Origin of the sequence: Ningiella algicola (assembly GCF_028401415.2) — a bacterium.
Classification (GTDB): domain Bacteria; phylum Pseudomonadota; class Gammaproteobacteria; order Enterobacterales; family Alteromonadaceae; genus Glaciecola.
Genome location: NZ_CP171821.2, coordinates 2,191,232 through 2,306,574 on the forward strand (window position 1 = coordinate 2,191,232; position 115,343 = coordinate 2,306,574).

89 protein-coding genes, 1 tRNA gene and 1 pseudogene (1 of these 91 cut by a window edge) are annotated in these 115,343 nt (G+C 44.5%); 38 read left to right on the plus strand and 53 right to left on the minus strand.

Annotated features, from left to right (window positions below; all coding sequences use genetic code 11):
- On the minus strand, positions 1-577 hold the 5' portion of the coding sequence (locus PN836_RS09560) for an HAD family hydrolase (RefSeq protein ID WP_395345107.1). Its footprint begins 146 nt before the window's first position; 577 of the gene's 723 nt are visible here — the first part of the coding sequence; its start codon is at positions 575-577; its stop codon lies off the left edge, out of view.
- Positions 570-1,478 (minus strand): aminotransferase class IV, encoded by a 909-nt coding sequence (locus PN836_RS09565; RefSeq protein WP_395345109.1) that lies wholly within the window; start codon positions 1,476-1,478, stop codon positions 570-572. The genes PN836_RS09560 and PN836_RS09565 overlap by 8 nt, the downstream gene beginning before the upstream one ends.
- 237 nt (positions 1,479-1,715) lie before the next feature.
- Here PN836_RS09565 and PN836_RS09570 point away from each other — a divergent pair, with 237 nt between their 5' ends.
- Positions 1,716-3,125 (plus strand): xanthine permease, encoded by a 1,410-nt coding sequence (locus PN836_RS09570; protein WP_395345111.1) that lies wholly within the window; start codon positions 1,716-1,718, stop codon positions 3,123-3,125.
- 11 nt (positions 3,126-3,136) lie between these two features.
- On the opposite strand, the gene PN836_RS09575 is transcribed toward PN836_RS09570, so the two are convergent.
- Positions 3,137-4,147, minus strand: a complete 1,011-nt coding sequence (locus PN836_RS09575; RefSeq protein WP_395345113.1) for a cupin-like domain-containing protein — start codon at positions 4,145-4,147, stop codon at positions 3,137-3,139.
- A gap of 381 nt (positions 4,148-4,528) precedes the next feature.
- Here PN836_RS09575 and PN836_RS09580 point away from each other — a divergent pair, with 381 nt between their 5' ends.
- On the plus strand, positions 4,529-5,776 hold the full coding sequence (locus PN836_RS09580) for a malic enzyme-like NAD(P)-binding protein (protein ID WP_395345115.1): 1,248 nt from the start codon (positions 4,529-4,531) through the stop codon (positions 5,774-5,776).
- Here the strand turns inward: PN836_RS09580 and PN836_RS09585 are convergent.
- From PN836_RS09585 to PN836_RS09660, 16 genes and pseudogenes are all read right to left on the minus strand, one after another.
- Positions 5,754-7,457: an esterase/lipase family protein gene (locus tag PN836_RS09585; RefSeq protein ID WP_395345117.1), complete on the minus strand. Its 1,704-nt coding sequence runs from the start codon at positions 7,455-7,457 to the stop codon at positions 5,754-5,756. The two genes, PN836_RS09580 and PN836_RS09585, sit on opposite strands and share 23 nt — an antisense overlap.
- Before the next feature lie 198 nt (positions 7,458-7,655).
- Positions 7,656-9,242 (minus strand): alkyl hydroperoxide reductase subunit F, encoded by a 1,587-nt coding sequence (gene ahpF / locus PN836_RS09590; protein ID WP_395345119.1) that lies wholly within the window; start codon positions 9,240-9,242, stop codon positions 7,656-7,658.
- A 275-nt stretch (positions 9,243-9,517) separates the two neighbouring features.
- Complete coding sequence (gene ahpC, locus PN836_RS09595; RefSeq protein WP_395345121.1) at positions 9,518-10,087, minus strand: alkyl hydroperoxide reductase subunit C; 570 nt, start codon at positions 10,085-10,087, stop codon at positions 9,518-9,520.
- Positions 10,088-10,229: 142 nt separating this feature from the next.
- The gene (locus PN836_RS09600; RefSeq protein WP_395345123.1) at positions 10,230-11,039 is read right to left on the minus strand and encodes a LytR/AlgR family response regulator transcription factor; all 810 of its coding nucleotides are present in this window, start codon (positions 11,037-11,039) and stop codon (positions 10,230-10,232) included.
- Position 11,040: 1 nt separating this feature from the next.
- Complete coding sequence (locus tag PN836_RS09605) at positions 11,041-12,237, minus strand: sensor histidine kinase (RefSeq protein WP_395345125.1); 1,197 nt, start codon at positions 12,235-12,237, stop codon at positions 11,041-11,043.
- A 77-nt stretch (positions 12,238-12,314) separates the two neighbouring features.
- A complete protein-coding gene (locus PN836_RS09610; protein ID WP_395345127.1) occupies positions 12,315-15,857 on the minus strand; it encodes a hypothetical protein in 3,543 nt (1,180 codons plus the stop codon).
- Between the two features lie 265 nt (positions 15,858-16,122).
- Positions 16,123-19,149: a TonB-dependent receptor gene (locus tag PN836_RS09615; protein ID WP_395345129.1), complete on the minus strand. Its 3,027-nt coding sequence runs from the start codon at positions 19,147-19,149 to the stop codon at positions 16,123-16,125.
- Between the two features lie 89 nt (positions 19,150-19,238).
- On the minus strand, positions 19,239-21,587 hold the full coding sequence (locus PN836_RS09620; RefSeq protein ID WP_407076998.1) for a carbohydrate binding domain-containing protein: 2,349 nt from the start codon (positions 21,585-21,587) through the stop codon (positions 19,239-19,241).
- Between the two features lie 357 nt (positions 21,588-21,944).
- Positions 21,945-23,222, minus strand: a pseudogene (locus PN836_RS09625) (family 16 glycosylhydrolase); the annotation flags it as partial.
- A gap of 282 nt (positions 23,223-23,504) precedes the next feature.
- The gene (locus PN836_RS09630) at positions 23,505-24,062 is read right to left on the minus strand and encodes a rhomboid family intramembrane serine protease (protein ID WP_395345133.1); all 558 of its coding nucleotides are present in this window, start codon (positions 24,060-24,062) and stop codon (positions 23,505-23,507) included.
- Between the two features lie 42 nt (positions 24,063-24,104).
- Positions 24,105-24,959 (minus strand): hypothetical protein, encoded by an 855-nt coding sequence (locus PN836_RS09635; RefSeq protein ID WP_395345135.1) that lies wholly within the window; start codon positions 24,957-24,959, stop codon positions 24,105-24,107.
- A complete protein-coding gene (locus PN836_RS09640) occupies positions 24,959-25,642 on the minus strand; it encodes a hypothetical protein (RefSeq protein WP_395345137.1) in 684 nt (227 codons plus the stop codon). The genes PN836_RS09635 and PN836_RS09640 overlap by 1 nt, the downstream gene beginning before the upstream one ends.
- Before the next feature lie 150 nt (positions 25,643-25,792).
- Positions 25,793-27,295: an inorganic triphosphatase gene (locus PN836_RS09645; protein ID WP_395345139.1), complete on the minus strand. Its 1,503-nt coding sequence runs from the start codon at positions 27,293-27,295 to the stop codon at positions 25,793-25,795.
- A 27-nt stretch (positions 27,296-27,322) separates the two neighbouring features.
- Positions 27,323-31,132, minus strand: coding sequence for a bifunctional proline dehydrogenase/L-glutamate gamma-semialdehyde dehydrogenase PutA (putA, locus tag PN836_RS09650; RefSeq protein ID WP_395345141.1), 3,810 nt, complete (start codon positions 31,130-31,132; stop codon positions 27,323-27,325).
- 264 nt (positions 31,133-31,396) lie between these two features.
- Positions 31,397-31,843, minus strand: a complete 447-nt coding sequence (locus PN836_RS09655; RefSeq protein ID WP_395345143.1) for a hypothetical protein — start codon at positions 31,841-31,843, stop codon at positions 31,397-31,399.
- A 543-nt stretch (positions 31,844-32,386) separates the two neighbouring features.
- On the minus strand, positions 32,387-37,504 hold the full coding sequence (locus PN836_RS09660; RefSeq protein ID WP_395345145.1) for a hypothetical protein: 5,118 nt from the start codon (positions 37,502-37,504) through the stop codon (positions 32,387-32,389).
- Positions 37,505-37,856: 352 nt separating this feature from the next.
- Here PN836_RS09660 and ftsB point away from each other — a divergent pair, with 352 nt between their 5' ends.
- The 10 genes from ftsB to PN836_RS09710 all read left to right on the plus strand — a co-directional run bounded on the left by ftsB (position 37,857) and on the right by PN836_RS09710 (position 45,169).
- Positions 37,857-38,150 carry a cell division protein FtsB gene (ftsB, locus tag PN836_RS09665; protein ID WP_395345147.1) on the plus strand — a complete coding sequence of 98 codons (294 nt, stop codon included), beginning with the start codon at positions 37,857-37,859 and terminating at the stop codon, positions 38,148-38,150.
- 54 nt (positions 38,151-38,204) lie between these two features.
- A complete protein-coding gene (gene ispD, locus PN836_RS09670) occupies positions 38,205-38,963 on the plus strand; it encodes a 2-C-methyl-D-erythritol 4-phosphate cytidylyltransferase (RefSeq protein WP_395345149.1) in 759 nt (252 codons plus the stop codon).
- Entirely contained in the window at positions 38,956-39,435 is a 480-nt protein-coding gene (ispF, locus tag PN836_RS09675) for a 2-C-methyl-D-erythritol 2,4-cyclodiphosphate synthase (protein ID WP_395345151.1), read from the plus strand. Before ispD ends, ispF begins: the two co-directional genes overlap by 8 nt.
- A complete protein-coding gene (truD, locus tag PN836_RS09680) occupies positions 39,425-40,561 on the plus strand; it encodes a tRNA pseudouridine(13) synthase TruD (RefSeq protein ID WP_395345153.1) in 1,137 nt (378 codons plus the stop codon). The genes ispF and truD overlap by 11 nt, the downstream gene beginning before the upstream one ends.
- A 45-nt stretch (positions 40,562-40,606) precedes the next feature.
- Positions 40,607-41,365: a 5'/3'-nucleotidase SurE gene (gene surE, locus PN836_RS09685; RefSeq protein WP_395345155.1), complete on the plus strand. Its 759-nt coding sequence runs from the start codon at positions 40,607-40,609 to the stop codon at positions 41,363-41,365.
- A gap of 4 nt (positions 41,366-41,369) precedes the next feature.
- The gene (locus tag PN836_RS09690) at positions 41,370-42,011 is read left to right on the plus strand and encodes a protein-L-isoaspartate(D-aspartate) O-methyltransferase (protein ID WP_395345157.1); all 642 of its coding nucleotides are present in this window, start codon (positions 41,370-41,372) and stop codon (positions 42,009-42,011) included.
- Positions 42,008-42,586 (plus strand): YqaA family protein, encoded by a 579-nt coding sequence (locus tag PN836_RS09695; protein ID WP_395345159.1) that lies wholly within the window; start codon positions 42,008-42,010, stop codon positions 42,584-42,586. The genes PN836_RS09690 and PN836_RS09695 overlap by 4 nt, the downstream gene beginning before the upstream one ends.
- 20 nt (positions 42,587-42,606) lie before the next feature.
- Positions 42,607-43,455: a peptidoglycan DD-metalloendopeptidase family protein gene (locus tag PN836_RS09700; RefSeq protein ID WP_395345161.1), complete on the plus strand. Its 849-nt coding sequence runs from the start codon at positions 42,607-42,609 to the stop codon at positions 43,453-43,455.
- Between the two features lie 89 nt (positions 43,456-43,544).
- The gene (gene rpoS, locus PN836_RS09705) at positions 43,545-44,519 is read left to right on the plus strand and encodes an RNA polymerase sigma factor RpoS (protein ID WP_395345163.1); all 975 of its coding nucleotides are present in this window, start codon (positions 43,545-43,547) and stop codon (positions 44,517-44,519) included.
- Between the two features lie 113 nt (positions 44,520-44,632).
- On the plus strand, positions 44,633-45,169 hold the full coding sequence (locus PN836_RS09710; RefSeq protein ID WP_395345165.1) for a hypothetical protein: 537 nt from the start codon (positions 44,633-44,635) through the stop codon (positions 45,167-45,169).
- A 6-nt stretch (positions 45,170-45,175) separates the two neighbouring features.
- Here the strand turns inward: PN836_RS09710 and folA are convergent, their stop codons facing one another.
- The 7 genes from folA to rplU form a co-directional block, all read right to left on the minus strand.
- Positions 45,176-45,670, minus strand: coding sequence for a type 3 dihydrofolate reductase (gene folA / locus PN836_RS09715; protein WP_395345166.1), 495 nt, complete (start codon positions 45,668-45,670; stop codon positions 45,176-45,178).
- A gap of 1 nt (position 45,671) precedes the next feature.
- Positions 45,672-46,070 carry a GNAT family N-acetyltransferase gene (locus PN836_RS09720; protein ID WP_395345168.1) on the minus strand — a complete coding sequence of 133 codons (399 nt, stop codon included), beginning with the start codon at positions 46,068-46,070 and terminating at the stop codon, positions 45,672-45,674.
- Between the two features lie 140 nt (positions 46,071-46,210).
- Positions 46,211-49,318 (minus strand): efflux RND transporter permease subunit, encoded by a 3,108-nt coding sequence (locus PN836_RS09725; RefSeq protein ID WP_395345170.1) that lies wholly within the window; start codon positions 49,316-49,318, stop codon positions 46,211-46,213.
- Entirely contained in the window at positions 49,318-50,427 is a 1,110-nt protein-coding gene (locus PN836_RS09730; RefSeq protein ID WP_395345586.1) for an efflux RND transporter periplasmic adaptor subunit, read from the minus strand. Before PN836_RS09730 ends, PN836_RS09725 begins: the two co-directional genes overlap by 1 nt.
- 169 nt (positions 50,428-50,596) lie before the next feature.
- Complete coding sequence (gene cgtA, locus PN836_RS09735; RefSeq protein WP_395345171.1) at positions 50,597-51,760, minus strand: Obg family GTPase CgtA; 1,164 nt, start codon at positions 51,758-51,760, stop codon at positions 50,597-50,599.
- A 599-nt stretch (positions 51,761-52,359) separates the two neighbouring features.
- Entirely contained in the window at positions 52,360-52,617 is a 258-nt protein-coding gene (gene rpmA / locus PN836_RS09740) for a 50S ribosomal protein L27 (protein WP_395345173.1), read from the minus strand.
- 15 nt (positions 52,618-52,632) lie between these two features.
- Complete coding sequence (gene rplU, locus PN836_RS09745) at positions 52,633-52,944, minus strand: 50S ribosomal protein L21 (RefSeq protein ID WP_395345589.1); 312 nt, start codon at positions 52,942-52,944, stop codon at positions 52,633-52,635.
- 342 nt (positions 52,945-53,286) lie between these two features.
- On the opposite strand from rplU, the gene ispB reads away from it, so the two are divergent.
- Positions 53,287-54,258 carry an octaprenyl diphosphate synthase gene (gene ispB, locus PN836_RS09750; protein WP_395345175.1) on the plus strand — a complete coding sequence of 324 codons (972 nt, stop codon included), beginning with the start codon at positions 53,287-53,289 and terminating at the stop codon, positions 54,256-54,258.
- Here the strand turns inward: ispB and PN836_RS09755 are convergent.
- Positions 54,255-54,746, minus strand: a complete 492-nt coding sequence (locus tag PN836_RS09755; protein ID WP_395345176.1) for a MarR family winged helix-turn-helix transcriptional regulator — start codon at positions 54,744-54,746, stop codon at positions 54,255-54,257. The two genes, ispB and PN836_RS09755, sit on opposite strands and share 4 nt — an antisense overlap.
- Positions 54,747-54,793: 47 nt before the next feature.
- Positions 54,794-56,749, minus strand: a complete 1,956-nt coding sequence (locus tag PN836_RS09760; RefSeq protein WP_395345178.1) for a BCCT family transporter — start codon at positions 56,747-56,749, stop codon at positions 54,794-54,796.
- Positions 56,750-57,050: 301 nt separating this feature from the next.
- Here PN836_RS09760 and PN836_RS09765 point away from each other — a divergent pair, with 301 nt between their 5' ends.
- Both PN836_RS09765 and PN836_RS09770 read left to right on the plus strand, forming a co-directional pair.
- Positions 57,051-59,699 (plus strand): TonB-dependent receptor, encoded by a 2,649-nt coding sequence (locus PN836_RS09765; protein WP_395345180.1) that lies wholly within the window; start codon positions 57,051-57,053, stop codon positions 59,697-59,699.
- A gap of 83 nt (positions 59,700-59,782) precedes the next feature.
- A complete protein-coding gene (locus PN836_RS09770) occupies positions 59,783-61,789 on the plus strand; it encodes a tetratricopeptide repeat-containing sulfotransferase family protein (RefSeq protein ID WP_395345182.1) in 2,007 nt (668 codons plus the stop codon).
- Between the two features lie 8 nt (positions 61,790-61,797).
- Here the strand turns inward: PN836_RS09770 and pepQ are convergent, their stop codons facing one another.
- Both pepQ and PN836_RS09780 read right to left on the minus strand, forming a co-directional pair.
- On the minus strand, positions 61,798-63,111 hold the full coding sequence (gene pepQ, locus PN836_RS09775; protein ID WP_395345184.1) for a Xaa-Pro dipeptidase: 1,314 nt from the start codon (positions 63,109-63,111) through the stop codon (positions 61,798-61,800).
- 80 nt (positions 63,112-63,191) lie between these two features.
- Positions 63,192-65,147 carry a transglycosylase SLT domain-containing protein gene (locus PN836_RS09780; protein ID WP_395345186.1) on the minus strand — a complete coding sequence of 652 codons (1,956 nt, stop codon included), beginning with the start codon at positions 65,145-65,147 and terminating at the stop codon, positions 63,192-63,194.
- A 482-nt stretch (positions 65,148-65,629) separates the two neighbouring features.
- Between PN836_RS09780 and fadB the strand changes: the two genes are divergently transcribed.
- Both fadB and fadA read left to right on the plus strand, forming a co-directional pair.
- A complete protein-coding gene (gene fadB / locus PN836_RS09785) occupies positions 65,630-67,780 on the plus strand; it encodes a fatty acid oxidation complex subunit alpha FadB (RefSeq protein WP_395345188.1) in 2,151 nt (716 codons plus the stop codon).
- A 19-nt stretch (positions 67,781-67,799) separates the two neighbouring features.
- A complete protein-coding gene (gene fadA / locus PN836_RS09790) occupies positions 67,800-68,963 on the plus strand; it encodes an acetyl-CoA C-acyltransferase FadA (protein ID WP_395345190.1) in 1,164 nt (387 codons plus the stop codon).
- A gap of 89 nt (positions 68,964-69,052) precedes the next feature.
- Here the strand turns inward: fadA and PN836_RS09795 are convergent, their stop codons facing one another.
- Entirely contained in the window at positions 69,053-69,262 is a 210-nt protein-coding gene (locus tag PN836_RS09795; protein ID WP_395345192.1) for a cold-shock protein, read from the minus strand.
- A gap of 523 nt (positions 69,263-69,785) precedes the next feature.
- Between PN836_RS09795 and PN836_RS09800 the strand changes: the two genes are divergently transcribed.
- The gene (locus PN836_RS09800; RefSeq protein WP_395345193.1) at positions 69,786-70,421 is read left to right on the plus strand and encodes a PEP-CTERM sorting domain-containing protein; all 636 of its coding nucleotides are present in this window, start codon (positions 69,786-69,788) and stop codon (positions 70,419-70,421) included.
- Between the two features lie 240 nt (positions 70,422-70,661).
- Here PN836_RS09800 and ilvN read toward each other — a convergent pair whose 3' ends face one another.
- Both ilvN and PN836_RS09810 read right to left on the minus strand, forming a co-directional pair.
- The gene (gene ilvN / locus PN836_RS09805; protein ID WP_395345195.1) at positions 70,662-71,159 is read right to left on the minus strand and encodes an acetolactate synthase small subunit; all 498 of its coding nucleotides are present in this window, start codon (positions 71,157-71,159) and stop codon (positions 70,662-70,664) included.
- The gene (locus PN836_RS09810) at positions 71,159-72,877 is read right to left on the minus strand and encodes an acetolactate synthase 3 large subunit (RefSeq protein ID WP_395345592.1); all 1,719 of its coding nucleotides are present in this window, start codon (positions 72,875-72,877) and stop codon (positions 71,159-71,161) included. The genes ilvN and PN836_RS09810 overlap by 1 nt, the downstream gene beginning before the upstream one ends.
- A gap of 408 nt (positions 72,878-73,285) precedes the next feature.
- On the opposite strand from PN836_RS09810, the gene PN836_RS09815 reads away from it, so the two are divergent.
- The 3 genes from PN836_RS09815 to PN836_RS09825 are packed head-to-tail and all read left to right on the plus strand — an operon-like array spanning position 73,286 to position 77,878.
- Entirely contained in the window at positions 73,286-74,029 is a 744-nt protein-coding gene (locus PN836_RS09815) for an ABC transporter ATP-binding protein (protein ID WP_395345197.1), read from the plus strand.
- A 19-nt stretch (positions 74,030-74,048) separates the two neighbouring features.
- On the plus strand, positions 74,049-76,595 hold the full coding sequence (locus PN836_RS09820; protein WP_395345199.1) for an ABC transporter permease: 2,547 nt from the start codon (positions 74,049-74,051) through the stop codon (positions 76,593-76,595).
- Positions 76,583-77,878: a lipocalin-like domain-containing protein gene (locus PN836_RS09825; protein ID WP_395345201.1), complete on the plus strand. Its 1,296-nt coding sequence runs from the start codon at positions 76,583-76,585 to the stop codon at positions 77,876-77,878. The genes PN836_RS09820 and PN836_RS09825 overlap by 13 nt, the downstream gene beginning before the upstream one ends.
- 28 nt (positions 77,879-77,906) lie before the next feature.
- Here the strand turns inward: PN836_RS09825 and maoP are convergent, their stop codons facing one another.
- Positions 77,907-78,272: a DUF413 domain-containing protein gene (gene maoP, locus PN836_RS09830; RefSeq protein WP_395345203.1), complete on the minus strand. Its 366-nt coding sequence runs from the start codon at positions 78,270-78,272 to the stop codon at positions 77,907-77,909.
- A 306-nt stretch (positions 78,273-78,578) separates the two neighbouring features.
- On the opposite strand from maoP, the gene PN836_RS09835 reads away from it, so the two are divergent.
- Together PN836_RS09835 and PN836_RS09840 are read left to right on the plus strand one after the other, a co-directional pair.
- A complete protein-coding gene (locus PN836_RS09835) occupies positions 78,579-79,046 on the plus strand; it encodes a hypothetical protein (protein WP_395345205.1) in 468 nt (155 codons plus the stop codon).
- A gap of 21 nt (positions 79,047-79,067) precedes the next feature.
- Complete coding sequence (locus PN836_RS09840) at positions 79,068-79,286, plus strand: hypothetical protein (RefSeq protein ID WP_395345207.1); 219 nt, start codon at positions 79,068-79,070, stop codon at positions 79,284-79,286.
- 9 nt (positions 79,287-79,295) lie between these two features.
- Here PN836_RS09840 and PN836_RS09845 read toward each other — a convergent pair whose 3' ends face one another.
- Positions 79,296-79,781 (minus strand): DUF4442 domain-containing protein, encoded by a 486-nt coding sequence (locus PN836_RS09845; protein WP_395345208.1) that lies wholly within the window; start codon positions 79,779-79,781, stop codon positions 79,296-79,298.
- Positions 79,782-79,920: 139 nt separating this feature from the next.
- Positions 79,921-80,814: an ROK family protein gene (locus PN836_RS09850; RefSeq protein WP_395345210.1), complete on the minus strand. Its 894-nt coding sequence runs from the start codon at positions 80,812-80,814 to the stop codon at positions 79,921-79,923.
- A gap of 190 nt (positions 80,815-81,004) precedes the next feature.
- On the opposite strand from PN836_RS09850, the gene PN836_RS09855 reads away from it, so the two are divergent.
- On the plus strand, positions 81,005-82,912 hold the full coding sequence (locus PN836_RS09855) for an amylosucrase (protein ID WP_395345212.1): 1,908 nt from the start codon (positions 81,005-81,007) through the stop codon (positions 82,910-82,912).
- Positions 82,913-82,919: 7 nt separating this feature from the next.
- On the opposite strand, the gene PN836_RS09860 is transcribed toward PN836_RS09855, so the two are convergent.
- From PN836_RS09860 to PN836_RS09870, 3 genes are all read right to left on the minus strand, one after another.
- The gene (locus PN836_RS09860) at positions 82,920-84,314 is read right to left on the minus strand and encodes an MFS transporter (protein ID WP_395345214.1); all 1,395 of its coding nucleotides are present in this window, start codon (positions 84,312-84,314) and stop codon (positions 82,920-82,922) included.
- 210 nt (positions 84,315-84,524) lie between these two features.
- Entirely contained in the window at positions 84,525-85,562 is a 1,038-nt protein-coding gene (locus PN836_RS09865; RefSeq protein ID WP_395345216.1) for a LacI family DNA-binding transcriptional regulator, read from the minus strand.
- 150 nt (positions 85,563-85,712) lie between these two features.
- A tRNA-Gly gene (locus tag PN836_RS09870) sits at positions 85,713-85,788 on the minus strand.
- A 169-nt stretch (positions 85,789-85,957) separates the two neighbouring features.
- Between PN836_RS09870 and PN836_RS09875 the strand changes: the two genes are divergently transcribed.
- Positions 85,958-87,193 carry a diguanylate cyclase gene (locus tag PN836_RS09875; protein ID WP_395345219.1) on the plus strand — a complete coding sequence of 412 codons (1,236 nt, stop codon included), beginning with the start codon at positions 85,958-85,960 and terminating at the stop codon, positions 87,191-87,193.
- A gap of 100 nt (positions 87,194-87,293) precedes the next feature.
- On the opposite strand, the gene PN836_RS09880 is transcribed toward PN836_RS09875, so the two are convergent.
- Entirely contained in the window at positions 87,294-88,247 is a 954-nt protein-coding gene (locus tag PN836_RS09880; protein WP_395345222.1) for a hypothetical protein, read from the minus strand.
- Positions 88,248-88,561: 314 nt separating this feature from the next.
- Here PN836_RS09880 and PN836_RS09885 point away from each other — a divergent pair, with 314 nt between their 5' ends.
- Complete coding sequence (locus PN836_RS09885) at positions 88,562-89,716, plus strand: hypothetical protein (protein WP_395345224.1); 1,155 nt, start codon at positions 88,562-88,564, stop codon at positions 89,714-89,716.
- A 288-nt stretch (positions 89,717-90,004) separates the two neighbouring features.
- A complete protein-coding gene (locus PN836_RS09890; RefSeq protein ID WP_395345226.1) occupies positions 90,005-91,165 on the plus strand; it encodes an iron-containing alcohol dehydrogenase in 1,161 nt (386 codons plus the stop codon).
- 176 nt (positions 91,166-91,341) lie between these two features.
- Here the strand turns inward: PN836_RS09890 and orn are convergent, their stop codons facing one another.
- Positions 91,342-91,899 carry an oligoribonuclease gene (gene orn / locus PN836_RS09895; protein WP_395345229.1) on the minus strand — a complete coding sequence of 186 codons (558 nt, stop codon included), beginning with the start codon at positions 91,897-91,899 and terminating at the stop codon, positions 91,342-91,344.
- 203 nt (positions 91,900-92,102) lie between these two features.
- Here orn and rsgA point away from each other — a divergent pair, with 203 nt between their 5' ends.
- From rsgA to PN836_RS09915, 4 genes are all read left to right on the plus strand, one after another.
- Complete coding sequence (gene rsgA / locus PN836_RS09900; RefSeq protein ID WP_395345231.1) at positions 92,103-93,137, plus strand: small ribosomal subunit biogenesis GTPase RsgA; 1,035 nt, start codon at positions 92,103-92,105, stop codon at positions 93,135-93,137.
- Between the two features lie 340 nt (positions 93,138-93,477).
- The gene (gene asd / locus PN836_RS09905) at positions 93,478-94,326 is read left to right on the plus strand and encodes an archaetidylserine decarboxylase (protein WP_395345234.1); all 849 of its coding nucleotides are present in this window, start codon (positions 93,478-93,480) and stop codon (positions 94,324-94,326) included.
- Between the two features lie 12 nt (positions 94,327-94,338).
- Positions 94,339-95,235: a DMT family transporter gene (locus tag PN836_RS09910; RefSeq protein ID WP_395345236.1), complete on the plus strand. Its 897-nt coding sequence runs from the start codon at positions 94,339-94,341 to the stop codon at positions 95,233-95,235.
- Positions 95,223-95,954, plus strand: a complete 732-nt coding sequence (locus PN836_RS09915) for a glycerophosphodiester phosphodiesterase (protein WP_395345238.1) — start codon at positions 95,223-95,225, stop codon at positions 95,952-95,954. The genes PN836_RS09910 and PN836_RS09915 overlap by 13 nt, the downstream gene beginning before the upstream one ends.
- 15 nt (positions 95,955-95,969) lie before the next feature.
- Here PN836_RS09915 and PN836_RS09920 read toward each other — a convergent pair whose 3' ends face one another.
- The 3 genes from PN836_RS09920 to PN836_RS09930 form a co-directional block, all read right to left on the minus strand.
- On the minus strand, positions 95,970-96,329 hold the full coding sequence (locus PN836_RS09920) for a MerC domain-containing protein (RefSeq protein WP_395345595.1): 360 nt from the start codon (positions 96,327-96,329) through the stop codon (positions 95,970-95,972).
- Positions 96,330-96,565: 236 nt separating this feature from the next.
- Positions 96,566-97,402 carry a divergent polysaccharide deacetylase family protein gene (locus PN836_RS09925; RefSeq protein WP_395345241.1) on the minus strand — a complete coding sequence of 279 codons (837 nt, stop codon included), beginning with the start codon at positions 97,400-97,402 and terminating at the stop codon, positions 96,566-96,568.
- Between the two features lie 79 nt (positions 97,403-97,481).
- Entirely contained in the window at positions 97,482-98,606 is a 1,125-nt protein-coding gene (locus PN836_RS09930; RefSeq protein ID WP_395345243.1) for a MalY/PatB family protein, read from the minus strand.
- Between the two features lie 251 nt (positions 98,607-98,857).
- Between PN836_RS09930 and PN836_RS09935 the strand changes: the two genes are divergently transcribed.
- Positions 98,858-99,658: an SDR family NAD(P)-dependent oxidoreductase gene (locus PN836_RS09935; RefSeq protein WP_415926399.1), complete on the plus strand. Its 801-nt coding sequence runs from the start codon at positions 98,858-98,860 to the stop codon at positions 99,656-99,658.
- A 24-nt stretch (positions 99,659-99,682) separates the two neighbouring features.
- On the opposite strand, the gene typA is transcribed toward PN836_RS09935, so the two are convergent.
- Complete coding sequence (gene typA / locus PN836_RS09940; protein ID WP_395345249.1) at positions 99,683-101,518, minus strand: translational GTPase TypA; 1,836 nt, start codon at positions 101,516-101,518, stop codon at positions 99,683-99,685.
- Between the two features lie 440 nt (positions 101,519-101,958).
- Between typA and glnA the strand changes: the two genes are divergently transcribed.
- From glnA to glnG, 4 genes are all read left to right on the plus strand, one after another.
- Complete coding sequence (gene glnA / locus PN836_RS09945; protein WP_395345252.1) at positions 101,959-103,368, plus strand: glutamate--ammonia ligase; 1,410 nt, start codon at positions 101,959-101,961, stop codon at positions 103,366-103,368.
- Between the two features lie 252 nt (positions 103,369-103,620).
- Positions 103,621-104,172 carry a DUF4124 domain-containing protein gene (locus PN836_RS09950; protein ID WP_395345256.1) on the plus strand — a complete coding sequence of 184 codons (552 nt, stop codon included), beginning with the start codon at positions 103,621-103,623 and terminating at the stop codon, positions 104,170-104,172.
- Positions 104,173-104,300: 128 nt separating this feature from the next.
- A complete protein-coding gene (gene glnL, locus PN836_RS09955) occupies positions 104,301-105,389 on the plus strand; it encodes a nitrogen regulation protein NR(II) (protein WP_395345259.1) in 1,089 nt (362 codons plus the stop codon).
- Positions 105,386-106,792: a nitrogen regulation protein NR(I) gene (gene glnG, locus PN836_RS09960; RefSeq protein ID WP_395345262.1), complete on the plus strand. Its 1,407-nt coding sequence runs from the start codon at positions 105,386-105,388 to the stop codon at positions 106,790-106,792. The genes glnL and glnG overlap by 4 nt, the downstream gene beginning before the upstream one ends.
- A 40-nt stretch (positions 106,793-106,832) precedes the next feature.
- Here the strand turns inward: glnG and panP are convergent, their stop codons facing one another.
- Entirely contained in the window at positions 106,833-108,455 is a 1,623-nt protein-coding gene (panP, locus tag PN836_RS09965) for a pyridoxal-dependent aspartate 1-decarboxylase PanP (protein WP_395345265.1), read from the minus strand.
- 181 nt (positions 108,456-108,636) lie between these two features.
- On the opposite strand from panP, the gene PN836_RS09970 reads away from it, so the two are divergent.
- The gene (locus PN836_RS09970; protein WP_395345268.1) at positions 108,637-109,416 is read left to right on the plus strand and encodes an EAL domain-containing protein; all 780 of its coding nucleotides are present in this window, start codon (positions 108,637-108,639) and stop codon (positions 109,414-109,416) included.
- On the opposite strand, the gene PN836_RS09975 is transcribed toward PN836_RS09970, so the two are convergent.
- From PN836_RS09975 to PN836_RS09995, 5 genes are all read right to left on the minus strand, one after another.
- Positions 109,377-110,093, minus strand: coding sequence for an SAM-dependent methyltransferase (locus PN836_RS09975; RefSeq protein WP_395345271.1), 717 nt, complete (start codon positions 110,091-110,093; stop codon positions 109,377-109,379). The genes PN836_RS09970 and PN836_RS09975 overlap by 40 nt on opposite strands.
- On the minus strand, positions 110,094-110,864 hold the full coding sequence (locus PN836_RS09980) for an ABC transporter permease (protein WP_395345598.1): 771 nt from the start codon (positions 110,862-110,864) through the stop codon (positions 110,094-110,096).
- Positions 110,864-111,799, minus strand: coding sequence for an ABC transporter ATP-binding protein (locus PN836_RS09985; RefSeq protein ID WP_395345273.1), 936 nt, complete (start codon positions 111,797-111,799; stop codon positions 110,864-110,866). Before PN836_RS09985 ends, PN836_RS09980 begins: the two co-directional genes overlap by 1 nt.
- Positions 111,800-111,929: 130 nt before the next feature.
- A complete protein-coding gene (locus PN836_RS09990; protein ID WP_395345275.1) occupies positions 111,930-112,325 on the minus strand; it encodes a hypothetical protein in 396 nt (131 codons plus the stop codon).
- Positions 112,326-112,493: 168 nt separating this feature from the next.
- A complete protein-coding gene (locus PN836_RS09995) occupies positions 112,494-112,796 on the minus strand; it encodes a hypothetical protein (protein ID WP_395345278.1) in 303 nt (100 codons plus the stop codon).
- A 285-nt stretch (positions 112,797-113,081) separates the two neighbouring features.
- Between PN836_RS09995 and PN836_RS10000 the strand changes: the two genes are divergently transcribed.
- Positions 113,082-113,528: a hypothetical protein gene (locus PN836_RS10000; protein ID WP_395345281.1), complete on the plus strand. Its 447-nt coding sequence runs from the start codon at positions 113,082-113,084 to the stop codon at positions 113,526-113,528.
- Between the two features lie 85 nt (positions 113,529-113,613).
- Here the strand turns inward: PN836_RS10000 and PN836_RS10005 are convergent, their stop codons facing one another.
- Both PN836_RS10005 and PN836_RS10010 read right to left on the minus strand, forming a co-directional pair.
- Positions 113,614-114,099, minus strand: coding sequence for a DoxX family protein (locus PN836_RS10005; RefSeq protein WP_395345284.1), 486 nt, complete (start codon positions 114,097-114,099; stop codon positions 113,614-113,616).
- A gap of 108 nt (positions 114,100-114,207) precedes the next feature.
- Positions 114,208-115,287, minus strand: a complete 1,080-nt coding sequence (locus tag PN836_RS10010; protein ID WP_395345286.1) for a CNNM domain-containing protein — start codon at positions 115,285-115,287, stop codon at positions 114,208-114,210.
- Positions 115,288-115,343 lie beyond the last annotated feature (56 nt).

The following is a 115,343-nucleotide window of genomic DNA, read 5'->3' on the forward strand; positions in this document are numbered from 1 at the left end:
ACACGCCATCACTTGCCCGCTCACCCGCAGGCCATGAAAGCATGCCGTGGTCAAAGCCAACTTCCAAATGCTGACAAAACTTTGAGAGTGTTTCTAGAGGCTGACTTAGGACATCTGCTGAATCTACAACAGGTATATTCGCGTTGCCTGTGAGTTCGCTGATTTGATTGTACAGTTCATATTGGCGAATGATGCCAATGGCTTCAACTGAACACGTTCCCCGGCTATTGGTGTATGAATTCACGACAAAAGCTGGATCTCGAATCAAAAAACAGTGTTGTAAAGCTTTCGTCCAGCTTAAATCACACCCTTCTAGCATGTGATGGGTCATATGCTTCTGATATTGAAGTTCAGTTGTGCAATCGCCTGTACACAGTCTGTTTGCCACTTCATTGTAAACGCTGGATTGAGACGATAGAATCTGCTCAAACATAGGGTGAGGACTTTTGGTTTGATGAAGGTAATAGGCATAAAATGGCTCATCTACCACTTCACAATCCTGACGATTTTCCCAACTCCTCATCATCGCGGTTGATATATTGCGAGGCCCAGACCACATGCATATTCGTTTAGTCATGTGCAGCCTCAATTAGATCAACGTACAAACTTTCTAAATGTTTGGTTTGGGTCTGCGTCCCCTTGCCTATAGCTCGACCATCAACTTCTTTGACAGGTGTAAGGCCCGCAAATGTGCCGGTTATGAAGGCTTCATCTGCACCATAAACGTCGGCTAAAGAGAAGTTTTTTTCAAAAACCGGAATACCGTTTTGTCTGCACACATTGATGACGTTTCTTCTGGTGATCCCGTCTAAACAAAAATCGCCGCTTGATGTCCATACTTCATTTTCGCGCACAATAAAAAAGTGAGTCGAGTTGCAGGTTGCCACAAAACCGTGTGGGTCGAGCATTAACGCTTCATCAGCTTGAGCCTTTGCCGCTTGTATGCAGGCAAAAATACAATTGAGTTTAGAGTGTGTATTTAGCTTTGGGTCTTGCACATCTGGATAACCGCGCCTGACATGAGAAGTGAACAGGCGCACCCCATCCCCCTGAGCAAGCCCTAAGGCCTTTTTATGCTCTGCGATAATTACAATGGTGGCAGGCGATATGGTGACTCTAGGATCTTGATATGGCGTGGCTTTAATTCCTCGTGTCACCATCAAACGAATATGCACACCATCATGCATGTTGTTAATGTCGCATGTTTGACGAATACGATTTACTAGCGTCGGTTTGTCAATCCCAATGTCCATATCGAGTGCTTTGGCACCATCATATAGACGTTTCATGTGCATATCGATAAAGGCCAGTTTTCCCTTATGCAAACGAATTCCCTCCCATACACCGTCGCCGAGAATAAAGCCGCTGTCGAATACCGAAATCTTGGCTTCGTCGCGAACAAAGAATTCGCCATTGATGTTTATTTGGATAGTTTGATTTCTTGGGTCGTCTTGGTATTGGTGGGTGCCTTTAGCCATAGATAGTCTTTGTCTCAATGGGTGATATGAGTCATTGAATGCAATCGTTTCGCAACCTGAGTCGTTGTGCAAACACAATCATTTTCGATGATTATTAGTTTATAAACATGTTAATAATATTAGACTTTTTTGTATACAGTGCGTATTACAATTAACGAAAATAAAACGCTGTAGAGCCTAAGATGCGCGAGTGCTCTTTGGTAAATCTAACAACAATAACGACAACGAGAGATCATAATGCCAAAAGATCGTATTGATGGTGAAGTTCAACCGGGTTTGAAATGGGGTCCGTTTACCATGAGGATCCCGCTTGTACATTTGCGGTTTTCCTTAACGGATGTATTGCAGGGCTTTGCTGTTGCAGGCGCAACTGGATTGGCTTTAGTGCCCTACTTTATGGCGCTGTTAGGATTAAGCTTTGAAGAAGCCGTAGTAATGGCGATGATTCACAGCATGCTCATTTCATTCTCATGGATGCTCTTTGGTGACCCCTATGCTCCTGGATGGCTTACGCCTGCCATTCCCTTTGTCGTCGCTTTTATTACATCGCCTGCATACTTAGGCGACCATGCCTCTCAATTTCAAGCGATGACGGCGCTGTCTCTCAACTTTGCATTCATATTGATAGTGCTTGGTGTTAGCGGATTAGGCGCGAAACTCATTCAAGTGGTTCCGAATGTGTTTAAAGGTGGAATTATTTTAGGTGCCGCCATCGCCGCTTTTATGCGCGTGACCAAAGACGGCGACGCAGCCAATGTATTTCAGTCAGCCCCAATTGCTGGGACCCTTGGTGTTGTGGTGTGCCTTGTGTTTGCATTTTCCAAGCCCTTACAAGCCATCGCTTTGCGCAACCAAGGTTTAGCTAAATTGCTTGGCTTGGGATTACTTCCAGGCTTCATAATTGCGGGCACAGTGGGCTATTTTACCGGTGAATTTAATTACAACATTCGCTGGGAAATACTTGATGTGGGCGCTGCCACTGTATCGCTTTGGGAAAAGGCCTCACCCTTTGTGATTGGATGGCCGTCAATGGCAACCTTTGTTGCCTCGTTTCCGCTGGCGTTAATCACCTATATTTTATTCTTCGGCGATGTGGTTACCGGAAATGAAATGATTGAGCAAGCTCAAAAAGAGCGTAGCGACGAAAAGCTAGATATCAACAGCAGTCGAGCGCATATGGCAACTGGCATTCGCAATATTCTAATGGGCATTACCGCACCGTTCTTCAGTACGCAAGGTGTACTGTGGACGGGTATTCAGGTGGTATTATTGAAGCGTTGGGCACAAGGAAAAGAAAAGCTCAACTCAATATACGACAGTATCGGCAGCTTCTACTTATTTGGACTCCCGATTCTGTTTATTCTTCTCCCTCTTGTTACTCTGCTAGAACCCCTGCTTCCTGTTGCCTTGGCGGTTACGCTTATTCTCACCGCTTTCGCCTGCGCGACACTGGCGCTAGCACTTGTACAAGATGCTACCGAGCGCGGCGCAATGGTGATAACCGCAATGGCCTTTAGTTTGTTTGAACCTTGGATGGGTTTATTGATTGGACTATTTACGATTGCGGCTTTGTGCGGAATCGGCGTCTTCATGCCCAATCAAGGAAAAGATGCTGAACAAACCAGCTCGAGCAAAGATTCGCCATGAATGGGCGACTTTTACTGAAGGCGTTTAAGCAGTAGCTTACGCATCCTAGCGGCTTGCTCTTCATCAAGTGGTTTTAAAAAGCCCTGTGCAGAATCTGGAATGTGCGTTTGCGGCTGCGGATTAAAAATAAGCTTATCAAAGATATCTTTCCACACCTCTTTTTGCGCTTGCGGTAAGTCCTTGATAGACAGCATGGCATGCACAAGTGCATCGTTTGGATTTGCTGCTGGCTCGGGAGCTTGTCTCCACCAATAGTTTTGTAAAAGATTAAACGCATCTAATGCTTCAACGTGATGCCACCACATGCTAGGAATAAATATGGCATCGCCTGGTAAAAGTGTCGCCTCAAAGGCATTTTCTAGCGCCTGCTCAAATTTTGGATATTGCTTGAAATCGGGCGCGTGCAAATCGACTAAGCTGATGGCTTGCCCTGCGGGATTAAACTCAATGGGGCCAACGTAGAGATTGTCGTATTGCTCAGGCGCAAACAGTGTAAACTTTCTTCGTCCTGCAAGCACACATGCAACATTGTCAGTCGCATCATAGTGCGGAGCAACGCGAGAACGATTTCCCATCCATAAACTCACCAAAGGCGCCTTGTTTAACAAGGCAATATCGTTTTGCTTTCGATAGTTTGGCATTAGTAAGTCTACTGAGGTGGAACCTAAATATACGCTGGCAATGTCCTCGTCGTCGGCGTTTGCCACAAGCCAGGCGAGCACGTCATTAAAGGGTAAGCGCTGTTGCTCAAAATTGAAACCACTCATATCCTGATTGTAGAAGAAACGTCCCTTTTCTTTTTTATCAGCAACCCACGCCGGAACCGTTGCACCTGCGCTAAATCGCTGCAAATATTCTGCTTGTGCGTGCAAACGCTTTTGTGGGTCTGTATTGTTCTCACAAAGCTTAACGATTGGCCAGTCGCTGACGAGATTACGAAAAACAATTGGATATTCTGCTTTTAGCATCTGCTCGGTCAATTCACTCTCACCAGATAAGTGAATCTCCTTCAGTTTTTGCATCCTGATATACTCCAATCGTTTAGGGCATGCTTTTGCTTGCCTGGTCTTGCTGATACGCACAAGCAGTTTAGCAAGAATCGCGAAGCTTGAAAGCGGGTAATTGAAATCAATCTTCACCATAGTGATGATGAATAACGCGAAATTACGCGAGCGAAAACATGGTCTTACCACTACTATGCAAATCAATTCACTCCATCGATAAGGATTTTATCTGCAAGCATTTGTGTTATCGTTGCTACACGATGTTTTGCTAGCATGGTTTGCTGATGTGCGCTTGTTTGCGCACAGATGGATGCAACGATATTGTTTTCGTATCTACGCTCCCAGTCCTGAGCCAAATATGCAAAGAATGCAAATTGCCATTAGATAAAGGATGTCGCCATGTCCGACTTTCGTCAAAAAGCGCTCGATTACCATGCTCTTCCCACTCCTGGGAAAATTAGCGTTGAACTCTCTACTCCTGCTGAAAATGTGACCGACCTTGCGCTGGCGTATAGTCCCGGCGTGGCCGAACCGGTCAAAGAAATAGCCGCAGATCCAAACGCTGCTTATCAATATACAGCAAAAGGCAATATGGTCGCCGTGATCTCTAATGGCACTGCAATCCTTGGGCTCGGTAACTTAGGCCCATTAGCTTCTAAACCGGTGATGGAAGGGAAAGCACTATTGTTCAAACGCTTCGCGGGTCTTGACTCCATTGATATTGAAGTCAAACACCGAACTACGGAAGAGTTTATCTCAACGGTAGCAAACATCGCTGATACATTTGGCGGCATCAATCTTGAAGATATTAAAGCGCCAGAATGTTTTGAAATTGAACAAGAGCTTATCAAGCGCTGTAAAATACCCATTTTTCACGATGACCAGCACGGCACTGCGATCGTGACGGCGGCGGGCATGCTAAACGCATTGGAAATTCAAGGAAAAAACATAGAGGACGTGCGCATCGTGTGCATGGGTGCGGGTGCCGCAGCCGTAGCCTGTATGGAACTTTTAATTAAGTGCGGTGCTCAGCGAGAGCGAATTTACATGCTGGATCGTCAAGGCGTTATCCATACGCGGCGAGAATCGTTGACCAAATACAAAGCGCTATTTGCCAACAACACCGACAAACGCTCACTAGAAGATGTAATGAAGGGAGCAGATGTATTTCTCGGTGTATCAGGACCCGACTTATTACCCCCTGAAACGCTGGAATTGATGGCCGAAAATCCAATTGTATTTGCTTGTTCCAATCCTGATCCCGAAATCAAACCTGAACTTGCTAACGCGGTAAGGGATGATCTCATTATTGCAACCGGCCGCTCCGACTACCCAAACCAAGTCAACAATGTTTTGTGCTTCCCTTTTATATTCAGAGGAGCGCTAGATGTGCGAGCAACATCAATTAATGACGAGATGAAGGTGGCTGCGGTTGAAGCTTTGCGCAGCGTGTCAAAAGAAGAAGTGCCTGAAGAAGTATTGAAAGCAAGCAATATTAAATCGTTGAGCTTTGGACGCGACTATATTATTCCTAAGCCAATGGATCCACGATTATGCAAACGCATTGCAACGGCGGTCGCCAAGGCAGCTATTGAATCGGGCGTGGCGCAAATAGACGAATTGCCTAAGGATTATTTGTCAAACTAGCGTCTGATTGGAAACCCGATATTTGAGTAGGGCGCAAGATATCGACGATAAATGAAATGGTCTTTTCATGTTGATATGAGTTGTGCCGCGAAGGCACAATTAACCTACCTCTACTTTGCGGATGCAAAGCACTTGTATATTCGACTACGCCATCAGTGATATTCATACACTGAAATTCCGATTCGCACGCCAGCTCTCCGTTTGAGCCAATAATCGAAAATGCATCCCCGTTAATGGGCAAATCAGAGAGCGCGTCAGTTAGCGGATGGTCGGGGCGAAGCACTTCTATACTGGTCGCAGTGCGCGCGCCTAAAAAGGGTAGCATTCTTGCGGTGAGTTTATCTATGCCGACCTCTTTCACAAAACCGGAAAAAAGAGACACCACGTTTTGCGGTAACGTCACCAGCGACGAGCTGACAAATCCAATAAATGATTGCGCAGTATCGCTGCCTCGATGCGGCGTATCAATAAAGAATATCTGGTTATAGTCAAACATTGGTTGAAACACAAAGACTTCTTCAATTTGAGACTTAAGTTCGCTGTTAATGTGCTCTGGTCTAACGGTAAATGCGGCGTCCCAAAGAGCGTACTGGGAATCAGACACTAGGGTATTGCCAATAATCCCCCCCATACTGTGGCCAATTACGACCAGACTTTGTTCGTCAGTAGGGACATTGTAGTAGTCAATAAAATGATTTAATTCGCGGCGAAGTCGCATCGCATTGTAGAAGGGCGGCGTGCCGCTAGCGTAAAATGCATGCAATATCTGATAACGTTCGTTAAGTTCAGGGGTCGTTAAGAGAGAATGGGTGATGTATCGCCACACAAGAGGGTCAGAGTTTAAACCGTGTATCATCAGAATAGGTGTTTTATTTCGGTCAATGGGGTTAATAGCAAATATTCCCATTCGTTCATCTACTTTTTGAGGATTGATAAAGCCTTGAAACCTTAAATCATCTAAGGTTGCGTTCTCCACTAGCACTAAATAAGCGGCATTCGGACTAAATCGAACGGCGTACTCTTCTTGTTCGAGACGAATGTATTCTTTGTTGGTATGTACGAGCCTTAAGTCTATTTCAATGGCCTCGTCAGCAAACTCCACACGCTCCAAACTAATGCTAGCCGGGTGAAATAGCCCTTCTTGTGGATAGTGCTTATCTGCGGTAACGCCAAAGTTCTTGCGATATGCCACCACCGGCACACCCATTTCGCCGCTTATGTTAATGGGTAATCTTGGGTCGATAGAGCGCATTTGCTCAACTAAAAAAAACGTTTCATAACCAAAATGGTTGTTTAATAAATTGATGCGGATATCGCCAAAGGCAAGTTCTTCAGCAGGTAGCGTTTGGTAAGCAATCATCGCTAAGCTTATCAAGCGATTGAACTCGCTGATGGCTTGTTCACCTCCTGCAAATAATGCAGAAGAGGGTTGCGAAAGCAAGCTTTGATAACACAATAGTTTTGCAGCAAATTGCGAGTAAGCTGTCTCTGGCATATCGGCGCACAAAAGAGCGAGCTCTTCGCTTGAAACGCCGTCAAACAAACCCGAACTTTGCACAATGACCACTCGCGCGTCAGGCGCGATATTAGCTTGGGGTGACTCTCCGATGTCTAGGTACTCGGTATGTGAACACGCGCACAAGATAGTCAGTAACACACAAAATAGTAGCAATCGACTCATGAAAAAATGTAGCGACCCCGAATGGAAATATGTGACTCATATTACACTTTTGATAAGGCGAGAAAAACGAGCCGATTCCTAACAGCAAAAAGAAAACGCGCCCATCGGCACGTTTTTATTCAACCTTAGCTGAAAACTAATCGACAGACAATAAGCCTATAGTAGCCTGTGCATAGCAAAGATCAATACGCCCTAATCTTATGCAGCTTCTTCCGCCGATTCGCTTTGCTCAATCGGGTTCATAATCAGGTAATCAAAGGCCGCAAGCGCTGCTTTTGAACCTTCACCCATGGCCACCACAATTTGCTTATATGGCACAGTAGTCACATCACCACACGCGAATATCCCCTCTTCGCTCGTTAATCCCTTCTCATTAATAATGATTTCACCATATTGTGTTGTATCTACCACGTCTTTGACCACTTGAGAATTTGGCACTAAACCAATTTGCACAAAGATACCGTGCAGATTTTGTTGCTTCACTTCATCCGTTTCACGATCGGTGTATTCGATGGCACTGACTTTGCCATTTTCAGCCAGAATTTGCTTAGTTGCCGCATTCAGAACAACCTCAACATTTTCACGTTTATTGAGCTGATCAATTAATACTTGATCTGCTTTTAACTCAGGCAAAAATTCATACACGGTTACCGAATTGACAATGCCTGCTAAATCAAGCGCTGCCTCTACCCCGCTGTTACCACCGCCAATGACTGCAACATCTTTTCCTTTGTAAAAAGGGCCGTCGCAATGTGGGCAGTAAGCAACGCCATTGCCTATGTTTTCATCCTCGCCGGGCACATTGAGCTTTCTCCAATTGGCGCCTGTTGCCACTATAATGGTGCGCGTTTCGACGATTTCTCCTGAACTTAAGTGCAGCTTTTTCACTGCGCCTTTTTCAATTTTCTCTACTCGAATATGCTCTTTCAATGTCAGTTCATAGTCTTTCAAATGATCCATCAACGAACCCGTTAGTTTTGGACCCGTGGTAGATGAAACAGAGATGAGATTTTCAATGCCCATAGTGTCTTTGACTTGACCTCCAAAGCGGTCAGCCACCATCGTGACTTTTAACCCTTTTCGAGCAGCATATATCGCCGCAGAAACCCCTGCCGGACCACCACCGATTACGGTGATGTCTTGCATTGGCAAAGCAGGTGCATCCGAGCTAGATTGCAAGATTTCTGGCGCTACATCGCCTAACTTTTCGATAATGTTTGCAATTTCAACTTTACCGCTGGCAAATACCTCTCCGTTTAAGTAAACCGTAGGTACCCCTTGAATGTTGTTTTCTTCGATAAGCTCAGGATAAACGCCACCGTCGATCATCTCGGTGCTAATGTTGTCATTTAACAAAGCAAATTGATTCATTGCTTGAACGACGTCCGGGCATGCGTGGCAACTAAGACTAACATACACTTGAAAATCTAGCTTATTACCCACCTTTTTAACCATACTTTGAATGCTGTCATCCAGCTTCAAGGTACTGCCAGCAGCGTGCAAAATAGCCAGTATTAGAGAGTTAAATTCATGGCCGCCGGGCACGCCTGAAAAACGAATTCCGGTGTCTTCACCATTCGCTTCCACTAAAAAACTCACTCCAGAACGCAAACCCATGTCTCGCTCTTCTAGTTCGAGCTTGTCTGACAAGCTCGCAATTTGACTGAGCATATCGTGAAGTTCTGCTCGCTTGCTGTGCTCACCGTTTTGAAGCACAAAGGTAATATTCTTACTTAAATCTTTAAAATAGCCTTTTAAGGCAGATAAAATGTCTTGAGTTAACATAACTTGCTCCTATATGTTTGCACTTTTCGCTCAATTGCAAACTGACTTTTATTAATGCTCTGTGTAGGCATAAGATAATAATTTCGACACGAGCCTGCAGAGTAAGCTCGCTTATTAGCGGGTGCTTACGTCGATTTAATGGCATCGGAATTAAAGGATTATTGTCTTGCTGTTGACAACGCTTGCGAAGGCTTAATCAACACGAGGCGACAATCATTTAGCCCCAATATAGCTCGCAGGCACGCCTGCGAGCATAAAATTGAATAAAATAGGGCTTAGATTTTACCTACTAAGTCAAGACTTGGCGTAAGTGTAGCCTGGCCTTCTTCCCATGCAGCAGGGCATACTTCACCGTCGTTATTTGCAACATACTGAGCCGCTTTCACTTTGCGCAACATATCTTTTGCACTTCGGCCTATGCCTAAATCATGAATCTCAGCCACTTTAACAACACCGTCTGGGTTGGCTAAGAAGGTACCGCGAAGCGCTTGACCCGCTTCTTCAATCATTACGTCAAATCCGCGCGCCAACTTAAAGGTTGGATCTGCAAGCATTGGGTATTTGATATTGCTGATTGCGTCAGACGCATCGTGCCAAGCTTTGTGTACAAAGTGAGAATCAGTAGATACCGAATATACTTCTACGCCTAGACTAAGAAGCTCGTCATGGATTTTCGCCATGTCTTCTAATTCAGTTGGGCATACAAAAGTGAAATCTGCAGGATAAAACAAGAAGATTGACCATTTTCCTTTCACATCATCACTGGTAATCGTTTTGAATTCACCATCGTGAAACGCTTCAACAGAAAAGTCTGGGATCATCTGGTTTATTATCGACATGTTCAATTTTCCTCTAATTAGTTAGTTTGTTGTCAGTAACGTGATTCCTTACGTTGGTAGTAAAGATATAGATGTTTCGAGAAGATTTAAAATGAAAAGAAACGATGCGTTTAATCGAGAAAGTAGATTGAAGCCTGTGGAGCCTCGTTTAAGCCCCTTGTTCGAGGAAGCGCTTTATGACATCTCTGTAATTGCGACTGACTTTTAATTTTTGATCCGCGTGCAAGACCAGAAAATATTCTCCCTTAGTGTGGGGGATGACTTTTTCAACATATTTGAGATTGACCACCGTTGAGCGATGAACGCGTTTAAAATGCTCAGGGTCGAGCTGGCTCAAAAGCTCTTTAAGGGTGCTTCGCTTGATGTAAGTCTCATTATTAGCATGGATGCACACATAGTCCCCAGCGGCATCCATCCACGAAATGTCAGCTTGTTCTAGCAATACGATTTCGTCGCGCTCTTTAATCACTATTTTGCGCTGAGCAACTTGTGAACCCCAGATGGTATCTGGTACCGCATCTTCGCGACCGTGATGCTTTCTGATTTCGCCTATCGCTCCCACTATGCCTGATTTGTTGGAGGAGTGGCTTTGGTCGCTGAGTCTTTCTTTAGCGCGAGCGATGGAACGGTCAATGCGTTCTTGATCGATAGGTTTTAAAATATAATCAACCGCGTATAAGTCAAAAGCGTCAATCGCATATTGGTCAAATGCGGTGGTAAAAATAATCAGAGGCACCGCGTCATTTTGCAAACGCTTAACAACACTTAAGCCGTCGATGCCTGGCATTTGAATGTCCATGAACATGACATCAGGCGCCATTTCAAGAGCAGCTTCAGTCGCTTCTCGCCCGTTTTTGCACGCTGCGATAATGTCTACCTGTCCATTTTTAATCAGTTTTGAGCGCAGAATGCTTAACGCAAGAGGTTCATCATCAACAATAATTGCGCGCAGTTGCATGCTATACAATGTCCTTCTCTGATTTGCTTTTTTGCTCGGACATACTGAGCTCCAGCGGAATACTGATCATCGTCTTACAGCCACCGAAAGAGGAGGGCCCGACATCCAGCGTAAATTTGTCTGTATATAATATCTTGAGACGTTGCTCTGTGTTTTCTAAACCAACACCTTTGTGGAACGCTTGATCGCCTGCGGCATCAATATTCTCTTGTCCATTACCGCTATCACTGACGGACAAATGTAGATAATTGTCAACAACCGAAGCTTGCACGCGGATGGTGCCACCCTTTTCACATTTTGCGATGGCGTGTTTCATAGAGTTTTCAATTATCGGCTGCAATAAAAGGCTGGGCACGAGTGCATTCTCAGCCTCCCTTTGAATATCGAAGTCTAGTTGCAGCCTGTCTTCAAATCGTGTTTTCTCGATTTTTAAATACAGACTCAATGTTTCAATTTCCTTCTTCAGGCTCGTTTTCCCCTCTGGAATATTATCAAGTGAAAAGCGCAAAAACTGGCTTAAATTAACCGTCATCATTTGCGCCTTCTCATTTTCTTCCATATCGATTAAGGCATTAATCGCGTTAAGCGTATTACACAAGAAATGGGGGTTTAGCTGATATCGCAACATCTGCAGTTGTGCATCGCGCGCGGTTGCCTGAGCCTGCATTCTAACAAGTTGAGCTTCTTGTGCTTTGGCTTCAGCGTGAAGCATATCTTTGTTCTTTTCTTGTAGCAGCCGGTAATACTGAATGCCGTAAAAAAGCGCTGTCCAACTGGTAAAAATAAAGATGCTGCTGAAATACCAACCACCAAACTCTGTCCAAATATGTGTCTCGCCAGTGGTCAACTCGAATACATACATTCTGGCGATTGTCCAAATTAACGACACTAAGGACACGGATACTAAATTCAGAATCAGCTTGGTAAATAACTCAATTTGCCAAAAGAAAATAATCGCGCGCTGTAAAATCAGCGAAAACAGTAAACCAATTGCAGACTGCACTATGACGGGAATGATGTAAATAATGGAGGCTTGGCTATACCAAAGTGTGAGTGTAAAAAACGTCACGACACATAAAAAGCCCCAAAACGCGACTTGCCACGTGCGCATTCGCGGGTAATTTGATAAAAAACGATGTTTGTCTCTCAGGCTTGAAAACATCAACAGGCCCTTAGTGAAAGATGAATATCGGTTCATTATCACAGCATTGCACCAACAATGTGACTATTTTTTGCGAAAACCTTTTGAGCCTTATAAGCACAGCACATCTTCGATCACGCTTGATACAGGATACGGTCGGGAATGCGCACTGTAATACAGCTTACTTTTCCACTGCGCGAAAATACCTCATTACTTAAATCGGGTGAAAGACTCCCTGTCGGGAAGTGCTGTTCACTGCCGCCGCTTAATTTAACGCTGCACGAAAGCACTTTTTCTGTTTTCGAACGCTTATAAATCACCGGCACCTGGCAAAAAGTGAAGGCTAATTGCCCCGCTTGTAGCTGATATTTATTCCAACTTCCACAAACGCTTAAGCTTTCAAAATTCGTCTCTTGCGTTAAAAACTCTTGTGCCCGAAGCATGAACGGATTGAATGATAGCTGCCCTTCATTAGGACAACAGCCAAGTTCACCCAAGCGAGTGAGTACTTCCTCTTTTACCTGTCCAGTCATACCCGGCTGTTGCGCACCAGCGTGCTTAGGCGTATGAGAGTATGGGTCATAAGGAAACGCCCCATATACCTCGGGCGAGTGGTTAAACCCTATTCCTGCGCGCACGCGATAATAGCAGCGAATCAATGCGTCTATCGACTCATCACCTAGCGCTTGAGCGTCATAGACATTTTCCTGAATCGCCAAAAGCAGTTTTGACACCATATGCCAATAAACGCTTCCGAGACCTTCAAAGGCAAACATGCCCGTGCTTCTTCCAGTAAAGGCCTCGTGTTGAAAAGTTTGCTCATAGACATTTAGAAAAAGCTCAAGCGCGCCCTTGTCCGCCGCATCAGGATAATCACTTTGAATACTACCCCAGCAAGACTTGAGCGCATTGGCATTAACCAAGGATGCGTTGAAGCGAAGCGAACCTGACGCATCGACATTGAGCAGCCGGAAGTCTTCTGCGGCGAGCATTTTGCTCCACAGTGGGTGGTTTTCAAGTTCAGGGTCACGCACAATGTTTTTATCTAAAAACGCCTGTTGCGCTCTGTCTGCATAAAGCATAAAGGTGTTGATGTCTTGCCGATACAAATCACTTTGGAACAATGCTTCAAGCACTGACAAAGCTTGTTTAGGCGACAACAACTTTGCGCTTAAAACCGCGACTTGTCCCTCTAACATATCGTAAAGCGGGCTGACTTTAATCATCCTATCGTCAATAGCGATGGTGTTGTAAGCTTGGTAAAGGCCATTGGTGCCGCGGTTGCTCTCAATGCTAATCTGCACCAACACTTTTGCTTTTGTAATAAGTGTGGACAGATCACTCGTTGCAACCGCTTTATATGCCGCTTTATCTAGACCTTTGTAAATAGATGCCCGGTACGCTTCTGCAGTGTTACCCATGGCATCTAAAAAATCGCGTTGGATATTGGGACTGATTGGCTTTTTATGGGTCAATAACTCAGCATAGCGGTTAACTATCTTCAAAGAATAGTCAATCCAAGTGGCAACTTGAACCATCATATTGATAGTTTTAGATCTGCCTTGCCTGTCAAAATCTATTAACAATTGTTCTAGAAACTGCAAATATCGATTGGTGTAATACAAGGTAACCATGGAGACTCCCTGGCCAACCAAAGCATTGTTTGCATCGTTCCATTCAGGCCTTTGCGTATTCAGCCAAATGCCCGCGCCGAGGACTAAATTACTGAGCTTAGTCAGTAAGGGCACCATGAGCTTCTCAAACAAGTTTACGTGCACAACTTTGCCCTTGCCATCTAACACAAGTTTTCCGTCAGCACCTATTTCCTTACATTGAGTTTCAATCTTGCTAGCCTGCTCCCAATCATAAATAACGGTGTTCTTCGGATCGTCACATAATGCCTTATACGCTTTTATGCGATAGGGGACGTTTGCGTAAGCGTAAATTGGCTTAAGTAAATTTGCCTGTAGAGAGTCTGGTGAAAAACGTCGCGACAACTCTAGCAGTTTCAATAAGTAAATGATTTGATGGTCGCCCCAATAACCAATATAAGACCATGGGTCTTCAGGATCCTCTACTTCCCAATCTATGCCCTCTTTTGTAATGCGATATGGATTGTAGCCATCCATGGTTGACGCATTGACGAATTTAGCAATAACGCCGTCTAAAAAATTAGGATAGCTAAAACAAAGTGCTTCCCAGTTTTGAAAAATATCGCGCCAGTTCCCCTGATAAGACAGCAGCGGCTTGCCGCGTTCGTCTTTTAATTTAATGGCAAACTGATTCCATGGCCGACTCGGGTCTCCATGTCGACGGCCGAAGGTGATAGGTAAATATTCTTCACATAAGCGAAGCAAGGAGGCTTGATGATTTGTGTCATACTCATGCCTTTTCAAAAACTGCTTCAACTCATTAAGCGACAGCGGGTTTGGCAGTTTCAGCAAGCTGTCTTCCACTTCAAGATACAAAGGTTGATTAAAGTGCTTAATTGTGCGCATCAAGTCAGTTTTGGAAATATCGTAATGATGAGCAAAAACGCCACCTCTGAGCACATTAAAAATCACATTTGCATAGTGATGCTGCGACACCATTTGCTCACCAGTCACTTGAAGTCCATCTGCATTGGCAGCAATGCGTTTAAGTCGTTCGCTTCCTTTTTGGACTGAATTTGAAACAGCCTTATCGATAGAGTTGCGCTGCTCTTGCAAGGTATTTTGTAGATCAATTATTTGGCTTTGAGTTTGCTCATTGTTCGCCACGATCCACCAAGACGCCAATTCATTCGGAGCAATACTAAGCGTAAGATGCTTAAAATAAGCCCCCCTCACGCCTCTGCACGTGGCAGCGATTTCAGGTGTCTCTCCCTTTTTAAATCGCCTCACACACTCAGGATGAATAAAGGCGTGTTCACTCAAGACTTCTGAAGACATATCATCTGCCTCGGGCAAATCGTCACCCTGTACACGCGCTGACGAAAATGAGCACAGGGACGAAAATACGCTGTTTGATTTAAGCGACTCCACTGGCTCTGCTTTGTCAGTAATGGCTGAGTAAAGCCTGTATAGCGCGAGCGAGCTTGATTCATCAAGTTCGTTGTATTTATAAGCATCAACTAAATTGCTAGAGATAGTTTGTGTGTACCTAGGTGTTCCGGCAGGCAAGATATTTTGAATACCGTCGAGTAGTGTGATTTCCTGAAAAACATCACTTAGATTTTCAATTGTGCTGCGTTTACATAGGCCAAATTCCTCTGAAAACTGCCAGGTGTAGGTAAAGCGCAGGTCAAGATCGTGATTCATTTCTTCGAAGCATAGCTTGTTGCCTAATGTGTTTTTGTACAAATTTCGTGTTAGATGGAAGCGCCCATCCTGTTCGGTATTATACGGCTCCCATTGCCAGTCACTGCCGTCTTTGCGTTTTCCAGACAAGAGTGTTTTTGCGCCAGTGCTGAGGGCGTTATCCAGTAATTTATCGACGCACTGGTACGGAAAAATGGCGGTTTCAGGGGAAATACGCCCTGCTGAAATTCCTCCTAGCGAGCCTGTAAACAGCCAATGATCTTGATCGGAAATTAAGCTGATAAAAAAATCTGGGATTGCATCTACGTTAGTAATGCAATAGAAAGTTTCGCCTTCGATATGCGTAAACTTCCCAGAAACTGTGTTGGTGTATCTCATAGACATCTCAGGTTGCGCGCACAATAAAAAACCAAACATATACCACTATAGATGATGCACAAGCACAAACAAGACGAGGTGGACTAACGGCGCGATTAACAGTCATCTGAATTTTATTTGATTCACTTTGATTGTTTGGCCTATGCAAGCCAAACACAGGATATTGCAAAGTGTCCAAGTGATCGCCTCTTGCTAGCGTGTGAGCATTTAAAAGCCGGCTTACGCCGGCTCTCAATCTTTAATCCAGAGTTCGGGTTAAGTAGGCTTAATCCATGGTGTAGCGGAAACCTACTGCATAGCGAGGTCCAAACTGTGCAGCACTTAAGAACTGTTCTTCGAAGCGCCCATAGAGACGCTCTGTTTCGTCGTTCAAGTTAACGCCTTCAAAGAATACCGTCAGGTTTTCATTTACGGAGTAATTAACGCTTAAATCCCATTGCAAGAATTCCTCAGCAAACTGCGGCGGCACATCACTACTGCCTTGGGCTTGACCTTGTCCTACCAAATATTTGTCGCGCCAGTTGGCCGATAGCTTTACCGATAGCGCGTCATCTTCATAAAACACCTGGAAGTTAGCTGAATCACTTAGGCCAGGAAGAACCGCTTGTGGCGCGAGTAAATATGGGTCTATTTCCACATCGCCATCAACAATAGTCGCGTTAACAGCTGCGCCAAATCCAGTTTCACCAAACACATGCTGAACCGCTAATTCAATTCCATTGGTCTTACGCGCACCTAAGTTTTCAGGTGAGGATATTGTCCATTGAATCAACGGGTCGCTGGAGGGGTCAGGGATGACTGAGCTGCCCTCAACACCAACGCCGTTGGCGATAATCTCAGCATAAATAGCATCCGAGGTTGCCTGCTCGCCTCTTGCAATAATCGCGTCCTCAGCAGCATTCCAGCGTTGTCCTCTGAAAATATCGTGCACACCTTCAAAGGTCGTTACTATTTGTGAACTTTCTATCCAGTTATCCACATCTTTCCAAAATAAGCCAAGCGATGCATAACTTGCCTCATCGTAGTAATACTCTAAAGACAAGTCCAAGTTAGTGGATTCGAAAGGCACAAGCCCCGGATTTCCGCGTGCCCCTGTTCTCGCGCCTACTGAAGGAAATCCCGTGCGCGTTAATCCACCAAGCATATTCCCTAGAGATGGTCTGGTGACGGATTTACCCGCCGAGAATCGACCAACTAAGTCATCTGTGATATCTACACGAACATCAAGCATAGGAAGCAGTAAGTCATAGTCTCCGACGAAATCAACTGTGACGATATCGCCTTGGAATTCGGTTCGCCATTCTGAACCACCGTTCCAAATTACGCGGTCAATCAAGCGCGTTTCTCCGGGGCTGGTTACATCCGTTTGCTCGTATCTGAGTCCAAAATTTACATCAATATAATACTCATCAACTTCAAACTCCCAGCTCGTTGTCACGAATGCGCTAACGGTCTGTTCGCTGACTTCAGAATTGCCCGTGTTATTGTAGTTGGTAATATCGAAGGTACTGCCGACGGGGTTGTTTTCATCAAAAAATGCAATAGATCTTGAAACTGCTTCAGCAAAATCATAGGTGTAAGTATACGCGGGTGCAATTCCGCTCTCACCAAAATCAAACTGATTAAGGAAATCACTGAGATCAACACGCTCAAACATGCTATCTGGGAATACGACCGTATTGAAGTTATAACCCGCCGGTTGCGAAACGGCAGAACTGCCGGTCAAAGATTGCTCGTTATAACTCAAACCAAATTTGACATCAGTTAAGCCAAAATCAGTATCGACTAACCATAAACCAGAAAATCTCGCTTGAGTAATCTCAGATTCACCAGGGGATACGCTAAAAATCCCAAGGTTTGCGCCAATTTCACTTGGATTAACTTCATTTGTACCGTTATTCCAATTGACATTAAAAACAGGCACATCTGCACCGCTTCTGAAATCGTATTCTTTGTTCGCAAATGCATTTGAGCCTAGAATCATTAAACCATCGTGGCCTAAACCTTCATCTACTGAATTATCTGTACTGCTCGTTGAGTGATGAATATCAAAATCAAATGAAAGCGTATCAGAATAGAAATAATCTGCGTTAAAGCCATATGCATCTGAATCGACTTCTGAGCTAACTCGATTAGTCGTGAAGGATTGATCATTACCGGATGAATTGTAATAAATACCTGTGCCGTTTTCGTCTAGCTCGAATGCATTAGCGTTACCACCGAAATCGCCGTTCCAAATCCCCCAGCCTAAGCCTTCAGTGCCGTTCACTGCATTTGAGAGCGTATAATCTAGGGTAAAGGTCAAGTCGTCCGTTGGCGCAAACTGCATGGTTAACTGGGCATTGACTCGCTCACGCTGAATATTTTGAATACTGTAATTCAAGTCTTGCGGCAAAAAATGCGCCGCTGTTTCAACCGTTTCCCCGGTAAGGGGATTAATTGCTCTGTATATGGGTAGAGGGTTGCCGTCACTGTCCATGGCTCTGTTATCAATACCGTTCAATAAATCTGTGGGTAAGGGTGCCGAGCCAATTAATGGCGTTTCTATGCCATCTTCATCAATGTACGTTCCGGTTGTTTGGGCTTTCCAGCCTTGAACGCGCGCTGACTGACTTTGGAAATCACGACGCTGATAAGAAAAATTTGCAGAGATACCAAAGCGGTCATCATTGAAGGTGTCGCTATAAATACCCGCAATTTCTGGTGTCACGTCGTCGTGAATGTCGTTAGAGGTGTCATGGATACCCTTTGCCATAATTGAAAATGACTGCCCAGGTGAGGCTAGGGGCTTGGCTGTCACGATATTTACTGTTGCACCTAAACCACCTGTTGGTATGTCTGCCCTTGCCGTTTTATAAATCTCAAGCGCACTTACACCTTCAGACGATAAGTTCTCAAAGTTAAATGAGCGGGTAAAACCCGTTCCGGCCATTTGGCGGCCATTTAAAGTTACCAGATTAAACTCTGGTCCAAAACCGCGCACTGTAATCTGGCTACCCTCGCCGTTTGCACGACTCACCGATACACCCGTAATTCGACCTAATGATTCGGCTAAGTTCGTATCGGGGAATTTGCCCATCTCTTCCGCTGAAATAGCGTCCACAACGCCGTCTGAGGAGCGTTTCAAATCAGCCGAACGCAATAAACTTCCCTTGATTCCTGAAACCGCAATAACTTCCACGTTAGCTTCATTGGCAGCATCTTGGGCGATGACTGGTGACGCTAATGAAGAGCCTAACAGCGCCGCTAAGCTTGTTGCGAGATATGTTTTTTTACATTGAATATGTTTCATATTTAGTCTACTTATTTTTTTGGCTAACGTTCAGATGATGAAAAAGACTTAGCCCCTTTCATCAAGCCATAATTTTCGCTGCTAACTCGTTACTGTTTTACAAAAAGTAAGACGTCATCAATTGACACCACACCCACTTCAGCCCCCATGTCAAACAAGACACGGCTGTTATCATCGCCAAAGGCAATCTCATCTTGTTCATTAAATGTGCGAAGGGTATAGGTGAACGTTTGCCATTCTGTTGTGAGCGCGACATTGTCAACGGTGGATGCTGTAAACGGGGCAGCGTTTAAACCAAGCCCTGCAATCATGCTTCTTTCTAGAGAGGCTTTAGCCTTGAAGGACAAGACATACTCCTGATTAGGAATAAGCGTAAGTACTTGGCTTAAATTCACTTCCCATGGATTACCTGCGGTTTCAACGCTTGTCTGGAAAAATGTATTTTCATCTTCAGTTACCGTTGCACCGCCATTCCAGCCATCCACACCGCTGTTAAAGTCAGAATTACTCACCAACTGCGTGTAAGCTGAAGCTGGCACTAGGCTGATGTTGTCAAGGGCCACTTCACCTACATCAGCACCCACGTCAAACAAAACACGACTGTTATCGTCACCAAAGTCTACCGGAGGGAGGTCTGTTGTGGTGGTAGTGGTAATGAGCATTGTATAGCTTTGCCAATCTGCACCTAATGTGACTGTGCTTGTATTGCTACTAAAGGGGGCAGCATTTAATCCGAGACCAACAATAGCCGTTCTACCATCAGTGCCTGCGGCATCGAAGCTTAAGATGTATTGAGTAGCTGGTTTCAAGCTGACTACTTGGCTTAAATTAACACTCCATGGGTCGCCTGCAACATCAACATTTACCTGATAATAAGTATTATCACCTTCTGTAAGGAGATTATCCGCAGTTGCAGGGGCTGTGCCACTGTTCCACCCGACTACGCTGTCATCAAAACCACTGTTGACTAATAATTCGCCTTCTTGAAGTTCAACGGTAACATCGTCAATAAATACATTTCCTAGTTCTGCGCCCATATCAAATAGAACCCGGCTATTGTCATCACCAAAGGCTACGCTATCGGTTTCGTTAAACGTTGTAATGTCGTAGCTAAAAGTTTGCCATTGCGTCGTGAGTGCCACGTCTACCGTCGACGATGTAAACGGCGCTGCATTTAAACCAAGACCGGCAATCATGTTTCTGTCTTGAGACGCCTTTGCCTTAAAGCTCAAAGTGTAAGTTCGCTCAGGGAGCAGGCGTAATACCTGGCTCAAATTAACGCCCCAAGGGTCGCCCGCGGCGCTAACCTCAGCAAAGAACACGATATTGTCGTCTTCCTCTACCGTTACGCCGCCATTCCACTGATTCACACCGAAATCAAATCCGCCGTTTACCACAAGTTGCGCAGATTTTACTAAGCTAATATCGTCAAGCGTAACGTCACCCACTTGTGCGCCCATATCAAATAGGACGCGCGCTGCGGCATCACCAAATGCTTCGCCATTTTCGTCAAGCGTTGTTAGTTCCAAGGTAAAACTTTGCCATTCAGTCGTTAACGATACCGTTTCGACATCACTAGAGAATGGTGCTGCATTTAATCCGATACCTGCAATAATATCTCTTGCTTCAGATGCTTTAGCCTTAAAGGTTAGGACATAGTTGGTCGCGGGATCTAAGGTCAAGACTTGCGATGCATTAACAGACCATGGATCGCCCGTGGTGCTGACTTCGTTAAATAAAACATTGTTGCTACCCTCGGGCATCATCATGCCGCCGGTCCAGCCATCAGCGCCGCTGTCAAACGAACCGTTAGTGACTATTTCCTGGCCGATTGCGAACACGCTCGGTGGAGTAGGTGTGTCACCGCCATCACCGCCATCGCCACCGTCTCCCCCATTACCACCGTTTCCACCGCCATCACCGGCTTCAAAACCTACGTTTCTAAGTTGAACCACGGCACCAGCACCCGTAGTAAAGCCCGGAAAAACAAATACTGCATCCACTTGAGTCGGGGCTAAACCTGCAGCAAGCAAATCCGTGACGGACACTGAATAAGACTTCCATTCGCCCACTACCGGCGCGCCTTCTGACAAGTCTTTAAGTGCAATTTCTGCAAAATCAGAACAGCATTGCCCATCAGACTCTACTTTTAACAACCAATCTGCGCCGGAGGTCGGCTGTTGAATAAGCTTTACATCAAATTTTAAACTTCCAATGCCAGCAAACGGCGTGATATCCAAAGTCTCGCTCGCCGCTCTTGAATCAAAACCCACAACCGATGCATCACCTGTGATGGTAAATTGCACCACGTCCTCACCTGCATCTTCGACGATTTCGGAACTCGCATTTCCGTCGCAACAGGCATTTACAGCCCAAGGCTCAATCGCTCCGCCTTCGAATATGGGCGCTGGAGGGGCGCTCGATGTTGACTCAAACATCACATTGTCAAGCTGAACAATCGCTCCGTTTCCTGTTGTGAAACCAGGAAAAACGAACACTGCGTCTACTTGTGTGGGTTCAAGTCCAGCCGCTAGCAACTGAGAAACAGGAATTGAATACGTCTTCCATTCATCCACAACAGGCGCACCCTCAGGTAAAGATTCAAGCGCGATTTCTGCAAAATCACTACAGCATTGGCCATTTGATTCTACCTTTACTAACCAAGGTGCTCCTGAGCTTGGTTGCGCAATCACCTTCACATCAAATTTCAAATTACCTGCACCATTTAGTGACGTGATATCAAAATTATTGCCTGATGCCCTGGAGTCAAATCCAGTCACAGCGGCATCTCCGGTGATTACAAATTGCACTACCTGATTGCCGTTATCTTCGGTAACAATTTCTGAGCTCGAATTACCATCGCAGCATGCATTAATTGCCCAGTCGCCTTCCACACTGTCTTCAAATATTGCGATAGACTCGCCGCCACCTGGGTTTGAAATTAAGGGGATTGGTGCGGCGCCGGTTTTCAACGCTGGTGCAGAACTGTCAAAACCGTTAATGGCTGAGTCGCCCTCAATAAGTTGGTCGTAGCCAGAACGAATGGTCTCACAACCTTTGCCAGTAAAAGGGTCGGCAGCACATTCGTATACGCGCACATAGTCAACTTGGAAAGACTGACCGTTGGCGAAAGCGCTAGCATCGATGCCAAGATCGTTTACATTTTCAGGCCAGTTTCCGCCCACTGCTAGGTTAAGAATTAAATGGAACTGCTCGTCAAAAGGCGAGTTGTCATAGAATGTTTGTAATTCACCAGAGTCACGTTCAAAGTATTCGGAATACCAGCCCCTATGTTGTAAACCGAGTACATTCCCATCAGCGCTTCTAAGCAAGGTAGAACGACGTTGCGTAGCATACAAAAAGTTATCGACATACCAGCGAATTTCCCCCTCTTCCCATTCAATAGCATAGGTATGGAAGTCGTCAGCTGGATTGCTGCCAGAAGGAAAAATAAATTCAACGCCCGAGGCGTCATTATTGGGGAATTCTTGTCCATAATGAATCGTGCCGTATATACTTCGCTGGTCGCTTCCATCTCTTGGATCGGTCACTTTTAGGTTGACCGCTTCCATAATGTCAATTTCACCAGAGCGTGGCCATCCGCCGTACACATAATCAGTGGGAAGCATCCAAAACGCTGGCCATGAACCTTGACCTGACGGCAATTTTGCACGCATTTCTATGCGACCGTATTTGAAATCGACTTTATAACGAGTGTTTAGTCTGGCTGAAGTGTATGGCTGCACGGCGCCCTCTTCAGCTGGCAAAGCGACAATGTTGAGTACGCCCCCTTCAACAAATGAGTTATCTTCTGCATCCGTATAACACTGCCGCTCATTATTACCGCCACCAATACAGTTTATCTCATGCGTCCAGTTGCTCGTATCAATAGCAGAGCCATCAAACTCGTCGCTCCAGACCATCTGCCAATCACTTACCGGCTGTGTGGGGTCAACAGCATTTAAATTAGTCTCGGTTTTGACAGAGTCGCCACCGCCACACCCACCCAATGTGAGAGCGAATACAGCGGCCAAGCATGCTTGATTGAATGCATTCACATTTGTCGATTTCATTAATATGTTCTCCATATCACTCCATTAAACCAACACCTTTGTTATTGGTGTTGGATGAAGTAGGCTGAGTAAAAAACGTAAATAATTTGTTAAAAACAAGAATAAGGCGGGTTTAAGTGAATGTTAATAGCTAGATGGGCAAAATGCGCCGAGTGGGGAGTGTGTTGAGATGAAGTGGATTATTATAGAAAAGCGGCAAAACTTCGGCTTATATTTGTCAACAAATTGATCGTATTGCGTGACAACGAAGCTAGCGCAGATTCCGCATCAGTGTTTGCATGCTCAATATGCGTTGTGTGCTGAACGAGGCCTTAACAAATATGCCAAAATAATTCCCGATAAGAGACCAAAAAGATGAGACTCCCAAGAAATTCTTGCCTGTACAGGAAAAACTCCCCACAGAAGTGAAATGTAAAAGAACCCCACCAATATTGAAATGAGCAACTGGCGTATACTTTTACTTAAAAACCCAGCAATCACTAAGTAACCAAAATAGCCATACAAAAGTCCACTTGCACCTATATGAGAGGCTCGCCTGCCAAATAGCCAAACAAGTATGCCTGTGATCACAATAAGCAAAATAGTAATTAGCACGAAGCGCTGCCTACCATACTGAAAAAGCAATACACTAAAAATTGCTAAAGTGATGATATTAGACGCAAAGTGAGAAAAGCTACCGTGAATGAACGGCGCAGTAAAAATATGCCACAAACTTGCTATGTCTCTAGGAATAATACCAAACGACGACAGGCTTCTTGCGCTGAAAAAATTAAGCAATTCGACTGCAAAAAAGAGGGCGCAAAACATTCCGACCCAATTTGCTTGTTCTTTTATTGACATTTTGGTCGGCATATTAATGGGCTACTAAGGTTTAATCTAAGGCTATTTTACAGCGCGTGCACTTTCGATATCAGCTTTGATGTCGTTCATTATCGAACAAGCGAGCAAGCGAAAACCGGCAGGTACAGCGCCGTAAACTTGAATTAACTTCATTTGATACGTTTGGCGAAGGCTCTGGCAAGACAGTGGCGCGTTTGACTGGGTAAGCCTAGGCTCAGACAGCAAGCATTGTTTTGCATGTTCATTTATACCAGATGGACTGAACCCAGAACATGGATTGTCAGCAACTTCATCTGTAACGGACTTCAAACTTGCTAAATACGTATCACAATCTATTTCTTTGTATCCTTCGGGCTTACCAGGTTGCTCTGTGTCATCTGAAAGGCTGGTCAGCATCGTTTCGTAGGTCATGCGAGCAATCATACAATTGCCCAATGCTTGAGGGTTCCCTTTGGATGCTTTGATCATACCATTTAAGCAACCAGTCATGTGTCCAACGGTGCCATCGTAGTCTAGGCAGTCATACCAGATTGGAGGCTCCCCGTTTAACTCGATAACGGCCTGAGCAAGCACTTTGCAAGTGGGTAGCTTTTCAGCAATATCGTCTCTGGGCACCCCCTGTGCACCCAATACGCTTGCATACATCATTTTGATTTGAGTGCATTGTGATTTCTCAATATTGGTGAAGGGGTTTACATTGTTGTATTGATTAATGGTTGCTGTAGCTAAGCATTCAAACACATCCGAAACAGAACTTGGGTTGGCCGCTTTACACTGAGTGCTCGCTTGAGCTTGTCCAACCAACATAAGCGCCATAAGCAAGCTAAGAAGACACGCTAGACTTGAAACTGACCATTGAAGCTGTTTTCGCATGCTTAAAAAATTAAACAAGGGCATTAAAACCCCGAATCATCTAAGTATTCAACCAAGACTTTTTTCACTTCCCCAACGATCGCATCTTGGATAATGCCTTCTTTTTGATTGACAAACGTTTCTTTGGAGTCAAAGACTTTTTCATATTTAATGGTACGGCTTATCTCAACACCAGTATCGTCATCAATCAGCATTACACGAGACTGCATACTCACCATGACCTGCTCATTGTCTCCCCAAGCATCCAGTATGGCGTTGTTTTGGTTTAAGCGCGCATTCATTTCATTGACTTTGGCTGACTCCTCACCAAAACCAAATAGTCCACCTACGTCAGACACTAAGCTCAAACCAGCCGTCGCCATTTCTTTTGCGCTCATGCCTTCTTTATGTGGCTGGTAACTAAACGCGGGGGGCTGCACTTCAATGACAGGGCCCTTTGAATTGCGTTTAAACGGCTTAGCTTTAAATTCTCCACTTTTTGAGATAGCTTTCGCCGTTGCAATGGTGACATCACGTAGATAGTTACTTTCTTCATCACGAATTTTTTTAACAAAAACCGTGACTTGTTCGGCGTCAAATTCGTCAAAGTCATCTTGTGCTAATACAGAAAAAGAAGCCACGTTAAGGACTAGCAGGCTTGAAAAAATAATTAGGCTCACACGAGCGAGTTTCGAAAAGGATGTAAATACGAAAGATTGAGCTGACATTATGCTGTAGCCTTTTTAATGGGGAAGCTGATACAGCGCCTTCATTCACCGTCCCTTGTTTGCAAGTTTTGTTATAATAAACAGAATCCTTAAGTAATGTCTAGTGTGAACGCATTGCACTGATATGCTATGCGTATAAGCTTGTATCTATCACCAGTACACTTCAGCATTCATCGCTACTTTCAAAGAGCGCTCCATGACTGAAATTAAACTTTGAGACTTCTCTGCAAGCCATTCGTTGAATTCGTCAAGCTCTTCAATTTCACACTCTTTTAGCGCATCTTTTAAAAAGTCTATCGCTTTAAGCTCTTCAATCCCTTGCATTAAATCTAACCAAGGTGCGCGAAAATGGCCTCTGGTATCAATAAATAGATCTGCTAACAAGAATCCATTGATAAGCGATTGTTTTAGCAACACTTCTAAGGATAAGTACTTAATTGCATCCATGGAAGCATTTGATGGCAGTGACTGAATAACGGTTTGCCAGCTTTGCGACAGCCAGCCATTAGCATGTTTTAAGACAGGAATGTCCGCTCCGTCGATTTGCGTGCGCCAAGGCTTTTCTACCATGAGTCTTGATGCGCTAATTTGTACTTTGCTACTTAAAGCTGACATGAGAAGCGCATGCGGTCTATAGGCTAAAAACAAACCTTCTCGGCGTCCGAGTAAATAGTTTATAAGCTGCGGGTTTTTGGGGATTCGTTTACTAAAGGGGCCTTTTTTACTGCGTAGCTGCCGAATGCTTTTGATGTCCTCTTGCCAAGACCATTGCTGCACCAGTACAAGAAGATTTTTATGCAGTTCCAGTAAGGCGTCAGATTGAAGGACTGGCAGGTATAACGATACACATTGAAGCAACAATAAGAGGCTCTCTCGGACCTCCCATAGCGCCCTGCTATCTTCATTTTGCAAATATAGTGCTTGATGATACTGCCAATGCGATAAGGCACAGCTCAGCGCTTTACAAAAACCGTCTTCGGTTGTGTCATCTCTGTTAAGTGCTAAGTATTTCGGCAGAGGTTTAACCTTTGGCGGTATATTTTTTAAAAGTTGATAGCCTCTAGAGGCTTTAGTAACGTCGCTGAGACGCACCGGTATCAAATCTTGAATGTGCTCTGCCAAATCAAAGAGTAAGTGTGCGTCTCCTTGTTTGAGTTCCAGCTCAAGTTCGTGTATTTGTGTGCTCGACTCGGCGGTGCTGACCGTGCCTCTATCTAACACAAGTTCAACTACTCCGTCTGCAAAGGCAATGTCAAACTGAACGCGCACAAAATTGGTTTCAAAAAGCTGCTCAAGAGACTGATTCACAGCTTGGATGTCGAAATCCTCTCCCCATATGTCGCGGTCAAACTTTGTCAAATCCGGCTTAGAGTCGGCTAGCACTAAATTATACTCTGGGCGCTGATGCAAGCCGCCGATAACTTGGCCTTGTGTTTTGACGGTTTGCTCAAAAGATTCGCCTGAATTTCTCACTCGAAAGCCAATTTTACGCTGCCCCAATAATTGATCCGGGGTATCGTAATACGCGTTAAACAGGTTTTTTTCGCTGCGTGTTACCTTAACTGACGCGTCTTTTTTGAGCCGAGGCAGTAGCTCATCCTCAATCACTCTCAGGGGATCCTGTTCTACTGCAAGTTTGAGCTCTATTTCCATTTAATACCTTTTGACAAACTTTAAGGCTTAGTCGTCTTCATCATCCAAAGTCATTAACGAAGTATTACCGCCAGATGCCGTTGTGTCTATCGAGATTGTCTTTTCGCTTACCAAGCGCTGGATCATATTGTCATTATATTCGGCAGTAATCATGGGCAAAATCGCCCCCTCTCGCTTAGATAAGGCCAGCGCGATGGCGGCGGCGCGAGACGTACTACTGTCAATCACCACGCCAGATAAGGCCGAATGCTCAATTAATGCTTGTAAATGCTGCAGTTTGGCTACTTGGAAAATATTGTCGGGAGCGCCTGTTGTTTCCAGTTTGTTTTTAAATGCTGTCGCTTCGTCAAAGAAGAGTTCAGACACCACTGAAATGACGACATTTCCAGTAGCAAGCGCGGTCACAATCGACAATACCCAATATTCAAAGGTGACTTCTTTATCCGCAAAGGTCACTAATATACCGCGTGGCTCTAAATGTAGGGTGTTCGATTCGCCTGTTGGCCCAGGCAGCACCTTTGGTTTTTTCAAGCGCTTCTCAATACTGATAAGCTGAGCACGGGCACTTGCCAACGTTTTGTTTAAATCGTCGGCTAGTTCATCAACAATCTCTACTGTAGCAATTTTTGCCAGCAATTGTCGCACCCAAGAGATTCTAGAAGTTAACGATGTTAAACGCCATGCTTGAGCGACTTTCATCGCACTTTGCATCATGTGCGCAACGTCAGTATAGTCTTGCTTTTGACTGATAAGCGCTTGATCATCGGTAAGCTCGTCAGTCATAGCTTCGGCATCGGGCGTGGCCTTTTCTACCATTAATCTCGGTAAATAGTTTGGCCCACCGGCTTTAGGTCCAGTTCCCGACAAGCCTCTACCACCAAAGGGCTGCACCCCAACAATTGCGCCAATCATATTTCGATTTATGTACACATTTCCCGCATTGGATAGCTTGGCTAACTCGTGCGCTCTATCTTCTATGCGAGAGTGAATTCCCATGGTTAAACCATAGCCGGTACCGTTGATTTGCTGTATGACGGAATCGAGTTCTTTGCCTTTAAAGCGAACAATATGAACGCAGGGGCCGAATACTTCCCGATCAAGGGTGTCTATACCGTCAATTTCATATAAACGAGGTGCAAAAAAGTTGCCGTTTAACGCGGTATCGAGCTCGCATTGGTAAAGCAGCTTTGCTCGTTTGTCGGCGGCCATGGCTTTCGCATGTGCCTCAAGTGAGGAAAGTGCTTTTTGATCGATCACCGGGCCCACATCTGTCGACAGCCATTGAGGGTCACCAACCTTAAGGGTTTTTAAAGCGCCTATCAGCATTTCGGTGATGGTGTCTGCAATATCTTCTTGCACAAACAGCACGCGCAAGGCCGAACAGCGCTGTCCCGCGCTTTGAAAACCAGACGTAATCACATCATCAACTACTTGCTCGGGCAACGCGGTGGAATCCACAATCATGCAATTTTGTCCGCCGGTTTCCCCAATAAGCGGCACTTGGCCTGTGCCTCGCTGAGCAAGCGTTCGAGATATGAGTGTGCCTGTTGCGGTTGAACCTGTAAACATGACGCCTTGAATTCGCTCATCTGGAAGCGCCACATCTCCCACATCTGGCCCTTTTGCAATAACGAGTTGAACCACATCCTCCGGTAAGCCTATAGAATGCATAAGCGCAATAGCACGTTTCGCGATTAAACTCGTTTGTTCAGCAGGTTTAGCAATCACCGTATTGCCGGTTACAATAGCTGCAGCAACTTGACCTAGAAAAATTGCTAACGGAAAGTTCCATGGGCTGATGCATAAAATAACGCCCCTAGGCGCCAAGCGTTCATTTGAATCTAACGATTCCGCTTGCGCTGCATAGTAACGACAAAAATCCACCGCCTCACGCACTTCATCAATGCCGTCTTGTGGGACTTTTCCTGCTTCTTTTATGCAGTATCCCACCAGCTCGTCCATGTGACGCTCAAGAATGTCTGCGGTGGCTCGCAAGATATCAGCTCGCTCTTTAACGGCTGTGTTTGACCATTTTGTAAAGGCCTTATCTGCCGCCTCTATCTTATTTTGAATATCTGTTTTCTGGTCGTAACGATGATAGCCCACAGTTTCATCAAAATTTGCGGGGTTTACAACCTCAACCAACTTCTCTTTATTGTCAATTTGAGCGATTTGCTCTGCATGACCTGAAAACCATTTATCTAAGTTGAATTTTGAATTAATTAATTGGTTGATGTCATAAAGATCCACGCCTCGACTATTGTTTCGCTCATCACCATATAACCATACTGGCTGGCAGATATGCTCGTTTTCTCGTTTACTCAGGCGCTGGGTGCGTTCTACAGGGTCTCCTAGCAGCTCTTCCACCTCTTTCTCATCATCAACAATGGCATTCACAAAAGAGGAATTTGCGCCGTTCTCCAGCAAACGACGAACCAAATATGCGAGCAAATCTTCATGCTCGCCTACCGGTGCGTAAACTCGGCACTGTATCTTATCTTGTTCAACAATTTGGTCATAAAGCGTATCGCCCATGCCGTGCAGGCATTGAAACTCAAAATTGTTTTTGTCATCGCCCGCGAGTTCCAGAATCACAGAAGCCGAATATGCATTGTGTGTGGCAAACTGAGGGTAAATACTGTCACGATAAGCAAGCAATCGGTTAGCACAGGCGTGATATGACACGTCTGTAGACGATTTACGCGTAAACACAGGAAAGCCATCCACTCCCAATTGCTGAGTGTGTTTGATCTCACTGTCCCAATACGCGCCTTTCACTAAACGCACCATCATGCTTCGGCCAATGTCCTGGGTCAGCTCACGAATCCACTCAATCACAAAAATTGCGCGCTTTTGGTAAGCTTGCACCGCCATGCCAAAACCCGTCCAGCCTTGCAGGTCTTTATCTCTAAACACGCGTTCAATGATGTCTAGGGAAAGTTCTAAGCGCTCCGACTCTTCTGCATCGACCGTAAGCCCGATATCATAGTCTCTTGCCATTACACACAAGGTTTTGAGCTTGTCTGCAATTTCCTCAAGTACGGTTTCATGTTTAAGATAATCAAAGTGAGGATGAATGGCTGAGAGCTTAACTGAAATGCCTGGGCTTTTTATTGGGCCTCGCTTGTTAGCCGCTTCGCCAATTCGTTTAATGGCATGAACATAAGAATCGTAGTAGCGCTGGGCATCGGCTTGTGTGCGCGCGCCTTCGCCAAGCATGTCGTATGAATAGACATAGCCTTTCTTTTCTTTTTCTTGCGCGCGCTCAAGTGCATCTTCAATCGTTTCGCCCATGACAAACTGCTTGCCCATCACTTTCATTGCAATGTTCATAGCGCGGCGAATAACTGGCTCACCTAGTCGGCCAAGGGTCTTTTTCAGCAAACCTAGTTGTTCTTGTTTTCGTTTGTCGGCATAAGTCACCATGTTACCGGTGAACATCAAACCCCACGCAGATGCGTTCACAAAAACTGAATCACTGTTACCCAGATGGGGTGCCCATTTTCCTTGTGACAGTTTGTCACGAATAAGCTCATCCTGCGTCGCTTTATCTGGCACCCGCAGCAGAGCCTCTGCCAAACACATAAGTACCACCCCTTCAGAGGTAGAAAGCGAGTATTCGTTTAGCAGCGCATCCACTCCACCGTGTGCAGAATTCTCACGCCTTATTCGCAGTACCATGTTCCGAGCACGCTCCCAAGCTCTGCTGCGCGCCCGCATGCTCACCTCTGCTTCTGGCAGAATGTGATCAACCGCCTCCCCCTCATTGATTCGGTAAAACTCACGTATTTTTTGACGAATGAGAGATTCTGTAGAGAGATTGCTGTGCAGCAGCATTGGTACCTCGTAATTGGACTAAAGAAGGCTTGGCTTAAGCCGATTTTTTCAGCCAAAACATGCCTATCAAACCAAAGACCGCAACTCTATATCGAAATCACTCCAATTGCTAGCAAGGTTAAGAACGGAGATATTTTGAGTGATGAATTTTGTAGAAATGCTATGTCTACTTTACCTGTCGAAATGCAGTTGATATCTTACGGTAACTGTATGTTTTCGTCCGTTAAACTAATTCCAAGCTCTTAAAAACATTGCATTCTACAACTATTGAAAAGAGTAGATATCACTGTCACTTAAGTCTTCTCCGATATTTATAGAAGAAGTACGATCTCTATCATCGGTAAGTTGTAAAACTTTTTCAGATGATAATAGACTCAGATCGTCCCCTATAACAACTGGCAAATCGGGTGTGTCTTCTAGTGTGTGCTTATCATATAAGCTTATATGACTCAAATCTTCTCCAATATCTTCTACAAATTTCAATTTTGAATCAGCATTAACGAAATCAACATATTCTTCAAGGTCTATTATTTGACCTATGTGTTTAGTCTCTGACTGCCTCTGGTGGACGGCGTAGCTTTTTTCATATGTATTTAATTCAACGTTTATCTTATCGGCGACTTGGATTTCCTTTTTTTGCTTTTTACTGTAAGTGTTTTCAGATAGTGTTGATGCCGTAGGATGCATTACAGTAGAAAATTTATCATTCATATTTCGTTCATGTGAGAACCAATGAGTGCAGAAATAAACTGCAAAAACGCACACTAAGGAACCAATAACAATAACGATGGTACGTAAACTGATGAATGTAGCCTTCATTAAATTTGGCTACCGCTTACTTGCTAATATCTATTCTGTTTACTGTACAATATCCATTATGTTTTTTTGCATCAGTTACAAAAAATGCAGCAGGCTTGTCCAATGCAAGTGACATCTGAGCCATATCAAACATTCGATATCCCACGTCTTTGGTATTGAAATCACCCGAGCAACTGAAAGAAACCCACCTATTGCAATCCAGACCTAAATCTGCCGGATTCGTACTCAAATGAGCCATACACGACCCAAACCTATTGTCATTGACATGCATTACACTGGTAACTTTACCTCGAACCAATGCTGTTTCGGCAGCGCTAATAGTAGAGAAAAAACATCCTGTTAATATGAGGCTTCGTATCCCGATGCTAATTGTGCTTCTTTTTATATTCATAATGCTACTCTTTTCCTGACGTAAAACTTATTAATTAAACCACTTTATTGAACTAGCTCAGCAAACTTCCAACCTCTAAGTTTACTTCCGCACATATAACCAATACAACCATCGTTTGCTAGTGGATCCCTTCCAGCTTCTATTTCTAAAGCGTCATCGATCCCGTCTCTGTCAGTATCAGCATCTAATGCGCTCGTGCGATGAGTGCGCACTTCATCAAAATCTGAAAGACCGTCACCGTCAGTATCCATGATGAATGGATCCGAACCAATCTGACGCTCCTCTGCGTCAAATAAACCATCGCCGTCGGAATCAAGGCTCATTGAAATAGTCCGGCTTCTGGTCGAGCTACAAATACTCTCGTTACAAGCACGAACAGATACATCTAGGCTTGTTTCTGTTATATTTTCTAAAGTAACACTTAAATCAGTTGACGAGACTTCCTTAAATGAATTCCAGTCCCCGTACCTTATTAAATAATACGTTGCTTCGGTTACTGCACTCCACCCCACTCTAACACTAGAAGTCGCACCTACTTGTGATAACGTCATTGCAGATGGCCTAGTAATGTTCTGGGAAATATACACGCTATCGAAAATCGAAGAAGAGCATTCTTCGTTACAAACCGATACGTCGACTAGATACGTCCCAGTCGACTCTGGGTAGTATTCCTCACTGTGATTTGTGGTAAGCAATGTTGCTTCTAGTACCCAAACACCGTCGCTTACCTCTTTGAAATAACGTCTCCTAATTACTGCACCCTCTAATTCATAATGGTACACATAAGAATTAATGACGTTACCCCAATCACTAGCGTAACCTTCTGGTGGGTTTGGACGTGACTCATTAAACACTGATGAGGCAATGTATTCAAAACTGTTGATAGTAGATGCTCGACGTGAACCGGGCTCAACGGTAATCTTTGCAAACTCTGGTCGAAACACTTTCAAACTTGAATACGAATATGTCTCGGTTAGATTGCCTGCGACGTTCACTTTGACATTATATTCTGAGTCTATGTCAACAGAAAAACCTACAGTTTGTTCATTGATATCGTTTACCGGTATTGGCACCGCTTCTTCAATATCGTTGGCAGCGATGACGTAGAATTTACTGCGGTCGGATAAACCTAGATAACCATTGCAATCACCACCTCGAACAACCCTAAAAATGGGAAGACTTTCGTATATGCCCGATAATTGAAGGGCAATGCTCATAACCTCACAAGACTCAGTCGAACTGACGGTAATGTCACCAGTAAATTTACCGCCACTTGCAAAATTCATGAATTGCATAGTTGTTATATTCTGCTTAAATTCGTGTCCATTAGGATTAAATACATCTATTCCGTTCCAGAGTTCGGTACTGTTGATGCTGATCGAATTTGCATGATCAGGATGAATGTTCACCTCTGTCGCAGAAGAAAAATCTGAACACTCACCCCTGAAACACTGAGTCTGCCATACATAAACAATATCTTGGGAATATGGAAAGCCATCTACATCAAACCGAGGACTATTGCTTCGATTATTCGTGATACGACCTACGTAAACTTTTTCGCCCTCTCGTGTTTTTGAATAATAAACTCTCAAGTGAGTATTGTCAGGAACCCAATGAGATAGTACGTTAAAAGCCGCTACCCCACCTGAAACAATCGGTGCTGAAGGTATCGGCGCACTTATCTCTGGTGGTTCCGGAGCGTTAATGATGGAGTAATGTCTCGACATAACACATGTGCCATCTTGGAAGCATGTTTGTATCCACAGGTAATCGCCTACCGAAGCAATGTCTCCTCCGATCGCAATTGATTCTGACCCACCTGGGAACCTTTCTGTGTGTATTAGTTCTTTTTCGCTATTTGAGGAACTGGAACGATATATTTCAAACCTTTCCGGGTAAGGTGCCCGCGCTGAATATTGCACAGAAAGGTCAATAGATGCTTCGTCAACGCCGACGTACTGAATGTAATACTCGTTTGTGGTATCGTACGTCGCTTCCTTTCCTCCGGTAGTTATCATTTGATATGTACTTCGCGAAGAGCAACCAGAGGCATTGCAAGCAGCTACCGCATAATAATAGTCGCGAAAATCAGAAGCGTTAGTATCGATGAATGGGCTTTCGTGAACTTCAAACTCTGAAGAGTAAGAATCAAAAAGGCTTTCTCTCCGGATAATTTGATAATAGGTAGCGTCTGATACAGTGGAAAATTCTACCGCAATACTCCCATCAGACTGCGTAGAAATATCAGTTATGTCTGAGAAGTTCTCCGGAACAGTATACACATCAGATGACGCCCCTCTAAATACGCTACTGAAATAACCACAATATGTATTCACGCAGCTTTTTATTCTGAAGAATAGCTCTACTCCTGGCGCTAAATTTCGAATAAAAAGGTAGTTGTTGCTTGTATTTGAATGCTCGGTAAATGTCCCATCAATAAATGACGATGTTTCTACTAAATACTCTGTCGTCCCAGGAACATGAGGCCAAGTAATCAGTATTTTATCAAAAAATCGTTCCAGATTTGTAGATGGTAACGGAGGTGCTAATTCATAAGCACTGCCGCCAATAAAATTGGTAGACCCAATTGCTGAACTGCTCATTTTGCCATCAAAAGTTTCGCCATGAGTACTTAGTTGCGGAACTATTGTATATAGGTGCTCGAGGCCTTGAACAATTTCCGTATCTATATATTCACCTGAACCAGTATTGACGGCAGCTAGAAACTTACCATCTCTGAATATTTTAATTTTGTCGGCAATCCCTTCTATAGTCCACGTTAACTTCACTACGTTTGAAAAATCACCGTTTGTCGCACTTAAACTAATCACACGTCCGATATTACTGAGAAAATCATCTAGACTGCGAACTGATTCATCCGCTGACCGTTTACACCTATCATTGATGCAAGCTTCTACATAATAAAAATATTCGACATCAGGAAGGATCGTTTCATCTTGAAACTCAAAATCCTCTCCGATTCCGACATTGAACGAGGCAATAAGCTCTCCATCACTAAATCTTGAAACTCGGCGGTAAAGTGAATAAGCTTCATAGTTCTTTCCGTGGTTTAGAGAAATCGAATTAAATCCTGGGGCAGCATTCACCGAAATCTGCGGACGAATGATATTTTGAAACGATTCGTCAAAAATAGGACTAGTCGTTAAACTTGAGAAATTGCCACAATTATCATTTTCATAACATGCGCGAACTTGATATCTAACGGGGCGCGATATGTCCACAACCGTATCGAAAAACTCATTTTTGTAAACTTTTCTGCGAAAAATGAGATTGTTTAAATCTGTTGTTGAATCGGAAGAAAACACTTCGTAATAGACTGCGTAATCCTGCGGCCGCCAAGATAGACGATAGCGGCCTCCGCTTTCGATAAAGTACGATAAACCGCGTAACGCAACTATGTCTCGTCCACGAGGAGCGATGACCATTGGGTCTGAGAATGGCCCGCATAAACCATTTTTGCAAGCGCTGACTTTTAATAGAGCTGGCTTCGAACTTTGGTAAGACCGATAACGAAATTGGGGGTGGGAAGCGCTTGCGAATTCTTCATGCTCTTCGAAATCTCTTAAATAAGAAATTTTGTAAGTATCCACATCGTCAACAGGCGTCCATGAGACAATGTAGTCACCATTTGTAATAATACTAGTCGAAACACCAACAACTTTTTCTGGCGCTAGAACTTGTCCACCGTCTGCTGTTGAGAAGCCGCACTCTATGGCCGCATTGCATGCGCCGATCTTATATGAATACAATTCACTCGTTTCTAAAGTTTCACTGGCGTCGACATAATGAGTATTATATGTGGTGTCAACCAATGTATAATCAGTTTCTCCGGAAGCTCTCCTCGCTATCGTATAGATGTAAGTATCATCTGAATCAGAATTCCAATCAAGCCTAACCGACGCCACTCTATTGTTGGTAATAGACAAACCAACCGGAGCTGCAGGAATGGGAATGCCTAGATTATCAGGATTGCTCAAATATACCGTACCGCTTATGCGAGTATTGTTTTTCCCAAAATAAAGAAGCTTTTTGCTTCCAGAACTAGGAAACGCGCGATTATTGCCAAACCCCACCCAAGAAAGTCGCTCGCTATTATTGTCGACAGCTAAAAACTGTAAATGCTTATCGACGATGTTAAATCGATATAGACCCCTTTCGATGCCTCTATACGAATTATACTCCAGTATGATATCACCGCTAGTCTGATCGAACTGGCGAAGCTCTAAACGAGTGCCAGAGAGTACATCAGGTTTTTCTATCAACTCCACTTTTTCGCTTTCTATTTCGAATATTTGGAAAGAGTTATCGCTTTGACTAGTCAGTGCAACTTTTGACCCATCATTCGAAATAATACCAGTTTCATCTCGAACACAATCATCCGTAACGCCATCATGAACCTTGAGGTTCAACCGTTCAACGGTGCTATTAGTTATTGAAAACAAAAACAAATCGCTTGCGCAATATCCACTATACTCAGTAATTTCAGCAACACCAGTATCGTTGTTAGAGGATATACTCACATTACGATAATCAAAATCACGGAAAACCAAAGAGATGTCATTCAGTTCTGGGTTAAACTTAAATAAAGAGCGAGAGCGACTCGTTGTGTCTAAAGTTGCGTTGGTGGCACTAGATGCAAAGAATATTTCTTCAGAGTCGTTTGCGAAGGATGAATGGAGCCAATCAACAGGTTCATTAAGACGTTCTCCGCTTTTATTAACAACAAGAGATAGTAAATCGGCTTCTATGTCGTATACAAACAATTGAGGACTGTCAATATCGACGTCAGTTAGGTCATTCGCACTTGACAAAAAGTATAAGTATTTACCGGATGGAGAAAGTTGTAAATTATACGACCTATGAGCAGAGGACATTCCTGTCGCAGTGGACGTAACATGTCTGATCGAATCGTCGCCAGAAAAGTACAAATAAACATTCGCTATATAATTGTTGTCGCTGGTAGAAGCCGAAAAACCAAACACTCCAACATCTTCATTGAAATTGGTAGACTCGACTATCTGCATAACCTCTGCGCCGAGATTAATAGTAAGTGATTCAACATTGTTAGTGCTAGCGGAAACGGGGAATGATGTGATCAACAATACGAAACTTATTCGTATACAGCGTTGTAAAGCGTCCATGAAAAGTAGCTATCCCTTGAAAAGTCGTACATACTATCTATAACTATTCGAAGAAAGTTAACATGTAAAAGTGAAAAGAACAAGTGATTGTTACTTTTTTGCGACATCGAGCGTTAAAACCTCATGATAGCTCTGCTCGACACAAGACAGTAGCTAAGTAAAGTAAATCGAAACTACGTTAGTAATATACGTTAGTAATAAAAGCTGAGTGATTCAACATCTGATTTGATCGAACCTTCTTTTGTGTTAATTTTAGATGCTGTGTTAGTAAAGTGTACTGATCAGTCAAGTACTTATTAAACGGCTTATTTGCATTTCTATTAAGTTAGATGAAATACATAAGATAATTACAATGAAAACAAAATGGATAGCTGTCACGCTAATTGCGCTTTTAGCCGCTCTTCAAGCCCGGCTTTGGTTCGGCAAGAACAGTATCGCGGACTATCAAAGCATGCAGGCGCAAATCTCAGAATTAGAGCAGCAAAACGTTAATCTCAAACAGCGAAACGCGCTGGTAAAAGCAGATATTACTGACCTCGAACTGGGCATTGATTCTATGGAGGAGCGAGCGCGCCATGAGCTTGGATTGATTAAAGAAGGTGAAACGTTTTATCGAATCCTACCGCGAAGCAATGTTAATCAATAGTCGAACCGGTCAACGCCCACGCACAATGATGTCAGTAAATAAGAGCACGCTGTATTGACACAAACATACACGGTCATCATCCCGGCAGCCGGCAGTGGCTCAAGAATGAAGGTTGCCACACCAAAGCAATACCTTACAATACACAACAAAACGCTCATTGAGCATTCAATATGCGCTTTTCTCAATCGAAGTGATATTGAATTGATTGTCGTATGCCTGCAGCCTGAAGATTCTTATTTTCGCAGTTTAAGTGTTAGCAAACACGCTAAAATTGCGACCGTGACTGGCGGAGATACTCGGGCTAAGTCAGTATTAAATGGTCTTAGCTACATTCTAGACAATGCTCGCAGTGACATGACTTTGGTGCACGATGCCGCTCGTCCGGGTATTTCCCAAGCGGCGATCAATCGACTGCTATCGGGTATACAATTGCACAGCGCCTCTTGTGAAGCGTCCGGCGCAATCCTCGCTTTGCCTGTCGTTGACACAATTAAGCGAGCGAGTAACAAACCATTTAAGAGCGAGCAAAAGGACGCACTCTCTAACACTCGATATATAGACACAACGGTTGACAGAAGCCATCTATTCCAGGCACAAACGCCACAAGCGTTTAGCGCTAAGAAACTATTTGAAGCCCTAAACCACTCACTTGAGTCAGGTCAGACAATAACCGATGAAGCTTCAGCAATGGAGCAAGCTGGCGAACTTGTGCAAATTATTGAAGGCGAGAGCCGTAATGTAAAAGTCACGCGCCCTGAAGACCTGGCGCTGGCAGAATTTTATTTACAACAAAAGCAAGGGAAACATGATTAGGATTGGACACGGCTACGATGTTCACAAATTTGGCTCAGAATCACCGTTGATAATTTGTGGTGAGCATATAGAGCACGACACTGGCCTCATCGCGCACTCCGACGGCGATGTTGCCTTGCATGCCCTCTGCGATGCCTTGCTCGGTGCCCTCGCCCTTGGCGATATTGGTAAACACTTCCCTGACACTAGCGACAGCTATGTGGATGCAAGTTCTATAGAATTACTAAAAGAAGTATATAAGTTAGTGACAAAGGAAGGCTATTCATTGGTCAATGCCGACATTACGATTGCGGCACAGGCGCCAAAAATGTCACCTCATATCACAGCGATGCGCTCGAATATCGCAAGCGCGCTGAATATCGGCATTAATCAAATAAGCGTAAAAGCCACTACGACTGAAAAACTTGGCTTTGTCGGCAGAGAGGAAGGTATTGCGTGCGACGCGGTAGTGTTAGTCACACATGAGTCCTAAGCTCCCTTCCCTTACTTCAGAGCTACATGCGGCTGAACAGTTTAACTGGGAATACCTGCACGGGAAACCCAAAGCGGCGGGTACTCTTAAAGCAAGTGCTGAAGATTTTAAGGTAGAAGAGATACTTGGTTTTGAACTGAGTAGAGAAGGTGAGCATCACTTTTTGTGGGTCGAAAAAGTCGATACTAATACCGCATTTGTGGCGGAGCAATTAGCTAAGTTCTCTGGCATTCCGCTTCGGGACATAGGTTACGCCGGTCGCAAAGACAAATTCGCTCGCACTGCGCAATACTTCAGCGTATATCAAGGCAAGCATTCGGCTCCCCATTGGGACGCCTTTTCCCATCCGAATATTTCCATCATCCATCATCATCGACACAATAAAAAACTCCGCCTTGGCGCGCTGCAAGGAAATCGCTTCAGTTTGAAGCTTCGCAATCTGGAAAACTTTAGCATCGAGGAATTTCATACTCGCATTAAGGCAATTCAGGAAAACGGCGTGCCGAACTACTACGGTCAACAACGCTTTGGCCAGATGAAAACTTCGTCAGGTGAGGTGTTTAATGGCAATTTACACTTAGGCTTTAGGCTTGCCGCTGGAGAACACATAAAGAATCGAAATAAACGCTCCATGGCAATCTCCGCGCTTCGCAGTTTTTTGTTCAACGCGGCAGTCAGCGCTCGCATCAAATCAAATTTACATCAAACAATTTTACTTGACGATGCCCTGATGCTCTCTGGCAGCAACAGCTACTTTCTAGCGACAAAAGACGAGGACTTTGATCAGTTGAGACAGCGCCTTCTTCAACGCGACATATTATTAACAGCGCCGCTTACAGGAGATGATACCGTCAAAAAACTGTACGCAAAGCTGGCGAAAGACAAAAAGTGTAAGCCGCAATCGGGCAATCGCGCTGTAGATTTTGAGCATCAAAGCTTATTTGAATATATGCCAATCCTTGAAAGCTTAGCAAAATTGGGTTTAAAAGAAGAAAGGCGAAGTATTTTGATGTATCCTAGCGACCTTGAGTGGGCGGTGGACAGTAACACTTTAAGCATAAGCTTTGTACTGCCTTCAGGCAGTTTTGCGACATCCGTTGTGCGAGAACTTCTGTTATGTCGTTAGGAACTTATCCAGCAGTTATACCGGAGAAACATGCATGGGAGAAACATGCGCATATTATTAAGCAATGATGACGGCGTTTTTGCTCCAGGTATTGCGTGCATGTATGACTATTTGTCTGAACATTTCGACGTAACGGTGATTGCGCCAGATAGAAACTGCTCAGGCATGAGCAATGCACTATCTTTGCACCAGCCATTGCGCGTTCAAAAAGCAGACAATGGATTTTATTCAGTTAATGGAACCCCATCAGACTGCGTTCAGCTTGGTATTAACGGGGGGTTTATTGATATCCCCGATCTTGTCGTTTCGGGCATTAACGATGGTCCAAACTTAGGTGATGATACCATTTACTCCGGCACAGTTGCCGCTGCTCTTGAAGGTCGTCATTTGGGTCACCCTGCGATTGCTATATCGCTTTGCTGTGATAAAAGCAGCCCTAAACAAAACCTGCATTTCGAAACTGCGGCGTCCATTACCGTAGATTTGATCAAAAACTTAGATGCTCATCCCTTAGATGCGACACAAATTCTAAACGTAAATGTACCCAATATTCCAAAATCCAAAGTAAAAGGCATATTAGCCACTCGCTGCGGCAAACGACATAAAGCAGAAACAATGTTTGAAGATAAAGACCCGTTTGGCCGTCGAATATTTTGGTACGGCCGCATTGGTGAGGGCGCAGACGCGGGCGAAGGAACAGATTTTTCTGCAGTTAATAGCGACTATTGTTCGGTCACGCCCCTGAGCACCGACATGACAGTGCATCAGCAACTTAACAAAATTAATGATTGGTTAAAAGAATAATAAAATGACACTCAATGCTACTCGCAAAGGCATGCAACTGGCGCAGCTCCTCGCTAAAGAAGGCATTACAAATGAAAGGGTTTTAGAGGTAATTGCTAAAACACCAAGAGAACGATTTGTTCCCGAGGCCTTAAAACATAAAGCATATGAAAATACTGCTTTGCCAATTGGCCAAGGGCAAACCATATCCCAACCCTATGTGGTGGCAAGGATGACAGAGCTTCTGCTACAGAAGACGCAGACACCAAAAACAGTCCTTGAAATTGGCACTGGCTCAGGTTATCAGACAGCAATTTTAGCCCAACTTTTCGAAAGCGTATTTAGTGTAGAACGAATCAAAGCCCTGCAGTTTCAGGCCAAAAGACGAATGAATCAGCTAGACCTTCACAATGTAAAGATGAAACATGGTGACGGATGGCAAGGTTGGCAAAACAAAGCCCCTTTTGATGCGATAATTGTAACCGCTGCCCCTGTATCTCTGCCTGAGTCATTGCCAACGCAATTGAGTGAACAAGGCCGTTTAGTCGTCCCAGTTGGCGAAGGCACACAGCAGTTGACGTGCATTGACAATGAACATGGGCGCTTCACTCAATCAAAAATTGAAGCGGTGCGTTTTGTACCGCTTGTTGCCGGAGCGCTGCTTTGAAGATATTTACCTATCTTTATGACTTGACGCTGAAATGGTCAAAGCATCGCCACGCTGAAAAATATCTAGCCGGTTTAAGCTGCGCCGAAAGTACCTTCTTCCCTATTCCTCCGGACGTCATGCTGGCACCCATGGTGCTCGCGCAAACGCAAAAAGCCTGGCGCTTTGCCCTGGTTACAACTGTTGCCTCAGTAATAGGCGGCATATTGGGTTACTTTTTAGGACTATTTGCATTCGATTCGTTCATCATGCCCATTATTAATGAGTGGGGGTATGCAGATAAACTCGCATTGGCGGAAGCTTGGTTTTCACAGTACGGTGTGTGGGTTGTATTTATAGCGGGATTTTCTCCCATTCCATACAAAGTTTTCACCATCAGTGCGGGCGCACTTGCGATGCCATTTTTGCCCTTTGTAATTGCATCTGCTGTGGGTCGAGGCTTGCGTTTTTACTTAGTTGCAGCATTTATGAAATATGGTGGGCCACCCATGGAGGCAAAACTAAAAGACTACATTGAATTCTTAGGATGGGCCGTTGTCGGACTAGGCGTCCTTGCATACTTTTTATTGAGGTAAAGGAGGGGAAGCTTTAACAAATGACATGCTCGACCTTTCCTGATATCACCACCACGCTTTTGTCTCGCTTTCTCATCATCTTTATTGGTCTGCTTACCGCTGCTTGCTCCTCTAATACCGGTCCCGCTCCGGTTGAAACTTTATCGACTAAAATTGCAAGCACCAATAACTTAACCGAGATATCAGGCGACAGCTATGTCGTTCAAGAGGGCGATACCCTTTTCGCCATCGCATTTTATAGCGGCAATTCCTACCGTGACTTGGCAAAAATCAACGGTTTATCAGCTCCTTATGCGATACAGGTAGGGCAAAAACTCAAATTAAAAGAAGCGCCTGCAATAAAGATCGTGAGCAAAAACATTGATGTAGCTCAAATTGAGCAAAAATCAAACGATAAGAGGCTTGACCCACCAAAGCAGCAGGCGTATGGTGACAGTAGAGAGAAAAATCATCGAAAAAATCAAATTACCAAATCCATTCCGTCGATAAAACCTTATAATACTCGATGGATTTGGCCTGCCACAGGACAGCACAAAGTAGCAACTGTCGGGACTGACGGTAGTAACAGAGGCTTGGACATCAAAGGGCGTCTTGGAAGTAAGATTCTCGCATCGGCAGACGGAAAAGTTGTTTACGCCGGCAACGCATTAAAAGGATATGGAAATCTCGTCATTATTAAACATGACGAAAACTATCTAAGTGCATATGCACACAACGATAGGATATTGGTGGACGAGCAATCGTATGTGACACAAGGACAGCAGATTGCAACGATGGGTCGAACGGGTGCAAGCGAAGTAATGTTGCACTTTGAGATCAGAAAACAAGGTAAGTCACAGGATCCGTTCAACTATCTGCCAACAGATTAAGCTGCCGAGTATTGCCGATGCAATGCTCCAACAAGCGATAAATTCGGTGCTTGCAGCCGCCGATACGCAAAATACACGAGGTGCCTTTTATGGTCACTCACAACTCTGGTTCAAAACCGTCTACAGATATCGACGGCCTTGACTTCGACACAACGGAGTCTGAGCTGGAAGAAAAACTCGAGGCCGAAAAAGCTGGCGAGCAAAAGACGGAAAACCTTACTGCTAAACAGCTTGATGCAACTCAAATATACTTAAATGAGATTGGTTTCTCCCCATTATTAACCGCACAAGAGGAAGTGAAGTTCGCCCGAGAAGCGCTTGCTGGCAGCGTTAGCTCAAGAGAACGCATGATTGTGAGCAATCTTCGTTTAGTGGTTAAAATTGCGCGTCGTTACAACAATCGGGGTTTAGCGCTGCTAGATTTAATTGAAGAAGGCAATTTAGGATTGATTCGTGCGGTCGAAAAATTTGATCCCGAACGAGGTTTTCGCTTTTCAACTTACGCAACGTGGTGGATACGACAAACCATAGAGCGCGCCTTAATGAATCAAACGCGCACCATTCGACTGCCCATTCATATTGTAAAAGAACTTAACCTATACTTGCGCACTGCTCGTAAACTTGCACAAGAGCTTGACCACGAACCGACTGCTGAAGATATCGCGGAAGCGACTGGAGAGCCCATCACCAGTGTGCAACGCATGCTCAAGCTCAACGAGCGTATTAGCTCTGTAGATACACCAGTGGGAGGGGAGGGTGATAAAGCCTTACTTGATCTCATCGCAGACGAAAACGCCACGGGGCCTGAAAACCAACTACAAAACGACAACATCAACAACAGTATCGTGGATTGGCTGGATGTTTTAAGCGCTAAACAAAAAGAAGTATTAGCAAGACGCTTCGGTTTGTTGGGCTATGAAACGGCCACTTTAGAAGAGGTTGGCGTAGAAATAGGACTCACGCGTGAGCGAGTTCGTCAGATACAAGTTGAGGCCTTAAAAAAATTGAAAGAAGTGCTCAAACATGAGGGTCTTAGTATAGAGTCTCTCTTTGGTGAGCAATAAGTTTTTCAGCAAGAACATTAGAGCCTAGCTTATATTTTGAACATGTGTAGAGACCGATAATCGTATTACAGCAGCAGGTTGACTTTTGTTAAGCTGCTTAATTTGAGGATGCTATGTTCAAAGTTGCCCGGTTAATTATCTCATCGCTAGTGGCCTTTGTGTTCTACGCATCTTGGGCATACTATGCGAATAGTTTAGTAACTGACCAGCCTGCGATATTATACAAAGCTGCGCTGGTTCAAGGCAGCTACAGCGCACTCATTACGTTTATCTTTACCTATCTTATTGAACATTTTCACTCTAAGTATGCAGCAAATGGGTTTTGCCTTTGCTTTATTATGCCGCGATGGTCCACTGATTCACCTGATGATCCGTGCAAAACAAAGCGCACTATGCAAGATGCAGTTAGAGCGATTAATAAACGCTGTCAGGGAGCTCACATTCCAGGGATGTTGCTAGCTCCATTGCCTGCTTTAGCAATACAAACTGTTCTGGTTACGCTAGTTAATGTGGTGTTTGCTACGCCCAATTTATTTCTAACCGTTGCTCCCTCCATTCTGTTTAGCGCGCTCTACGGGTACAGTTATAGTATTGGATTATCAAAGGCTCAAAAGCACACAGAAACGACTGCCGACAACCTAGATATGTAAGCCAAGCTAGGCATCACGTATCAGGCTTACAAAGTCATAATCGTATGCGTTTTTATCGTCTTTTTTATGCGATTCCCTTTGGATTTCACGCCAAGCGCCAACTTGTTCATAATCAGGGAATTGGGTATCTCCGTCAGTCGTAAGATGAATGAATGTCAGATATAAATGGCTAGCCATCGGTAAGAAGGCTTCATAAATCGTGGCGCCACCAATAATCATCACCTCGTCTGAAGTTTGCTTGGCAAGCGCTAGCGCCGCTTCACAGTCTTTCACGAGTTCTGCGTCAGTTAATGTGTAATCAGGTTGGCGGCTGACGACGATGTTGACCCTTCCGGGCAGGGCTTTGCCAATGGATTCATAGGTTTTACGCCCCATGATCACCGGTTTTCCAAGCGTTACCGCCTTAAAGTGACGCAGATCCGCAGGCAAATGCCACGGCATTTGATTATCTTTACCAATGACTCGATTGTTTGCCATCGCAGCAATTAATGAAATCTTCACCTTACAAATAGTCCTTAAATACATGGTAATCCGAGGCTTTGGCGCACATATCTACGTGTGGTATGCCGTCCTCAAGATAAGAATCTGAAACTTCCTTAAAGCCATAGCCTTGGTATAACTTTCTTAAATGGCTTTGCGCACCGATAGTAATCGCTTGTTCAGGCCACAGCTGCGCGCAATGCTGTATTGCTAAGGCTATGACTTTTTTACCAATACCTTTACCACGTGCACCGCTTGACGTAAGGATTCTTCCTATACTTGGCGTATCGTAACTCAAGCCTGCAGGCAACAGTCGGGCATAGCCAATCAAGGCATCATGCTCGTAAACTAATAAATGATGAACACCGCTTTTGATATCTTTATTGTCAATGTCTTGATAGATGCAAGTCTGCTCTACCACAAACACTTCACTTCGAAGCCGTAGCAGTTGATAAAGCTGTATTGTCGATAGTGAGTCGAAACTCAGGCATTGAATTTGAATACCCAGCACTCCGCAGTGAAAATGTTGGGTATATGGTAACGCAAGATGACGCCTTCATTCTATTGTATCTGCTCGCTTGCGGCTTCCAGCTCACTATTAAGGCGCTTGGCCTCATCCGCTTTTGGCTTGCTAAAGCGAGCAAATGCACTATACAGCACTGGTGTCAAAAACAAAGTAAACACCACCGCGAGTCCTAAGCCACCAAATACAACCCAGCCAATAGCATTGCGCGCTTCAGCGCCAGCGCCAGTTGATAGTATGAGAGGCAATCCGCCTAAAATGGTCGACACCAATGTCATCATTATGGGTCGCAATCGCACCTTGCCTGCCTCGATGATCGCTTCGTTGACTTCCATGCCCTTGTCGCGCATCTGATTGGCGAATTCTACTAATAAAATAGAGTTTTTCGCCAGCAATCCTATTAACATCACCAAACCAATTTGAGAGTAAATATTGACTGACGTGCCGGTAAAATAAAGCGCATAAATAGCAGCTGCAATTCCAAAGGGTACCGTTAACATCACTACAAAAGCACTATTAAAGCTTTCAAACTGTGCAGCCAAAACGAGCAACACGATTAAAAAAGCGAGAACGTATGTAAGCATCACTTGCTGATTCGTTTCCTGATAAGTCTGCGCCTCACCGAGGAACACTACGCCGATGCCGTTGGGAAGTGTTTCATTGGCAAGACTTCGAATTTCGTTGACCGCGCGTTCAATACTGACTTCGTCTGGCAGCGACATTTCCAACTCAATGGCACGTCTTTGAGCGTGACGCTCTAACTCAGCCGCGATGCCCTCTTCCGTCACAAAGGCAACGCTTGATAAAGGCACTAAATTGCCATTGTTAGAACTGACATATAGATTAAGAATATTCGCAGGGTCAAAGTTACTTCTATCACCCGCTTGCAGAATGATGGGCACTGCTTGGTCACCCACATTTAAATCAACAATATCATCCCCGTTTATCGCTGCGCGCAGTGTGCGAGACACATCCTCAAAAGCCACACCCAACTCTTCTGCACGGCGCCTATCGATATTCACGCGAAGTTGAGGCTGTGTTGGCTGATAGGAGATTCTTACTCTGCCTAATTCTGGAAGGCGATCTTCAATGGCTTTCGAAAAATCTAAAGCCGCTTGATAAATCTCAAGATAGTTGTCGCCTGTTAACGCCATCTCAAAGCCGCCACCAAAGCCTCGCAAATTCAAACTGTTGCCGCCAAAAGCCCGCCCCGGCGCTCCGGCAACTTGAGACAGCATCGGTCGCAATTCAGCTATAATTTCCTGTTGAGAGCGGTCTCGGTCTTCCCAATTAGCTAATGGAACGGTGATGAATAAAATATTTGGATCCCACCGACCAACAACGGTATAAATCGAATCAATCTCACCTTGTTCTATACTCGGAAGCAGCAACTCTTCTGTTTTGAGCGCTTGACGATCCATAAAGTTGATGCCGGTTCCGTCAGGGCCTCTAGCAAACACACGAATAACGCCTCTATCTTCCGCCGGCAATAGCTCATTCTCTAAATCTTGATACACGACGTACGCGCCTCCCCCAATGAGGATGCACACACCTACCACTAACAATGAATACTTCAGAACAAATTGTAGGGCTCGTGCGTACGCATCCGAGCATCTTTGGCCAAAGCGTTGGAGCAAATTAGGCCGCTTTTGCGTCTGGACATCAATAGCGGGAATCTTTGCCGTGAGCGCTGGCACTAGCGATAGCGCTACGAAAGAGGAGATAATGACGCTACCGGCAAGAATGCCACCAAACTCTCTAAATAATCTGCCCGCAGTAGAAGGAAGAAATGCAATTGGCACAAATACCGCGACTAACACGGCAGTTGTCGCGACCACGGCAAAGAACACCTCACGAGTACCTATCACCGCTGCCGCGCGCGCACCCATTCCTGATGCCCTGCGCCGTTGAATATTTTCCGACACCACAATTGCATCATCCACAATTAGACCGGTGGCAAGTACAAGTGCCAATAGGGTCAGAATGTTGATTGAGAAACCAAGCGCCCAGAGGATAGCAAGAGAACCAATCAGAGAGACAGGGATAGCTAGCGCAGGTATAAGGGTAGCTCGAAACTTGCCAATGAATACCAGCAAGGTGATGATGACCAACGCGATGGTAAAAACCAGTGACTGCAGTACTTCGTTTACTGAATCTCGAATAAATTCAGCGTCGTCAGACGTCACCGTCATATTTAAATCTGGGAATCGCTCGCGCAGGCTCTCAAGCATAAATAAGACTTCATCAGAAATTTCAATAGTGTTTGATCGCGCTTGACGAATCACGCCCAATCCAATCACAGGCGTACCGTCGAGTCGAACGATACTGCGCAAATCCGCTGGCCCAAAATATACATTTGCCACATCGCCTACTTTGATATCACCTGATACAACGATGTCTCTGACGTCTTGCTCAGAAATAGAGGTGGCGTCAGCTCTGACAATCAACTGCTGATCGGAACTTCTAATGCTCCCGGCAGGGACATCAAATGGGGCGGTGCTAAGGGCTGCGGCAACATCAGAAATGGAGAGTTGAAAGCTTGTCAGTCGTAAATTGTCGACGTTAACTCTGAGCACCCTTTGACGGTCTCCATCCAATCGCACATCAGCCACACCGGGAATGTTTAAAAACAGAGGGGCTAAGTCGGTCTCGACAATATCGGTCAGGGTTTCAAGGTCGAATTTGTCACTTGAAACGGCAATATTGACCACAGCCTGAGCGTCATTATCCGCTTTAACAATTGCAAGCTGTTCTACTTCTTCAGGCAGACGCCTTTGGATTCGGGAAACGGATTCGCGGGTTTCATTAGCAGCATCTTCGATATTAGTACCTGGTCGAAACTCAACGCGAATGCGGCTGTTGCCCTCTTCAGATTGTGCGCGTATTGCTTTGACCGAACTGACTCGTGCCACTGCACCTTCTAAGCGGCTGGTAACTTCAGCGTCAACGGTTTCTGGTGCGGCTCCCGGGTAATTAGCAGACACGGTGATAATGGGCCTGTCGACATCTGGAAGCTCTCTCACTTCCAATCCATAAATAGCAGCGAAACCTGCAATTACGATGAGCAGGTTTAAGACCAGTATGAGTACTGGGCGTCGAATCGAGGTTGAAGGTAAATCATCTTTGAACAAGCTATTGTTGAACATTAGCTTGTTACCTCACCTTCTGACTGCTTCTGACTAAAACGGCGTTCATTGGTGCCAAGAGCGTCTTTATTTTGAATATCGAGGGCTTGTCCATTACGCAAGCCTTGAATGCCTTCAATGATAAGGGTTTCGCCATCTTGTAGCTTTCCTGAAACAAGTATTCTACCGCGCAAGCGTTGCTCAACTTGGACATCTACGCGCTTGGCAGTCGCCTGCTCAGACAACCATACATAGGCGCCACTTGCTCCCCACGAAAGCGCTGCTTCGGGAATAGCAACAAATCGTTCACCTTGGACATTGAGTGATACTCTAAAACTCATTCCTGGACGGTACAAATCTTCGCTATTGTCTAATAAAGCTCTAGCTCTTATGGTCCGATCGTCTGTGCTAACGCGTGAATCGAGTTCGCCGATTTGAGCGCTCAAACTTAAAGAACGGTCTGTCCAAGGTTGTAGCTCGACGTTGGGTTTTTGCATGAGGTAAGAGACCGCTAGCTCAGGGGCAACAAAATTGACGAAAAGTGAGCGTCGGTCGTCTAAAGTCGTAATCTCGGTTTGAGGGGTAACGCGATCACCCACTTCAATATCGGTTAAGCCAACCACGCCATCAAAAGGGGCTCGAATCAGCCTGTTTTCTTTTGTCTCTTGAGATTCTTTTAGGGTAACTTGTGCAAGACGAACGACTGTTTTTGCATCATCTAATTCTCTCTCAGTAACCGCGCCTCGAGCCAGGCTTGACTCTACTCGGCTTAAATTGCGTTTTGCATCTTCAAGCTGTATCCGGGCTCGCTCTATTGCTACGTCTTGCAAGCGCGTATCTAAGGCAACTAGAACCTCGCCTTTTTTCACACTATCACCGGGAAGAAAGTTTACCTCAGTGACTTCATCTGACTCACCTGCAAAAAGGGTTACGGAACGTACCGCTTGCGCGGTGCCAACCGCTTCAATATTGCTTGTTTCATATTCAAAGCTTAGCGGCTCAACAACGACTAGCTTTGGGCTGTCAGAACCGCGGTATTGAGCATGTGAAGAGGGACTTGTTGTAAGCACAAAAATTGCAGTGCTAAAGCATGTGATCAATAGTATTGTTTTAGAAGCAAGCGAGAACATAAAATTTAGATTACCCTGCACTACAGGTGCATTCGAAGAAACACAGTAGTAAGAACGACATATAAGTTTAATCGATCACATTTAAGCATGTAATTTAGTCAACATTACTTAAATTTAAGGATAGCTTATCCGGTGTATATTGATAGTGTAGTGTTTATTACGACCGCATTTACTCTTTTGTATAGATGACGTTAGGATGGTCGTCGTCTTCATCATCGTCTTCGTCGTCTTCTGCTAGCGCATTGACTGCAGCTATCGTCTCTTGGTGATACGTATCCCATTTAAAATCAGGTTCTTCATCCTCTTGAGGTAGAACAGTTTCGGGCCCAAGCGACTCTAAGTACTGCATGATATCTTGACAAAGCTCGTTCACGCCTAGCTTATGAAAGGCAGAGATTTGATAATAGTCTTCTTCCCAACCCATTTGACCTGCAATCTCACTGCATAACTGCTGCGCATCTTCCTCAAGCATCAAGTCGACTTTGTTAAACACCAGCCAGCGCGGTTTTGAGGCAAGCTTAGGGCTATAAGTTTCTAATTCATTGATGATAGTTAATGCATTTTCTACTGGGTCTGAACCATCCGCCGGCATAATATCTACCAGGTGCAGCAATACGCGACAGCGCTCGAGGTGTTTGAGAAACTGTATTCCTAATCCTGCGCCATCAGATGCGCCTTCTATCAATCCTGGAACATCTGCAATCACGAAACTGGCTTGGGAGTCCAGACGAACGACGCCAAGATTAGGCACTAAGGTGGTGAATGGATAATCTGCAACTTTTGGTTTTGCCGCAGAAACTGAGCGGATAAAAGTGGATTTACCTGCATTGGGCAAACCAAGCAAACCAACATCAGCCAATAACATAAGTTCTAGCGTGAGCGTGCGAATTTCGCCGGGTGTGCCATTGGACTTTTGTCGTGGCGCTCGGTTGGTACTGGTTTTAAAACGAGCATTGCCTAAACCGTGGAAACCACCTTGAGCGACTTTTAATCGTTGCCCGTGTGCAGTTAAATCACCCAGGACTTCAAGGGTTTCTTTATCTGTTGCGCGTGTACCCACCGGAACCTTAAGGATAAGATCCTCACCTTTTCGCCCTGTGCAATTGCTTCCCTGACCATTCTGTCCGCGCTGGGCACGATGAAAGCGTTCGAAGCGATAATCAATTAGCGTATTAAGATTCTCGTCAGCCTCAAGAAATACGCTGCCGCCATCCCCACCATCGCCGCCATCTGGGCCGCCTTTGGGAATGTACTTCTCACGACGAAAGCCAACCACGCCATTACCACCGTCGCCCGCTTCTACTCGTATTTCTGCTTCATCTACAAATTTCATCTGATCACTCTTGTCAAGCATCTACTCTATGAAGTGAGAGATACTCTTTTTTAGTTCGCTCCAAATTCGAGTATGAAGGGAGAAGGAGGGGGCACATTTTAAAAGGCGCTTTTCGCCGTCCTGGCCGCTCAGCACAGGCCGTCCTTGGCCTGTGATGCTTTTAAAATGTGCCCCCTCCTTCTCCCTTCATACTCGAATTTGGATTGTTTTAGTTATTTTCTCTTTTGCATAACAGCTTCATGACATTAAGTATAACAAATTCTATTTCAAGGGTCGCAGCTGTAGGGTTCACAAGGCCACTGAATAAATTCTACCCATTCTAAATAAGCTGAATCCTGTTTAAGAAACGGCGCTCAGTACCGCTAGAATTGTGAGCGTGTAGGCTTAAAAAAGCACATTTGCCAATATCAACCTACATTTTTTTCGCGGGTCTAAACGTACTTGAGAGTCCCATTCACAAAGTCTCCAAAACCATGGACGGTTTTGGCGAAGCGGCCAAGGATGGCGCACAGCAACTTTGTGAATGGGACTCTCAAGTACGTTTAGACCCGCGAAAAAAAACCCCGCGTAAGCGGGGTCTTTCAAACAGTCAATACGGACTATTCAGCAACGATGCTCACATATTTGCGATTCTTAGGACCTTTTGTTTCAAATTGAACCTTGCCGTCAGATAATGCAAATAATGTATGGTCTTTACCGATACCCATGTTGTCACCGGCGTGAAACTTAGTGCCGCGTTGACGAACAATGATGTTACCTGCTAACACAGATTGGCCACCAAATCTTTTAACGCCTAGACGCTTAGATATTGAATCGCGACCGTTTTTAGTACTACCACCAGCCTTTTTATGTGCCATGTGTTCGTCTCCTACTTATGCCTGAATACCAGTGATTTTCACTTCTGTGAACCACTGACGATGTCCCATCTGTGAGCGAGAATGCTTACGACGACGGAACTTCACAATTTTAATTTTTTCACCACGGCCATGCGTCACAACTTCTGCTGTTACTTTGCCACCACTAACGTATGGTGTGCCAATTTTAATGTCATCACCATTGCTGACCATCAAGATGTTGTCGAACTCTACCGCTTCACCTGGGGCGACTTCGATTTTTTCAAGACGAACGGTTTGGCCTTCGGCCACACGGTGTTGTTTACCACCACTTTGGAAAACCGCGTACATAATTCTCTCCGCTGAAGCGCTCATACGCGCTCAATTCAAAAAACAGGGCGCGAATTGTACGTAAAGTTTCGTCCTGTGACAAGCACTATATAGGCGCAAAATGCAATTATTTTTCGTTTATTGAGCGTATTTTACAATAATATAGATGGTAGACGCTTTATGCTTAAAATTAAAACCTTAAATTATTGTTAAACTGCGGTGGTGGCGCTGGCGGAAGAATTTGATAAATGTCACAATACTCTCATATTCAAGGGCTTGCATTACATTAAGTAACTTAAGTTAAGCAACTCAAGTTCACAACAGGCGTAAATACTTTTAGTAACCGCAACTTATAGGTGTAGATTGGATTTAGACAGCATCCTCCAACTTTCCGATAGCGATATGACGGCCGTCAATAGGCTTATACAAGACCAGCTTAGCTCAGACGTCGCGCTCATCAATCAGTTAAGTTTTTATATTGTAAATAGCGGTGGCAAGCGCTTGAGACCGCTTCTCACCGTTTTAAGTGCTCGTGCCTTAAACATTCAGAGCGAAGAGCATCACACGCTCGCGGCTATTATTGAATTTATTCACACCGCGACTTTGCTCCATGATGACGTAGTGGACGAATCGACCATGCGCAGAGGGCGTGAGACAGCGAACGAATTATTTGGCAATCAGGCCAGTGTGCTGGTGGGTGATTTTTTATATTCAAGAGCCTTTCAGATGATGGTAGGGCTAAAACGCATGCGCGTGATGGATATTCTATCAGACGCGACCAATCGGATTGCACAGGGCGAAGTGATGCAGTTGATGAACTGCAACGACCCCACCACTACCGAAGAAAGTTATCTAGAGGTAATTTACAGCAAAACAGCGAGGCTGTTTGAGGCAGCCACGCAACTGGCGGCCGTCATTACCGATCAGCGGAACGAGATTGAGGTCGCTATGCAGCAATATGGAAAACACCTCGGGACCGCGTTTCAGCTCATAGATGACGTGCTCGACTATACCGCCTCAAGCAATGAAATGGGCAAGCAAGCAGGTGACGATTTGGCCGAAGGTAAACCAACACTGCCCTTGCTTCACGCCATGTGGAATGCTGACCAAAAGAATGCAGCGCTAATTAAAGGAGCAATTGAAAACGCCAACGGACTAGCGCACTTCGAGCAAATTTTGGCGCTAATGCATACGACTGGCTCAATTGAGTATACAAAAGATTTAGCAGAACAAGAATCCTGGAAGGCGAAAGAGGCACTTTCGATTTTACCTGAGAGTCACCATAAATCAGCTTTGCTCGCGCTTGCCGACATTGCTATCAACAGAGACAGTTAATTTTCTGATTCACCAGTGTCTGCTGATAGCATGCCCACTTCAAGCAATGGCGATGCATCAATGTGTTCTGCGTCCATCATACTTGCTATGCGTTGCATTGTGGCAACCATCTGACTTTGCTCCCACTCCTGCAATTTTGAGAATCGATTTATAAAGTGCTCCTGCAATGGTAAAGGCGCATTGAGCATCATCTCTTGCCCAAGTTCGGTCAAAAATACGCTTACTCGGCGCTTGTCTTCGGTACTTCTGACTCTCTGAACTAAGTTTTTACTCTCCAATCTGTCTAAAATGCTCGTTACGGTCGCAGGACTAAGATTAATGTGTTGAGCAATATCGCGCACAATTAAACCCGGCGTCTTACCGATATCTTGCATTACCATTAATTGAGGACCCGTTAAGCCGGCTTCTTTACTCAATTGACGCGAGCGTAAGTCAATTGCGCGAATAACTTTTCGAAGGGCTATAAGCAACTCTTCATCTTTTTGCATGACAGTTACTCCTTACTTTAAACTTACCTTCCGCTTCACACGGAAAACTACCGTAACAAATGCAGGAAATGCTGATGCTTTTGATATTGGTCTATTACGTCATTAATGACGGCTTCTTTTGACCAACTCATAATGTCATAGTCTTGCCCACCCTCTCGTAAGTGCACTTCTGCTCGGCTGTAGCTTTGTTCGTCATCATTTATTTGTGAGCCGAAATCTGGCTGTTGATAGCGGCGACGTTTAACAGCATAAACAAAGTCTTGTTCTTCGCCATGCTTTACGACGAGCGCGATAGAATCATCATCTTTTTTAACGCTCGATTCAATCCCAAGCTTTTCAAATTCTTGCCGTACACTTTCAAAAGCTTCACCAACAATGGATTTTATGTACTTTTGCACAGCCGATTTATTTGGGAAATCAATAATCGTTTGCAAACGCGCTTGCCATGCTTTTGACTCCGAAACTGGATGAGTGGGAGCTATATTGATTAACAACGACTCACGCTTAAATTCATCTACCCTAAGCGCTTTGATTAAGCCCAATAGCGCTAGCAAAATAATAATAGCGAAAGGGAGTGCAGCTGCAATTGTCATTGTTTGCAATGCATTTAAACCGCCCGCGGCGAGAAGAATAGCCGCCACAACACCCACACCCAGCGCCCAATATATTCTCTGCCATACCGGCGTATCATTTTTGCCATGAGAGCAAAGCATATCCACCACCATGGCGCCTGAGTCACAGGAGGTCACAAAAAATATCACGACCATCAAAATCGCAATACCCGATAAAATTTCAGTCATTGGGAAGTATTCTAAGAACAAGAACAATGCCGCAGAGCTGTCTTGATTGACCATGTCTGACAGGCCGCTTTGACCGCCATTGGCGATAAATTCAATAGCAGAATTTCCAAAAACAGTCATCCACAATAAAGTAAAAGCTGTTGGAATCAGCAGTACACCCAATACAAACTCACGAATGGTGCGACCACGAGATATTCTTGCAATGAACAGCCCTACAAACGGCGCCCAGGCAATCCACCATCCCCAGTAAAATATTGTCCAGCCGCCTATCCAGTCAGTGGGCTCATACGTAAATAAATTGAAGGTATTGCGAACAATATCAGATAAATACGCGCCGGTATTTTGAAGGTAGGCTTTAAGAAGGAATACCGTCGGGCCTGATATCAATACGAAGGCCAAAAGTGCGATGGCTAAAATCATATTGGCTTCAGATAAGCGTCGAATCCCTTTATCTAAACCAGATACAACCGATACAATAGCAATGGCAATAATGCCGCCCATCAATAGTATTTGATTAAAAGAACTAACCTCTACCCCACTTAGATAATGCAGTCCGCTGTTAATTTGTGCTGCACCTAAACCCAAGGATGTTGCAACGCCAAATATGGTGCTTATTACCGCAAAAGTATCTACTGTGTGTCCTGTCCAGCCATAAATTTTATCGCCGATAAGTGGGTATAAAGAGGAACGCAAGGTGAGCGGTAAATTGTGTCTAAACGCAAAGTAGGCGAGAACAAGCGCAACGACCGCGTATATTGCCCATGCATGAAAGCCCCAATGAAAGAAGGTTGTTTTCATGGCTTCTCTTACTGCCTCAACAGATTGAGCATCTGCACTTGGTGGCGCCAAATAATGCATCACTGGTTCTGCAACGCCAAAAAACATCAAACCGATACCCATTCCTGCGGCAAAAAGCATAGACAACCATGTGGCAAGGCTATAGTCGGGTTTAGAATGATCTGGGCCAAGCACGATCTTCCCATAGCGAGAAATACCAAGGTACAGCACGCTGATTAAAATAATTGCGACACTCAGCACGTAGAACCAACTGCCATTATCAACAATGCTTGCTTGGGTGCTTTTAAACACCGAATCAGCCGCATCAGGGCTAATAACTGCGAACATGAGTAGTACGGAAATAAGCACCGATGCGGGTACAAATACGCGTTTATTTAAAGGAGAAAATTCACTGTTTTGCTGCAAGTATAGTTACCTAAAAAGCCAAGAAATGACACAAGAAAGCATGGAATGCTAGGGTAGCGCAGATGATAAGTAAATACTAATAGCTCGCATTCAAATATATTGAAGTCAATGTAAATTTATATCTATAAATAGTCGTTTTAACCGAAATTAAAGCAAAAATACAGGAGAATAATAATTTGAATTCAAGCTAATTTGCTTGTTGTGTTGATACTGGTATGATCAGGGTCAGAATAAAAACACGTGAAGCGTCTATCAATTGACTCAAGGTCTCACCAAACAAACTTAGGGGATGCATCAGCTTATGATGAAATCAAAAGTGAGTGTTGCAGTATTAGCAGCATTGGCAAGTACGGCTATTTACGCACAAGATTCACAAAGCGCTAAAGCAAAAATAGAAACAATAGAAGTGACAGCAACAAAACGTTCTGAATCAATTCAAGATGTGCCTGTTTCAGTCACCGCATTAAACGGCGAGGCCCTAGAAAACTTAGGGATCGACGATTTTGCAGATTATGTCGAATTTTTACCTAATGTGACCTTCCAAGGGACAGGCCCCGGTCAAAACGAAATTTATATTCGAGGTGCTGCAACCACACAAACGAATATTTCCGTATCGTCGGTTCAAGCCTTACAACCCTCAGTGGCACTGTATTTAGACGAGCAACCTATTTCTATGCAGGGAAGAAATTTAGATGTCTTCGCGACGGATATGTCTAGAATTGAAGTGTTGCCGGGGCCTCAAGGTACCCTTTTTGGCGCCAGCTCTCAGTCCGGCACTGTAAGACTCATTACCAACAAGCCCGATCATTCTGGCTTTTCAGCAGGCGTCGACAGTGATTTTGCCGCTACTAAAGGCGGTGAGAACAGTTCTACGGTAGAGGCATTCTTTAACTTCACCTTGAATGAAGACCTTGCCGTGCGCGTTGCAGCGTACAACTCTAAACAAGGCGGATGGATTGATAACATTCTTAATGTACCAGGAGAAGGCGGTTATATTGGCAGTGCTGTAGTCATCGACCGTATCTCTGGTGGCGTGTTGTCAGACCCGTCGAACACCCCAGTTGTTTCACCGAAGAATGACAGTTTAGTTGAAGATGATTTTAATGATGCCGTATATTCGGGCGCCCGATTTGGTCTGTCGTATATTATCAACGAAGATTGGAATTTAGTAGTTCAACATACTCAACAGTCTCTGGAGACCGAAGGGGTATTTTCCTACGACCCTAATCTTGAGGGCGAAAGCTCAACCAATCGATTTATTCCTGAAGATAATGACGACGAATTTGGCCTCACAACTTGGACACTTGAAGGGCGCTTAAACAAGTTGGACATCGTCTATACAGGTGGCTATCTAGACCGAGATATCAATTCAACAATTGACTATACCGGCTACACGAATGGCGGATTGTTCTCGGCATATTATGTATGTAATCATTACGAAGCGGCAACACCAGCTGATGAACGATGCTTAGACCCAACAAAATTCTATAAAGAGGCCACTGAAACTTCGCGCGTTACTCATGAGTTCAGAATTAATACCGACGTTGAAAACGACTGGCGAATTACCGCTGGTGTGTTTTACGACTCACAAGATGTCGACACGGTTGGACAGTTTAATATTGCCAATACCGAACTCGGGTTTTTCACAGATTTAGCCAGAACTACAGTAGGGACTGACGGTATAAATAGCGACGGTGGACCATTTTCGTCTGAAATTAGTTTTGTAAATGATGTATCTCACGGTATCGACCAAATCGCATTGTTTGGACAACTTGAATACGACCTTACCGATAAACTCACTGCTACATTGGGCGCGCGATGGTACGAAATCGAAGATTCGTACCGCGGCTCTACTACCACCGTTGACGTGTCTCGTCGCCTACAAGCATTTGGCACATTAGATCCAAGTGAATTAGCAGCAGTTGGCCTGGATCCTGTGGCGGTGCAATCGGCAATTGATAGCGGTCAACTAGATGTTAGCTTGCTAGACGGTGATGGCGTTCTCACGGTAGATGACACAATATTTAAGTTCTCGCTGGATTACAAAGCATCTGACGACGTATTACTTTTTGCCACCTATTCTGAAGGCTTTAGACCCCCGGTGACAAACCGAGTGGGCGGCGGTTTAGCGACCAATCAAGCGGGTGCCTTTGAAAACTTCCGCATCCCTGTGTATTCCCTCACCGATACCCTAGATAATTATGAGCTGGGTATGAAAGGGGACTTTTTAGATGGTATTCTTCGTGTGAACGCAACCGCTTTTTACTCTGAAATAAGCGATTTGCAAACGTCCCGCTTTGACCCCACTAATATTAGCTTTTTGGTATTTACCGACAACGTAGGTGATGCCGAAATTACCGGGCTTGATGCAGATATAACATGGCTTGCTACGGATAATCTGATCATTGACGCAGCCTTTAGCTTATTAGATACAGAGCTGACCTCGATAAATCCAGAGCTTGAGGGCATCGCTTTGCCTGTTGGCGCTGAATTACCATACTCCGCTGGTTTTTCCGGTAACTTACGGGCTCAATACTTTTATGAGCTACCCGATGGATTAACCGGCTACATCAATGGTTCAATTTCCTATACGGGCGACCGCCTTGCTGGAATGAATATGGATGCTTACGTGATCGAGGATGCCACTCGCCTTATTTATGGAGTGGGCTCTGGATTGGAAATTCAGGACGAAGCGACTGTATTTGACGGCGTAACCTATCCCGATTCCAATGGCAACACCTTTAGGGGTGGGCGATACGTGCAAAAGAGTTATACCATTTCAAATGTGGCCTTCGGTGTCACCAACGATGAATGGAAAGCTGAGCTTTACATCGATAATATATTTGATGAAAGTGCCATATTGTATATCGATACACAGCAGTTTACGCCGAAAGTGGTTACCAATCGTCCACGAACAATGGGCGTGCGCTTGTCATATGACTTCTTCTAATCTTGCATTAAGCTGATGTAGTATAAACAAGGCAAGCGATGCGCTTGCCTTTTTATTAAAATCGATTGCGATGAATGCACCTTATGGACACAAATAACCGTCAGCCAAGCACACCCAAAGACGCGCTTCAATCGGCTAAACAAGCCTTAAGCCAAGGCCGCTTTGATCAGGCAGTGGCTACCGTAAGCCACGCACTTTCTGAGCTTGAAGATGCAAAAGACAAGGTGGAATTGTTGTATGTAAAGGCAGTGGCAAAGCGTCTGTCTGGAGACAACCAAGCAGCAATTGATATTAATCGTGACCTTCTGAAAATTGCCCCAAATCACGCTCGCGTGTACCAAGAGCTAGCGTACCTTAATCGCAACTTAAACCGCACACAGCAAGCTGCCGAAAGCTTCTATAAAGCCACACAACTCAATCCTGCGCTGCTTGCCAGTTGGAACGCACTGTTAGCGCACTATAAACAGAGCGGGAATACAGAAGCTGAAATCATTGCGCAAGCCCAAATCGATTATTTGAATGCCCTGCCTAAACAAATTTTACATGCCCGCGATCTCATGTATGAAGGTCAGTTACATCAAGCCGATCAATTATGCAGACGCTTTTTGCAAACCAATAAACACCAAGTAGATGGCATGCTTTTGCTCGCCGAAATCGGGATTGCACTTAAAGTATATTCAGACGCTGAGTTTTTGTTGGAAAGTTGCCTAGAGCTCTATCCTGATAATACCGCTGCCGGCATCGAGTATCTTAAATTACTGAGTAAAATGGGACGTTTTCAAGCTGCTAAGGATATTGCCAGCCAACTCCTAATAAAACACGATAACCATTTGGGGATCTTAAGCGCAAAAGCGAGCGCAATGGTGGGCCTAGGTGAAATAGATGCAGCGATAGACCTGTATCATCATGCCCTTAGCTTAAGCGGCGAATCCGCCGGTATTTATTTGCTCTTGGGTCACGCTTACAAAGCAGCTGGAAAATTAGCTGAGGCAGTCAAGGCCTATCAACAAGCTTACGATAAGCAATCAGGTTTTGGAGATGCATTTTGGAGCTTAGCCAATACCAAAACCTATGCCTTTACTGATGCAGAAATAGCGATGATGGAAGGGTATTGCGATGCTCAGACTAGGTTAGAGAGTGTGAGCAAAGATGATCAGATTCATTTGCATTTTGCACTTGGTAAAGCTCATGAGGACCGCGCGAATTTTGATTCTGCTTTTCGTCATTATGATGTTGGGAATCGTCTTAAACGCCATGCTAACGGATATAATAGCGAGATCGTTACTGCGCAAGTAGCCAATCAAAAAAGGGTATTTAGCAAACGGTTTATCGATAAAATTATCAAGCGAAGCAAGGAGGCTTGTCACGCGCCTGATCCTATATTCATCGTTGGTCTTCCTCGCGCAGGCTCAACCTTACTTGAACAAATACTCGCATCTCATTCTAAAATAGACGGTACCATGGAACTTCACAACATCATGGCACTGGCGGCACGCTTGCGCGGGCAAAAAAACCAATACCCTGAAATGCTAGAAACACTGGCTCCCGAGTATTTTTCGCGATTTGGTCAGCAATACATTGATGATACGCGTATATACCGTCAAAATGCGCCCTATTTTATAGACAAAATGCCAAATAACTTTATGCATATTGGCTTAATACGTCTGATTTTACCCAATGCCAAAATCATCGATGCGAGGCGCGAACCCATGGCATGTTGCTTCTCTGGATTCAAACAATTGTTTGCTGAAGGTCAAGACTTTAGCTATAGCCTGCAAGACATCGGCCAATACTATTTAGACTATGTGGATATGATGCAGCATTGGGATGAAGTATTGCCCGAATTTGTACTTAAGGTAAAACATGAGGATGTATTAGATAATCTGGAAGGTGAAATTAAGCGCATGCTCGATTTTGTTGGACTTGAGTTTGAGTCATCCTGCTTAGACTTTCATAAAACTAAACGCGTCATTAAAACGCCAAGCTCAGAGCAAGTGCGACAGCCCATATTTAAAAGCAGTGTGGATCAATATAGAGCATTTGAAGCACATTTAGCTCCGCTTAAAGATACACTGTCGCCATTGCTGTAAATTTACCGCTAGATGCCCAGATCTCGCGTCATGTTCTCATTACGCTCTTTATGCACAATGACATTGTCTTCAATGCGCACCCCGCCAAATGGTCGAAAACGCTCTACCACATTCCAATTTACATATTTTGAATGCTCAGATGCCCGCAGATCTGCAAGCAGTGAATCAATAAAATACACCCCAGGCTCAATCGTAAACACCTGTCGGGATTCTACCGTTCTGGTGCATCGTAAAAAGGGATGTTCCGGTGGTGGCGGGTTTGGCGTGCCTCTATCGTCGTTTACATGGCCTGCTACATCATGTACCTGTAAGCCTAAGAAGTGGCCAATGCCATGTGGAAAAAAGGCACTCACGATTTTCGTCTCAACCGCATCCTCAGCTCGCATATTCAGCACTTCGAAATCTTGTAAGATCTCCCCTACTCCAGCATACGCTAGGCGATGAACATCTGCATAATTCGTACTCGGTTTAAGTGCGTCCACACAGCTTAGCGTCAGTTGGTTTACACGGCTAATTAGCTCAGAAAACGCCCCTTGCTTGCTAGAGTAGGTGCGAGTAATGTCCGCTGCATAACCATGATATGAAGCGCCAGCATCAATTAAAAAGCTCAGATGTTGCTCTGGCTTGCACGTATCTAAGCGCATGTAGTGCAATATGGCGTTATGCTCATTGAGCGCAACGATATTATTGTATGGCAGGTCATTATCGCCCTGATGTGCAGCAAGCAAGTATGCCTGATTAATTTCAAACTCACTGCATTTTGCATCAAAAGCGGCTTTAGCGGCTTTATGCGCGATAACCGCAATACGGTTTGCTTGACGCATGCAGTCTAGTTCATAGTCCGTTTTGTATGCTCGGTGGTAGTGCAAATAGTGCATGACTCTGTCCGGGTTGACTAAGTCAAAGCCCAAGGCTTTTGCCACTTCAATATACTCGCCAACATATGCATATCGTTTCTTGTCATAGGGCAGATGTTTTTCAACTGCGTTAGCTTGTTTGAGCATGACAATATCAAAATGATCAGCCCAAAAATCTGTGGGCTCAGCCGGTACCCAATGCCAGAAGTCTTCAGGACGATAGAAAATTAGCTTAGGGCGACTAATGCCATCCACAACTAACCAGCAGTTAGGATTATCTACCACCGGCAACCAGGCTTTAAACTGTGGATTGACCTTAAATGGATAGTGATTGTCATCCAAAAACTGATGTTTGGATTGCCCAGAGTGAATGATTAATCCCTCAATACCCTCTCGCTCTAATGCATCACGAGTTCTCGTTTGCAGTTGCGAGATATGATCAGAATACAGCTTTGCACGGCTCATCGTTATATACCTTAAAGAATGCCCTGTTTTTCTAACAGGCTATCATGCGGCACGGCTTATGTCAGGCGAGAGATGCAATATCAATCTGACTGCATAGTCATTTCGGTGAATCGTGCAAACAGGCGGGTGTCGGTTGGCTGGTGATTCAGCTTATCCTCATAGATTTGCTGATACGCCAACACGGCTTTTACGTAATTTCGGGTCTCTCGGTAAGGAATCGTTTCCACCCAAACATCGGCAGGCATCACGCCATTTTTCGGCAACCAGTCTTTTACTTTCCCCCACCCCGCATTGTACGATGCGGTCGCGAGTAAGGGGTTATCATCAACTTTGTTCATTAAGTAACGCAGATACTTATTACCGATACGTGCATTCGTGTTTGGTTCATATAAGTCTTTATCAGACACTCGACGGCTTTCTATATAACGAGCGGTAGATGGCAATATTTGCATTAAGCCTCTGGCGTCGGCGCTTGAGCGTGCGTCGGTCATAAACGAACTTTCGCGCCGAGCAATGGCGAAGGCCCACTCGGGTCGAATGTCATTTTTCTTAGCTTCTTTTGTCATCATCTCAGCAAATGCGGTAGGAAAGCGTCTGTCAACATCATCCAAATAGCCTTCGCGGCTGAGCGTGAAGATCGACTGATCGTGCCATCCCCACGCTGAACTTAATACCGCGGCATGGGTTTTTTCTTCCTCGGGAAGCAGGCGCTGAGCATATACCCATTCCAGTCTTGATTCATAGAAACGCTCAAGCTGACGCAATTCATATGCTCGCTTAGTTGCGGGCAAATTGGCGATTTTTGACAGTATTTCATTGTCAGCCTCAACAGGCGCGTTGTTTAAGGTGTGTGGTATGCCTAATTGAGCACTCGCAAGAAAACCATAATAATGCCGACCCTTAGCAAGTTGTTCATACAGCACCTTTGCTTGTTCATCTCTGCCAAGCGTGTCATACGCTCGGGCTAGCCAATATTGAAACTGATTTTCGTTGGTCAACTGTGCTGGCGACTTTTCAATGAGTAGTGCAATAGACTGCCAATCCTGTTTTTTAAGCAAGTAAGCTAGGTGCCACCGCATAGTTTCCGACTCTGGCTCAAGCTCTGACGCCTCAATTAACCACCGTTCGGCCTCAGGATGAGCATCTATAGCTAATGCAATTGCAAAACGGTGAATGATTCTCGCTCGCTGTTTGTCAGAAAAGGCGATTTTTTGCTGTGCTCTAGAGTATATTTTGAGCGCAAGTTCCTCATCTCGCCAGATAAGCCGAGACAAACCATAACTCAATATTTGCGCCTCTATACCGGGGAACTTACCGGGATAGCGCACCAGATGACGAACGTTTGCTGGATCGCGTCTTACCTCGCGCCATCTGTCTGCCAAATAGCGCTTGTTGTCTGGCAAGAGCGTGCGTAAGTATGGAATGATTTTATGCTGACCACCGTCGGCTGCCTTTTCGATTCGATGTAAAACTAAATCTTCAGTCAGTTTTCCAGCCTTCATCCATACACCGAATAAAGGATCGCAAGCTTCGTGTTGTGACTTACCAATATTCCATAGTTCGGGAAGCTTAAAGAATATATCGTCTTTTGGCACGCCGTCTTCATATTGATACCGCAGATACTCACACTGTAATTCAGCGCTTCGAGTTGGCTGATAAAATTCGATATACAATTCTCGCTTGTTTCGCTTGGCTAAATAGCGCAGCCAATCACGACGAAGTGAGCGCGCGACAGGCGCACTGCCATATTGTTTTAAAAACTCCCTAATCGCGTCTTCATCTTTTAAAGAAATTCGATGCCGAAGCTTCTTAGCAATAAGGTAAGGAACAAGGGGGTAATCGCCTAAACCGTTTACCGCTTCGGTCAAATCTGACCAATCCATGCTCCAAACAGCGCGTTCTGCGCGCAAAAACGCAGCCCGCTGTTTGGCTAGGACTTGTTCATCTTTCTTCCAAAGATCATCAGAGCTATCCTTACTGTAGGCGTTGGCGGTGCTAATGGACTCATCTGCTGCAAAGCTTATAGAAAAGGTCATACTCAGGCATACAGTGACGCAAAGCCAAATAATTAGCTTCGGTATAGGGCTGAGTCTATGCTGTTTAGCTGTCGCGCTGTAGTCCACGAATTTCCTATTGTGATACTTCTATTTGAAAAGGCTGCCCCACAATTGCGTGCCATATGAAGCATGCCAAAATTGCTGAGCTTTGATACTAAGTATATCGGCAGTGTTCCGCATTTGGACAATTAAATCTTACTCTGGCCTATTGATTTTTACGACCTAACTATAGATACGAACTTTATTACTAATAATACTGCGCATCATGAAAAAAAATAAGCTCATTTGCTTAGCTTCACGTAGAATCCTCATACTTTATCGCTAGCGATACTGTTTAAACAGTTGAAAATCATATTTGTTCCCAAGCGTTAGCATCTTTTAACGGCAACAATATGTAAATTTTATCGCGTGTGTGGCGACAGTTATAGAAATTATTCTCAAATACCCTACGGGAGAAAAGCATGATTTATGAGGGCAACACTCTATCGGTCTCAATGACGGATGATGGCATTGCTGAACTGGTTTTTGATGCGCAAGGTTCGGTCAATAAATTCGATAAGCAAACCGTGTCAGAATTAAGCGAAGCAACAGCAGCTATTGAGGGTACACAAGATATTAAAGGTGTATTAGTGCGCTCTGCAAAAAGTACTTTTATAGTAGGGGCTGACATCACTGAATTTACAGCTTTGTTTGCTATGCCTCAGAGTGAAGTACTCGCTTGGGTGGCAAAAACTTCGCAAGTATTCGATCGGTTTGAGGACTTACCCGTTCCGACCATCGCTGCCGTTAACGGTTTTGCGCTGGGTGGGGGTTGCGAAATGGCGCTTGCAGCTGATTTACGTGTGGCTGACACGACCGCCAAAATTGGCTTACCTGAAGTCAAACTTGGGCTTATGCCAGGATTTGGTGGCACAGTTCGTTTACCTCGCATCATTGGTTCTGACAATGCCCTCGAATGGATGACTACAGGCCGCGACCGTAATGCACAAAAAGCACTGAATGAAGGTGCAATCGATGCCGTAGTTGAGCCTGAAAATTTGCATTCTGCTGCTCGCAAAATGTTGCTTAGCGCCATTAACGGTGAGCTTGATTTTAAAGCACGCAGAAAGCAAAAAATGTCGCCGCTCAATCTAAATACTAACGAAGCCATGATGAGCTTCTCTACGGCCAAAGCAATGGTTGCGGCGCAAGCTGGCAAACATTATCCAGCTCCGCACAAAATGGTAGAAACCGTACAAAAAGCATCTGCTTCAGGGCGGGATGGTGCACTAAAACTTGAGAACGAAGGCTTCGTGGCACTAGCCAAAACCGACGCTTGCCAAGCGCAAGTCGGTATCTTTTTAGCTGACCAATTAGTCAAAAGCAAAGGTAAAAAACAAGCCAAAGCCGCCACTAAAGAGGTGAAACAACATGCAGTGTTAGGGGCTGGCATAATGGGTGGCGGAATCGCCTATCAGGGAGCAGTCAAAGGCATAAACACTGTAATGAAAGACATTGCTCAACCTGCATTAGATTTAGGACTTGCTGAAGCGTCCAAAATCTTAAACAAAGGCATGCAGCGTGGCAAAGTTGATGCTAAGAAAATGGCAAGCACGCTCACTAATATTGTACCCACGCTGGATATGAACGCGATTAAAGACGCCGACCTTATTATTGAAGCGGTGGTTGAAAACCCCAATGTGAAAGCAAGTGTGCTTAAAGAAACCGAACAAACCGTTGCTGATGACGCGATTATCTGTTCTAACACCTCAACCATCTCAATAAATCAATTAGCACAAAGCTTGTCTAAGCCTGAACGTTTTTGTGGCATGCACTTTTTTAACCCTGTACATAAAATGCCCTTAGTTGAAATTATACGCGGTGAAAAGACGTCAGACAGCACAATCGCAACGGTCGTAGCCGCCACGCTGAAAATGGGCAAAACGCCGATTGTGGTCAACGACTGCCCAGGATTTCTAGTCAATCGTGTGCTATTCCCTTACTTTGCTGGTTTTAGCCGACTCGTGCTCGATGGAGCTGACTTTACCGAAGTGGATAAAGTCATGGAGAAAATATTTGGCTGGCCTATGGGCCCAGCGTATTTGCTAGATGTAGTGGGCATGGATACAGCAGACCATGCATCAGGCGTAATGTCTGCCGGTATACCTGAGCGCATGCAAAAAATTGATAACGATCCAGTTACCTTATTGTACAGCAATGAAAGACTTGGCCAGAAAAATGGCAAAGGTTTTTATGATTATGGCAAAGACAAGCGCGGGCGCCCTACTAAATCAGCGGCCGATGCCGCTTACGATTTGTTTAAGCCCCATGTTGCCCCAAGCAAAGAGTTTGATAAAGACGAAGTGATTGCACGCTTGATGATCCCGATGGCAAATGAGGCTATTCGCTGCTTAGAAGAAGGGATCGTAGGAAGTGCCGCAGAAGCCGATATGGCCTTGCTCTATGGTTTAGGCTTCCCTCCCTTTAGAGGCGGCATTTTCCGTTACATTGAGACCATGGGCCTGGATAGGTTTGTAGAGCTTGCCGACAAATACGCTGAACTTGGTCCAATCTATCAAATAACGGATGGTGTGCGCGATATGGCAGCATCTGGCAAATCATACTTCGCTTAAAGGCAACAGGAGAAAGAATATGAAAGATGTAGTAGTAGTCGATTGTATCCGCAGCCCAATGGGTCGCTCGAAAGGCGGAGTATTTAGAAACGTGCGTGCAGAAACCTTATCTGCACACTTGATGACACAGTTACTTGAGCGAAATCCCAATTTAGATCCCGGAGAAATTGAAGACATCATTTGGGGATGCGTGCAACAAACCAAAGAGCAAGGCTTCAATGTTGCCCGAAATGCACAACTTCTTACTGAGATCCCTAGAAGTACCGGTGCAGTTACTGTAAACCGCTTATGCGGTTCTTCTATGCAAGCATTGCATGACGCAGTTTCCGGCATAATGACGGGACGCGGTGATGTTTATATGATAGGCGGCGTAGAACATATGGGACATGTTCCAATGAACTACAATATCGATTTTCACCCCGGACTTGCAAAACATACTGCAAAAGCGTCTGGCAGCATGGGGATGACAGCCGAATTGCTTGGACGACAAAATGGGATCACCCGTGAAATGCAGGACGCATTCGCGGCTCGCTCTCATCAAAAAGCCGCAGCCGCCATGAATAATGGTGGTTGGGATAATGAAATCGTTGGCGTAGAGGGGCATGACGCAGACGGAGTGCTGGTGAAGGTGCAACATGACGAAGTTATCAGACCCGAAACAACCGTTGAAACACTAAGCGGTCTACGCCCTGTGTTTGACCCTGTCAATGGTTCTGTAACAGCGGGGACTTCTTCTGCCATCTCAGACGGTGCTTCGGCGATGCTTATTATGTCAGCTGATAGAGCAAATGCCTTAGGGTTAAAAGCGCGGGCAAAGATTCGCTCAATGGCAGTAGCTGGATGCGATGCAGCAATCATGGGCTTTGGTCCAGTTCCTGCGACTAAAAAAGCGCTTCAACGAGCTGGATTATCGATGGACGATATTGAGCTTGCCGAGTTTAACGAAGCTTTTGCGGCTCAGGCATTGTCGTGTATCAAGCAGTTAGGGTGGCTTGAGACCTATGAAGAAAAAGTGAATTTGAAAGGCGGTGCAATTGCGCTAGGTCATCCATTAGGCTGCTCAGGTGCACGAATCTCAACGACGCTGATAAATAACATGGAAGAGCAAGATGTTGGGATAGGCCTTGCCACTATGTGTATCGGCTTAGGTCAAGGTATTGCAACAATTTTTGAACGCGTTTAACTACCCAGTGGCCGAAATGAAAATGGCGCGATTTACGCGCCATTTATTCAATACTTTTTAAGCAAAGTATTAAGTGGACAGATTGCTAGCTATACCGTTTCTACGTTGGCTGCTTGCAAACCTTTTTGACCTTCTTCAACCTCGAAAGTAACGCGTTGGCCTTCTGGCAGTGTTTTGTAACCTTCCGCAACAATTGCGCGGAAATGGACAAAAACATCTTTTCCACCGTTATCTTGTGTTAAAAACCCATAACCCTTTTCAGGGTTAAACCACTTAACTGTGCCTGTAACCTTAGACATGTAAACCTCAAACTTAATATCAATACAGCGCAAAATTGATGCGCAATCAGCATTAAAGATAAGAAGCTTATTGAAATTAACCGCCAACCTTAAGCTAGCGTATATACTTTTCAGTATCCGATAAGGTCATTAAAATTCTTATCAATAACACCATAAGTTTAGCAGAAGCTCAGAAAACACAAGTGAATCGAGCATATATTTAACAAATAATTCACGCTATTTGGACTTAATCGTTTTAGTTATATTGCCAAGCACAAAGCGCTCGAGATACATCAACATGGGCGCATGATTGTATCCATAGCAAAATCATGCGCCTATGTTGCGTGGAAGTGTCCGCAATCTTTACAATAAGCAATATTTAGTTTTAAAAAACTCGTAAAAACATGGTGTTACAAAATGGTATGAATATTGATTAAAATTGCTCATCAGCACCATATTAATAATCGTGGATTGACTATTAGGTGCTACATGCAGAAATAGTATTTTACTGCGCTTACTCACTCATTTTGGAAAGGACAGTTTTATGAAAAAAGCACTTATCTTAATCACTTGTTTATTCGCTACGTCTGCGAATGCTGCTTTAGTATCATTTACAGACCGGAGCGCATTTGATGCTGCGGCTGGCGCGACTAGCATAGAGGACTTTGATTCATTCACCATCGATACACAATTCCATACAGGTACTCTCGATGTGGGCGACTTTAGCCTTTCAATGACATCAACTCCGAGCACCAATTTTAACATTATCGATGTTCCGCCATTAGCAAATGCAGAGTCCGATGTAAACGGTTCAGCAAATATGCGCGTGTTTACAAATGGCAACTTAGGGGTCGATTTAATGTTCATGTTCGATACCGCCATTTCGTCCTTTGGCGCAGACTTTAGAAGCCTGAATGATGAGATAGCAAGAACTGAGATTGTAGTAGGTGGCGAAGTGCTTACTCTGCCAATTGCGTCTGGTTCTGGTCAGGCCTCTTTTTATGGGTTTACGTCTGACACGGCTTTCACTTCGGTAATCTTTCGTGGAATCGTCAATGACGTATATGGCATTGACAACGTTACATACGGTTCTGCTACTGCGGTATCAGCTCCTTCAACCCTTGCTATGATGTTGCTTGGCGTTGCTGGCTTCGTTGTTGCGCGCAGAAAGCAGGCATAGTTCATACCTCGCAAATATGACTCGGTAGCTTATTCATAAGTTACCGAGACTTTGTGCCCTAGACCCAAAAGATAAACGTCATATTTGAATAAAAAGGGCATAAGATGGACGGGCGACAGTATAGAAATCATTCTTTCCTACAAAGACAATATCCCCACGTTCTCATCGCTCCAACCAGTCTTATAGAATTATATGTAGCAGTGGTTTTTCAATGGATTATACCAGTTTACTCGTGTTGTCCTAAGGACGAAGCGCTCTATCACCTCGAGAAAGACCGCAAACACCCGTTCTGGCTGATTCAGCTATGTCGGCACACTGCTTCATTACATCGCTAAAGGCCGTTAGCTTGTCGCTGGTGCCGGTAATTTCTATGGTGTAGTGCTGAGACGTAACGTCTAGAATACGTGCACGAAATATATCAACGTTTCGCTTCACCTCAGCTCGAGCGCCCTCAGTGCGTGTGGAAACCTTTATTAGCATAAGCTCGCGTTCAACATGTCCCGCCTCAGTTAAATCGACAACACGCAATACATCGATAAGCTTATTCACTTGCTTAGTAATTTGCTCTATAACCTTGTTATCGGCTTGAGTAATGATTGTTAAGCGAGACAAGCTCTCGTCACTTGTGGGCGCTACGCATAAGGAATCGACATTGTACCCACGCTGTGAAAATACACCCATAATGCGCGATAGTGAACCCGGCGCATTTTCCATCAATACTGAAATAATTCGTCGCATTAAGTTCGCTCCGTCTTACTTAATCTCATATCGTCCATCGCTCCATACTTAATTTGCATTGGATAAACATGTTCATTTTGATCCACTGCAATATCCATAAATACCAAACGATTTTTTTCAGCAAAGCATCGTGCCATTGCATCGTCCAATTCATCAAGCTTGTCGACTTTAATACCCACATGACCATAAGCCTCGGCAAGTTTCACAAAATCTGGCATCGAATCCATATAAGAATGGGAGTGACGCCCCTTATAATTCATGTCTTGCCATTGTCTTACCATTCCCAACGCCCGGTTATTCAATGAGATGATTTTTATGGGAAGATCATATTGTAAACACGTAGAAAGCTCCTGAATATTCATCTGAATACTGCCATCACCGGTTACCACAACAGAACAAGCATCAGGATGTGCAAACTGCACGCCCATGGCAGCAGGCAAACCAAAGCCCATAGTGCCAAGGCCACCAGAATTAATCCATCGACGCGGCTTAGCAAAGGGATAATAGAGGGCCGCGAACATTTGATGTTGACCAACGTCAGAACTGACGTACGCTTCCCCGTTGGTGTGCTCATATAAAGCTTCTATCACTTTCTGCGGCTTTATGACTTCTTCACCTTGCGCATAATCTAAACATTTGCGCGCGCGCCACTCATTAATTTGCTGCCACCAGTCTTCAAGCTTCTCATCTTGCTGAGATAAGTCATGGTCCTCAAGCACCGCCAAAATCTGCTCAATGACTGTTTTCACCGAGCCAACCACAGGTATGTGTGCGTTTACTGTCTTAGATATGGACGCAGGATCGATATCTACGTGGATAATATCTGCATGAGGGCAGAACTTATCGACATTGTTGGTTACCCGATCATCAAAGCGTGCGCCGAGGGAAATAATACAATCTGCATTGTGCATCGCTTTATTCGCTTCAAGCGTGCCGTGCATGCCCAACATGCCAATAAACTGTTTGTGCACGCTCGAAAATGCGCCCAAGCCCATTAGTGTACTGGTAACAGGCGCCTTTAACATTTCAGCCAGATGCGTTAGCACCACATCAGCGTCGCTAGCAATAGCCCCTCCACCGACGTATAAAACAGGCCGACTTGCCTTTAACAAGCTCGCAACGGCTTTTTTAATTTGCTTTGAATGGCCTTTCAATGTTGGATTATAAGAGCGCATTGTTACATCGTCGGGGAATATGTAAGGATGTGAATCCTGAACATTGACAAGATCTTTTGGTAAATCGACCACCACTGGGCCCGGTCGTCCGGTATTTGCAATATAGTAGGCTTGCGCGATGGCTTTTGGAATATCGACGGCACGCTTGACGAGAAAGCTATGTTTAACGACAGGTCTAGAACACCCTACCATATCCGTTTCTTGAAAAGCGTCTTCACCAATATGCATCGAAGGCACTTGACCTGATAAAACCACCATTGGAATGGAATCCATGTAGGCGGTCGCAATCCCGGTAAGCGTGTTGGTTGCACCCGGGCCAGAAGTCACGAGCACAGTACCCGTCTTTCCAGTCGCTCGGGCATAGCCATCGGCCATATGCGAAGCGCCCTGCTCATGACGTACCAACACGTGCTTTATTGAATCTTGTGCAAACAGTGCATCATAAATATCAAGTACAGCGCCGCCTGGGTATCCAAACAAATGGGTTACACCCACATCTTTTAAGGCCTCTACGACCATTGCGGCACCCGACATCATTCTCATCATTTGCCTCCTAAAAAAGCCTGATTGATTTAGCAGGCAATATACCTGCATAAATGAAAAGAAAAAACACAAAAACTGGAAAAAGTGAAACACCTATCCCGATATAGTAATTTTTTAGGATGAACATTCTAAAAAATGGGTTTTTTATGAAAAAATTAGGCTATTATTGTTTTTATAAATCATTTTTGGAGTATTGATAGCGAAACAATGACTATGCAATTGCTGCAAAAAGACTGGCCTATATGACCTTTCTTAATGGTCGAAGATTACAGTGCAGACCTTTGATAATCAAGGGTAAACTTTGTCTGAGTTGCAACGTAAACAATCATTCTGTGGATTTATCTCCACGCAGCCGCTTCACCTCAAAAAGTTGAAGGGCGTGTTATTGTTTTAGCGTAAGGAGCAAGTGTGCTCAAAGTTAGATCGTTGGAGAAAAGCTATTGTCTGACTCAAGGACAAGGCGAGCTTGATAACACTATCGTTCTGCAAGATTTGAATCTTGAATTGAAAGCGGGTTCTAGTATGTCGATTCAGGGCGAGTCGGGCTGCGGAAAATCCACTTTATTACATCTTATAGGCGCTCTGGACACTCCCGATGCAGGAAGCATCCTTTTACACTTAGATCATGTCCATGCCGCTCAACAGACCACACACAATAAAAAGCCCCTTGAGATCCACAATATGAGTGAGTCTGAAGCCGATGTATTTCGGCGCAAACATCTTGGCTTTGTATTTCAAAAATTCAATCTCATTGACTGTATTTCGGTTAAGGAAAACATTGAGCTCCCTTGTAAACTAAACGGAATTGACGACTCTTCCTATGTTCTTCAGCTCACACAAGAGCTAGGGATAGAGCAACACTTAAACAAGCTGCCGACCCAGCTTTCTGGGGGTGAGCAACAACGTGTTGCCGTAGCAAGGGCTCTGGCGCATAAACCTTCTTTAGTGCTTGCCGATGAACCCACTGGTAATTTGGATGAGAAAAACTCTGCGTTGGTGAGTCGTTTGTTATTTGATTCTTGCAAAAAGCTTGGGATAAGCCTTATCGCAGTTACGCACAGCGCAAAAGTGGCTGAACTTGCTGACGCACAATACTTAATCCATAACAAAAAAATTGCCATAAAGTCGAATACAGAGCACACGGTAATATGAAAAATGCCTTGTCTTACCTATGAATAAGCTTAGGTCTCTCCTTAAACATCGCTTAATTGAACCGAGTGTTTTTCGCTTACTCATGCTCAGTTATAAACACACATGGTTTAGCCTTATGATGGTGATTTTATCGCTGATTATTGCATGTGCGGGCTTAAGTGCAGTGCTCATTATTACCGCAGGGGCAAAGCAAAGCTATAGTGAATCAAGCGCCAGCGCTTTACTGAACGCAAGGCATGAAATCAGTGTGCAGCAACTGGAAACCAGACAAAGCGAAGGCATCAGCAAAGACGAGTATGCTAAGCTGCGTGCTCTGGGTATCGCGCCCTTAATTGCGGTTTCAAGCTTAAACGCGCATTTATACGTAAGCAATAAACGCGTAACGCAAAAACCTGCGCAGATAATCGGCATTGACGTGCTCGCTAGTTTGAATCAGGTGCATTTTTCCACTAAACAAGGTGAAAGCGTTTCCGCTAACTCAGCGCCAAGTACTCAGTCCTTAGTTTTCTCAGAGGAAATAGTACTCATTCATCCACGCTTTGCAGATGAGCTTGGCATTAATGAAGGTGAGCGTCTATCACTTAAAGATGCTCAACTTCCACCGCTAATGATGACTGATCTTGCTGGATTAGGTGACGATCTTATTGTCGATATTGCTACATTGTTTTCGCTGTCACCTTCTCAAAACATAGAACGTCTAGTGATTGTACAAGCACTCAGTCAGCGCGATATAGAAGCGATTGAAAATGCACTACCAGCGCACTTAAAACTACATTCGGTGTCCGTCAATCAGCTTCAAAGCACGCCAAACACAACCGATAGCTTTTATCTTAACTTACTTGCGATGGCGCTACTGATGTTTGCAGTCTGTTTATTCATCGTAATGAATGCATGCAACCTGCTCATATTTAAGCGTTTTGGCATGATCAAGGTGATGCGACAATTAGGCTTGGGCCGAGCGGCCATTTTGTTTTCACAAGCCATCGAGTTTTTCATTGTTGTCGCGATTTGCAGTGCCGTCGGTGTTGTAATAGGTGCGCAGCTCGCCGTGCTGGCATCACCCGCGGTTAGAGCAATTGTTGAAGGTTTGTATCAGGTCCAACTTGCGTTTAGCGATACCAGCTTCACTAGCTTGTATATTAAAGTGTTCGGGATTAGCCTATGCGGGATCGCGCTGGCCTTATTTGCCCCTTTTCGCGCGCTAAATAAAAGCTTGAGCCAAACCACACCCAGCGCTGAATCAGAAAAACTAAATAAACGATTGGGCATGCTATTTGTAAGTCTGTGCGCCATAGCGCTTTTCATATTCAATTTTACTCCTCTAGCGAATTATCTGCATATTTTATTAATTGGTGCAGCCTGCGTTATTCTTGCTGGATGTTGCGCCTTGATTATTGGCTTTCCTACCCTACTTCGCGCGTGTAGCAAGCTTATTCCGGCACAATTTACCTTGACACGCTTAAGCGTATCTCAGGCCCTTGCGCTGTCCCAAAAAACGAAAATCGCGTGCTGCGCGTTTTTCATCGCTGTCACCAGCAATATGGGGATGAATTTAATGGTAGATAGCTTTCGCGACAGCACACAAAGCTGGTTAAGTCAGCGTCTGGCAGCAAATCACTATTTGTATTCTGACGATAGTCAGCTAAATGCAAAACTGCCTGACTTAGCGCGGCAAAACGGTATCACGCTATTCCCTCGATTCGAAAAAAGCGCTAGCTTGTATGGACAGCCCACCCAAATATTCAGCTACCCTGTAAACGATACCTTCAAACAAGCGATGGCATTTTATACAGCGCGTTCAGACGTATGGGAGGGATTTGAATCGGGGCAGTATGCGCTAATTAATCAACAGTTTTCCATTCGCAACAAACTTCAGCTTGGTGACAGATTTGAATTGTCATTTGATTCTGAGAATATCAGTCAAAGCCTTAGCGTTGGAGGCATTATTTATGACTATGGAAATCCGAGCTCACAGGTGTTGCTGCCAATATCGTCGTTTAATCCGAAGCTCGACCCAAGCACCATATTTGCCTTGCTTGGAACACCTTCTCAAATAGATAGCTTTTCCAAGCAATTAAGCGAGATGGGCGTCGATACAGCCAGACAGTTATTTGAAACAGAACAGATCCTTAAAGGTTCAATGGAAATATTCGACCGCACTTTTATCATCACCGACGGCCTTAATTTGGTTACATTGCTGGTCGCTTCACTCTCGCTTGCTTGCACAATTGTCATTCTTTTGGATCAAAGCCGTGCGCAAATGACGCTGCTGCGAGCGCTAGGCGTGTCACTTTGGCAGTCAAGAATGATGCTAATGCAACAATACACCGTATTGTGCTTTATCGCTTTGCTTGCAGCGACGCCATTTGGCATTTTGCTAAGCTATATACTCATTGAACAAATCAATTATCACGCATTCAATTGGTCTTACCCTTTGCTAATTAACTGGCTTGATATTGCCAGGCTCTATGCAATAAGCCTCATCATTGTTGTGCTAATAATTAGCCTGCCTATCATTTATTCAAGTAAGCAGAAGCTGGTGGAGGACTTACGATGTTTAGACTAATCAAGGTCATTATTGTGACTGTCTTGTTCAGCCTGTTTTTAAGTGCATGCGATAACGATAAACACAATGCGGATATATCTGTAGCAGCAGAAACGTACAATGGAGATTTAGACGCTAAACAAAAACCTCCTCAGAGAATCAATCCTAATTTCTTGCGATCAAGTGGCAAAACTGCCGACCCAAGTTATCAAATCACCTTTCCCTTTGACCATTTACCGCATCCTAATTTTGATATTGAGTGGTGGTACTTAACCTCCAACTTAAAAGGCGATGATGGGAAAGCATATTCATTGCAATGGACGCTATTTCGATTTGCTCAGCGCAACAGGCAAGATGATTGGTACCAAGGTCAGATCTATATGGCGCATGCCTCTCTACATTCTCAAAGCGAACATTGGTTTGAAGAACGATTTGCGCCCGCTGGTCTTGGCAATGCCTTTGTTGAAAAAACAAGCGCCGGCGCAATTGAATTAGCCATGGATGATTGGAAGTGGCTTGGTGAACTTAAAAACGGATCGCTTTTTCCATCAACGCTGAACTTTAAAATTAGACCATTGGTAAGTACTACTCTCGATTCCGGCGCACGCCTGCCTGCGCAAAACGGCGAAACTAGCCAAGTTCCACCACAAGCTAGCGTAAGTTTGAAGCTATCTAGCATTGGTCCTTTTATTTTGCAGGGTCAAGACGGATACAGCATCAAATCGGCACAAGGACGTCATGCTTCACATTACTACTCCCAGCCCTTCATACAAGTAGACGGCACTATTCATTTTGCAGAGCAATCGGAAAAACCAGAGCTGTCAATCGATGCTAGTTCAACCTCTGGCACAGTAACAAATGAAGTGAAAGTAAAGGGCCTGGCTTGGTACGATCACGAGTGGTCTTCTGCTCTCGTGGATAGCGAAACGGCGGGGTGGGATTGGATGTCTTTGCATTTTGACAATGGCGACAAACTCATGGCCTTTCAGATGCGCTTATCCAACGCAGATGGAGAATCAAATAACATGTCTTATCAAACCGGTACCTACATTTACGCCAACGGCGATTCTCAGAGCTTACTACCACAAGACATTGAACTAAGTATTTTACAAAACCAAATGGTGGCTGGACGAAACATGCCCTTAAAATGGGAAGTTAACATTCCTTCAAAGGCGCTAAAAGTGATCGTAGAAGCAACAAAAGCCAAATCTTACAATCCTTCTATTTTTCCTTATTATGAGGGTGCAGTCTCATTTGAGGGCACCCATTCAGGCATTGGATTTTTAGAGCTTACTGGCTACTAGCGCTTGTTTATCTGCCGAAGTGATGTCTTTAATCAAAATCTTCATCAATATCCATTGCCATTTCACCTTCTGCATCGTCTGTAACTGAATTTTTTCGAGTGCCGTAAATGCTTCCCGCTTTCGGCCGATTAATGCGTTTTTGATACTTTAACCAAGCCCTTTCGGCTGCTGATTGTGGCGCGCAATCGCCTTTTGCAGCATTTAAAAAGTGAAAGTCTTCTTCATCCCTTGGCGCTATCTCACCATCAACAAGCGCGGCAATTAAACAGCCATACTCGCTAAGGGCGCGACTTTCCGCAATAGAAAAATCGCCTGAACGGGAAAAACCATAAGGGTAATTTTTAGAGTCGCTAAAAACGCGATTAAGTAGTACTTCTTTGGATAAACTAGCCACGCCACATTGCTCCACAGTTGATTGACATTAACTATAAAAAACAACATCTTAGCCCGAAAAGTTAGGCATATTCACACAACAAGTTCAGGCGTCTCGAATCTGCGAGCATGCCTTGAAGATCTCGTTTTACTCTTGAATATCGGCACTGTCAACAGAATTGTTTAGCCATGATAACAATTTAAATTTTCTGCAACGAATGTGTCACGAATGCGTCATGAATGAGGATTTGTATGGCATACGTCTTTACGCTATTTTGAGAATTGAGCTATGCTCAGTACATCGATTCAAACCAGTAGGGCGTCAAAAATGACCCAGCTATTAAGCCAAAAAGACCTAAGCAGGTTCACTACATGTGTTGCTGTCACATTCTGCTTGCTGATTTCAGTCCATAAGATTGCAGCAGCTGATGAACCCAAGCACGATGACGTGCTTGCCTACGCTTTCAATCAGAGCATCACAGAATCACAGCTTCAAGAAAGATTTGAGGCCCAAAAACAAGAGGCGCCTGAAGGCCTAGTAGCAAATTTTGAGTACAATCGTGAGCAAATGTTTATGCGTTGGCTGTATTCGCTTATCGGTGCAGACCTCGACGAGAGATGCAGCGTGGTGGTCACAGATTTAGAAATTCAAAGCTTTCACCAAAGTATGAACACATTCTCAAACTTGCGTGAACGAATAGATGGGCTGGATGAGCAAACCATACAAGCAATGAAGCCGCACATGAACACCATAGCCGATGCCAATATACGTACCTACAAACATAATAAGTGTTGATATGAACAATATGGCGGCAGCGTGATTTTTCAACAAGGCAACCCTTTTGAAGCAATTGGTGCAATGACTCAGTATTTGCGTGAGCTTCAAGAAACGCAAAGACTGCTAATCATCGATACTCAGCTCAAGTCTGCGTTTTGGGCGTATTTTAATCAACAGCGTATCTTCGAACTCAAAGAAAGTGAGATTAATTATGATCAGCCATGGTGGCTCTTGAGAAATCAAAATAAAGAGCAGTAAGGCCTACGCTTACTTCGAAATCCACGCCCAGTTCATTTCACAAATAACCGGCTCATCGCCGGACTCATCCGTCACTTTGACCGCAACCATTAAGTCACCCTTATCTTCGCTTTGCATTTGTAGGATTTGTTTATCTGTGACATGTGCAACAGCTGTTATGTCGCCTACAGAGCGTTTCACATATTTAAGATTCATCGACTTGATCAAAGGCAACTTATCACCGGGCAAATTGAGTCCGACTACAAAACCGCTTGCAGATTCGGCAAGGAGCGCCATCGCCGCAGCATGTACGCCGCCTATATGGTTTTGCACTTTAGTTCGATTCTTTTGAAAAAAGGTGACCTGTTTGAGATCGGTATCTAGAATTTTTACGCCGGCAGTGCGCACCAGCTTCACTTTATATCTAAATACAAACGTGAGTAAAAACATGGCAAGACCGTGGGGATAAGTCAGGCATTTATCTGCGAATGTTCTAAGTGGATTTATTTTTGCCATGCTCTATATCCCAATTAAATGACCTGTTGCGCCGTGGTTACCTTCAACTGGTCGGATGTCATATTTTGAGTTATGTTAACGTGCTCGCAGAATCGGGTCAATACGGACAATGCTGGCGTGTTTGGCGCTGTAAAAAAATTTACTGTGGCAACACCAACGCTAGCGCGCCTCGAAGACCGGAGTCTGTATTGAGACCTGGCGTAACGATTATGTCTTCAATGCGAGTTCCTTCTGGCAAACATAAATAGTCATTCAACATTCTTTGGGTGTGATAAATCACCTTTTTTAGCAGAAAGCTTTGTTGCATAACACCGCCCCCAAGAATGATTTTTTGTGGCGAGACGGTCATCAATAAATTATGACAAAACTGCCCTACAACCTTCGCCTGCATATCCCAGGCAGGATGGTCGGGTTTCATGTCCATAGTACTCTGACGCCAAATCTTCTCCATAGAGGTACCTGAGGCAAGTCCTTCGACGCAGTCACAATGAAAGGGACACTGACCGGGTTCATCCATTGGAAAGCCTTCCGGCACTTTGATTCTCATATGCCCCATTTCAGGATGAACCAGGCCTTTCAGCGTTTGTCCATTTACCACCAATCCTCCTCCAAACCCAGTGCCAATGGTCACATACACTACTACTGAGCAACCCTTTCCTGCTCCCCATCGCGTTTCTGCCAGTGCAGCTGCGTTTACATCTGTATCCACTTTCACATTCACTTTTAAAGCTGAAGATAAAGTGCTTACTACCGGCGCGTTACTCCAATGAGGCTTGGGCGTTTTAGTGATGTTTCCGAAGGTGCTTGAGCGAGCATCCAAATCGAGCGGGCCAAAACTTGCTAGGCCAAGTTCGTTAAAGTTGTGCCCTTGGGCCTTCAGCGAGGCATAAAACTGTATCACCTCGCTAAGTGTTTGCTCAGGTGTAGTGGTTTCTATCCGCGTTTTGGCAATTTCATTCTCGTGCAAATCGTAAAGTGCACAAATAAATTTGGTGCCGCCAGCTTCAATTGCTGCAATAGAATCAGCGCTCATATGTTGTACCTCTTTTTGACATGGTCAAGACACCTGCCAACCCACGGAATGTTATGGCTTGTTGATCTTTGATTTCGCCATCTTAATCGATTAAGATGGCGAAATCAAAATGTTAATTATTTGCTAATGACAGATGAATAAAGCTAAAAAACAAGCCCGTTGTCAGCGCAAAATACCAGAGAAGTAACAAATGGATATTTCAAAAGAAAGTGCCCTTTCGCTTAGTCGCATTTTACAATCGCTTGATTTAAGTGGCTTGAGCAAGACACAAAAAAACGTATTTGTGCAGCGCCTTGATGAGCACTTTCCGTCACTTTTTCAGCACTATTATGATGTTTATGGTTGGCAGTACGATTTCTTCTATCATCTGCAATCGCTGGTTCAGGTATTGTTCGAGGGATTTGCCGCTCGTCCTCGATCACTTAAAAGCAAGGATATGGCACGCATAGACAATCCGCATTGGCACAAAAAAGAAAGTATGCTTGGCATTGCTTGTTATGTTGATTTATTTGGCGGAGATTTAAAAGCGCTCAAAAAACGCATTCCATATTTTAAATCAATGGGCATCAATTACGTGCACTTAATGCCGCTGTTTAAAGCGCCAGAAGGGGATAGCGATGGTGGCTACGCGGTGTCAGATTATCGAAGCGTTAACCCAAGTCTAGGTGATATTGATGACCTGAAAAATTTAGCAGCCGCATTCAACAAAGAAGATATCAATCTGGTATTGGATTTTGTATTCAATCACACCTCAGATGAGCACCAATGGGCGCTTAAAGCAAAATCCGGTAGTACTGAGCATCAAGCGTATTATTGGATGTTTGATTCAAAAGACATTCCCAATCGTTACGAAAATCACTTGCGAGAGATATTTCCGCAAGTTCGTCGAGGAAATTTTAGCTTTGAGCCCAGTACACAAAAATGGGTTTGGACAACGTTTAACAATTTCCAATGGGACCTTAACTACTCAAACCCAAGCGTTTTTAATGCCATTACAGGTGAAATGCTTTTCCTTGCCAATATAGGCTGCGACGCGCTGCGTCTTGACGCCTTGGCCTTTATTTGGAAAGAAATGGGCACTAGTTGCGAGAATCAGCCAAAGGCGCACACACTCATCCAAGCCTTTAATAGATGTCTGCAAATTGTATCGCCAGCGGTTGTGTTTAAATCTGAAGCCATTGTTCATCCAGATGAGGTCGTTAAATACATCGATAAGGAAGAGTGTCAGCTGTCTTATAATCCGCTTTTAATGGCGCTCATTTGGAATAGCTTAGCCACACGAAAAACACGCTTAATTACAGCCTCAATGAAAAAAACCGGTACAATCTCAAACGACTGCTCATGGGTAAATTACGTAAGATGTCATGATGATATAGGCTGGACCTTTGATGATCAGGTAGCTGAAGAGCTGGGCATTAATGGCGAAGACCATCGGCGTTTTTTAAATCAGTTTTACACAGGGCGTTTCGCTGGCAGTTTTGCAAACGGAGTGCCCTTTGGTGAAAACCCGAGCACCGGAGACTGTCGAGTATGTGGTTCTCTTGCGTCCTTATGCGGCCTTGAAAGAGCGCAAGCAGAGAATGATAGCGCTGCTGTTGAACTCGCTGAAAAGCGGATATTGCTCGTTCACAGCATCATTTTAAGCATAGGTGGTTTACCGCTACTGTACGCCGGGGACGACTTTGCACTCATAAACGATTACGGCTATCAACAAGATACCGCCAAGCAGCACGATGCCAGATGGGTGCATAGGATTGACGTTAGCAATGATATGCTTGAACGCTCACCCAACCCACAAATCACTGACTTATTAAAAAGGCTAATCCAAATACGCCAAAGCAATGCCGTGTTTGGTGACGCTAATACGCACTTTTTAGATGCGCCAAATGAACACTGTTTTGCTTATCTTCGCGATAATGGTGTGCAAAAGTGCTTATGTATCGTGAACTTCAGTGAACATACTGTGCACATTCACTCCGATTACTTCACACAGCTTGAACAATCTATTGCGCTTGATTTAGTCAGTGGGTCAACACTAGACTTAAAGCAAACAATGATATTAGACAGCTATCAGTTTACTTGGCTAAAAGTGAGCTAGGTGACCGCTATGCATGGCCTGCTCGTCGGACTTTAAGTTCAGATTCAATATTCGCGATTGTCTGTTTATCTAAGGTGTAGAACAGCATCATTAATCCGCCAATCGCAAATAAAATGGCAGGTACAGCCGTTGCCATAAGCCTTAAGCCCAATATTGCCTCATCGGTCTGTACTTCGTTTGCCACAAATCCTACATAAGCAAGGATAAAACCAGGCAAGGCTCCCCCGAGGGCAGAGCCAAATTTTAAAGCAAACATTGACGCGGACACCGTTAAGCCAGATGTTCGTTTACCCGTTTTCCACTCGCCATATTCAGCGCAATCAGTAAACATTGAGAAAAACAGCGTTATCACCACGCCAAAAGTACCAATGCCGATAAAGTGCAAGAATACCGTTAGCGCATACATATCGGGCGGCACAAAATAGCCAATCATGAGCAAAACAGCATGCAAAACACACATGAACAGGACGATGCGATGTTTGGAAAAGTAAAGCGCTAACCATGAGGCGATCATCGCTCCAAAAATTTGTCCTATGATCCCAAACGACGTGAAGATGGCGACCCTATCAAATATCCAAAATACGGCTTCACCGCTGTCTTGCATATAGTATTTTACGTAATAGATGATGGACGAAAATCGAGCAATCAATCCAATTACAATAAGAATGCACGATACCGCTAGCATAATCCACGAGGTGTTTTTTACTAGCTCACCCATGTCTTTGAGCACCGATGATTCATGTTTTGGCAAACTAATGCGTTCTTTCGTTGACGCGTAAGTAAACCAGAAAATAGCAATCGACAGGCCAGCAAAAATACCCATGGTAATTCGAAAACCCAGTACGTCGTCACCACCACCGAGCAGCTTAGATAATGGAGTTGCGAATGCAGCTATCAACAGGGTGCCAATGCCGGCGCATACTAAGCGATAGGTTGTGGCTTTGGTTCGCTCTTCTGCCGATGGGTGAATGACCGCTAAAAGCGCAGAATAGGGAACGTTGATAGCGGTAAACGCTAGCATCACCCCGATATAAGTGACATAAGCATAAATGAGTTTGCCCGTATCAGAAAAATTGGGGCCGAAGAAAATTGCAAAGCCCAGCAAACCGTAAGGCACAGCCATCCACAACAGATAAGGGCGATATTTGCCCATCTTAGTTTGTGTACGATCGGCAACCGCACCCATTAGTGGGTCACTCACTGCATCAACAATCTTTGATATTAATAGCATCAGTCCCACGGCGGCAGGCGCTAGACCGTAAATGTCGGTAAAATAATAAAGCAGATATAAACCGAAAAAGCCAAGGTAGAAATTGGAAGCCATATCACCCAAACCGTATCCCAACTTTTCCTTAAAAGATAAGCTGGGATGGCTTTGTGGCTTTTGCTCATTTGATTGCATAGCAACTTCCTATTTTGCAGCGTAATGTGAGGAAAAATGTACAAAATCCTCGATTTACGTCAGGCAGTGCCTATCTAAAAGGCACTTAAATTTATCTAAACACGATTTAACATCATATTAACTTAAACGATTAAGATAAGAAACCACTTTGTTGCTAGCGGTTTTTTTTGAACAATAAGAAAGAGCGGAAATGCTCGTTGTAGCGCGAGATTACGCGGAGTCTCTAACAACCAATTTGGCTTCCATCATCACCTGCCGAGTATCATTCTCAAGCAACATTGTGGCAGCCAGCTGGCCTTTTTCATAACCTTGCTGACTAATAGTAGTTAACGCTGGTTGATTTCGCTTTGCTTCAGCTATGTCATCAAAACCTGTGATCCTGAGATCTTCTGGCACTCGCAGCCCCAACTCATCTGCGACCTTACACGCTCCTATAGCAATGATATCTGACATGCATAAAATGACATTTGGACGCTGTGTCCGAGCTAATAGAATCCGTGCACCATCGATGGCTTGCTCAAGCACATTGACTGGCATGTGGATAATATTATCTGCAGGAATCTCAGCACCTCGTGATTTGGCACCCGCTACATAGCCAAAAAGTCGTTGCCATGAGATTTCTTGTTTGTCATGGTCAAGATCCTTATCTTCGATGGGGCGCACCTGATTATCAGCAATTAATCGCATACCCATGATAGCTGGGATATCTCGCTCGCCATGAATTGCGTGCTCGGCTAATTCTTTACATGCTGAAAAGTTATCAATGTTCACAGACGACACGTCGGGCGCATCAAAATCGACAACGATGCAGGGCTTTCCCGATCGTGTAACACGATTAAAACTCTGCCCTTCTGGCGCACCATAAAATATAAAGCCATCAGGTAATGACTCTGCTCGCACTTGCGCATCTGACATGACAGTAGAGGATAATAAAAGCAGTTGCTTATTGGCTTTTGCTAATACTTCCGTAATGCCGGCCATAAAGTCAGTTGCCATCGGGTCTGAAAAACTATAGGTAAGGGAGTCAGAAAGCATGACAGCAATCACATCAGACTGACCAGATCGAAGTGAACGCGCGATCATACTTGGCCCCGAATAGCCGATGCGTTGGCACTCTAGTAATATCCGCTCACGCAATGACTTCGAAAGCTGATCAGGACGGTTAAATGCATTTGAAATGGTTGCAGTGGAAACGCCAATCAATTTTGAAACATCTTTTAAAGATGGCGGCTTTTTAGTGCGGGTCACGCTGAATCACATGTTTACTTATACACGAGGTATAATGTGCCACAAACCGCTGTCTTATACTAGAGATATAGAACACAAGCCATTTACACTAATTGATCAATTATGAAACACATAAGTTGCAAAAGGTATTGATGAGGGTGGTAAAAAGATTGGAGCGGGAAACGAGATTCGAACTCGCGACCCCGACCTTGGCAAGGTCGTGCTCTACCAACTGAGCTATTCCCGCAAACCGGATATGGGCGTTTGTCACAACCGGACGCGCATTATAAAAAAATCGCGCGAGGTTGCAAGCATCTTTTTTGTTTTTTTCTGCTTAATTTGCGCATATGCCAGCCGATAAACATAGATGTGGTGAGACACATTTAATTGAGGTCGCAGGGAGAGTATGCAAAACAGTGAGATATAAAATTCTACTTATTGAGCAAGACGGCTCAAGCCTTCGCGTATTAAAGCGGGTGATCGGTAAAGCCAACCTTGATGTTGTTGTTGCAACCAGCTTAACCGAAGCCAAGATTATATTTGACCAATCAACACCTGAATCGTTTTTATGCGCAGTAGTGGACTACTACTTACCTGACGCAGAGCATGGTGAGGCAATTGACTTTGCTATTTCCTCTTTTGTACCGGTTATCGTGATCACCAGCCAAACTGACCAAGATGTGAGAGAGCGCATTTTAAGCAAAGCCGTTGTTGACTATATTCCAAAAAGTAACGCTCAGATCTTTGATTATTTGTCTCGTTTGCTTACTCGCCTAGATAAAAACAAGAACGTGGGGGTGCTCGTAGTCGGTGGCAACACTAAAAACCGAAATGAAATTAGTACATTGCTGGGTCGGCATAACTTTTTAACCTATCAGGCTAATTCAACTGAGAACGCGCTTAGCACCTTGCAAAAGCATGCACATATAAAGCTAATGATCTGCGATCAGAATATCCCTGCAAGCACAGGTGTAGACCTAGTTGCTCAAGTTCGCAGGCGGTATGACAAAGAACAATTAAGTATTATCGGCGCTAGCGACAAAAACGAGGCGGCCTTGCTTGCAAGCTTTATTAAAAGCGGCGCAAATGACTACTTGCGTAAACCCTACTGTCATGAAGAGTTTTTTTGCCGCGTATTGCAAAATGTGGAGTATGTGGAACAAATCGAGTTGATAAAAAAGACTGCGAACATGGATTATCTAACCGGCATTGGCAACCGCAGGCACTTTTTTGCTCAAGTGGGCGACATCATGGGGCGCAAGCCTGATTCTATGTCATTGGCGCTTATCGATTTAGACCATTTCAAGAGTATTAACGATACCTACGGGCATGACTTTGGCGATTTAGTGCTAAAGGAGACCGCAAAGTTGATGAAAAAGCACTTTCAATCAGCCTGTATCTCTCGATTTGGTGGGGAAGAGTTTTGTGTATTCATGCATGGTGTATCGCAGCAAGACGCGTTTCAAAAATTAGATGACTTTAGACAAGCCGTTTCAGAGCGAACATTTAAGCGAAAAAGTCAACGTGTTCAGTGTACGCTAAGCGTTGGTCTCGCGCATACATCCAATGCAAAACTAGAGACGCTTTTAGGGCAAGCCGATGAGTTGTTATATCAAGCGAAAGCTAATGGGCGTAATCAAGTCGTTACTTAGGGCTGTATCTGAAAAATGCGTTTGTTTCAAATGACTGACTAACGAGGCTATATTTCTTTTTTCTTCCAACTTGAGCAAGCGCTTTACTTTCTGCAGTGGATTACTGAACAGTATTTCTTTTCATGTTATTTTCAAATCTTACTAGAGCCTGTGCGGCGGCCGCTTTAATCTGCTGCGGATGATTGTCGCTTTCCATTATCATTTTAATATTAGCCATCAGTTTATCTGTGGGCTTATCAAAATATCGAAGTCCTTTAATTGCCTCGTACTGAAGTTGATGGGTACCAAATTCCAAATGTGAATTCATAATATCCAGAGTTTTGTCAGTGGGAGAAATCGCGGCAAGCTTAATAATTGCCTCTGCCGAGACTGATTCAAGCTCATGAAAGCTTAACTCTTCCAGTCTCTCTATCAACAAGTCACGCGCATAATTGCTCTGCACTTGGTCATGTTTAAGCTCAATTACATTAACTAACGTAGACAATGCCTGCGGATCTTTCTCAATGAGTGTAGCCTCAATTAAAATATGGGTGAGCTGTTCCTGCTTTAAAGTATCTGCTATCGCGGAGTCCAATAAAGTATGCGCATCACGTCTTAGGCTTAGCTTGTCGGAACGAATTAGCTTAGCCATAAAGTCAACTTTTGCCTCATTGGTAGTGTTGTAGATCATTTCAAATAGCTGTTGTTTTTGAATAGCCTCGTCGGTTGAAAGATAAAGTTGCGCGACAAGTTCAAATCCCTTTTGCGAACTATTGATAAAGTCAATTGCACTCTCTAAGTCACGCTCGGATGTATCAGCTCGGCTCAAATAAGCGCGTAGGTCGTCAATATTGTTGATAGAAATACTATCAAGAGCTTCTAAGTGAGTTGTATCTGGTTTATTTGCTAACAAAGGTTTTTGTTCTCGTGCGTAAGGCGAAACCTTATCTACAGTCTTTATCTTTTCTGGTATTGAAGAACGAGTATTGGGAGCGTCAGTTATTGCATTGCTCTTTTCATATCTTTGTATATTTAAGTCACTTTCAGGTTGGCTTAGCGTAACCAAAACACTCATAAAACACGCGCAAATAAAAATGAAGACAAGAAAATATTTAATATAGGACCAATGCATCGTGACTCTCTCAGTAAATCCACATCAGTTTCTAGCAAACAGTATGTGTTGTTAACATCATTTATTCCCGCGCACTTAATGCCAAGTGTTGATATCTCTTTTAGGACAAGATAATAATCATAAAAGATCACTTGGATAACGTTACCCACCCTTCACTTGTTGCGAAATCGTATATTTTTTAATCAAATCTCGCCAAATGCAACCATTAAAACCTGCGAACAAGCAGGTTACATCAAATTTAATCAGGGTTTAATCCAATGAAAACAAAGGTTTTTCTTTACATACTTGGCGGTATTTTAACAAGCATGATGTTTTTCGCTAATGTTCAAGCTCAAGAAGCATGTGACTGGTACGGAAGGGAAATTGTTCCCATATGCACGATTGCACAGACCGGCTGGGGGCGAGAAGATGGCGAAAGGTGTATTAGCCGTAACGCTTGCATAAACGATCAACCATCTAATCGAGGCGGTATAGTAGGTGATGGCGGCTCTGGCGGTGGCGGCGGCGGTGGCGGCGGCGGTGGCGGCTCTGGCGGTGGCGGCGGTGGCGGCGGCGGTGGCGGCTCTGGCGGTGGCGGCGGTGGCGGCGGCGGCGGTGGCAGTCCTGGTGGCAGCGACCAATGTAATACTACGCAACAGTGTCAGGCTATCTACGGTAGCTCTGCAAATGATTGTCGAGACAGCCAAAGTGATACAAGTGTCTGTATGTGCGGTTCACAACCATGCGACAGCGTCGTAGGTGGCGGTGGTGGAGGCTCAGGCGATATCCCCCAACCGCCTTCTTCATGCAGTAACGAAAGCTTTGATATGACCTCGGGATTCAAGCTTCATACTATTTTGGATAGAAATACACCGCGAAGCGAATTTTCAGACTATACCGATTGGTATACCGAAAATGGAAACATACAGCGTTTTCAGCTAAACAATGGTGATCAAAACCAAACTTCCAGCATTTTACGTCCACGTGTTGAAACGCATCAGTCACCGCGCTGGACGAGAGGCAGCACAAGCTCTTGGAGAGAGTTCAGCGCAAATTATTATCTTGCCGAGTGGGATATACCTCAGCGATACGCAGTATTTCAAATCAAAACAAGCGACGCGAGTAATTTTATTATCCAAGCCTTGATTGATACCGATGGCAGTCTAAACATTGCCCGCCGAAGCAAAGGTTGGGTAGAGATTGCCGACGATGTATACCAGAAGCCCTTTAATCTTCGTGTGCGCTCAACAGGGTATCGATTTGAAGTGTACCTAAATTGCGAGCTAGTATTGGCAGAAAATCATCCTCAACCTGAGCTTGAAAGCAGCAGCACTCGTTACGGCTGGAGATGGGGGTTGTATCGTCAAGCCGCAGATGACGATAGACACGACGGAACAACTGTTATGTACGCAACAGGGGTGCAATACGAATAAGGCCTAAAGTGCACATTTAGATGTGTCCACTCGAATACCTATACTAGAGCAAATGAAATCTAGTTAGGCGTTCATCAATAATTACAGTCATTTACAACAATAAACGCCAGTTTAGACTGGCGTTTATTGTATTTATTGACGTCGCAACATCCCTCGCCTTGCTCGTTACCTGCAAGAGAAAGCTAACACTTATAGATACTGCGAAAGCTTTTGCTCAGAAGCTTGCCATTATTTATTGGTGTTGATATAGATAGGCCTAATTGGCTAACCCTTGCACTGGGACGCATTATGTCAGCAACAATCAACCTACCCTCTATTCTTGAAATTGGTGCTGGCGCAATCAAAAAGCTACCGATTATTTTGCAAAGTATTAACTGTAAACGACCTTGTTTAATTACCGACGAAACCATGGTCGATTTAGGCTTTGCTAACATGGTAATGGATATTCTTAAAGGCAACGGTATTTCGCTATCAGTGTTTTCAGACGTGATGCCTGAACCTGACGAAGTGTCTATCCAAGCTGCTGTCGATATGGTATCCAGCGCTGATTTCGATTGTTTAATTGCGCTTGGCGGGGGCAGTGCCATAGACAGTGCAAAAGCCATTTCACTTCTAGCCTCGCATGGCGGTCAAATGCGAGACTATAAAGTACCTCATCAGGTTATGCAGAAAAGTCTACCGCTCATTGCCGTTCCAACTACTGCCGGCACAGGGTCTGAGTGCACGCGCGTGACCATCATTAGCGACAGTAAAACATCCGAGAAGATGCTGTGTATGGGGCCAGGCCTTATGCCAATAGCAGCCATTGTTGATTACGAGCTATCATTAACCGCGCCTTTTCGTATCTCAGCAGATACGGGCATTGATGCACTCACACATGCGATTGAGGCTTACGTCAGTAAAAAAGCAAATTTGTATAGTGATCAACAAGCAGTTGCAGCTATGAAATTAATTGCGCCAAACTTAGTGACCGCTTGCGAGAAGCCTGAAAATCATCGGGCAAAAGAAGCTATGATGCTAGGGGCATGCCTTGCAGGAATTGCCTTTTCAAACGCCTCGGTTGCTCTAGTGCACGGCATGAGCAGGCCTTTGGGCGTCCATTTTCATGTACCTCACGGTATGAGTAATGCGATGCTATTGCCTGCTATCACAAAATATTCATTGGAAAGCGCAGCGAAGCGATATGCTCAATGCGCACTTCATATGGGTTTAGTTGCTTCATTAAATGACATTGATGAATGCCACAGTAAACTAATGGCATTTTTAAATCAGCTTAACGCAAGGCTCAAAGTCCCTAGCATGTCTGAATTTGGCATAGAGCAAAATCCGTTTAAGGACTTGCTTGATACAATGGCGGAACAGGCCTTAGCGTCTGGGTCGCCCAATAATAATCCTAAGGTGCCAAGCAAAGAGTGTATTATTGATTTGTATCGACAGGTTTATGTTTAAGCTTATTAAAACAATATAAACATATTTGATCCAAGTATGGCGCATCTTCATGGATTTGTGTCTATATCCAGTCTAATTAACTCGAATTCTGAATAAGTTAGCACTTAGCAGGCTGCTGATCACTTTAAAAACAACACGAAAAACGTAGATTGCGCAGAAATAACATGATGGGCCTCTTAAATACTAAACACATGCTTACGATAATACTGAAGCTCTTCAATCGACTCTTTTATATCATCCAAAGCCAAGTGAATGCCCTTTTTAACAAAGCCTTTAGTAATGTCAGGTTGCCACCGTGCGCAGAGCTCTTTAATGGTGCTCACGTCTATATTTCGGTAATGAAAATACGCCTCTAATTCGGGCATGTATTTAACTAAAAAGCGCCTGTCTTGACCTATAGAATTGCCACAAAGCGGTGATTTACCCTTGGGCACATAGTCATGCAAAAACGCAAGTGTTTCGTCTGCCGCTGATTTAGCGTCGTAAGTGCTTGCTTTGCAACGCTCTGTTAATCCTGACTCACCATGGGTTTTGGTGCACCACTGGTCCATTGAATTGAGTACCTCATCGCTTTGGTGTACCGCAATTACAGGACCTTGCGCCAAAATATTCAAGTCCTTGTCGGTAACAATGCTTGCTATTTCGAGCACAACACAGGTCTCAGGGTCGAGGCCAGTCATTTCCATGTCAATCCAAACCAAATTTTGATCATTTAATGCCGCATTCATTGCCATCGTGGCTCACGCTCCGTTTCTTATTTCATGTGTTGATGCTGTGTTTTTGATTTAAGCTGATTAAGTTTAGCTTAAACTTTCTGTATGTCGCTAAAACGACTCCATTTATTCCACAATGGTAGTTTCAATTAACATCTAAATGCAAGACACGCCCTAAAAGAGTATTATCTGTCGCGTCAGAAGCAATAATTTGGAATTGCGCAGTGGCTAAAAAGCCAAAACTATCAAAAAACCAACAGCGTCAAGTTGCCCGTAATCGTCATAAACGCATGGATTTGGAGAAACCCGCCGCCGCTGAGGGAACGGGGCATTTAGGTGAACAGCAATCTGGGAGGGTCATTAGCCGTTTTGGTAAGCACGCGATTGTTGAGGACTCAAGCCTTTCGCTGCACAAATGTCACATCAGGCGCACAATTGACTCTGTGGTGTGTGGCGATCATGTATTATTTAGAGCAAGCGAATCCAAAGAGGAGCGCGACCGAGGAATCATTGAGGTTGTGCTTGATCGTAAATCTACCCTAACCCGTCCCGATTTTTATGATGGGGTGAAACCCATTGCGTCAAACATCGACCAAATAATCGTTGTCAGCGCAATACTACCGGCCTTATCGCTACACATCATTGACCGTTACTTAGTTGCCTGCGAACACGCAGAAATATCGCCTCTTATCGTGATCAATAAAATTGAGCTACTGGGCGATGAACAACGAGCGGGTGTTGAAAAAGACCTACAGTTATATAAAGACATTGGCTATCGAGTGCTGCTTCTAAGCTGTCAAACCAACGAGGGCTTTGACAAGCTAAGCGAACAATTGCTTGATAAGGTCAGCGTATTTGTAGGTCAAAGCGGCGTAGGTAAATCCAGTATCGTCAATAGATTATTACCTGACGCAGATGAAGCCATTGGCGATGTCTCAGAAAATTCCGGTTTAGGTCAACATACCACTACCGCTTCAAAGCTTATGCATTTTACTCAAGGTGGCGAGCTGATAGACTCTCCTGGCGTGCGTGAGTTTGGCTTATGGCATCTCGACGCAGACACCGTTACTCGAGGTTTTATTGAGTTTCGAGATTATTTAGGTGGCTGTAAGTTTAGTGACTGTAAACACCAAAATGACCCAGGGTGTTTGATAACCGAAGCGGTAAAAGAGGGCAAGATCAGTGAACAGCGCTATCACAGTTACCTCAAAATAATTGAAACGCTTGCTCAAAATCGTCCTGCTTATGCAAAAGGATGATGTCTCATAAGCGTTTAATCCATCTCATTATGCCCACAGTCATGTACAATTGCCGCTAAGAAGTACGCAATATTGATTAGCAACGGGTGTTAGTTGTTAAAACATAAGAGCGTTTAAGTAACCTGAATCCTGTTTAAGAAATGGTGCAAGCGATTGTTTCACATACTTAAATTAATTTTTACACTCAGTGCTGCTAGAATTGTGAAGGACAAGGCGCAAAAGTCACGTAATAGTTATTCTATTGCTGGCTTTTGCAACGCAGTAATTCGCAATTCTAGCGGTGCTGAGCGCCGTTTCTTAAAAAGGATTCGGGTTAAGTACATATATTCGGAGCAAAGCCGTGCTTGATTGGTTTAAAGTTAAAGCTCAATACCTATTGCCAAAACATCTACTCTCTCGATTTTTAGGTGCAGTCGCTTCAAAAGAGCTTGGGGCATTTACACAGTTTTTGATTAAAAGCTTTATCAAGGCATTTAAAATAGACATGCAAGAAGCCTTGCATGAGTCCCCAAGTGATTATAAAACCTTCAATGCCTTTTTCACCCGCCCTCTGAAAGAGGGTATTCGACCGATTCAAGCGACTAGTCAACAACTATGCCATCCTGTGGATGGAGCGGTAAGCCAATTTGGAGAAATTTCAGGCGATCGGATTTTCCAGGCAAAAGGTCATGACTTTAGTTTAACCACTTTATTAGGCGGAAAACCTGAGCTTGCAGCGCCGTTCAAAGGTGGCAAATTCGCTACTGTCTATTTAGCACCAAAAGATTACCACCGCATTCACATGCCGATAGAAGGCAAGCTCACCGATACTTTGCATGTGCCTGGCGAACTGTTTTCGGTGAACCCGCTTACTGCGCAAAATGTACCGGGCTTATTTGCACGAAACGAACGCGTAGTTACCCTTTTTGATACGCCAGTGGGTAAAATGGCGATTGTATTGGTAGGAGCAACGGTTGTTGCAAGCATCGAAACCGTTTGGGCAGGCACCATAACGCCGCCAGCAGGAAAGTATGTTCAGCACTGGCAGCATGAAAAAGACGACATAAAACTTGCGATGGGTGAGGAAATGGGACGCTTTAAATTAGGCTCAACCATCGTACTGTGTTTTGAACCTAATAAAATTGACTTTGAAGATATGTCTGCGGGTATGACAACGCGCTTGGGTCACTTGTTAGCGTCACATGTTTAAACGCTCGCGTTGATGGATGATGTTCAAAAGAGCCTGCTAAACCTGCACCTTACCGTCATGCTTTTAGGCGGCACTGCTTTGTTTTCCAAGCTTATTCCCTTATCAGCCTTAGACATTACATTTGGTCGGTCTCTGCCAGCTTGCCTGTTGCTATTTGCATTTGTTAAGTTAAGCGGCGAGTCAATGCGTCTTAATCACGTCAAAGATTATTTTATTGCCATGGGTCTGGGTATTATTATGGCAGTGCATTGGGTGACTTACTTTGCAGCAATGCAGTACTCAAGTGTGTCAGTCGGCATTATCGCTTTATTTACCTTTCCGGTTATTACCGTTTTACTTGAACCACTGTTCGAAAAGATTAGACTCGTCTGGCAAGACTTAGTGAGTGCCATCGTGGTCTTAATTGGTATTTACATGATTGTGCCCGACGTATCTCTAGATAATGACATTACGCTGGGCGTAGTAATTGGCGTATTTTCAGCATTTTTATATGCCATGAGAAACTTGCTTCATCGTCAATACTTTTGCCACTACAGCGGCGCAAAAGCAATGGGCTATCAAATCGCGATTATCTGCCCCTGTTTAGTGCTTTTTGTGTCCAGCGACTTTTTTACACCAGCAGGTGCCCTTGACATACAAACTGCTATTTTACTATTGCTGCTTGGTACAGTGTTTACCGCACTACCTCATGCCTTGGTCGCTACCGCTTTAAAACACCTTCGCGCTAAAACCTTCTCATTGGTCGCCTGCATGCAGCCTTTTTACGGCGTAGTATTTGCAATCGTCATGTTAGGTGAGTCGCCCACGTGGCAAACATTAGTTGGCGGTGTGTTAGTGATTTGCGCAGCCATTTATGAGACAGTCAATACCCACCGGCAACATCGAAAGGCTAAAGCATGCTCGTCTTAGCGCACCGTGGTTTAAGCGCACACTATCCTGAAAATACCCAAATCGCCTTTGAAAAGTCCATTGAACAAGGCGCAAAAGCGATTGAGTGTGATGTGCATCAGCTCGCTAATGAATTTATTATTTATCATGACTTTTCATTCAAGCGTATGACGGGTCAAGACCTTACTTTACATGACTTAGACAGCCAAGCTGAAACAGGCCTTGAGTTGTTCAAGCGTTTGCGCGTTCAAGGCGCTCATAAGATCATGAATTTGCACGAATGTTTGCAAGTTATTGATGGCCGTGTGCTTCTTAATCTTGAAATCAAATCGCTTCGCGAGCCAGCGAACTTTGTCAAAACCTTGCTTTGTGCCACGCGCCAATATCCCTGTAATATTGTATTGTCGTCTTTTAATCACCCTTTGCTTAAACAGTTACAAAACGAAATGCGTCAGGTAAACTTCGACTCTGAGGTCCAATTTGCTGCGCTTGTTGCACATTTGCCGATAGACTCAGCTCAGTTCGCTGTCGATTTGAATACCGATATTGCTGCCATTGATGCGCATTTGCTTGATGCAAATTTTGTCAATCATGCTCATAAACACGGACTGCAAGTTTGGTGTTATACAGTCAACGATGAGCATCTTCTTGAGAAGCTTTACAAATATGGAGTAGATGGAATATTTAGCGATGATGTGGCTTGGGCAAATGCGCTCGTAAAGCGCATAGAGAAGACCTAAGACAGGCCTTCGCTTTTAGCAGTCTTTACACTTTCGACATAAGCGCAGGTTGATCAAATGAGCAGCAATAATGAACGCGGCACCCACTGCAATAGTCAGTGGCTCAAACTCCTCGCCGAACATGTGTTTATTCCAATAAATTAACCCGCCCAAGGCCAATGAATACATCGGGTAAATTTGTCGGTGATATTGCTTAAACCCAATAAACAAGGCCGCAAAACCAATAACAATAGAGATGGTAAGAATGCCAAGCTCAAACCACTCCTGCGCAACGAAGGTGGACGCAAGCAAGGGAAGAACCGGTAGTAGCAGAGGCAGAAGCATACAATGCAGTGCGCAGGTAGCCGATATCCAAACGCCAAGCTTATCGAGCACGCGATTATTTAAGCGTTTGCTCTCGCCAGCAGAATAGTCTGGCGCAGAGTCGCTTAATTCGACACTCAATTCAGCATTTTTGCTTGTCACGGTTTTGATTTGCAAGATCTTTGCTCCCGAATCGCAGTTTTCTATATTTCAAATTAAACAAAACACCCTATTGGCAGAGGTGCTTTCGTAAATAATGAAACAGTATAACATTAATTATTAAAGGTGTGGAAGTACTGTATTAAGATTTACTCATCGGTGTGTACAGTGTGCAGAGGTAAGTTTTGAACCAGCATTGGATTAATGCGAAACTTGTTGGTTTCTTGTAAGTACTCACTTACCGTTATGACTTCTATATCAGGGGGAAGCTTAGGCAACATATGCTCGAGAAAATTCAGAGTTTCTTGATAGGGATGACCAATGCCAATGGCCTTTCCGTTTTTTCTGGCTGCACGTATAAGTGCGTCGAATTGCTCCTCAATAAATGCCGAATTTCGTTCATGATCGAGAAAGACTTGTCTTGTTGCAGCATTCACACCAAACTCGTCAGCAATTAGTCCCGCTTTAGTAAAGCGAGTTGTGCGGCTATCTACAAAAAACAGATTATTTTGTGCCAAGGTTTCCATTACCGTTCGCATGGGCAAGGTCATTTGCGTCAGCTTGCTGCCCATATGATTATTAACACCCACTGCATGTGGAACCGTTTTTAACGCCATTAACAAAGAAGTTTTAAGCTCTTGTGGATACATACCAGATAGCAAAGGTCCCTCACCTAATGCTTTTGGCTGAAGGGATTCCATGGGCATATGCAGCATCACTTCGCGGTTTTGCAGAGCCGCTTTAAACGAATAATCAGTGGAATATTCCGTATTGGGGAGGATAGAAAATGTCACTGAACTGGGCAGTCTAAACGCGCGCGCGTCAGACGCTTTGGCGCCCACGTCATCAATGATGATGCTGATCTGAGATTTACTGACGCTCGCTTGCTCAAGCGCATACGACGCTGATAGCGCGCAACACGTATAAGTCAAAACCCCCAATAAAGGCTTAGTAATCAATTGTTTTAGCGCAATCACTAGTGTCATATTTTTGTTGTTATGTCCAAAGATTAGCAATAACTAGCAAAAAATGCACCTATCTGCATTTTGACCACCGGTTTAGGTGTCAGGAGGACAAGCGCTTTACAATTTCTTCAAGGTAAGCTCGAGCACAACCGTAGTTAATTCGAAAGAAATCTGGTTCACCAAAGTCTCTGCCGGGCGAGGGCCCGACTCGTCTGTCTTCACACCACTTTTGAGTGTCTTTTACCTGCAATGCACTGGCATCTACCCACAAAAGAAAAGTGGCATCGGGGGAAGTACAAGACAAACCCTCAATTTTATTGATTTCACGCACTAAGTAGTCACGATTGGCGCGCAGATAATCTAGTTGCGCTTCGTACCAATGATCACACTGGGTAAACGCTGCTTGTGTTGCAGCAAGCCCGGCAACAGTGACCCAGGGCACAATCCCTGCACCAGCTCGGATAAATTTAGCTCTTACGCTAGCATTAGGAATGATTGCAAATGAGGTACCTAATCCAGCCACATTGAAGGTTTTGCTCGCTGCCATTAGCGTAATTGATGATTCACGCAGTTTACTGTGTTTACCCGCCGGCAAGTGCGCTTGACCATTTAATATCAAGTCACAGTGAATTTCATCACTGCAAAGCACCACATTATATTTAGTGCAAATGTATGCGACTTTATCAAGCTCATCGGTGCTCAGAACGCTGCCTGCAGGATTCATTGGATTACACAAAATAAATAAGGAAACGTCCGAACGAGCAGCCTGTTGTTCTAGACTATCAAAGTCAATTGTCCATCTGCCACCCTCTAAAACCGTTGGTACTTGCAGCTGCCTTCTATTGTTAATCTTGGGTGCGCCAAGCAGAGGTGGATAGTTTGGGCTTTGTACGATTATACCCTCACCTTCTTTTGAAAAAGCCTGACTTGCCATATTAAACGCGGGAACCACGCCAGGCGTCCACACCAGCCATGCGCGATCAATGTCCCAGCAATACTGTTTTTTACACCATCTGATAACCGCTTCTTCTGCACCCTTATGGTGTTTTGGCAGAGTATATCCTAGTAAGCCATGATCAACCCTTTCGTGCAGGGCCGCTAAAATTGGCTCAGCACAACGAAACTCGGTGTCTGCAATCCAGCAAGGTAGCACATCCGTGCCCTTATACTTCTCCCACTTGTATGCATAGGTTGATGAACGGTCAGGTTGAGCATCGAAATTCATGGCGCGTTAGGTATCCGTATTCAATGTGTTATTGGCAAATTTTCATGCGTTACTAGGGGCTGTTGATCTTTAGTAATCATAGTAGCAAAGTAAAGCACTGATATGGTGTATAAAACGCCGCATGAAATACAATTTTGGTTTACCATATAACCATTGGGTGTTTTGTGCGAGTGCAGAGCGACAGATCCAGAATGACGTAAGCCATGATACTTGCACTTTAATCTGGCGCTACAGCCACTCGTCTTTATTTTTTGGAGGGTGATATTTCAAAATCCATTTTGATAACAGGCTATGCCAGCGGCTTAGGTAAAGAACTTGCCTTACAATACATTGCAAACGGTTGCAGCCTTCTGTTGCTTGACGTTCAATCGGATAATGCATTTCAAGAGGCGCTGCGCGCACGTGCCAGCATGCAGCAGAAAATCCAGTTTTTGCAGGTCGACATTTGTGAACCCACTACCTTAAAACAACAAATTGATTTTGCAGTGCGAAAATTTGGTGTGCTTGATTTATGCGTTCATTGCGCGGGCATATTGATCTCTAAACCGTTTACGCATATCTCTCACAGCGAATTTGAGCAAATTCTGCAGGTCAATATTATGGGGACGCGAAATATCGTGTCTGCCGTAATTCCTCATCTTACTACCAGAGGGCAAATCGGCCTTATTGCTTCAATGGCAGGTTTAACAGGCGTGTTTGGTTACTCAGCGTACAGCGCATCAAAATTTGCCGTGGTCGGCATGGCAAAATCGCTGCAACTTGAGTTAAGACAACTTGGTATCGATGTGAGTTTAATTTGCCCCCCATCGGTTGACACACCGATGGTGGAAAAAGAAGCGCTTAAGATTCATCCAGCCACTAAAGCATTAAAAGATATGGCAGGCACCTTGAAGACTGAGGAGGCGGTTGCACAAATTATAGCCGGGCTTGCCAAACGAAAGGCACTCGTTATTCCGGGCACGCGAGCGAAGTTCATTTATTATTCAGAACGCTTTTTGCCAAGCGCATTAATCCGCGCTATTGGCCAGAAATTAGTTGGTAAGCATGCCTAAAATAGGCATGCTCAATTTACGTCTTTATGCTTCTTTTGCTTTGCTTCTCGATGCACGTTTACGTTCGTTTTCGGTCAATAACTTTTTGCGTAAGCGAATACTTTGAGGCGTTACTTCTACGAGTTCGTCATCATCGATAAACTCTAGTGCTTGCTCAAGCGACATTTTGACTGGCGGCACAAGCGTTTGCGCTTCGTCTGTCCCTGACGCACGTACATTCGTTAACTGCTTGCCTTTGAGCGCATTTACCGTTAAATCATTGTCGCGGCTGTGGATACCAATCACCATACCTTCATAGACTTCTACACCATGACCGATAAACAAACGACCACGTTCTTGTAAATTAAAGAGGGCGTTTGTTAGCGCTTTACCAGCAGCGTTGGCAATAAGAACACCATTTTTTCGCTGGCCAATGTTGCCACCTTTATGCGGACCATAGTGATCAAAGGTGTGGTACAGCAAACCAGAGCCTGATGTGAGCGTCATAAACTCAGTCTGAAACCCAATTAGCCCGCGACTTGGGATCATAAAGTCCATACGAATGCGACCACGGCCGTCAGGCGACATATTAGTGAGCTCTGCTTTACGTAAACCTAACTGCTCCATCAAAGAGCCCTGATGCTCTTCTTCACAATCAATGGTAAGTGTTTCGAAGGGCTCAAGTAGCTGACCGTCTTCTTCTTTTAAAATAACTTCTGGGCGCGATACGGCCAGCTCGTACCCTTCACGACGCATGTTTTCGATTAAGATACCAAGGTGCAATTCACCGCGGCCCGATACTCTGAATTTATCAGGATCCTCGGTTTCTTCAACGCGAAGTGCCACGTTGTGGATAAGCTCATTTTGCAAGCGCTCTAAAATGTTTCGTGAGGTAACAAACTTACCTTCTTTGCCTGAAAAGGGTGAGGTGTTGACTTGAAATGTCATAGTTACAGTGGGCTCATCAACCGATAACGGAGGAAGCGCTTCAACCGCATTCACGTCGCATACAGTGTCAGAAATTTTCAACTCGCCTAAGCCGGTAATAGCAACAATATCTCCTGCTGAAGCTGAATCTACGTCGTGGCGCTCAAGCCCTAAATAACCCAAGACTTTACCAATTTTTCCGTTGCGCTTGTCACCGTTCGCCATTGCAACCGTTACCTGCTGGTTAACTTTCACGGTTCCGCGCTTAATACGCCCCACACCAATTACGCCAACATAACTGTTGTAGTCAAGCTGAGAAATTTGCATTTGGAATGCACCGTCGGGGTCTGCATCTGGCGCAGCAACTTGCTCAACGATGGTTTTGAACAATGGCGTCATGTCGTCAGAAGCGACATCAGCATCGTTCGATGCCCAACCGTTTAAGGCTGATGCGTACACAACTTGGAAGTCCAGCTGGTCGTCGGTGGCGCCAAGATTATCGAACAGGTCGAAAACCTGGTCCATAACCCAATCAGGACGAGCGCCAGGTTTGTCGATTTTATTGATTACAACAATTGGCTTTAAACCTTGAGCGAATGCTTTTTGAGTGACAAAGCGCGTTTGTGGCATTGGCCCCTCTTGCGCATCAACTAGCAACAACACTGAGTCGGCCATGGACATCACGCGCTCTACTTCTCCGCCGAAATCAGCATGCCCTGGTGTATCTACAATGTTGATTCGGTAGTCATTCCAGTTGATAGCGGTGTTTTTTGCCAATATCGTAATGCCACGCTCTTTCTCAATATCGTTTGAGTCCATTACTCGCTCTTCTGCGTCACCGCGGCTGGTGAGCGTGCCAGATTGCTGGAGCAATTTGTCGACCAAAGTGGTTTTTCCATGGTCTACGTGGGCTATGATGGCGATATTTCTTAAATTAGCGATGGAAGAAGGCATTATTTACTCTCAAAACAAAAACGCATCCGACTGATGTACATCTACATATTTTTATGTAAAACACAGGAGGCGACAAAATTGGGGGCGGATTGTACAGTTTTATTGGTCTGGGTGCTAATTTATTTGATGCTACCGCTAAGGCCATGATAGGAAAGCGAAAAACCGCATTGCACCAAAATAGTTCAATGCGCCGATCAATGCTTTTTTTTGGTGCGTCTGAAGGCTATATTTACAATATCTCACATCGTTTAAACGATAGATTTCATACACTTAGATTTAGATGGCAGATGGCATGAATATGGCTTATAGTGACCTCAGTGGAAATAGTAAAACAACATCGTCATTATTATGAATCGTGACTGAATCAGTACTGACTGAATACCGCTATTGTAAACACCCATCATCGTAATACACACAACAGACTTTTTTTGGAGGACTATATGTCAATTGAGTCGGCACTAGAATTAATAAAGGAAAGCGAAGCGAAATTTATCGATTTACGCTTCACAGATACGAAAGGAAAAGAGCAACACGTGTCTATTCCTTCCCACCAGGTAGATGAAGACTTTTTCGAAGAAGGTAAGATGTTTGATGGTTCTTCAATCGCCGGCTGGAAAGGCATCAATGAGTCAGACATGGTACTCATGCCCGATGCAGAAACCGCCGTGCTTGACCCTTTCGCCGAAGAAACTCAAATCAATATCCGTTGTGACATTTTAGAACCTTCTACCATGCAAGGATATTCACGCGACCCACGCTCAGTAGCAAAACGCGCTGAAGACTACTTAAAGTCAACGGGTATCGGCGACACGGTCCTATTTGGACCAGAGCCAGAGTTTTTCTTATTTGACGACGTTAAGTTCCATACTGACATGTCAGGTTCTTTCTATTCAATCGACTCTGAAGAAGCTAAGTGGAACTCAGGTTCCGACTATGAGGGCGGCAACATGGCTCACCGTCCAGGCGTTAAAGGCGGCTACTTCCCTGTTCCACCTGTGGACTCTGCACATGATATGCGCGCTGCAATGTGTATGGTCATGGAAGAGATGGGTCTAACCGTTGAAGCGCATCACCACGAAGTAGCGACTTCAGGCCAAAACGAAATTGCTTGTTTGTTCAACTCATTGGTCAAAAAAGCCGATGAAATCCAAATTTATAAGTATGTTATCCACAACGTTGCTCATGCATATGGCAAATCAGCCACGTTTATGCCTAAACCACTTGTAGGCGATAACGGCTCAGGCATGCACTGTCACCAATCAATTAGTAAAGACGGTACCAATATCTTTGCTGGCGACAAATATGCGGGTCTTTCTGAAGAAGCATTGTTCTATATTGGCGGAATTATCAAGCACGCACGCGCAATCAATGCCTTTGCGAATGCTTCTACAAACAGCTACAAGCGCTTAGTACCAGGATTCGAAGCGCCGGTGATGCTTGCATACTCTGCTCGTAACCGCAGCGCCTCAATTCGTATTCCTTACGTCACCAGCGATAAGGCTCGCCGAATCGAAGTCCGCTTCCCTGACCCAACGGCTAATCCATACTTAGCCTTTGCTGCGATGCTAATGGCAGGAATCGATGGAATCAAAAACAAGATCCATCCTGGCGATTCTATGGATAAAGACTTGTACGATCTTCCAGCAGAAGAAGCAGCTAGCATTCCTCAGGTGGCGAGCTCACTTGACCAAGCGCTTGCAGCACTCGATGCAGATCGTGAATTCTTGACTGCTGGCGGCGTAATGAGCGACGAGATGATTGATGCTTATATTGAGCTAAAATCTGCTGAAGTGGAAACATTGAACATGACAACTCACCCAGTTGAGTTCGATATGTACTACAGCGTCTAGAGCAAACGCGCACTAAAATCTTAAGCCCGCATTACTGCGGGCTTTTTTATTGCTCCTGATTGGTATTGCTGATTTTTGATTCCTGCCGATAATACACTAAAGCGGATTTAGAGCCTGTCGTTGCAGACTAGTACCGGGCACAGCGCTCGTGACCTATTTGATTTTATAGTATATTAGTACCCGCTTCATAACGGCGCTTACAGCCTTTGTTTTCAGATAAGGCCTACATGAATGTTGGCCAGGAGTTTATCAATGCGCATTGTTTCAGGTTTAATTACGCTAAGCGCTTATTTCGTGGCGACACTGATTTGCCTTAGCGTTGACACTTATGCCCTAGCTAACGATAAGATCTATAAAATTGTCAATGCGGATGGTTCAATTACTTTCTCAGACAAACCTGCCAATGGCGCAACTGAAGTAGAACTATCGGGCAATACCGCAAATGTGCAAGCGCTTGTCGCCGTACCGCAAGCCTCTACAAGTGCACCGCAAAACGAGCCTGCTATCAAATATCAGTTACTTATTACGAGCCCTGAGCCAGAAGCAACGATTCGAGATAACAGCGGTAATGTAAGTATCTCGGCTAAGATTACACCCTCTGCCAATGGTACTTACAGACTCACCTTTGCAGGCACTGAATATCGGTCTACTTCAGGCGTTTTTTCGTTGACTGACATAAACCGAGGAGAGCACAAATATAAGGTATCCTTCATCGATAACTCGGGCAAGCTTATTGCATCGTCGGAGCAAAGAACGCTGTATTTGCATCAAGCGTCCATATTGATAAGACCATCAGTAAATTAATCTATAATTTTTTCAATTACTTAGCTAAAACGAATAGCCTATTATAGAGAATAAAAGTCTGCATAGTCTTTTCACTCGCATGCTGTAGAATGATGCAATGCACCAATATTGTGCGAAGGCTCTGAACCATGTCTCCTCAAGACAATCAAATCGATATTATCGATCTCAACGACAGTATGAAAACAGCGCTTATCGTTGTAGATGCTGATATGCAAGTGTGTTACATCAACGATGCAGCGCTCGGCCTACTTGAGACCGGTTTAACACAAGCGAAGGAGCGCCCGTTAGATGACTTCTTCCTGCCAAATAGTTTAGATAAGAATCGCTTTATTCTCGCGCTTGAAAATGCCGAAGAATTTAGCGAATCTGAGTTACAGCTGTTTTTTAAGGATGGTCGCGCCGTCACTGTGGACTTGCACGTCACCTTATTGGACTACGAAAGCCGCAAACACTTGCTCATTGAAATACTTGCCATTGACAAGCAACGTAAGATATCCCAAGAAACTCAGCAGCATGCGCAGCAGATGGCTGCAAAAGAGCTTATCCGAGGCCTTGCTCACGAAATCAAAAACCCACTCGGAGGCATTCGCGGCGCCGCACAGCTTTTAGGAAAAGAATTGACAGATCCTGCCCACAATGAGTTTACGCAAATGATTATCGACCAAGCGGACAGGCTGCGAGCTTTGGTTGACAGGCTTTTAGGACCCAATTCCTTACCTCAAAAGCGATTGTGTAATTTGCATCAAATCATAGAAAAAGTCCGCTCGGTCATCGTTGCAGACACCACGTACAACATTGATGTAGAGCGTGATTACGATCCTTCCATCCCTGATATCTATGCCGACCCTGACATGCTCCAGCAGGCACTATTGAACATTGCCAGAAATGCGAATCAGGCGCTCAAAAATGCGAAAGTGGCTCAGCCAATTATCGGTTTCAGAACGCGTGTTGAACGTCAATGCACAATCAAAGGTAAGCGGCACAATCTGTGCGCGATGGTTAGCATTATTGATAACGGTCCGGGCATTCCCGATGCTATCAAAGACACCTTGTTCTACCCCATGGTCACAAGTAAACGCACCGGCTCTGGTTTGGGCTTATCTATCGCGCAAACGCTTGCAGACCATCATGATGGGAAAATTGATGTTGAAAGCTACCCCGGATATACCGAATTTACCCTCCATTTACCCTTAATCACTAAGGACAGTAACACATGATTGAACCAGTATGGATTGTCGATGACGACAGCTCTATAAGATGGGTATTAGAAAAAGCGCTTAAAGCCGCGCAAATTGGCTGCATGAGCTTTGATAATCCTGAAGATTTGCTTTTGCAAATTCAGTCAGGCAAATCACCGCAAGTGATTATGTCTGACGTAAGAATGCCGCAAATGGACGGTATGACCTTACTCGAAGAGGTTCAACACCACTATCCTGAATTGCCGTTTATCATTATGACCGCACACTCAGACTTAGACAGTGCAGTGAATGCCTATCAAGGCGGTGCGTTTGAGTATTTGCCCAAACCTTTTGATATCGACGAAGCCATTGAGCTAATTAAAAGAGCCTTGGAGCACGCAAAAGAAACTACGGCGTCTAAACAATCTGATGAAGCAAATGTCAGTAAGGAAATTATTGGCGAAGCGCCTGCCATGCAAGAAGTGTTCAGGGCAATCGGAAGGCTGTCTCGCTCCTCTATCAGCGTGCTCATTAACGGACAATCTGGTACAGGTAAAGAGCTTGTGGCTCAGGCGCTTCATAAACACAGTCCTAGAGCGAAAGAAACCTTTGTTGCTTTAAACATGGCGGCTATTCCAAGTGATTTAGTCGAGTCTGAACTGTTTGGACATGAAAAAGGCGCGTTTACAGGCGCACAAAACGCTCGTCAGGGTCGTTTTGAGCAAGCTAACGGCGGAACCTTATTCTTAGATGAAATTGGCGATATGCCTCTAGAAGTGCAAACGCGACTGTTAAGAGTATTGGCCGACGGACAGTTTTATCGTGTTGGCGGCCACCAGAGCGTGAGTGTGGATGTGCGAATTATTGCAGCGACTCACCAAAATTTGGAACAGCGTGTCGCACAAGGCAAATTCCGAGAAGATTTGTATCATCGTTTGAATGTTATTCGTATTCACATTCCCTCGCTCAATGAGCGGCGGGAAGATATTCCATTGTTGGCCAAACACTTTCTGGCAAAAGCCTCTCAAGAACTTGGTGTGGAGATGAAAACACTGTCAAAAGACGCCTCAATGCGCCTTGAGGAGCTTACTTGGCCCGGCAATGTCCGACAGCTTGAAAATACTTGCCGATGGCTAACTGTGATGGCAAGCGGACAGGAAATACTGCCCAACGATCTACCACCTGAGCTTTCAACCACAAACGCAGAGGTGGAGGAAGCGAGTAAACAAGATGATTGGACGGTGTTGCTTTCGCACTGGGCTGACAAGCAACTAGTGGCGGGTAAAAATGGTATTCTAGACAGCGCATTAATGGATTTTGAACGCATACTGCTTGATTGCGCCCTAAAACATACTCACGGGCACAAACAAGAAGCTGCGAAACGTTTGGGCTGGGGACGAAACACCCTTACACGTAAGTTGAAAGAGTTAAAGGTTGATTAATGCACCTGAACTACGGCTAAGAAGCTACTGAAGCTGGAAATCAGGCGGTTTTGGCGTAGCTATCGCTTGATAAACGCTGCCAAATATCGTGGCTTGTTGCCAGCTCAAGTTGCTCTTTTAATATCGCTTTAAGGTCGTCTTCGCTGGTAAGTGGATTAGCCAGTACCACTCTAAAAACAGTAACGGGTTTATTTTTGTATTGTTCAATTTCGATGCGAGTTCTGGATACAAACGACTTGCCCGCCTCTCGCTGCTGCTTTTGAATAGACACCGTTAGCTCGTCTAACTGCTGATTAATAGCATGTTGAACTCTCGAATCTAGAGAGGCTAAATCTTGCAAAACCTTTGGCCTAAGTCGATAGGTTAACAATGAGAGCATCGGCGATGTCATCAGTTCAAAACTATCGTGTTCGTCAATCATTGCCGCAAAGCTTTGCGCTTGCTCAATAGAGCGGTCAATCAACAGTTCATAGCCGCGCCTACCTAATATATGAAAAGACGAATACACCATCATCGCCATTCCGTTTCGAGAGCCTTCCAAGGTCGTAGCACCTAAATCTTTAGAGCCCTCGCGCAAAATGTACTGTGCATGATGACGCACTGCACTGCTTGCTGTTGGGTCTTTAAAAATCGTCATGCCCGCGCCCATCGGCACATACATTTGTTTGTGGGCGTCAATGGTAACCGAGTCAGCCTTTTCAATACCTGCAAGCTTATGACGATATGTAGATGAGAAAAGCGTTGCGCCCCCCCAAGCTGCGTCAACGTGAAACCAGCAGCCAAGCTCTTTAGCAACATCCGCTAACTCACTAAGTGGGTCGACATGCCCTGTCTCGGTTGTGCCTGCAATACCGATGATGGCTAATAATTTATTGCCCTGAGCCTGATACTCTTTGCCTTTGGCAAGTGCCTGCTCAGGCGTGAGTACTTGTTTCGGACTATCTATACTGAGCATGTTGTCTCGGCCAATTCCCAGCACGTCAACAGTTTTTCCTAACGAATAATGTCCACGGCGTGAGCTCATAATGCCAAGATTGTCGATATTGTAATGCCTGTAAGCGGCTACCAGGCCGGCTTTACTAACCCCTGAGAACTCACCATCTGCGCCCAATAGCAGGTTTCGTGCTACCCACAGCGCGGTAATATTTGCAATTGTTCCCCCTGAACAAAATGCACCGAGCGCGTGACTGGCGCTATGTAAATAGCGCTCATAAAACTCATCGTCTTGTTCGTAGATAAGGTTATGAAGCATACCGAGGGTTTGACGCTCTAGCGGCGTGAAGGCCTTTGAAGTTTCAATTTTGACTAGATTTTGATTCAAGCCCACCATGAGCTTTGAAAGAGGCAAATGAAAATAGGGCAAAGCCGATGTCATGTGCCCGATAAAAGTAGGCGAGTAAGTGTTGACCGAATGCGCAACAAGCTTATCAAGTAAGTCTTCTGCATGCGTTGAAACAAACTCGGGAGAGTCTGGAACGCTTGCGCTGGAAAAATCCTGCTCGATGTCTTCAAGCGACGTCTTTTTAGTGACGACATGCTGTGACAGAAAATCAGACACGTTATCAGATAAGTGTCTTTCAATTTTTGCGAGCGTAGAATCATCATGCTCAGGCTTGGTGAACACCCGAAACAAGTGCGCTAAGCTTACGTCTGCTTTTGCCAAGAGTTGAGTCCAAATAAATAATAGCTTTGCACTTTACCCCAGAACCGGGGTGTTTGCCAAACTACCACCGCAGATATACCTGCAATGGCCAGCGCTTTTGCAAAAAATTACCAATAAAATTAAAGACATTGAGATTTTGGCTGATAACAAGATATAGACCAAAATTTAATCAGGATACATTGTGCAAGCACAGCACTCGCCACCTCAGTTTCACGCTCAAGATCTCGTTGAGCACGTCGTACCCTACTATCAGCCTATCTACTCGCTAATGAAAAACACAGTGGTGCGATACGAATGCCTTGCAAGATTGCTGGATGCGCAGCAAAACATTTACATGCCAAATGAGTTTTTGTATATCGTTGAGTACCACGAAGACACCGCGAATATGACCTCTCGCATCTTGGAAATGTCTAGAGCCTACTGCGGTCCACGTCAAATTAGCTGGTCAGTCAACCTATTTGATAATGATTTATCAGACAAGAAGCTGCTCAACACAATTACACACATGTGCAAAGAAAGCTCAAATAAACTCTGCGGCATAGAGCTGCATTTTGACTCGATAAAGCATGATCTTGTGAGCGTGGCAAACATGTGTAAAGACAACCCTAATATGCACGTTACCGTTGACGATATCCAGGCGCGAGATATAAACAAATTTGCAACCGAGTTATATGCATTAGTCGCAAGCGGTGTTCATGCAATCAAGGTGAAAGCAGAAGTGTTCAATCATTGCGAACTAGACGAAAGCGCCGAGCACGAAAAGGGCAGTCATTCACAGAGCTACTCACAAGTCATCCGTGCACTTCAAGCGCATTGTAATGCACATCAATGCGGCCTAATTGCTGAACACATAGAGGATGAGAGAACCCTAAACGCCGTTAAAGCCGCTGGCATAGAATTTGGCCAAGGATACTTCTTGTCTCAACCCTCATCCAAAGTCGTGCCTATCCACAGCGCCTGACCAGAAAGCGCATACTTGCGCTCAAAAGGTGTGATTGCATCATTTGGACTGTTGAGTAAAATCTGCTCACAGGTCATCGTGAGTGCGTAAATGCCCATGGCAATTACAAACTCTTCTACAAATACTTTCCAGTTTGAACGCAGCTCTATGTTTGAACAACACTCAAGCATGTTGGGGAATACCGGGCTCGCATGCCAGCGCTTACCCACTTGTGATTTTTTAGGATAGGGGTTTGGATAGAGCAAATACTGCTTTGTGATACGCCATTGCAGCGTCTTTTTATTGCCGTGTAGGTAGGTGCTCAATAAACGCCAAAAGTCATTTAAATCCGCTTGTACAATAAGGTATTGATCAAACCTTTGCGCAGTTGACGCATGGGTAGATTGATAGTGGTTGTGTTTTTCGATACGCGATAATGACTTATCAATGCCAATAATTTTTGCTTTTGGATGTTTTTCACATAATTTAAGCGTACTTTGTCCGACGCCACAGCATGCATCAATAACTACGTCTGAGTCCCAGGTGGATAAGAATGCGAGCATTTGCTCAAAGGCAGCTTTCGTATGCTCTGCTATAGGACGTTGAAAGGCAGTGTGTTTATGCTTGTTGACCAGCGCCTCTAAATTATCATGAGGCGCAACTTGATTGCTTTGAATTTCTCGGGCCTGCTGTGTCACCTAGCTTCGCGTCCCGACACCTTTTTTAAGTAAGCGATAAGCTACTAAAAACAGCGCAAAATTAAACCCAATTAGCAGCGCTAATGACATCATGTAATTGACGTCAGACACCCCTAAAAAGCCAAATCTGAAACCATTTACCATATACACAATGGGGTTGGCTTTGCTGACGATTTGCCAAAACTCAGGCAATAAGGTCAACGAATAGAAAACGCCTCCGAGATACGTTAGCGGAGTCAGCACAAAGGTGGGTATAACGCTTATGTCGTCAAACGATTTGGCATATATGCCATTAATTAAACCCGCAGTCGCAAACAAGGTGGATGTCAAAATAAGCGTGATGACAATCACCAAGAAATTATGGATTTGTAAATCCACGAAGAAAGTCGACACGCTTATGACAATCACACCAATCAGCATCGCCCTGGCAACACCGCCACCAACAAAGCCTAGTATCACCACCCAAGTTGGCACTGGCGCCACCAAGAGCTCTTCAATGTTACGCTGAAACTTGGCACTAAAAAACGATGACGATACATTTGCGTAAGAGCTGGTAATGATCGACATCATGATAAGGCCTGGCACGATAAACTCCATGTAGGTAAAGCCGCCCATATCGCCAATTCGTTTTCCAATTAAGCTACCGAAAATGACAAAGTACAAAGACATCGTAATGGCTGGAGGCACAAGCGTTTGCACCCAAATCCGCAAAAAGCGTGTGCACTCTTTGATCCAAATGGTTTTTAAAGCAACAAAGTTGCGTGAGGTCATCATGCGCTTAGCTCCTCTGGTTTAGCTTTGCCAGATTCAACTAATCGGACGAAGAGCTCTTCCAAGCGGTTCGCTTTGTTACGCATGCTCATTACTTTCATATTTTGTTCAGATAAGTATTCAAAGACTGCGTTTAGACCAACTTCTTTGGGCACGTCAACTTCCAGTGTTTGATCATCGGTAGCTCTAGTTTCAAACTCGGGAATGTTGACTGAAGCAGCACCGCTTGCAAGGTCAAAAACAAAGGTCTCTACATTTAAAGTAGCGAGTAAGGCCTTCATGCTGGTGTTTTCAACGATGATACCTTTGTCAATGATCGCGATATTGCGACAAAGCATTTCCGCTTCTTCCAAATAGTGCGTGGTAAGAATGATGGTTATCCCCTGTTCGTTTATCTCTTTGAGGAACTTCCACATGGAACGGCGTACTTCGATATCAACCCCAGCTGTAGGCTCATCTAAGATCAGCATTTTTGGCTCATGCATCAGCGCTCGCGCAATCATCAAGCGTCTTTTCATTCCGCCTGAGAGTTCCCGTGCCGAAGAATTGCGCTTCTCCCATAAATCTAACTGTTTCAAATATTTTTCGGCACGCTGCTTGGCAAGCTTTCTTGGAACGCCGTAATAGCCAGCTTGATTGACCACAATTTGTTGTAATGTTTCGAACTGGTTGAAGTTAAACTCTTGGGGCACCAAGCCGATGCAAGTTTTGGCATCTACTTCCTGAGCCACAGAATCAAAACCAAATACCTTTACCGACCCAGCGCTTTTGTTAACCAATGAACAAATAATACCGATTGTGGTGGATTTACCTGCTCCGTTTGGCCCTAACAGCGCAAAAAAGTCACCTTGACCAACCTCTAAGTCAATGCCTTTTAGTGCTTGAACACCACCGGCATAGGTTTTCTCAAGCCCAGATATGTCGAGTGCTTTCATTAATATCTCTGTAAAATTGATGTGTTTTTTGAAATTTAGTGCGCTTTGTTCGAATAATTGAGGACGGTCGCGCGTTTATGTCAATGCAAAGAATAATAGTGTAGCATTCTGCGCGCTTGCAGGCATATAACTATTGGCTATGTTGCATAAGTGAGCAGGTTTGCTGATAGGTTTTCTGAATAACAAATGCATCTGAGCTAGCTCTGTGTCGCACAAGCCCACATTCGCTAATGACTTTTGTTTTAGCATCGTCCCAGATGGCAAATTGAGACTCTGTCATCACCATCTCGATAGAGGACAATTTAAAGGCCATATGCACTTTGCATTCTGAAAAGAGCTTTATCACCCAAGTATAATCTACAACCCAGGCATCTGAATAAAGCGTTTGACCGTTGGCGAATTCGTTTAAAGCAACGCAAACCTCTACTGGGTCGTCGCCATGCGTGGCCAGGATCTCAGGGCTAATGCCGTGGATAGATTGTGCTTGGGCATCCCAGTGAGTCCAATGCGGAAGAGGTTTAATCAAACGGCAGAACTTTGCACCATTAGGAAGCACTACACCAATCTCAATTGGATAGCTTTGTGCGCCGAAGCCAGAAGCCTCTACATCAATAATACTAATGACATCTAGATGTTTGATAGCTTAACAACTGGTGAAAAAACATATCATCCAGTTTAGACGCGTTTACAACAGTTACAAGTTCGCCTGTGCATTTATGTTAGAGCTATACTGATAGGCAATTGCAATTAGATTCCAAATTAAGCCCGCAGCCAATAAGACTGGTTTGGATTTACTTAAGTGAATTTTCTCCTCCAGAATGACAAAAATATACGCGATAACGAAAATCGCTAACGCAGCATATCCGAACAAAGAACTTGTCAAACTTAGCGGCATGTTCTCGCTACTATCTGCCAGTGGGGAAGCTGACACAGCCAACGAGAAACCAAGTAAAGTGGAGGCAAGCAGCGCTTGTTTGAGGATAGATAAATAGGTCAAGCGTATGGGTGTTCTTATGGGCGTCCTGTTGCTAGGGCTCAGCATTTAAAAGTTACTGTAAGGGGTTTACGTATTAGGCAGCGCTCAGAAAAGCGCTAAAGATAGATAGAATTTGTGTGGCGCGTTATAAGACTTTAGTATCGTAGCGAATTATTACCACTTCGACCTAAGCGAATGCCTAGGATATACTTGGGATAAAGCGCAATATTGATATGATGCATTTCGAATATAATGATGCATTAGAAGCATCAAAAAGCACCAACTTAGCGAGTAAAGACGAAAGCTATGCCCAACAATAAATTTGTTGACCCGCGCCTACAAGCAAGGGAGCAACTTTTTCAGCAGCTTCATTTAAGCACATTTGAAACGATGGGCTATGCGAGGGCGGTTCAACAACAAGTTGAAGAAACGGGCTATGATATTGAGCCTGACAACAGCGATTATCAACAGCTGTTGCGCGATTATCAAGTCACGAAAAATCTAGCGCCTTTGAGTGAATCTCACCTTGAAGCCTTGTGCGAAGAAACCGACGCCAAACTTAAGCTCAAAAATCAGGCCCATGCAAATTACGCACAGTTATGTGCAGCAGCCAGCAGCGCGCTAAATCACTGGCGTATACTCTCAGAAATTCCCGCAGACCTGCGAGAAGTTGATGAAGTCACTAAGGCACTTAAAGAGAAGTTTCAGCAACACATGGATACTTGGGAATACATTCTGTCTGACCTAGACTAAGATAATGTGTGCATAAGCAAAAAGGCGACTGCAAAATGAGCAATCGCCTTTACATTTAACCATCCTATTTTATCAATACATGCATCTATGCCGAGGCATTCGCGCGAGCGTGGCTAGTAGTGGTTTTTGAGGCAAGCGCTTTTGCGATAACAGAGTCTACAGCGAATTTTCCCGCGCCTGACACAAACAAAGAAAGCGACATAGCCATTAACGATAGTGCAAATGCATAACCGTTATTAGCCATAAACAAACCATTTGGCAAATGCACTGTGACAATGGCTACCAGCATAGTAATAGCGAGCACCAATGCGGTTGGACGCGTGAGTAAGCCTGCAATTAATAACAAACCGCCAAAGAATTCTGCGCTTCCAGCCATCAATGCCATTAAGTAGCCGGGCTCTAATCCAAGAGAAGACATAAACTGTCCCGTTCCCTCAAGCCCATAACCTCCAAACCAAGCGAACAGTTTTTGTGAGCCGTATGCGGTAAAAATAATCCCAGCAACTAATCGCAGTGCAAGCGGAGCGATAGACGTGTTTTTGTTAAATGCTAAAGTTAGTAATGTGTTCATTTTCGTATCCTCATTCATCGGGTGTTTGTAAATGCTTATTGCTAAGCGATGAACACACTATACATTCAAAATTGGGAATGAAAATGTCAAAAAATTGCGCTTTTCTTTCTATTTTTTAGAACTATTGCCAGTGTTTTGATCGTTATATTCGCTCACTATGCGTTTTTCGCGGCGTCGCCACATAACTTTGGCCAATTGCTTCATACTCACGGTGGTGTCTTGCTCATCGACAATCTCTACGCCAAGCAGGCTTTCTAACAAATCTTCCAAAGTCAGTATTCCCTCAAGACCGCCATATTCATCTACCACAAGTAAAACGTGAACCCTTGAATTGACGAAGTGGTCAAATGTAGCAGCAAGAGGCATATCCCCCAACAGCGTGACCATCGACTTAACGTAATCTGAAAGCGGTTTGTCACCCTCACCATTTGCGGCAGCAATTAAAATATCGGTGCGCATGACATAGCCTGTGATTTGTTCACTATGATCGTTTTCGTAAACAGGAATACGTGAAAACGGATTATTTTGGTGCTCAGACACAAAGTCTGACACCTTAGTATGATCCGGTAATGAGAAAACTACCGTGCGATGTGTCATCGCATCCTTAATTTTAAGCTCGTGTAAACTTAAAAGATTTTGTAAGAAATTCGCCTCTTGCTGCGCAAGCTGCCCTTCTTTACCTGATAGCTCTGCCATAGCCAGCAATTCGCTTCTGCTTAATCCTTTTAGCGGGCTGTCTTCAGTGAAGCCGCTGGTCAACTTTTGCGACATCTTTACAAAAGGGTAAAGCGCAATAATGAGATACTTTAAAAAGTAGGCGGTTACCGGAGCGAGCGGTCGCCAAAAGGTCGCACCAAGGGTTTTTGGAATAATTTCAGAAAACACCAATATCAACAGCGTTAACACCGCAGATATAAGACCTAAGTAAGCATCGCCGAATACTTTAGCGGCTTGCGCCCCAGCCCCTGCAGCGCCCATGGTATGAGCAATAGTGTTTAAGGTCAGGATTGCCGCAAGCGGCTTATTAATATCGGTGGTAAGGCTTGAAAGAAGCTTTCCAGATGGCCTGCCCTCTTTTTCTAGCAAGGATATGTAGGCCTGAGAAACACTTAAGATGACCGCTTCTGCAATGGAACACAAGAACGAGAAGCCCAAGGCAATAAACACGTAAATTAACAGCAGTATCATTAAGCGCGACTCTCGTTATATGGGTGGCGATAGCGTTAACGCTTGTGTTTTTTTGC

Excerpts from the sequence above, each read along its gene's own strand:
- PN836_RS09915 (WP_395345238.1), top strand. The coding sequence starts at position 95,223 with ATGCTCGTCTTAGCGCACCGTGGTTTAAGCGCACACTATCCTGAAAAT.
- PN836_RS09880 (WP_395345222.1), bottom strand. The coding sequence starts at position 88,247 with ATGAGTGTTTTGGTTACGCTAAGCCAACCTGAAAGTGACTTAAATATA.
- PN836_RS09630 (WP_395345133.1), bottom strand. The coding sequence starts at position 24,062 with ATGTCAATAAAAGAACAAGCAAATTGGGTCGGAATGTTTTGCGCCCTC.
- PN836_RS09635 (WP_395345135.1), bottom strand. The coding sequence starts at position 24,959 with ATGCCCTTGTTTAATTTTTTAAGCATGCGAAAACAGCTTCAATGGTCA.
- ilvN (WP_395345195.1), bottom strand. The coding sequence starts at position 71,159 with ATGCGACGAATTATTTCAGTATTGATGGAAAATGCGCCGGGTTCACTA.
- glnL (WP_395345259.1), top strand. The coding sequence starts at position 104,301 with ATGTCTCCTCAAGACAATCAAATCGATATTATCGATCTCAACGACAGT.
- PN836_RS09820 (WP_395345199.1), top strand. The coding sequence starts at position 74,049 with ATGAATAAGCTTAGGTCTCTCCTTAAACATCGCTTAATTGAACCGAGT.
- PN836_RS09770 (WP_395345182.1), top strand. The coding sequence starts at position 59,783 with ATGGACACAAATAACCGTCAGCCAAGCACACCCAAAGACGCGCTTCAA.
- PN836_RS09835 (WP_395345205.1), top strand. The coding sequence starts at position 78,579 with ATGACCCAGCTATTAAGCCAAAAAGACCTAAGCAGGTTCACTACATGT.
- PN836_RS09925 (WP_395345241.1), bottom strand. The coding sequence starts at position 97,402 with ATGACACTAGTGATTGCGCTAAAACAATTGATTACTAAGCCTTTATTG.
- PN836_RS09780 (WP_395345186.1), bottom strand. The coding sequence starts at position 65,147 with ATGACCTTTTCTATAAGCTTTGCAGCAGATGAGTCCATTAGCACCGCC.
- PN836_RS09855 (WP_395345212.1), top strand. The coding sequence starts at position 81,005 with ATGGATATTTCAAAAGAAAGTGCCCTTTCGCTTAGTCGCATTTTACAA.
- PN836_RS09565 (WP_395345109.1), bottom strand. The coding sequence starts at position 1,478 with ATGGCTAAAGGCACCCACCAATACCAAGACGACCCAAGAAATCAAACT.
- fadA (WP_395345190.1), top strand. The coding sequence starts at position 67,800 with ATGAAAGATGTAGTAGTAGTCGATTGTATCCGCAGCCCAATGGGTCGC.
- PN836_RS09910 (WP_395345236.1), top strand. The coding sequence starts at position 94,339 with ATGGATGATGTTCAAAAGAGCCTGCTAAACCTGCACCTTACCGTCATG.
- PN836_RS09700 (WP_395345161.1), top strand. The coding sequence starts at position 42,607 with ATGACATGCTCGACCTTTCCTGATATCACCACCACGCTTTTGTCTCGC.
- rpoS (WP_395345163.1), top strand. The coding sequence starts at position 43,545 with ATGGTCACTCACAACTCTGGTTCAAAACCGTCTACAGATATCGACGGC.
- PN836_RS09645 (WP_395345139.1), bottom strand. The coding sequence starts at position 27,295 with ATGGAAATAGAGCTCAAACTTGCAGTAGAACAGGATCCCCTGAGAGTG.
- PN836_RS09610 (WP_395345127.1), bottom strand. The coding sequence starts at position 15,857 with ATGAGATACACCAACACAGTTTCTGGGAAGTTTACGCATATCGAAGGC.
- PN836_RS09620 (WP_407076998.1), bottom strand. The coding sequence starts at position 21,587 with ATGTTTGAGTCAACATCGAGCGCCCCTCCAGCGCCCATATTCGAAGGC.
- PN836_RS09600 (WP_395345123.1), bottom strand. The coding sequence starts at position 11,039 with ATGCAACTGCGCGCAATTATTGTTGATGATGAACCTCTTGCGTTAAGC.
- PN836_RS09795 (WP_395345192.1), bottom strand. The coding sequence starts at position 69,262 with ATGTCTAAGGTTACAGGCACAGTTAAGTGGTTTAACCCTGAAAAGGGT.
- PN836_RS10005 (WP_395345284.1), bottom strand. The coding sequence starts at position 114,099 with ATGAACACATTACTAACTTTAGCATTTAACAAAAACACGTCTATCGCT.
- glnA (WP_395345252.1), top strand. The coding sequence starts at position 101,959 with ATGTCAATTGAGTCGGCACTAGAATTAATAAAGGAAAGCGAAGCGAAA.
- orn (WP_395345229.1), bottom strand. The coding sequence starts at position 91,899 with ATGGCAATGAATGCGGCATTAAATGATCAAAATTTGGTTTGGATTGAC.
- ispF (WP_395345151.1), top strand. The coding sequence starts at position 38,956 with ATGATTAGGATTGGACACGGCTACGATGTTCACAAATTTGGCTCAGAA.
- PN836_RS09980 (WP_395345598.1), bottom strand. The coding sequence starts at position 110,864 with ATGACCTCACGCAACTTTGTTGCTTTAAAAACCATTTGGATCAAAGAG.
- fadB (WP_395345188.1), top strand. The coding sequence starts at position 65,630 with ATGATTTATGAGGGCAACACTCTATCGGTCTCAATGACGGATGATGGC.
- PN836_RS09605 (WP_395345125.1), bottom strand. The coding sequence starts at position 12,237 with ATGAACCGATATTCATCTTTCACTAAGGGCCTGTTGATGTTTTCAAGC.
- glnG (WP_395345262.1), top strand. The coding sequence starts at position 105,386 with ATGATTGAACCAGTATGGATTGTCGATGACGACAGCTCTATAAGATGG.
- PN836_RS09580 (WP_395345115.1), top strand. The coding sequence starts at position 4,529 with ATGTCCGACTTTCGTCAAAAAGCGCTCGATTACCATGCTCTTCCCACT.
- PN836_RS09660 (WP_395345145.1), bottom strand. The coding sequence starts at position 37,504 with ATGGACGCTTTACAACGCTGTATACGAATAAGTTTCGTATTGTTGATC.
- rpmA (WP_395345173.1), bottom strand. The coding sequence starts at position 52,617 with ATGGCACATAAAAAGGCTGGTGGTAGTACTAAAAACGGTCGCGATTCA.
- PN836_RS09885 (WP_395345224.1), top strand. The coding sequence starts at position 88,562 with ATGAAAACAAAGGTTTTTCTTTACATACTTGGCGGTATTTTAACAAGC.
- PN836_RS09850 (WP_395345210.1), bottom strand. The coding sequence starts at position 80,814 with ATGAGCGCTGATTCTATTGCAGCAATTGAAGCTGGCGGCACCAAATTT.
- PN836_RS09730 (WP_395345586.1), bottom strand. The coding sequence starts at position 50,427 with ATGTTCTCGCTTGCTTCTAAAACAATACTATTGATCACATGCTTTAGC.
- putA (WP_395345141.1), bottom strand. The coding sequence starts at position 31,132 with ATGCTGCTGCACAGCAATCTCTCTACAGAATCTCTCATTCGTCAAAAA.
- PN836_RS09570 (WP_395345111.1), top strand. The coding sequence starts at position 1,716 with ATGCCAAAAGATCGTATTGATGGTGAAGTTCAACCGGGTTTGAAATGG.
- rplU (WP_395345589.1), bottom strand. The coding sequence starts at position 52,944 with ATGTACGCGGTTTTCCAAAGTGGTGGTAAACAACACCGTGTGGCCGAA.
- PN836_RS09575 (WP_395345113.1), bottom strand. The coding sequence starts at position 4,147 with ATGCAAAAACTGAAGGAGATTCACTTATCTGGTGAGAGTGAATTGACC.
- PN836_RS09890 (WP_395345226.1), top strand. The coding sequence starts at position 90,005 with ATGTCAGCAACAATCAACCTACCCTCTATTCTTGAAATTGGTGCTGGC.
- PN836_RS09655 (WP_395345143.1), bottom strand. The coding sequence starts at position 31,843 with ATGAATGATAAATTTTCTACTGTAATGCATCCTACGGCATCAACACTA.
- PN836_RS09950 (WP_395345256.1), top strand. The coding sequence starts at position 103,621 with ATGCGCATTGTTTCAGGTTTAATTACGCTAAGCGCTTATTTCGTGGCG.
- truD (WP_395345153.1), top strand. The coding sequence starts at position 39,425 with ATGAGTCCTAAGCTCCCTTCCCTTACTTCAGAGCTACATGCGGCTGAA.
- typA (WP_395345249.1), bottom strand. The coding sequence starts at position 101,518 with ATGCCTTCTTCCATCGCTAATTTAAGAAATATCGCCATCATAGCCCAC.
- cgtA (WP_395345171.1), bottom strand. The coding sequence starts at position 51,760 with ATGAAATTTGTAGATGAAGCAGAAATACGAGTAGAAGCGGGCGACGGT.
- PN836_RS09755 (WP_395345176.1), bottom strand. The coding sequence starts at position 54,746 with ATGCAAAAAGATGAAGAGTTGCTTATAGCCCTTCGAAAAGTTATTCGC.
- PN836_RS09825 (WP_395345201.1), top strand. The coding sequence starts at position 76,583 with ATGTTTAGACTAATCAAGGTCATTATTGTGACTGTCTTGTTCAGCCTG.
- PN836_RS09725 (WP_395345170.1), bottom strand. The coding sequence starts at position 49,318 with ATGTTCAACAATAGCTTGTTCAAAGATGATTTACCTTCAACCTCGATT.
- PN836_RS09800 (WP_395345193.1), top strand. The coding sequence starts at position 69,786 with ATGAAAAAAGCACTTATCTTAATCACTTGTTTATTCGCTACGTCTGCG.
- PN836_RS09690 (WP_395345157.1), top strand. The coding sequence starts at position 41,370 with ATGACACTCAATGCTACTCGCAAAGGCATGCAACTGGCGCAGCTCCTC.
- PN836_RS10000 (WP_395345281.1), top strand. The coding sequence starts at position 113,082 with ATGCCCAACAATAAATTTGTTGACCCGCGCCTACAAGCAAGGGAGCAA.
- ftsB (WP_395345147.1), top strand. The coding sequence starts at position 37,857 with ATGAAAACAAAATGGATAGCTGTCACGCTAATTGCGCTTTTAGCCGCT.
- pepQ (WP_395345184.1), bottom strand. The coding sequence starts at position 63,111 with ATGAGCCGTGCAAAGCTGTATTCTGATCATATCTCGCAACTGCAAACG.
- PN836_RS09615 (WP_395345129.1), bottom strand. The coding sequence starts at position 19,149 with ATGAAACATATTCAATGTAAAAAAACATATCTCGCAACAAGCTTAGCG.
- PN836_RS10010 (WP_395345286.1), bottom strand. The coding sequence starts at position 115,287 with ATGATACTGCTGTTAATTTACGTGTTTATTGCCTTGGGCTTCTCGTTC.
- PN836_RS09810 (WP_395345592.1), bottom strand. The coding sequence starts at position 72,877 with ATGAGAATGATGTCGGGTGCCGCAATGGTCGTAGAGGCCTTAAAAGAT.
- PN836_RS09710 (WP_395345165.1), top strand. The coding sequence starts at position 44,633 with ATGTTCAAAGTTGCCCGGTTAATTATCTCATCGCTAGTGGCCTTTGTG.
- surE (WP_395345155.1), top strand. The coding sequence starts at position 40,607 with ATGCGCATATTATTAAGCAATGATGACGGCGTTTTTGCTCCAGGTATT.
- PN836_RS09845 (WP_395345208.1), bottom strand. The coding sequence starts at position 79,781 with ATGGCAAAAATAAATCCACTTAGAACATTCGCAGATAAATGCCTGACT.
- PN836_RS09930 (WP_395345243.1), bottom strand. The coding sequence starts at position 98,606 with ATGAATTTCGATGCTCAACCTGACCGTTCATCAACCTATGCATACAAG.
- ahpF (WP_395345119.1), bottom strand. The coding sequence starts at position 9,242 with ATGTTAACTCAAGACATTTTATCTGCCTTAAAAGGCTATTTTAAAGAT.
- PN836_RS09640 (WP_395345137.1), bottom strand. The coding sequence starts at position 25,642 with ATGTCAGCTCAATCTTTCGTATTTACATCCTTTTCGAAACTCGCTCGT.
- PN836_RS09860 (WP_395345214.1), bottom strand. The coding sequence starts at position 84,314 with ATGCAATCAAATGAGCAAAAGCCACAAAGCCATCCCAGCTTATCTTTT.
- PN836_RS09765 (WP_395345180.1), top strand. The coding sequence starts at position 57,051 with ATGATGAAATCAAAAGTGAGTGTTGCAGTATTAGCAGCATTGGCAAGT.
- PN836_RS09585 (WP_395345117.1), bottom strand. The coding sequence starts at position 7,457 with ATGAGTCGATTGCTACTATTTTGTGTGTTACTGACTATCTTGTGCGCG.
- PN836_RS09985 (WP_395345273.1), bottom strand. The coding sequence starts at position 111,799 with ATGAAAGCACTCGACATATCTGGGCTTGAGAAAACCTATGCCGGTGGT.